Annotated in this window: 101 protein-coding genes, 3 tRNA genes and 1 riboswitch (2 of these 105 only partly in view); of the genes, 47 read left to right on the forward strand and 57 right to left on the reverse strand. The window is 31.8% G+C overall.

Annotated features, from left to right (window positions below; genetic code table 11):
* The 3 genes in view from MARIT_RS07960 to MARIT_RS07970 are tightly spaced (at most 42 nt apart) and all read right to left on the reverse strand, a layout consistent with a single transcriptional unit that may run on beyond the window.
* On the reverse strand, positions 1–446 hold the 5' end (the start) of the coding sequence (locus MARIT_RS07960; protein ID WP_100211227.1) for a bifunctional metallophosphatase/5'-nucleotidase. Its footprint begins 1,129 nt before the window's first position; only the first 446 of its 1,575 coding nucleotides appear in the window; it begins with the start codon at positions 444–446; its stop codon lies beyond the left edge, outside the window.
* A gap of 42 nt (positions 447–488) precedes the next feature.
* The gene (locus MARIT_RS07965; protein ID WP_024740487.1) at positions 489–1,295 is read right to left on the reverse strand and encodes a hypothetical protein; all 807 of its coding nucleotides are present in this window, start codon (positions 1,293–1,295) and stop codon (positions 489–491) included.
* A gap of 6 nt (positions 1,296–1,301) precedes the next feature.
* Entirely contained in the window at positions 1,302–2,156 is an 855-nt protein-coding gene (locus tag MARIT_RS07970) for a hydroxymethylglutaryl-CoA lyase (RefSeq protein WP_162288621.1), read from the reverse strand.
* Positions 2,157–2,394: 238 nt separating this feature from the next.
* Here MARIT_RS07970 and MARIT_RS07975 point away from each other — a divergent pair, with 238 nt between their 5' ends.
* Together MARIT_RS07975 and MARIT_RS07980 are read left to right on the forward strand one after the other, a co-directional pair.
* Positions 2,395–2,991 carry a superoxide dismutase gene (locus tag MARIT_RS07975; protein WP_100211229.1) on the forward strand — a complete coding sequence of 199 codons (597 nt, stop codon included), beginning with the start codon at positions 2,395–2,397 and terminating at the stop codon, positions 2,989–2,991.
* 2 nt (positions 2,992–2,993) lie between these two features.
* Complete coding sequence (locus tag MARIT_RS07980) at positions 2,994–3,452, forward strand: tetratricopeptide repeat protein (RefSeq protein WP_100211230.1); 459 nt, start codon at positions 2,994–2,996, stop codon at positions 3,450–3,452.
* Between the two features lie 80 nt (positions 3,453–3,532).
* On the opposite strand, the gene MARIT_RS07985 is transcribed toward MARIT_RS07980, so the two are convergent.
* Positions 3,533–6,172 carry a valine--tRNA ligase gene (locus tag MARIT_RS07985; protein WP_100212018.1) on the reverse strand — a complete coding sequence of 880 codons (2,640 nt, stop codon included), beginning with the start codon at positions 6,170–6,172 and terminating at the stop codon, positions 3,533–3,535.
* 140 nt (positions 6,173–6,312) lie between these two features.
* On the opposite strand from MARIT_RS07985, the gene MARIT_RS07990 reads away from it, so the two are divergent.
* The gene (locus tag MARIT_RS07990) at positions 6,313–6,723 is read left to right on the forward strand and encodes a DUF1573 domain-containing protein (RefSeq protein WP_024740492.1); all 411 of its coding nucleotides are present in this window, start codon (positions 6,313–6,315) and stop codon (positions 6,721–6,723) included.
* 56 nt (positions 6,724–6,779) lie between these two features.
* Here the strand turns inward: MARIT_RS07990 and MARIT_RS07995 are convergent, their stop codons facing one another.
* A complete protein-coding gene (locus MARIT_RS07995) occupies positions 6,780–8,117 on the reverse strand; it encodes an aspartyl protease family protein (protein WP_100211231.1) in 1,338 nt (445 codons plus the stop codon).
* 156 nt (positions 8,118–8,273) lie between these two features.
* On the opposite strand from MARIT_RS07995, the gene MARIT_RS08000 reads away from it, so the two are divergent.
* Together MARIT_RS08000 and murB are read left to right on the forward strand one after the other, a co-directional pair.
* Positions 8,274–9,464 (forward strand): pyridoxal phosphate-dependent aminotransferase, encoded by a 1,191-nt coding sequence (locus MARIT_RS08000; protein ID WP_024740494.1) that lies wholly within the window; start codon positions 8,274–8,276, stop codon positions 9,462–9,464.
* A gap of 68 nt (positions 9,465–9,532) precedes the next feature.
* Complete coding sequence (gene murB / locus MARIT_RS08005; RefSeq protein ID WP_100211232.1) at positions 9,533–10,540, forward strand: UDP-N-acetylmuramate dehydrogenase; 1,008 nt, start codon at positions 9,533–9,535, stop codon at positions 10,538–10,540.
* 83 nt (positions 10,541–10,623) lie between these two features.
* On the opposite strand, the gene aqpZ is transcribed toward murB, so the two are convergent.
* A complete protein-coding gene (gene aqpZ, locus MARIT_RS08010) occupies positions 10,624–11,310 on the reverse strand; it encodes an aquaporin Z (RefSeq protein ID WP_024740496.1) in 687 nt (228 codons plus the stop codon).
* A 298-nt stretch (positions 11,311–11,608) separates the two neighbouring features.
* Between aqpZ and MARIT_RS08015 the strand changes: the two genes are divergently transcribed.
* From MARIT_RS08015 to lipA, 5 genes are all read left to right on the forward strand, one after another.
* On the forward strand, positions 11,609–11,812 hold the full coding sequence (locus MARIT_RS08015; RefSeq protein ID WP_024740497.1) for a hypothetical protein: 204 nt from the start codon (positions 11,609–11,611) through the stop codon (positions 11,810–11,812).
* A 78-nt stretch (positions 11,813–11,890) separates the two neighbouring features.
* The gene (locus MARIT_RS08020) at positions 11,891–12,934 is read left to right on the forward strand and encodes a glycosyltransferase (protein ID WP_231975097.1); all 1,044 of its coding nucleotides are present in this window, start codon (positions 11,891–11,893) and stop codon (positions 12,932–12,934) included.
* Positions 12,935–12,984: 50 nt separating this feature from the next.
* Positions 12,985–13,488 carry an RNA polymerase sigma factor gene (locus MARIT_RS08025; RefSeq protein ID WP_084339850.1) on the forward strand — a complete coding sequence of 168 codons (504 nt, stop codon included), beginning with the start codon at positions 12,985–12,987 and terminating at the stop codon, positions 13,486–13,488.
* 43 nt (positions 13,489–13,531) lie between these two features.
* Positions 13,532–14,752 carry an Nramp family divalent metal transporter gene (locus MARIT_RS08030; RefSeq protein WP_100211234.1) on the forward strand — a complete coding sequence of 407 codons (1,221 nt, stop codon included), beginning with the start codon at positions 13,532–13,534 and terminating at the stop codon, positions 14,750–14,752.
* Between the two features lie 38 nt (positions 14,753–14,790).
* Positions 14,791–15,663: a lipoyl synthase gene (gene lipA / locus MARIT_RS08035; protein WP_024740501.1), complete on the forward strand. Its 873-nt coding sequence runs from the start codon at positions 14,791–14,793 to the stop codon at positions 15,661–15,663.
* Between the two features lie 219 nt (positions 15,664–15,882).
* Here the strand turns inward: lipA and MARIT_RS08040 are convergent, their stop codons facing one another.
* Both MARIT_RS08040 and MARIT_RS08045 read right to left on the reverse strand, forming a co-directional pair.
* Positions 15,883–17,241: a pyridoxal-phosphate dependent enzyme gene (locus MARIT_RS08040; protein WP_100211235.1), complete on the reverse strand. Its 1,359-nt coding sequence runs from the start codon at positions 17,239–17,241 to the stop codon at positions 15,883–15,885.
* A gap of 22 nt (positions 17,242–17,263) precedes the next feature.
* A complete protein-coding gene (locus tag MARIT_RS08045; protein ID WP_024740503.1) occupies positions 17,264–18,496 on the reverse strand; it encodes an ABC transporter permease in 1,233 nt (410 codons plus the stop codon).
* Between the two features lie 4 nt (positions 18,497–18,500).
* On the opposite strand from MARIT_RS08045, the gene MARIT_RS08050 reads away from it, so the two are divergent.
* Positions 18,501–19,775: an exo-beta-N-acetylmuramidase NamZ family protein gene (locus tag MARIT_RS08050; RefSeq protein ID WP_231975102.1), complete on the forward strand. Its 1,275-nt coding sequence runs from the start codon at positions 18,501–18,503 to the stop codon at positions 19,773–19,775.
* A gap of 93 nt (positions 19,776–19,868) precedes the next feature.
* On the opposite strand, the gene MARIT_RS08055 is transcribed toward MARIT_RS08050, so the two are convergent.
* Together MARIT_RS08055 and MARIT_RS08060 are read right to left on the reverse strand one after the other, a co-directional pair.
* The gene (locus MARIT_RS08055) at positions 19,869–20,906 is read right to left on the reverse strand and encodes a PLP-dependent cysteine synthase family protein (protein ID WP_024740505.1); all 1,038 of its coding nucleotides are present in this window, start codon (positions 20,904–20,906) and stop codon (positions 19,869–19,871) included.
* Positions 20,907–21,008: 102 nt separating this feature from the next.
* Positions 21,009–23,177: a S9 family peptidase gene (locus MARIT_RS08060; RefSeq protein ID WP_407281488.1), complete on the reverse strand. Its 2,169-nt coding sequence runs from the start codon at positions 23,175–23,177 to the stop codon at positions 21,009–21,011.
* Positions 23,178–23,248: 71 nt separating this feature from the next.
* Here MARIT_RS08060 and MARIT_RS08065 point away from each other — a divergent pair, with 71 nt between their 5' ends.
* From MARIT_RS08065 to MARIT_RS08075, 3 genes are read left to right on the forward strand one after another with little or no spacing between them, the layout of a single operon-like run.
* Positions 23,249–23,572 carry a YbaB/EbfC family nucleoid-associated protein gene (locus MARIT_RS08065; RefSeq protein WP_024740507.1) on the forward strand — a complete coding sequence of 108 codons (324 nt, stop codon included), beginning with the start codon at positions 23,249–23,251 and terminating at the stop codon, positions 23,570–23,572.
* 14 nt (positions 23,573–23,586) lie between these two features.
* Entirely contained in the window at positions 23,587–23,871 is a 285-nt protein-coding gene (locus tag MARIT_RS08070) for a DUF2752 domain-containing protein (protein ID WP_024740508.1), read from the forward strand.
* 4 nt (positions 23,872–23,875) lie between these two features.
* Positions 23,876–24,196 carry a CCC motif membrane protein gene (locus tag MARIT_RS08075; RefSeq protein ID WP_100211237.1) on the forward strand — a complete coding sequence of 107 codons (321 nt, stop codon included), beginning with the start codon at positions 23,876–23,878 and terminating at the stop codon, positions 24,194–24,196.
* Positions 24,197–24,247: 51 nt separating this feature from the next.
* Here MARIT_RS08075 and rocD read toward each other — a convergent pair whose 3' ends face one another.
* Complete coding sequence (gene rocD / locus MARIT_RS08080; protein WP_100211238.1) at positions 24,248–25,486, reverse strand: ornithine--oxo-acid transaminase; 1,239 nt, start codon at positions 25,484–25,486, stop codon at positions 24,248–24,250.
* 645 nt (positions 25,487–26,131) lie between these two features.
* A complete protein-coding gene (locus MARIT_RS08085) occupies positions 26,132–26,326 on the reverse strand; it encodes a hypothetical protein (RefSeq protein WP_024740511.1) in 195 nt (64 codons plus the stop codon).
* Between MARIT_RS08085 and MARIT_RS08090 the strand changes: the two genes are divergently transcribed.
* From MARIT_RS08090 to rlmD, 3 genes are all read left to right on the forward strand, one after another.
* On the forward strand, positions 26,325–27,158 hold the full coding sequence (locus MARIT_RS08090) for a zinc metalloprotease (protein WP_100211239.1): 834 nt from the start codon (positions 26,325–26,327) through the stop codon (positions 27,156–27,158). The two genes, MARIT_RS08085 and MARIT_RS08090, sit on opposite strands and share 2 nt — an antisense overlap.
* Positions 27,159–27,341: 183 nt before the next feature.
* Positions 27,342–28,499 (forward strand): mechanosensitive ion channel, encoded by a 1,158-nt coding sequence (locus MARIT_RS08095; RefSeq protein WP_157926228.1) that lies wholly within the window; start codon positions 27,342–27,344, stop codon positions 28,497–28,499.
* A gap of 116 nt (positions 28,500–28,615) precedes the next feature.
* Positions 28,616–30,067, forward strand: a complete 1,452-nt coding sequence (rlmD, locus tag MARIT_RS08100; protein ID WP_100211241.1) for a 23S rRNA (uracil(1939)-C(5))-methyltransferase RlmD — start codon at positions 28,616–28,618, stop codon at positions 30,065–30,067.
* Positions 30,068–30,145: 78 nt separating this feature from the next.
* Here rlmD and dsrP read toward each other — a convergent pair whose 3' ends face one another.
* From dsrP to MARIT_RS08145, 9 genes are all read right to left on the reverse strand, one after another.
* Positions 30,146–31,363 (reverse strand): sulfate reduction electron transfer complex DsrMKJOP subunit DsrP, encoded by a 1,218-nt coding sequence (dsrP, locus tag MARIT_RS08105; protein ID WP_100211242.1) that lies wholly within the window; start codon positions 31,361–31,363, stop codon positions 30,146–30,148.
* 94 nt (positions 31,364–31,457) lie between these two features.
* Positions 31,458–32,552: a 4Fe-4S dicluster domain-containing protein gene (locus tag MARIT_RS08110; RefSeq protein ID WP_100211243.1), complete on the reverse strand. Its 1,095-nt coding sequence runs from the start codon at positions 32,550–32,552 to the stop codon at positions 31,458–31,460.
* Positions 32,553–32,558: 6 nt separating this feature from the next.
* Positions 32,559–33,191, reverse strand: coding sequence for a multiheme c-type cytochrome (locus MARIT_RS08115; RefSeq protein ID WP_231975103.1), 633 nt, complete (start codon positions 33,189–33,191; stop codon positions 32,559–32,561).
* A complete protein-coding gene (locus tag MARIT_RS08120; protein ID WP_100211244.1) occupies positions 33,178–33,873 on the reverse strand; it encodes a nitrate reductase cytochrome c-type subunit in 696 nt (231 codons plus the stop codon). The genes MARIT_RS08115 and MARIT_RS08120 overlap by 14 nt, the downstream gene beginning before the upstream one ends.
* 2 nt (positions 33,874–33,875) lie before the next feature.
* Positions 33,876–36,161, reverse strand: a complete 2,286-nt coding sequence (locus MARIT_RS08125) for a molybdopterin-dependent oxidoreductase (protein WP_231975107.1) — start codon at positions 36,159–36,161, stop codon at positions 33,876–33,878.
* 45 nt (positions 36,162–36,206) lie between these two features.
* Positions 36,207–36,446 (reverse strand): hypothetical protein, encoded by a 240-nt coding sequence (locus MARIT_RS08130; protein ID WP_024740520.1) that lies wholly within the window; start codon positions 36,444–36,446, stop codon positions 36,207–36,209.
* 447 nt (positions 36,447–36,893) lie between these two features.
* Positions 36,894–38,120: a right-handed parallel beta-helix repeat-containing protein gene (locus MARIT_RS08135; protein ID WP_100211245.1), complete on the reverse strand. Its 1,227-nt coding sequence runs from the start codon at positions 38,118–38,120 to the stop codon at positions 36,894–36,896.
* Between the two features lie 34 nt (positions 38,121–38,154).
* The gene (locus tag MARIT_RS08140; protein WP_100211246.1) at positions 38,155–39,381 is read right to left on the reverse strand and encodes a right-handed parallel beta-helix repeat-containing protein; all 1,227 of its coding nucleotides are present in this window, start codon (positions 39,379–39,381) and stop codon (positions 38,155–38,157) included.
* Positions 39,382–39,415: 34 nt separating this feature from the next.
* Positions 39,416–40,648, reverse strand: a complete 1,233-nt coding sequence (locus MARIT_RS08145) for a right-handed parallel beta-helix repeat-containing protein (RefSeq protein ID WP_100211247.1) — start codon at positions 40,646–40,648, stop codon at positions 39,416–39,418.
* Between the two features lie 334 nt (positions 40,649–40,982).
* Here MARIT_RS08145 and MARIT_RS08150 point away from each other — a divergent pair, with 334 nt between their 5' ends.
* Positions 40,983–42,263 (forward strand): acetyl-CoA hydrolase/transferase family protein, encoded by a 1,281-nt coding sequence (locus MARIT_RS08150; protein WP_100211248.1) that lies wholly within the window; start codon positions 40,983–40,985, stop codon positions 42,261–42,263.
* Positions 42,264–42,324: 61 nt separating this feature from the next.
* Here the strand turns inward: MARIT_RS08150 and ccsA are convergent, their stop codons facing one another.
* From ccsA to MARIT_RS08180, 5 genes are all read right to left on the reverse strand, one after another.
* Positions 42,325–45,486 (reverse strand): cytochrome c biogenesis protein CcsA, encoded by a 3,162-nt coding sequence (gene ccsA / locus MARIT_RS08155; protein ID WP_100211249.1) that lies wholly within the window; start codon positions 45,484–45,486, stop codon positions 42,325–42,327.
* A gap of 130 nt (positions 45,487–45,616) precedes the next feature.
* Positions 45,617–47,110 carry an ammonia-forming cytochrome c nitrite reductase gene (nrfA, locus tag MARIT_RS08160; RefSeq protein WP_100211250.1) on the reverse strand — a complete coding sequence of 498 codons (1,494 nt, stop codon included), beginning with the start codon at positions 47,108–47,110 and terminating at the stop codon, positions 45,617–45,619.
* A 4-nt stretch (positions 47,111–47,114) separates the two neighbouring features.
* The gene (gene nrfH, locus MARIT_RS08165) at positions 47,115–47,717 is read right to left on the reverse strand and encodes a cytochrome c nitrite reductase small subunit (RefSeq protein ID WP_100211251.1); all 603 of its coding nucleotides are present in this window, start codon (positions 47,715–47,717) and stop codon (positions 47,115–47,117) included.
* A 272-nt stretch (positions 47,718–47,989) separates the two neighbouring features.
* Positions 47,990–48,451 (reverse strand): DUF542 domain-containing protein, encoded by a 462-nt coding sequence (locus MARIT_RS08175; RefSeq protein WP_157926229.1) that lies wholly within the window; start codon positions 48,449–48,451, stop codon positions 47,990–47,992.
* Positions 48,452–48,475: 24 nt separating this feature from the next.
* Positions 48,476–49,705, reverse strand: coding sequence for an alginate export family protein (locus MARIT_RS08180; RefSeq protein ID WP_100211254.1), 1,230 nt, complete (start codon positions 49,703–49,705; stop codon positions 48,476–48,478).
* 256 nt (positions 49,706–49,961) lie between these two features.
* Here MARIT_RS08180 and MARIT_RS08185 point away from each other — a divergent pair, with 256 nt between their 5' ends.
* The 9 genes from MARIT_RS08185 (at position 49,962) to MARIT_RS15485 (ending at position 56,071) form a co-directional block, all read left to right on the forward strand.
* Positions 49,962–50,432 carry a DUF6452 family protein gene (locus tag MARIT_RS08185; RefSeq protein ID WP_100211255.1) on the forward strand — a complete coding sequence of 157 codons (471 nt, stop codon included), beginning with the start codon at positions 49,962–49,964 and terminating at the stop codon, positions 50,430–50,432.
* Positions 50,413–51,111: a DUF6048 family protein gene (locus tag MARIT_RS08190; protein ID WP_100211256.1), complete on the forward strand. Its 699-nt coding sequence runs from the start codon at positions 50,413–50,415 to the stop codon at positions 51,109–51,111. The genes MARIT_RS08185 and MARIT_RS08190 overlap by 20 nt, the downstream gene beginning before the upstream one ends.
* 60 nt (positions 51,112–51,171) lie before the next feature.
* Positions 51,172–52,119: an isopenicillin N synthase family dioxygenase gene (locus MARIT_RS08195; protein ID WP_100211257.1), complete on the forward strand. Its 948-nt coding sequence runs from the start codon at positions 51,172–51,174 to the stop codon at positions 52,117–52,119.
* 5 nt (positions 52,120–52,124) lie between these two features.
* A complete protein-coding gene (locus tag MARIT_RS08200; RefSeq protein WP_100211258.1) occupies positions 52,125–52,448 on the forward strand; it encodes a translation initiation factor in 324 nt (107 codons plus the stop codon).
* A gap of 110 nt (positions 52,449–52,558) precedes the next feature.
* Complete coding sequence (locus MARIT_RS08205; protein WP_100211259.1) at positions 52,559–53,350, forward strand: carbonic anhydrase; 792 nt, start codon at positions 52,559–52,561, stop codon at positions 53,348–53,350.
* Positions 53,351–53,550: 200 nt separating this feature from the next.
* Positions 53,551–54,420: a nucleoside phosphorylase gene (locus MARIT_RS08210; protein ID WP_100211260.1), complete on the forward strand. Its 870-nt coding sequence runs from the start codon at positions 53,551–53,553 to the stop codon at positions 54,418–54,420.
* A gap of 5 nt (positions 54,421–54,425) precedes the next feature.
* Positions 54,426–55,016 (forward strand): hypothetical protein, encoded by a 591-nt coding sequence (locus MARIT_RS08215; RefSeq protein WP_100211261.1) that lies wholly within the window; start codon positions 54,426–54,428, stop codon positions 55,014–55,016.
* 4 nt (positions 55,017–55,020) lie between these two features.
* Positions 55,021–55,881, forward strand: coding sequence for a substrate-binding domain-containing protein (locus MARIT_RS08220; protein ID WP_100211262.1), 861 nt, complete (start codon positions 55,021–55,023; stop codon positions 55,879–55,881).
* A 19-nt stretch (positions 55,882–55,900) separates the two neighbouring features.
* Positions 55,901–56,071: a hypothetical protein gene (locus MARIT_RS15485; protein WP_157926230.1), complete on the forward strand. Its 171-nt coding sequence runs from the start codon at positions 55,901–55,903 to the stop codon at positions 56,069–56,071.
* A gap of 58 nt (positions 56,072–56,129) precedes the next feature.
* On the opposite strand, the gene MARIT_RS08225 is transcribed toward MARIT_RS15485, so the two are convergent.
* Positions 56,130–56,771 (reverse strand): protein-L-isoaspartate(D-aspartate) O-methyltransferase, encoded by a 642-nt coding sequence (locus tag MARIT_RS08225; protein WP_024740537.1) that lies wholly within the window; start codon positions 56,769–56,771, stop codon positions 56,130–56,132.
* Between the two features lie 129 nt (positions 56,772–56,900).
* Here MARIT_RS08225 and MARIT_RS08230 point away from each other — a divergent pair, with 129 nt between their 5' ends.
* Positions 56,901–57,860: a Gfo/Idh/MocA family protein gene (locus tag MARIT_RS08230; RefSeq protein ID WP_024740538.1), complete on the forward strand. Its 960-nt coding sequence runs from the start codon at positions 56,901–56,903 to the stop codon at positions 57,858–57,860.
* A gap of 26 nt (positions 57,861–57,886) precedes the next feature.
* Positions 57,887–58,774 carry a 3-hydroxybutyryl-CoA dehydrogenase gene (locus tag MARIT_RS08235; RefSeq protein WP_024740539.1) on the forward strand — a complete coding sequence of 296 codons (888 nt, stop codon included), beginning with the start codon at positions 57,887–57,889 and terminating at the stop codon, positions 58,772–58,774.
* A gap of 234 nt (positions 58,775–59,008) precedes the next feature.
* Here MARIT_RS08235 and MARIT_RS08240 read toward each other — a convergent pair whose 3' ends face one another.
* The 4 genes from MARIT_RS08240 to MARIT_RS08255 are packed head-to-tail and all read right to left on the reverse strand — an operon-like array spanning position 59,009 to position 63,290.
* Positions 59,009–60,109, reverse strand: coding sequence for an efflux RND transporter periplasmic adaptor subunit (locus MARIT_RS08240; protein WP_038025349.1), 1,101 nt, complete (start codon positions 60,107–60,109; stop codon positions 59,009–59,011).
* Positions 60,110–60,143: 34 nt separating this feature from the next.
* The gene (locus MARIT_RS08245; RefSeq protein WP_100211263.1) at positions 60,144–61,361 is read right to left on the reverse strand and encodes an ABC transporter permease; all 1,218 of its coding nucleotides are present in this window, start codon (positions 61,359–61,361) and stop codon (positions 60,144–60,146) included.
* Position 61,362: 1 nt separating this feature from the next.
* Complete coding sequence (locus MARIT_RS08250; RefSeq protein ID WP_100211264.1) at positions 61,363–62,592, reverse strand: ABC transporter permease; 1,230 nt, start codon at positions 62,590–62,592, stop codon at positions 61,363–61,365.
* 2 nt (positions 62,593–62,594) lie between these two features.
* Positions 62,595–63,290, reverse strand: coding sequence for an ABC transporter ATP-binding protein (locus tag MARIT_RS08255; RefSeq protein WP_024740542.1), 696 nt, complete (start codon positions 63,288–63,290; stop codon positions 62,595–62,597).
* A gap of 117 nt (positions 63,291–63,407) precedes the next feature.
* Between MARIT_RS08255 and MARIT_RS08260 the strand changes: the two genes are divergently transcribed.
* Positions 63,408–63,821, forward strand: coding sequence for a thiol-disulfide oxidoreductase DCC family protein (locus MARIT_RS08260; RefSeq protein ID WP_317042249.1), 414 nt, complete (start codon positions 63,408–63,410; stop codon positions 63,819–63,821).
* A 320-nt stretch (positions 63,822–64,141) separates the two neighbouring features.
* Here the strand turns inward: MARIT_RS08260 and MARIT_RS08265 are convergent, their stop codons facing one another.
* Both MARIT_RS08265 and MARIT_RS08270 read right to left on the reverse strand, forming a co-directional pair.
* On the reverse strand, positions 64,142–65,227 hold the full coding sequence (locus tag MARIT_RS08265; protein ID WP_100211266.1) for a YncE family protein: 1,086 nt from the start codon (positions 65,225–65,227) through the stop codon (positions 64,142–64,144).
* Between the two features lie 6 nt (positions 65,228–65,233).
* The gene (locus MARIT_RS08270; RefSeq protein ID WP_100211267.1) at positions 65,234–67,111 is read right to left on the reverse strand and encodes a TonB-dependent receptor plug domain-containing protein; all 1,878 of its coding nucleotides are present in this window, start codon (positions 67,109–67,111) and stop codon (positions 65,234–65,236) included.
* 28 nt (positions 67,112–67,139) lie between these two features.
* Positions 67,140–67,332: riboswitch (cobalamin riboswitch) on the reverse strand.
* A 54-nt stretch (positions 67,333–67,386) separates the two neighbouring features.
* Between MARIT_RS08270 and MARIT_RS08275 the strand changes: the two genes are divergently transcribed.
* Positions 67,387–68,514 carry an ABC transporter substrate-binding protein gene (locus tag MARIT_RS08275; RefSeq protein WP_024740546.1) on the forward strand — a complete coding sequence of 376 codons (1,128 nt, stop codon included), beginning with the start codon at positions 67,387–67,389 and terminating at the stop codon, positions 68,512–68,514.
* A 34-nt stretch (positions 68,515–68,548) separates the two neighbouring features.
* Here MARIT_RS08275 and MARIT_RS08280 read toward each other — a convergent pair whose 3' ends face one another.
* From MARIT_RS08280 to MARIT_RS08310, 7 genes are all read right to left on the reverse strand, one after another.
* Positions 68,549–69,157 (reverse strand): alpha-ketoglutarate-dependent dioxygenase AlkB family protein, encoded by a 609-nt coding sequence (locus MARIT_RS08280; protein ID WP_024740547.1) that lies wholly within the window; start codon positions 69,155–69,157, stop codon positions 68,549–68,551.
* Between the two features lie 50 nt (positions 69,158–69,207).
* Positions 69,208–70,401 (reverse strand): hypothetical protein, encoded by a 1,194-nt coding sequence (locus MARIT_RS08285; RefSeq protein ID WP_024740548.1) that lies wholly within the window; start codon positions 70,399–70,401, stop codon positions 69,208–69,210.
* Positions 70,402–70,477: 76 nt separating this feature from the next.
* A complete protein-coding gene (locus MARIT_RS08290) occupies positions 70,478–72,922 on the reverse strand; it encodes a M1 family metallopeptidase (RefSeq protein WP_100211268.1) in 2,445 nt (814 codons plus the stop codon).
* A gap of 127 nt (positions 72,923–73,049) precedes the next feature.
* The gene (locus MARIT_RS08295; protein WP_024740550.1) at positions 73,050–73,589 is read right to left on the reverse strand and encodes a DUF4252 domain-containing protein; all 540 of its coding nucleotides are present in this window, start codon (positions 73,587–73,589) and stop codon (positions 73,050–73,052) included.
* A 72-nt stretch (positions 73,590–73,661) separates the two neighbouring features.
* Positions 73,662–74,177 (reverse strand): DUF4252 domain-containing protein, encoded by a 516-nt coding sequence (locus MARIT_RS08300; RefSeq protein ID WP_024740551.1) that lies wholly within the window; start codon positions 74,175–74,177, stop codon positions 73,662–73,664.
* Between the two features lie 30 nt (positions 74,178–74,207).
* A complete protein-coding gene (locus MARIT_RS08305) occupies positions 74,208–74,636 on the reverse strand; it encodes a hypothetical protein (RefSeq protein WP_100211269.1) in 429 nt (142 codons plus the stop codon).
* The gene (locus MARIT_RS08310; protein WP_024740553.1) at positions 74,623–75,132 is read right to left on the reverse strand and encodes an RNA polymerase sigma factor; all 510 of its coding nucleotides are present in this window, start codon (positions 75,130–75,132) and stop codon (positions 74,623–74,625) included. The genes MARIT_RS08305 and MARIT_RS08310 overlap by 14 nt, the downstream gene beginning before the upstream one ends.
* A 259-nt stretch (positions 75,133–75,391) precedes the next feature.
* Between MARIT_RS08310 and MARIT_RS08315 the strand changes: the two genes are divergently transcribed.
* A complete protein-coding gene (locus tag MARIT_RS08315) occupies positions 75,392–76,810 on the forward strand; it encodes a S41 family peptidase (protein ID WP_024740554.1) in 1,419 nt (472 codons plus the stop codon).
* A 104-nt stretch (positions 76,811–76,914) separates the two neighbouring features.
* On the opposite strand, the gene MARIT_RS08320 is transcribed toward MARIT_RS08315, so the two are convergent.
* The 3 genes from MARIT_RS08320 to MARIT_RS08330 all read right to left on the reverse strand — a co-directional run bounded on the left by MARIT_RS08320 (position 76,915) and on the right by MARIT_RS08330 (position 79,188).
* Entirely contained in the window at positions 76,915–77,205 is a 291-nt protein-coding gene (locus MARIT_RS08320; RefSeq protein ID WP_024740555.1) for a hypothetical protein, read from the reverse strand.
* A 120-nt stretch (positions 77,206–77,325) separates the two neighbouring features.
* On the reverse strand, positions 77,326–78,219 hold the full coding sequence (locus MARIT_RS08325; protein WP_100211270.1) for a DUF72 domain-containing protein: 894 nt from the start codon (positions 78,217–78,219) through the stop codon (positions 77,326–77,328).
* A gap of 3 nt (positions 78,220–78,222) precedes the next feature.
* Complete coding sequence (locus MARIT_RS08330) at positions 78,223–79,188, reverse strand: patatin-like phospholipase family protein (RefSeq protein WP_024740557.1); 966 nt, start codon at positions 79,186–79,188, stop codon at positions 78,223–78,225.
* A gap of 51 nt (positions 79,189–79,239) precedes the next feature.
* Between MARIT_RS08330 and MARIT_RS08335 the strand changes: the two genes are divergently transcribed.
* From MARIT_RS08335 to MARIT_RS08355, 5 genes are all read left to right on the forward strand, one after another.
* Complete coding sequence (locus tag MARIT_RS08335) at positions 79,240–79,974, forward strand: WD40/YVTN/BNR-like repeat-containing protein (protein ID WP_231975112.1); 735 nt, start codon at positions 79,240–79,242, stop codon at positions 79,972–79,974.
* Positions 79,975–80,326: 352 nt separating this feature from the next.
* Positions 80,327–83,284: an amidohydrolase family protein gene (locus MARIT_RS08340; RefSeq protein WP_100211271.1), complete on the forward strand. Its 2,958-nt coding sequence runs from the start codon at positions 80,327–80,329 to the stop codon at positions 83,282–83,284.
* Positions 83,284–84,576, forward strand: a complete 1,293-nt coding sequence (locus MARIT_RS08345) for an amidohydrolase family protein (RefSeq protein WP_100211272.1) — start codon at positions 83,284–83,286, stop codon at positions 84,574–84,576. The genes MARIT_RS08340 and MARIT_RS08345 overlap by 1 nt, the downstream gene beginning before the upstream one ends.
* Positions 84,577–84,797: 221 nt before the next feature.
* Positions 84,798–85,847, forward strand: coding sequence for a sphingomyelin phosphodiesterase (locus MARIT_RS08350; protein ID WP_100211273.1), 1,050 nt, complete (start codon positions 84,798–84,800; stop codon positions 85,845–85,847).
* Between the two features lie 170 nt (positions 85,848–86,017).
* A complete protein-coding gene (locus MARIT_RS08355) occupies positions 86,018–86,812 on the forward strand; it encodes a TrmH family RNA methyltransferase (RefSeq protein ID WP_024740562.1) in 795 nt (264 codons plus the stop codon).
* Positions 86,813–86,907: 95 nt separating this feature from the next.
* On the opposite strand, the gene MARIT_RS08360 is transcribed toward MARIT_RS08355, so the two are convergent.
* Entirely contained in the window at positions 86,908–87,783 is an 876-nt protein-coding gene (locus MARIT_RS08360) for an FKBP-type peptidyl-prolyl cis-trans isomerase (protein ID WP_231975114.1), read from the reverse strand.
* A 79-nt stretch (positions 87,784–87,862) separates the two neighbouring features.
* Here MARIT_RS08360 and MARIT_RS08365 point away from each other — a divergent pair, with 79 nt between their 5' ends.
* Together MARIT_RS08365 and MARIT_RS08370 are read left to right on the forward strand one after the other, a co-directional pair.
* Positions 87,863–88,243: an RNA-binding S4 domain-containing protein gene (locus MARIT_RS08365; protein ID WP_024740564.1), complete on the forward strand. Its 381-nt coding sequence runs from the start codon at positions 87,863–87,865 to the stop codon at positions 88,241–88,243.
* A gap of 23 nt (positions 88,244–88,266) precedes the next feature.
* Positions 88,267–88,770, forward strand: a complete 504-nt coding sequence (locus tag MARIT_RS08370; RefSeq protein WP_100211275.1) for a phosphoribosyltransferase domain-containing protein — start codon at positions 88,267–88,269, stop codon at positions 88,768–88,770.
* On the opposite strand, the gene MARIT_RS08375 is transcribed toward MARIT_RS08370, so the two are convergent.
* Positions 88,758–89,285: a shikimate kinase gene (locus MARIT_RS08375; RefSeq protein ID WP_024740566.1), complete on the reverse strand. Its 528-nt coding sequence runs from the start codon at positions 89,283–89,285 to the stop codon at positions 88,758–88,760. The genes MARIT_RS08370 and MARIT_RS08375 overlap by 13 nt on opposite strands.
* A 108-nt stretch (positions 89,286–89,393) precedes the next feature.
* Here MARIT_RS08375 and MARIT_RS08380 point away from each other — a divergent pair.
* From MARIT_RS08380 to purL, 5 genes are all read left to right on the forward strand, one after another.
* Positions 89,394–89,466 (forward strand) — tRNA-Lys (locus MARIT_RS08380).
* Between the two features lie 37 nt (positions 89,467–89,503).
* Positions 89,504–89,588: transfer RNA gene (locus tag MARIT_RS08385), tRNA-Leu, on the forward strand.
* Positions 89,589–89,673: 85 nt separating this feature from the next.
* Positions 89,674–89,746 (forward strand) — tRNA-Lys (locus MARIT_RS08390).
* A 159-nt stretch (positions 89,747–89,905) separates the two neighbouring features.
* Positions 89,906–90,697, forward strand: coding sequence for a carboxypeptidase-like regulatory domain-containing protein (locus tag MARIT_RS08395; RefSeq protein ID WP_100211276.1), 792 nt, complete (start codon positions 89,906–89,908; stop codon positions 90,695–90,697).
* 116 nt (positions 90,698–90,813) lie between these two features.
* Positions 90,814–94,485 carry a phosphoribosylformylglycinamidine synthase gene (gene purL / locus MARIT_RS08400; protein WP_100211277.1) on the forward strand — a complete coding sequence of 1,224 codons (3,672 nt, stop codon included), beginning with the start codon at positions 90,814–90,816 and terminating at the stop codon, positions 94,483–94,485.
* A 317-nt stretch (positions 94,486–94,802) separates the two neighbouring features.
* Here purL and MARIT_RS08405 read toward each other — a convergent pair whose 3' ends face one another.
* The 5 genes from MARIT_RS08405 to priA form a co-directional block, all read right to left on the reverse strand.
* On the reverse strand, positions 94,803–97,943 hold the full coding sequence (locus MARIT_RS08405; protein WP_100211278.1) for a TonB-dependent receptor: 3,141 nt from the start codon (positions 97,941–97,943) through the stop codon (positions 94,803–94,805).
* A 101-nt stretch (positions 97,944–98,044) separates the two neighbouring features.
* Complete coding sequence (gene rplI, locus MARIT_RS08410; RefSeq protein WP_024741768.1) at positions 98,045–98,494, reverse strand: 50S ribosomal protein L9; 450 nt, start codon at positions 98,492–98,494, stop codon at positions 98,045–98,047.
* Positions 98,495–98,512: 18 nt separating this feature from the next.
* Entirely contained in the window at positions 98,513–98,809 is a 297-nt protein-coding gene (gene rpsR / locus MARIT_RS08415) for a 30S ribosomal protein S18 (protein WP_024741769.1), read from the reverse strand.
* 3 nt (positions 98,810–98,812) lie between these two features.
* The gene (rpsF, locus tag MARIT_RS08420) at positions 98,813–99,154 is read right to left on the reverse strand and encodes a 30S ribosomal protein S6 (RefSeq protein WP_024741770.1); all 342 of its coding nucleotides are present in this window, start codon (positions 99,152–99,154) and stop codon (positions 98,813–98,815) included.
* A gap of 169 nt (positions 99,155–99,323) precedes the next feature.
* On the reverse strand, positions 99,324–101,765 hold the full coding sequence (priA, locus tag MARIT_RS08425) for a replication restart helicase PriA (protein WP_157926308.1): 2,442 nt from the start codon (positions 101,763–101,765) through the stop codon (positions 99,324–99,326).
* On the opposite strand from priA, the gene MARIT_RS16060 reads away from it, so the two are divergent.
* Positions 101,760–101,888, forward strand: a complete 129-nt coding sequence (locus MARIT_RS16060; RefSeq protein WP_262509606.1) for a hypothetical protein — start codon at positions 101,760–101,762, stop codon at positions 101,886–101,888. The two genes, priA and MARIT_RS16060, sit on opposite strands and share 6 nt — an antisense overlap.
* 299 nt (positions 101,889–102,187) lie before the next feature.
* Here the strand turns inward: MARIT_RS16060 and MARIT_RS08430 are convergent, their stop codons facing one another.
* The 3 genes from MARIT_RS08430 to MARIT_RS08440 all read right to left on the reverse strand — a co-directional run bounded on the left by MARIT_RS08430 (position 102,188) and on the right by MARIT_RS08440 (position 104,695).
* The gene (locus tag MARIT_RS08430; protein WP_024741772.1) at positions 102,188–102,412 is read right to left on the reverse strand and encodes a VF530 family protein; all 225 of its coding nucleotides are present in this window, start codon (positions 102,410–102,412) and stop codon (positions 102,188–102,190) included.
* Between the two features lie 85 nt (positions 102,413–102,497).
* On the reverse strand, positions 102,498–102,998 hold the full coding sequence (locus MARIT_RS08435) for a hypothetical protein (RefSeq protein ID WP_100211280.1): 501 nt from the start codon (positions 102,996–102,998) through the stop codon (positions 102,498–102,500).
* Between the two features lie 80 nt (positions 102,999–103,078).
* Positions 103,079–104,695, reverse strand: coding sequence for an aminopeptidase P family protein (locus MARIT_RS08440; protein WP_100212020.1), 1,617 nt, complete (start codon positions 104,693–104,695; stop codon positions 103,079–103,081).
* A 142-nt stretch (positions 104,696–104,837) separates the two neighbouring features.
* Between MARIT_RS08440 and gcvT the strand changes: the two genes are divergently transcribed.
* Together gcvT and MARIT_RS08450 are read left to right on the forward strand one after the other, a co-directional pair.
* The gene (gcvT, locus tag MARIT_RS08445; RefSeq protein WP_024741775.1) at positions 104,838–105,920 is read left to right on the forward strand and encodes a glycine cleavage system aminomethyltransferase GcvT; all 1,083 of its coding nucleotides are present in this window, start codon (positions 104,838–104,840) and stop codon (positions 105,918–105,920) included.
* Between the two features lie 570 nt (positions 105,921–106,490).
* Complete coding sequence (locus MARIT_RS08450; RefSeq protein ID WP_100211281.1) at positions 106,491–107,669, forward strand: zinc metalloprotease; 1,179 nt, start codon at positions 106,491–106,493, stop codon at positions 107,667–107,669.
* Positions 107,670–107,770: 101 nt separating this feature from the next.
* Here the strand turns inward: MARIT_RS08450 and MARIT_RS08455 are convergent, their stop codons facing one another.
* The 4 genes from MARIT_RS08455 to MARIT_RS08470 form a co-directional block, all read right to left on the reverse strand.
* Entirely contained in the window at positions 107,771–108,607 is an 837-nt protein-coding gene (locus MARIT_RS08455) for a prohibitin family protein (protein ID WP_038025843.1), read from the reverse strand.
* Between the two features lie 35 nt (positions 108,608–108,642).
* Positions 108,643–110,622 carry a heavy metal translocating P-type ATPase gene (locus tag MARIT_RS08460; RefSeq protein ID WP_100211282.1) on the reverse strand — a complete coding sequence of 660 codons (1,980 nt, stop codon included), beginning with the start codon at positions 110,620–110,622 and terminating at the stop codon, positions 108,643–108,645.
* Positions 110,623–110,719: 97 nt separating this feature from the next.
* Positions 110,720–111,916, reverse strand: coding sequence for an efflux RND transporter periplasmic adaptor subunit (locus tag MARIT_RS08465; RefSeq protein WP_024741779.1), 1,197 nt, complete (start codon positions 111,914–111,916; stop codon positions 110,720–110,722).
* 2 nt (positions 111,917–111,918) lie between these two features.
* Positions 111,919–115,343: the 3' portion of a CusA/CzcA family heavy metal efflux RND transporter gene (locus MARIT_RS08470; RefSeq protein WP_100211283.1), read on the reverse strand. It continues 889 nt past the right edge of the window; only the last 3,425 of its 4,314 coding nucleotides appear in the window; its start codon lies beyond the right edge, outside the window; the stop codon is at positions 111,919–111,921.

The following is a 115,343-nucleotide window of genomic DNA, read 5'->3' on the forward strand; positions in this document are numbered from 1 at the left end:
CGTTTCTGCAAATCTTTATAACTTAAATCAAACTCGTGATTTCCAAATGCAACTAAATCAACTCCCATGTGATTCATTACATCTACCATCTGCCTCCCTCTTAATCGATTTCCTTCATACTTAACCGTTCCTAATAAAGATGGATTTAAAAAGTCTCCTGCTAAAACCATCATTGTATTGGGATTCTCTTTCAATAGTTGTTTATGTACAGTTGCTACTCTAGCCATTCCTCCATATTTTCCTCCTTGAATAGGGGCTATTTCATACACATCATTCAATTGTAAAAAATTAAATTCAATAGTGTTAGACCTCTTTTTTTTGGCTTTAACAGTTGTAAAATCCTCAGAAATTTTATTTTCTTCCTTTTTAGCTTCTACTTGCTGTAATGACACACAACTAACAAAAGATACTAAAGAAAAAAAGAATATTTTTATACCTCTTTTCATCTTATTTTATGCCCTATATAAATTTTAAGAAGGATGCTATTTTTAGTTTAAATATTTACGTATATTTCTACGTATTAAATCTCTATATATTACGAGTTTAGGGAATTGGTAGAAAAAATTAATCTTCTTTTGTGCTATTGTTTTTGGCTTAGCTATTTTATCTCTTAAAACAAAAGCAGTCCAACTTTCTACAATATCCTCTTCTGGACTTTCCGCGGCATAATCTGTTAAGAAATCAGTAAAATTCTCTTGATATAACCCATATAATTTCCGAACACAATTTTCTTCCGTAAAGCAATATTTATTTTGTATCGTATTCCATTGATTTAATAATTCCCCTTTCCAAAATTCTGCTACAAATTTGTTAATATAACTTCCCTCAAATGCTTCTCCCTCTATAGTTAAATAAGGATCATCTTCTTCTTGAATTAACTTTAAAGTAGGCTTTATTTGGGTATTATTGAGCGTTAATAAATGCCCAAATTCATGTATTAAGGTATATACCGATTCTTTTAATCTTCTCTTATTCTTTGATTTAAAATCAACATCAACAATATCTATTACCAATTGCCATTTTGTATTATTTTTATTCAAAGCCCCTAAAGCACCTGTTTTTTCATCAAGTCCGTCAGAAATTAAAACAAGCTTTTTGATATATTTGCGTGTTATACTTTTAGGAAAAATATCATAAAATATCTTCCAATGGTAAGCTGCTAATTCACTTTCTTTTCTTCCATCTTTAATAAGGACACCTCTTTTTATATCCCATGCTCCAATTCTCTCATTAGTATCATTAGTATAACTCGATGTTAAAAAAAATAAAAAAAATGTAATAATTTTAAACTTCATTATTCTTTAAAATACTTCCAGAGCCTTATTATATGCACTCTCAAAGCTCATTGGTTTTATATTGGTTTCTGCTTTCATTGCTGTAAAATAAGACAGCAACTTCTCTGTGGGCATATTTCCCGTTAATTCATCTTTTGCCATAGGGCAACCTCCATAACCTTTAATAGCTCCATCAAACCTACGGCAACCTGCCTTATAAGCACTATCTACTTTCTCATGCCATTTTAAAGGTGTTGTATGTAAATGTGCTCCAAACTCTATTTGAGGGTATTTTGGAATTAAGTTCGAAAACAAATAGTGAATGCTTTCCGGGGTTGAACTACCAACAGTATCTGACAAAGATACTATTTTTACTCCCATATTCGAAAGTTTTTCGGTCCACTCTGCTACAATTCCTACATTCCAAGGATCTCCATATGGGTTTCCAAACCCCATGGATAAATAGGTTACAACTTGCTTATTTTTTCTATTTGCGATAGCTAAAATCTCTTTCAAAGTTTCAATAGATTGAGCAATTGTCTTATGCGTATTTCTCATTTGAAAATTTTCTGATATAGAAAAAGGATATCCTAAGTAATTTATTTCTTCAAATTGAGACGCATCATTTGCTCCTCTTACATTAGCAACTATTGCTAATAATTTACTTTCAGTTCTCTCCAAATCTAACTGTGATAAAACAGCTGCAGTATCCTTCATTTGTGGAATTGCTTTTGGAGATACAAAACTCCCAAAATCAATTGTATCAAACCCTACTTTTAGTAAAGAATTGATATATCTCACTTTTGCTTCTGTTGAAATAAAACGATCTTTAATTCCTTGCATTGCGTCTCTCGGACATTCTATGATTTTAACTCTTTCAATCATTACGCCAAATATAATAGATATTTTATCACTTTAAAGGCTATTTTACTTCTTTATCAATAATTTTTTGATAAGTTCCTTATAAACCTCCGTTTATTAAATAATTCTTTTTGAATACTTCCAAATACGTATTCTTTTTTTAAGTAATTTTCATATTTAGTCTTAACTAAATATAAAATTAGATAAGTCTAAAATAATATTTATATTTGCACTAAAAAAACAACAAAACAATTAAAGAATGACAATCTCTAAACAACTCCCTTTATTACCATATAAAAGAAACGATTTAGCTCCTTTTATTACTGAAGAAACACTTAATTATCATTACGGGAAACACCATATGAATTATCTTAATAATTTAAATAAACTAATAGAAGACACTCCTCTTACTAACCTAAGCTTAGAGCAACTTATCTTGAAGTCTTTTAAAGAAAAAAACTTTAGCTTATTTAATAATGCTGCCCAACATTGGAACCATAGTTTTTTCTGGGAATGCCTTTCTCCTAACGGTGGAAAACTTCCATTTGGAAAAATTGCCAAACTCATTGATAGGGATTTTGGGAATTTTGAAAATTTTAAAAACTTATTTTCAGAAACAGCTATAAAACTATTTGGTTGTGGATGGGCTTGGCTTGCTCTAAATAAAGAAGGTGTTTTGGAGATTATTCCTATGAAAGATGCTCATACTCCACTCACTGAAAACAAAAAACCTATATTAACATTAGATGTTTGGGAGCATGCTTATTATATTGATTATAGAAATGGTAGACCTAAATTTGTAGAAGGTTTTTGGGAAGTAATTAATTGGAAGTTTGCTAATCAAAATCTTAAATAACAATGAGCGATACTTGTATAAGGAAAATAGAAAGTTACTGGAAAAATAAGACTACAGTTTCTAATGAATTATTCCAAAAAGGTAAATTTAAAGATGCTTTACTCGGCTATAAAAATGCATTATATCGCGTAGAAGTTCTTAACAAAAACTATTCTGATTGCATTCGTATAGGCATTCCATTGATTCAAATTTTTATGATTTCTTGTAATAATATTGCAAATACGTATCTGGAGTTACAGCAAATAGACAACGCTGAAAACATATTAAAAAGAGCTATTTATTATCTAATTTATACCACAAGAAATGAAGATATCAATAAAGAAGAAATATACACTGAACTTAGAAAAGCTAGCATAAATTATTTCCATTTTGCTAAACAATATGATAGTGTAATAAAAGAACAGGTGCTCAAAGACTTAGATCACTTTTTTTTAAAGGACACCCCTTCTTCTCTTCAATAGCAATTATCTTAGCTACAAAAAATGCAGAAAAAACTGGTTTGTTTTTCTGCATTTTATTTCACATAAGCTTTATTGAGTTACTACCCCAAACTAATTAAACTAGCTTTAATCGTTTCTATCTTAGCTACTGTATCTGATTCTTTTTTGCGTTCTAATGCTATAACTTTTTCTGGTGCATTACCTACAAAGCGCTCGTTTGATAATTTTTTCTGAATTCCGAATAAAAAACCTTCAGCCCTTTTAAGTTCTGCATTTAATTTTACTTTTTCAGCTTCAACATCTATATTATCCATAGATATAGGTATAAAATATTCGTTAGATTTCACTCTAAAAGAAGCAGCACCTTCTACTTTTTCTGTCACATATTTAACGGCTGATAAATTTGTTAGTTTTTTAATTATCACATCAAATTCTTTAGTATATCCTTCATTATTTACTAATGATAACTCTACCGCTTCTCTAAAAGGTATGTTTTTTTCCTTTCTAACAGTTCTAATACCTGAAACCACTTCCATAGCAAACTCAAAATCAGTTATTATTTGCTCATCAGAATCTTTTATTTCTGGATACCTAGCAATTACTAGCGCTTCTTCGGAAGTTCTTTCTGTAATATATTGCCATATTTCTTCTGTTAAAAATGGCATAAATGGATGTAAGATTTTTAAATTATTCTCTAAAACTTCGATAATAGAATTATATGTCTTAGCATCAATTGGTTGTTGATATCCTGGTTTTACAATCTCCAATAACCATGATGAAAAATCATCCATGATTAATTTGTAAATGGCCATCAGTGCATCTGATAAACGATATTTACTAAAGTGATCCTCTATTTCAGACCGTACTTTTTGAAACTTTGCATCATACCATTGCAGCCCTATTTTTGCTGTTTCTGGCTGTGCTAAGTTTTCATCAATTTCCCATCCTTTTATTAACCGGAAAGCATTCCATATTTTATTAGCAAATCCTTTTCCTTGCTGGCATAAGTCTTCATCAAACATCAAGTCGTTACCAGCAGCAGAACTCAACAATAAGCCTACACGAACCCCATCTGCTCCATAATCATCTATTAGCTTTAAAGCATCTGGTGAGTTTCCTAATGACTTAGACATCTTTCTTCGTTGCTTATCACGTACTAATCCTGTTAAATATACATTTTCAAAAGGACGCTCATCTTTATATTCATAACCTGCAATAATCATACGTGCAACCCAGAAAAATAATATATCTGGCCCTGTAACCAAGTCATTTGTAGGATAATAATATTTAATTTCTTTATTTTCTGGATTTCGAATACCATCAAAAACAGACATTGGCCATAACCATGAAGAAAACCATGTGTCTAATGCATCTGGATCTTGTTTTAAATCAATAGCTGTCAATGCAGAGTTTTTAGTTTTATCCTGCGCTAATTTTACCGCCTCTTCTATCGTTTCAGCTACCACAAAATCTTCCTTTCCTTCTCCATAGAAATATGCAGGTATTTGCTGCCCCCACCATAATTGACGAGAAATATTCCAATCGCGAATATTCTCCATCCAATGGCGATATGTGTTTTCAAACTTCTTTGGATATAATTTTACCTCACTATCTTCTCCTAAAACAGCTTCTATCGCTGGTTTTACTAACTCTTCCATCTTTAAGAACCATTGATCCGATAATCTAGGTTCTATCACTGCTTTTGTTCTTTCTGAAGTTCCTACCTTATTCATATGAACTTCTGTTTTTACTAGAAAACCTTTTTCTTCTAACTCTTTGGCTATTTCTTTACGAACTACAAAGCGATCTTTTCCTTGATAATGCAATCCAAAAGAATTTAAACTAGCATCGTCATTAAAAATATCAATAACTTCTAACGTATGCTTATCTCCTAATTTTTTATCATTCTCATCATGAGCAGGAGTTACTTTTAAACATCCTGTACCAAACTCTACATCAACGTATTCATCTTCTATAATAGGTACTACTCTATTGCATAATGGTACTATTGCTTTTTTCCCCTTTAAATGAGTAAATCGCTCATCGTTAGGATTGATACATATTGCTGTATCTCCAAAAATGGTTTCTGGTCTTGTAGTTGCTACCGTTAATGTATCTTCTGAGCCTTCCACTCTGTATTTCAAATAGTATAAGTTTCCTTGGCGTTCTTCATGAATCACTTCTTCATCAGACAGTGTTGTTTTTGCTTCCGGATCCCAATTTACCATTCTATAACCACGATAAATAAGCCCTTTATTGTATAGGCCAACAAAAACCTTTATAACAGATTCGGATAATTCAGGATCCATAGTAAAAGCTGTTCTATCCCAATCACAAGATGCTCCCAACTTTTTCAATTGCTCCAAAATAATTCCTCCATATTCATGCTTCCATTCCCATGCATGCGCTAAAAACTCTTCTCTAGTTAAATCATTTTTCTCAATTCCTTGCTCTTTTAATCTAGCCACAACCTTTGCTTCAGTTGCTATTGATGCATGATCCGTTCCTGGCACCCAACAAGCATTTTTCCCTTGTAATCGCGCTCGACGAATTAATACATCTTGAATTGTATTATTTAACATATGTCCCATATGTAAGACTCCTGTTACATTCGGTGGAGGAATTACAATGGTATAAGGTTCTCGATCATCTACTTCTGAATGAAAATAATTATGTTTCATCCAGTAATCGTACCACTTACTTTCTACTTCACTTGCATTATATTTAGAAGGAATGTTCATTTTTGGCATTGTTTTTGAAATATGATTGGCAAAAGTACAATTATCTATTTTGAACAGAAAATAAGTAGTTCATTTTTTATAGTAAAAAAATAATCCTAAATTTGTAACCGACGAAAAACCCCAATTTAATTTTTAAACACATGAAAAAAATATTATCATTTGCAGCTATTTGCTTTATAACTTTAACAGCTACTTCTCAAGAATTCAAATTTGAAGAAGAAACTATAGACTACGGAAAAATAGCTCTTGGATCTGAAGGAAAGAGAGTATTTGAATTTACCAATATAGGGGATGCTCCACTTATTATTAGCGATGTTAAATCTACTTGCGGGTGTACTGTTCCTAGTAAACCTGAAGCTCCAATTATGCCTGGAGAAAAGGGTAAGATTGAAGTTTCTTATGATACAAAAAGATTAGGTGGTTTTTCTAAAGCTATTACCATTATGTCTAATGCAAAAGGGCAAGAAAGAAAAATGGTAAAAATTAAAGGATATATCTCAAAAGATATAACTCCTAAAAAAGAAAAAAGCATGACTTCTTCTCAAAGCTAGAAGAATTCTTATCATAAATAAAAAGAGCTCGATATTTAAAAATATCGAGCTCTTTTTTATATCCTCCTCCTTAAACGAAACTCAAATTTCAATTTGAGCCCATTCCTATTCACAACCATTCTTATCCTTTTATTTGGTTTTGTTCTGAATAAAGAAATGATCTCTTCCAAAGTGTTGTACTCATGAGAAAATCTTCCATTAATCATTTTAATTTCATCTCCCTCCTTTATGCCTGACAAATCTCCAGGAGATCCTTTAATTACACGTTCTACTTTATAAGAAGGTTTAAAATTATACCTATAACTTGTTACAAAAGAAAAACTTCCTTTATTTCTACTTCCTCCATTAGCCATTTGTATTATTTGATCTTTAACTTCTTCCTGTACTAATTCTTGACCGTTATAGACAATCCCTAAACCACTCATATTATAGAAAAACCCTTTACTCAATGATCCATTTTTTTTGAACGTAATTTTCTTATTAGGATAATCAATCCAAATCTTAAATCGTTTTAAAGCACCTCCCCCAAAGCTACCGTTTCGTTCTTTAAATTTTCTTGCATTAAATGTAGATATCGAATCTAAAAAGGTTACCGTTGGGGCTTTTATTTCATAGCTGCCTAATTTTGCTATAGGTATTCTAGCTCTATGTCCATAAATAGTTCCACTTAACCCTTCTCCTATAAAATCATTAAAATATTTTTTAGGCGTTTTTATCTCTTTTTTACTTCCTTCAAAAAGCCATAAGGCATCACTTCCTCCAGTATCTATTAACATTTTAACAGCTATTTTTTTATTTTCAATGGTGTCTAACTGTATTTCCGTATTTATATACGGCTTGTTTTTATAAAATTCTAGTGAAAATACTTCACATCTCTTGCACTTAGGATAATCAAACGTATTTGGGTTATAAAACGCTATTTTTTTAGTTCTATAATTAATATTAACTATTAGATTTTTGAACAAACTATACCCTATTATCCCATGAATCGTTACTCCCATCTTAGCAGAAATATCAAATTTATCTTCTAAAATAACACATAATTCTTCTTTTTCACTTATCAAGTTTTTTATTTTAAACTGATTCCCCTTAGATACTAAAGCTTCTACAGGGGCTCCACTTCCTAAGCCTCTCAGAATTATTCTTCTCGCATTTCTCAAATCTAAACTATCTTTCTTAGATAAATTAAAAAGAATAGTCTTATTTACTCCTGTGTCTAAAATAAACGAAAGTGGTTTTCCGTTGATTTCTAAAGGAATTACGATTAAATTATTGATTAATTTAAAACGAATAGACTGTTTATTTTTCTTATCTCCAGAAAAATAAAAACCCGATTGTCCTTTTATTTTGCTACAAAAAAGGAGAATTATAAATAAAAGAATGTATTTCTTCAATAGATTAAGTAATGATTAACACACAATGTACAAAAATTAAAAATAAAAACATCTTTGTGCTATCAATTTTTATCGTATAAAATATTCATTAAAACTTACTTTTTTCCTAAAATATTTTGCAAATTTGCGCTGATAACAACTATAAAAATTAAAAAAATGCCTTTAATTTCAAAAAAAGGAAATGCCATGCCGCAGAGTCCAATTCGTAAATTGGTTCCATTTGCTGAAGCTGCTAAAAAACAAGGAACTAAAGTGTTTCATTTAAACATAGGACAACCAGATATTAAAACTCCTCAAGTAGCATTAGATGCTATAAAAAACAATACTATTGAGGTGCTTTCTTATGCACGTTCAGAAGGTTCTGAAACATATAGAGCAAAATTAGCAGCATATTATGCTACTAATAATATTAACGTAGATGCTAATAATATCATTGCTACAACTGGAGGTTCTGAAGCTTTATTATTTACTATTGGAAGTATTACCGACCCAGGAGATGAAGTCATCATTCCTGAGCCATTTTACGCCAATTACAATGGATTTTCTACAGCTTCTGGAGTAACTGTAGTTCCTGTTATTTCTAAAATTGAAGATAATTTTTCCTTACCGAAAATCGAAGATTTTGAAAGCTTAATTACTCCTAAAACCAAGGCCATTTTAATATGTAACCCAGGAAACCCTACAGGATACTTATACTCTAAAGAAGAAATTTTAAAATTAAAAGAAATTGTACTAAAACATGATTTATTTTTAATTGCCGATGAAGTATATCGCGAATTTGTATATGATGGAAATGAACATAATTCCGTAATGGCCATTGATGGTTTAGAACAAAATGCTATTATGATTGATTCTGTTTCTAAACGTTATAGTATGTGTGGAGCTCGTATTGGATGTATTGTTTCTAAAAATGAAGAGTTTATTACCACCGCCATTAAGTTCGCGCAAGCCCGCTTAAGCCCTCCTACCTACGCTTTACTAGCCAGCGAGGCCGCTTTAGAAACTCCTCAAAGCTATTTTGATAATGTTATTGAGGAGTATGTAAACCGAAGGAATTTACTAATTAGCGAATTAAAAAAAATAGCAGGGGTAAAAGTAGCCAACCCAAAAGGTGCTTTTTACTGCATTGCTGAGCTACCTGTAAAAGATGCGGATCATTTCGCTCAATGGATCTTAGAAAAATTTAATGACAATAATGAAACTGTAATGGTCGCACCTGCTAGTGGGTTTTATTCTACTAAAGGTGAAGGTAAAAATCAAGTTCGAATTGCTTATGTTTTAAATGAAGCCGATTTAAAACGTTCTGTTGAAATTTTAAAGATTGCCTTAAATAAATACAATTCTTAATATATTAAAGTACAGTTAAGAAAAATTTTTAACTGTGCTTTATATCTAACAAAATTACGTCAGTCTTCGTGGAAATACAAAAAAACATATCACTAAAAAATTACAATACATTTGGTATTGATGTCATGGCTGATCGCTTTGTACACATTACATCTTTTTATGATTTACAACATTTATTAAAAAACGAAAAGAAAATCTTTTTGTTAAGTGGTGGAAGCAATATGCTACTTACTAAAAATATAAAAGAATTAGTAGTATATATTGATATCAAAGGAGTTTCGATAGACAGAGAAGATGCTAATTTTGTTTATTTAACAGTAAATGCTGGTGAAAACTGGCATGAATTCGTATTATGGACAGTCTCTCAAGACTATGGTGGCTTAGAAAATTTATCTTTAATTCCAGGAAATGTAGGCACTTCTCCTATTCAAAATATAGGAGCTTACGGAGTAGAAGTAAAAGATACGATTACAAAAGTAGAAAGCATAGAAATTGAAACAGGGAAATTAGCCACTTTTTCAAATGAAGCTTGTAAATTTGGCTATAGAAATTCTGTTTTTAAAAACACATACAAAAACAAGTACGTAATCACTTCTGTAAGTTTTCGTCTAACCAAATCAAATCATATTTTAAAAACATCTTATGGAGCTATTGAAACAGAATTACTTCATCAAAATATAAAACAGCCCAATATAAAGGATGTTTCAAATGCCGTAATAGCTATTAGACAATCTAAATTACCAGACCCTAAACTAATTGGAAATAGCGGTAGTTTCTTTAAAAATCCTATCATACCCAAAAAGCTCTTTGACAAATTAAAGGAAAAATTTCCATCAATACCTCATTACATTGTTTCAAATAACGAAATTAAGATACCTGCTGGATGGCTTATTGAACAGATTGGATTCAAAGGAAAACGCTTTGGGGATTACGGTGTCCATGAAAAACAAGCCTTAGTTTTAGTCAATTATGGAAATGCTTCTGGAAAAGAAATTTATACACTTTCTCAGAAAATAAAAAGTGAAGTTAAAAAAAACTTTTCAATAGATTTAGAAATTGAAGTGAACGTTATATAGTTTAAAGTTTTTATGAGAAAATAATTACTCAAAATATAAAAAAAGGATAAGTATATAAATATGCTTATCCTTTTTTTATATTTTTACTCTTTATCAAATAATACTTTATGTATAACTCCTGCTACAACTGCACCTCCTATTGGGGCAACCCAAAATAGCCAAGATTGTATTAAATATTCTCCTCCTGCAAATAATGCTTGACTCATAGATCTAGCCGGATTAACAGAAGTATTTGTTACAGGAATACTTATCAAATGAATTAATGTTAGTCCTAAACCTATAGCGATTGGAGCAAAACCTTTTGGGGCTCTATCGTTTGTACTCCCTAAAATAATTAGTAAAAAAAACATTGTTAATATAAATTCTGTTATAAAAGCTGCTGTTATAGTGTACCCTCCTGGCGATAACTTTCCATAACCATTTGCGGCAAACCCTCCAATAGTTTCAAAGCCTGTTTTGTTTGATACAATTAAGTACAACATCCCTCCTGCTAAGACTGCTCCTACTAATTGAGATACGATATAAGGAACAAGTTCTTTTATGGAAAACTTTCCTCCAGCCCATAATCCAATAGAAACAGCCGGATTAAAATGCCCTCCAGAAATATGCCCTACTGCATATGCCATAGTTAAAACTGTTAAACCAAACGCTAAAGCAACTCCTGTAAACCCTATGCCTAAATCAGGGAATCCTGCTGCAAAGATAGCACTTCCACAACCTCCGAAAACTAACCAAAATGTTCCGAATAATTCTGCTAAATATTTTTTCATTGTAAATAAAATTTAAATAATTAATCAGCCGCAAAACTAGACTACGTATAAACCACCTGCAATAAGTATTTATACTAAATCTAAGCAACGTATAAACACGTAAAAACCAACTGCTTATTAACATAAGTTTAACTTGCAAAAGTTAAATTAATTCATTCAAAAAGGCACGTATTTAATATTTCTTCTTTATTTCAAAAAAGAAAGGAAATTAGTGTAGAAATACTCCTATTTTCTACTCTGAAAGAAACTCTTTTAGATACTATATTTTCTGTATCTTTGCATTATTAAACTTTATATCATGAAACTATTTATAGTGACTATAGGATTATTAGCCTTTGCTTTCGCAGGGATTGCTATTAAGATTTGGGCTAAAAAAGATGGTAAATTTGCGGGAACTTGTGCTAGCCAAAATCCAATGCTTAATAAAGATGGGGAAGCTTGCGGGTTTTGTGGAAAAACACCCGATCAATTTGATACTTGCACTGACACACAACATAGTTAACAGTTTGTCTTTTAGATGGTTTACCCTTTTCTTTTCTTTTCCCTTATTATTAGTGCATCTATACAAATAATTTACTATTTGAGCTTTGCTGTATTTGCTTTTTCAAGAGAAAAGGCTAAAAAAAGAAAAGAATTGCCTATTTCCGTAATTGTTTATGTTAAAAACAATGCTGAAGATCTATTAAACTTTTTACCTTCCATCATTCAACAAAATTACAGCAATTTTGAAATTGTATTAATAAATAATGCCTCTCATGATCAGACTTTAGAAGTCATGGAAAAATTTCAAAAAAAGCATCATACTATAAAAATAGTCAACGTTGAAAATAATGAGGCCTTCTGGGGAAGCAAAAAATATGCTCTTACGCTTGCAATTAAAGCTGCTACGAATGAACACTTGTTATTTACAGATATAAATGGTTCTAAACCACTTTCCAAAAACTGGATTGCTAAGATTACAAGTAACTTTTCAAATGAAAAATCTATTATTCTTGGCTATAACAAATACATACCAGAAAAGTATTCCTTTGTGAACTTACTCGCTAGATTTGACAATCTATTAACAAGTATCCAATACTTTAGCTATGCTAAATTTGGAATTCCTTATATGGGAGATGCTAAGAATATTGCTTATACCAAAACTAACTTTTTTAAAACTAAAGGTTTTATTAATCATATAAAAATTCACTTTGGAGAAGATTCTCTATTCATTCGAGATGCAGCAAATAGGTCAAATACTGCTATTTGTTCATCTATGAATAGTTTTATTAACTCCAATGGACCTAAAACACTGAAAGAATGGTATCTTAAAAAGCAAATCCAATTTTATGTATCAAAAAATTATAAGCTTTCTCATAAGCTTTTACTCTACTTATTTACGATCTCTAAAATAGTATTTATCAGCACTGTTTCTTTCTTAATATTTTATGAAGATTGGAAGGTTATTGGAAGTATTCTTTTAACTTACTTTTTGGTACAGTATATCATTGTAGGGGCTTCTGCAAGAAGATTAAGAGAAACTAAAGTGTTATTTTTTCTTCCCGCCCTTGAAATAATCTTAATATTATTTCAATTCAGTATATTTATAACTAATAGATTTTTAAAACCCATAAATTGGAAGTAACTAAAGAAATAATATCTGAATATATACAGAAGGCAAAGAAAAAAAATCAAATGGCATTTAATTTTCTGTTAGATTATTTTTGGGGAAGCGTTTATAACTATCAACTTAAAAGGACTAATAATGACAATGATGCGGAAGATATTACGATTCAAACATTTTCAAAAGCTTTTAATAAAATAGAAACTTTCAACGAACAATACCAATTTAAAACATGGTTGATTGCTATTTCAAAAAATGTACACATAGATTTTTTAAGAAAGAAAAAGCCTTTTTTATCTATTGAAACGACTCAAGAACAAGAAAACGAAGTTTACTCCGTAGTCGATGATACCCCTTCTCCTGAAGATAAAATCATTAGAGAGCAAAATTTAGCAAAGTTGCTAAGAGATATAAAGCAATTAAAACCTAAATACCAACAAGTAATTAACTTACGTTATTTTCAAGAGTTAAGCTATAAAGAAATCTCAGAGCAAATAAATGAGCCTATGAATAATGTAAAAATAAAGTTGCTACGTGCTAAAAAGTTATTAGCAGAAATCATTAAAAAGTCTTAATTTTTATATATTTATGGGAGTTAAAACTTTTAATCCCTAGATTTTGAATAAAAAATTTCTAAATTCTTTAGGCCCTGGTTTATTATTTGCAGGAGCAGCTATTGGAGTTTCCCATTTGGTTCAATCTACACGCGCAGGTGCTGAATTTGGCTTTGGTTTTCTATGGGCTTTACTTCTTGTAAATCTTTTCAAATACCCTTTTTTTCAATTTGGCCCTCGTTATACTGCTGCAACGGGAGAAACCTTATTAGATGGTTATAAGAAATTAGGTAAAGGGGTTTTAATTGCTTACTATATTATTAATATTGCTACGATGTTTACCATACAAGCTGCCGTTACTATCGTAACTGCTGGCTTAGCTTCTCAGCTATTTGGCTTAACCAATAATTTAGTTATATGGTCTGTAATTATCACTATAGCAAGTACCTCTATTCTATCAATTGGAAGGTATAAATTACTAGATAATCTTATGAAATATATTATTATTATCCTAACCTTTAGCACTGTTATAGCACTAGCCATTGCACTGTTTAATAACCAACAAGGACATTCTTTTAAACAAATTATACCTAACAATTCTACTGAAATTACTTTTTTAATTGCTTTTTTAGGTTGGATGCCAGCTCCTTTGGATATTTCTATCTGGCATTCTCTTTGGTCTGTTGAAAAAAACAAAGCTTCTATCAATAAAATAAAGCCTAAACAAGCTATTTTCGATTTTAACGTGGGCTACATAGGTACATTCTTCTTAGGAGTTTGCTTTGTCATCTTAGGAGCTTTAGTTATGTATAATTCTGGAGAAAGCTTTTCGAGTAAAGGAAGTGTTTTTGCTTCTCAACTCATCAATTTATATACTAAGAATTTAGGGGATTTCTCATATCTTTTTATAGCTATCGCCGCATTTACAACTATGTTTAGCACTTCTCTTACAACCTTAGATGCTTCTCCTAGGGCAATGGCTAAGACTACCTACCTTATATTTAGCAACTCTTTGAAGTTAAACTATTGGTTTTGGTTACTTTTTCTTGCAATCGGTACGTATATTATCCTTCAATTCTTTCTGTCTGATATGGGATTTCTTATTAAGATAGCTACTGTCTTATCATTTCTTACAGCTCCTTTTTATGCTATTTTAAATTACGTGCTTATTACAGGAAAGCATACTCCTAAAAAAAATCACCCTTCTACCTCGCTCAAGATACTGAGTTGGTTTGGCATTCTTTTCTTAATAAGTTTTAGCTTATGGTTTTTGGCAAATTTATAATTCTTTTCTTTGTAACTTTGTAGCTCAATTTTTTTAAAATGATAAACGAACCTACAATACTTCCTGAAAAAAGGCAAAAAAAACCAAAATGGTTACGTGTAAAATTGCCTGTTGGTAAAAAATACACTGATTTAAGAGGATTAGTAGATAAATATAAATTAAATACTATTTGCACTAGTGGTAGCTGTCCTAATATGGGAGAGTGCTGGGGAGAAGGTACTGCTACTTTCATGATTTTAGGAAATGTTTGTACCCGATCTTGCGGATTTTGCGGAGTTAAAACAGGAAGACCTGAAACTGTGGAGTGGGATGAACCTGAAAAAGTAGCTCGTTCTATTAAACTTATGAGTATTAAACATGCCGTTTTGACCTCTGTTGATAGGGATGATTTAAAAGATGGAGGGTCTATTATTTGGGCCGAGACTGTAAATGCTGTTCGAAGGGCAAATCCGAATACTACTTTAGAAACGTTAATACCCGATTTTCAAGGAAAAGAAAAATTAATAGATCGTATCATAGAAGTAGCTCCTGAAGTTGTTTCTCATAATATGGAAACTGTACGACGTTTAACAAGAGAAGTCCGTATTCAGGCAAAATACGACCGAAGTTTAAGTGTTTTAAAATACCTCAAAGATAATGGAATGCGTACTAAATCTGGTATCATGCTTGGTTTAGGAGAAACTGAAGAAGAGGTTATTCAAACAATGAAAGATTTGCGAGCTGTTGGATTGGACATCATAACTATTGGACAATACTTACAACCTACCAAGAAGCATTTGCCTGTTAAAGAGTTCATTACTCCTGAACAGTTTAAAAAATATGAAAAACTCGGTCTTGAAATGGGCTTTATGTACGTAGAAAGCGGTGCTCTTGTTAGATCTTCTTATAAGGCGCACAAACACGCTAGCTAACCTTTCTTAAAATTGTTAAAAAAATGTTATTTTACTTAGTTTTTTTTTTTTGGCCTGACTATTGATAAGATACCTAAAGGAAGCAATATAGCATTGTTTTCATTGTATAAATATTTGGATTAGTTAATTAAAATAAAAACCATCTCCTCCGAGATGGTTTTTATTTTATGGTTATGCCTTGCCTTAAAATAGGACGTTACATTATTTTTATCAATCATGCTATATTGCACTAATAACATCATATTTGGTTATGATATGATATTTTCCATTTTCTAAATCAATCAGTACTGCTTGATTATCTTTAGTAATTAACTTAGAAACATCTTCAATAGAAGTTCCTTTCTTTACTATTGGATAAGGTGCCCCCATTACTTCTCTAATAGGAGTATCTGCTATATCTTTATCTGTCAAATAGCTTCTTAGCAAAGCTGTTTCATCTACCGATCCAACAAAGCCATTAATATCTCTTACAGGTATCTGTGAAATCTTAAAATGGCGCATTCTTTCTATTGCATGTGATACTAATTCTTCTGTTTGAATAGTTACCATAGGTTCTTCTATATGAGATTTTACTAGATCTTCAGCAGTTGTTACTTCCTTCTCTAGAAAACCTCTATCCTTCATCCAATCATCATTAAACATCTTACCTACATACCTACTTCCATGATCATGAAACAACACAACAACAACATCATCTTTCTTAAATTCATCTTTAAGCTGCAATAAACCTTTAATAGCTGACCCTGCTGAATTCCCTACAAATATCCCTTCTTCTTTAGCTATTTTACGTGTATAAACCGCAGCATCTTTATCTGTTACTTTTGTAAAACCATCTATCAAACTAAAATCAACATTTTTAGGTAAAATATCTTCTCCAATACCTTCTGTTATATACGGATAAATCTCATTTTCATCAAAAATACCTGTTTCATGATATTTTTTAAACACAGATCCATAAGTATCAATTCCCCAAATCTTGATATTCGGGTTCTTTTCTTTTAAGTACTTCGCTGTTCCCGAAATAGTTCCTCCAGTTCCTACTCCTACTACAAAATGAGTTATTTTCCCTTCTGTCTGCTCCCAAATTTCAGGACCTGTTTGTTCATAATGAGCTTGTGCATTTGAAGGATTATCATATTGATTAACATACCATGAATTTGGTGTTTCTTCTCCTAGTCTTTTAGATACTGAATAATATGAACGAGGGTCATCTGGTTCAACATTTGTTGGGCAAACTACTACTTCAGCTCCTACTGCACGCAAAATGTCCATTTTTTCTTTAGACTGTTTGTCTGAAATCACAAAAATACACTTATAACCTTTAACAATTGCTGCTAAAGCTAGCCCCATCCCTGTATTACCTGAGGTTCCTTCTATAATAGTACCTCCTGGCTTCAAACGTCCATCCGCCTCGGCATCTTCAATCATTTTTAATGCCATCCTGTCTTTTACAGAATTTCCTGGATTAAATGTTTCAACCTTAGCTAATATTAAAGCATCTATTTCCTTTGTTACTGAATTTAATTGTACTAAAGGAGTATTTCCTATAGTTTCTAATATATTTTTTGCGTACTTCATTTCTTATATTTGAACTGCAAATTTATGCAAATCGAATGGATTTTGATGGGTGAATTTTTGTTATAATATAAGAAGGGATCACAAGCATTAAATAACATAGAATGAGAGTACCTACGTTAAGTAATAGTATCGCTAAAATATTGATATGAATAGGAACTGTTGTTACATAATAAGTTGCCGGATTTAGACTAATAACTTTAAAATATTTTTGAATTAATAAAATAGATAGCCCTATTATATTTCCCCAAAAAAGTCCTTTTAAAATTAAAGAAGAAGCATTGTATAAGAAGATTTTTCGAATACTCCAATTGCTACTTCCTAATGCTTTTAGAATCCCAATCATTTGTACTCTTTCTAAAATTAAGACCAAAAGGGCTGTAATCATGTTAATTCCTGCTATAAGAATCATAATACCAATAATAAACCATACATTATTGTCAAACAACTCTATCCATTCAAAAATAGCAGGGTTATTATCAATAATGGTCATACTATTTAAGGTAGCCCCTATACTCCCATAAATTTCATCCCCTTTTTGTACTACATCGTCAAAATTATTTAATAGCACTTCAAAACCTCCTACCTCATTTTCAGCCCATTTATTAATTTTTTGAACTTCTCGAATATCTCCAATAACTATATTCTTATCAAATTGCTCAAATCCTGTATTGTAAATTCCTACAATAATAGGTTTTCTTAGCTTAAATTTAGCTTTTGTTTTGCTATCAAACCAAACTTGAATGGTATCTTTTACTTTTAAACTTAGCCGATTTGCCAGCGATCTTGAAACAATAATCTCCTTATTCCTATTAAGTTGGAAGTTAGGCAATCTTCCTTCAACTAAATATTCTTTGAAAAAAGACCAATCATAATCGCCCGAAACTCCTTTAAAAATGACTCCCTCAAAATCTTTTGGCGTTCGGATTACTCCCCCCTTATTTGCAAAAACTTGAACATTTCTAACTCCCTTAATATTTTTAAAATTTGGATAGAAATCTTGGTATTTGCTTATAGGAACTGTTGATATATCAGAGTTATTATTGTCGTAGTTTGTTATTTGTATATGTCCTTTAAAGCCCGACATCTTATCACGTATTTTATGCTGCAGTCCAGCTGCTGTTGCTATCGCAATTAACATGATGATAATTCCTAATGCAATTGCTGTTATTGCAATTTTTATAATTGGCGACGATATACTATTTTTATGCGCTTTGCCAGCAGCTATTCGTTTGGCTATAAATAATTCGTAATTCAAACTAATGATAAAATTAAGTAACTCCAAAAGTACATATTTATTCTTTCTTTTATTGATGATTTCTCAACTGATTTCTTGTGCTCAAAAATCAAAAGCTATCTCTATAAAAAATGATGAAATAAAAAAAAACAACGTTAATATCATAAAAACAGGAGCAGACAGAACAACATTATATATTGATAGGCTCAAAAACAAGAGCATTGCTATTGTTGCTAACCAAACTTCTATCTTATCTGTCCCGAAAAGATCAGAGGTAGCTCCTAATATTATGGGAAGTAAAAATGTAACTTTACATTTAGTAGATTACCTACATCGTTATAAAAACATACATATTAAAAAGGTATTTGCTCCTGAACACGGATTCCGAGGTAAAGCAGATGCCGGTGAGCTTATTAAAGATGGCATTGATACCCAAACAGGGCTTCCTGTGATTTCTCTGTATGGTAAAAATAAAAAGCCTTCTCTAAACCACTTAAAAGGAATTGATATCGTTCTATTTGATATTCAAGATGTTGGTACTCGCTTTTATACTTATATCTCTTCTTTACATTATGTAATGGAAGCTTGTGCTGAGGCTGGAATTCCTGTAATTATTTTAGATAGACCTAATCCAAATGGGCATTATATTGATGGCCCTGTATTAAAAAGCAACTTTAAAAGTTTTGTTGGTATGCATCCTGTTCCTGTCGTTTACGGAATGACTATAGGAGAATATGGACAGATGATTAATGGTGAAAAGTGGATGAAAGATGGAATTCGATGCAACTTATCTGTAATACCATTAAAAAACTATACCCATAAAGATTCTTATAATTTACCCATAAAACCATCTCCTAACCTACCTAATAAAATTGCTATAAACTTATATCCTAGCTTATGTTTCTTTGAAGGCACAAATGTTTCAGTAGGAAGGGGCACTAACAAGCAATTTCAAATTTATGGTTCTCCTTATTTAAATAAAACAAAGTTCTTCTTTACTCCTAAACCAAATGAAGGAGCCAAATACCCGAAACACGAAAATAAAATTTGCTATGGTGAAAATCTTAGTCAGACACCTTCTATGAATCAACTAAATTTATCATGGCTATTAAAAGCTTATAAGCAAACCTCTAGCGTAAAGACAGTATTTTGGAATCCTTTTTTTACAAAATTAGCTGGAACAGAAGAATTACAATTACAAATAACTAAAGGCTTTTCTGAAAAAGACATAAGAGCCTCTTGGGAAGAAGATTTGAACGTGTTTAAAAAAGTAAGAGAAAAATATTTGCTCTATAAGTAGTTTTTTCTTAGGTTAATCAACTAAAAAAGAGCAAAATATATACGAATAAATTGCTCTTTTTTTTAATTGTTAACGAAGTTTCCTTCTTGGTTACTACTCCATATATTGAACTTCTATATTCTTTTGACTACTAGCATTTAAAAAACCTTGCGCTCTCATCCATTCATCTGAATAAATCTTATTCATATAACGAGAGCCATGGTCTGGAAAAATAACTACAACAAAACTGTTTTCATCAAAATAACCTTTATCTGCATATTGTTGGGTAGCTTGCATCACTGCACCACTAGTATAACCTGGAAATATTCCTTCTGTTTTTACTATTTCACGTGCTTTAAATGCGGCTTCTTTGTCAGTTACTTTTTCATAAACATCAATAATATCAAAATCTGTTGCCGTTGGTATTAAATTCTTACCTAGACCTTCTATTTTATATGGACTTATTTCTGACTCATCAAATTCACCTGTTTCATGATATTTCTTCAAAACTGACCCTACTGCATCAACGCCCAATACTTTTATGGATGGATTTTGTTCTTTCAGATATTTTCCTGTTCCTGAAATAGTTCCTCCCGTTCCACTTGCCACAACCACATGAGTTACCTTACCCTTTGTTTGCTCCCAAATTTCTGGTCCTGTGGTTTCATAATGAGCTTCTATATTTAGTTCGTTGAAATATTGGTTAATGTAAATTGATTCAGGATGTTCTCTATGCAATCTTTTTGCTACCTCGTAATAAGAACGAGGGTCATCTGCTGGAACATTCGCAGGGCATACATGAACTTCTGCTCCCAATGCTTTTAGCATATCTATTTTATCTTGAGAAGATTTATTACTAACTGCCAAAATACATTTATATCCCTTAACAATACTTATCATAGCCAAACTAAAACCTGTGTTTCCTGAAGTTGTTTCTACAATCGTATCACCTGGTTTTATAATCCCTTTTTTTTCAGCACTTCTTATGATATGCAACGCTATTCTATCTTTAGCAGAATGTCCTGGGTTAAAAGCTTCCAGCTTAGCATAGTAATTACCTTTTAAATTTTTAGTGATGTTATGAAGTTTAACTAAGGGAGTTTCCCCAACAAGTTCTAAAATATTTTGTGTAATTCCTTGATTTCTTACCATTAATTGTAAATAAAATGTAGTTATAAGCGAAGTAAAAAGCCAAATACCGGTCGGTTTTATCCCACTTAAAATGACAATTATTCAACTGAGCGCAAAAATACGTTATTTTTTCAACTTGTCTTCTAAAGCTAAAAAGAAAGTATATTCTCTTGCAGTTTCCTTTAATGCATCAAACCTTCCTGAAGCTCCTCCATGTCCTGCTTCCATATTCGTATGAAGATATAATACATTTTTATCTGTTTTTAAATCACGTAATTTTGCCACCCATTTCGCTGGTTCCCAGTATTGTACTTGACTATCATGCAACCCTGTGGTAACCAACATATTCGGATATTGCTTAGCTGTTACCTGATCGTATGGCGAATACGATTTTATATAATCATAATACTCCTTATTATTAGGATTTCCCCATTCATCATATTCTCCTGTTGTTAATGGAATACTATCATCTAGCATCGTTGAAATTACATCTACAAAAGGTACCGCTGCAATAATTCCATTATACAATTCTGGATTCATATTAATAACAGCTCCCATCAATAATCCTCCCGCTGAACCTCCCATTGCATACAAATGTTTTGGAGACGTGTATCCTTTCTCTATTAAATACTTAGAACAGTCAACAAAATCAGTAAAAGTATTCTTTTTAAATAGCATTTTACCATCCTCATACCAATCTCTTCCTAAATATTGGCTTCCTCTTATATGCGCCAAAGCATAAATGAAACCTCTATCTAATAAACTTAAACGAGTAGTACTAAACCCATCAGGAATCGTATATCCATATGAGCCATAAGCATACTGTAATACAGGCGTATTTTCATTAATTTGTAAATCTTTTCTGTAAACTAAAGAAATAGCTACTTTTTTACCGTCTCTAGCCTGAGCCCAAATTCGCTTGCTTGTATAGTTTTGCTTGTCAAACTTACCTCCTAAAACCTCTTGCTCTTTCTTTACTTCTTTTGTTTGAGATTTCATATTAAAATCAATCACTGAACTAGGAGTTGTCATTGAATTGTATGAATAACGAATCACATCTGTATCAAAATCAGGATTTGAATACACTCCTACCGAATATGTTTCCTCTTCAAATGGCAGATAATAATCTTCTGTTTCATCCCAACGTTTTATTCGTATTTTACTTAATCCTTCACTACGTTCTTCTAAAACTAAGTAATCTTTAAAAATGGACATGTCTTCCAATAAGGTATCCTCTCTATGCGGAATCACATCTACCCAATTCTCTTTCTCCGTTTTATTTTCAGGTGTTTTCATTAACTTAAAATTGATTGCTCCATCCTTATTTGTTTTAATATAAAAGCAATCTTGATAATGTGCTATATCGTATTCTAAGTCTCTTTCTCTAGGCTGAATCAGTTTAAAATTACCTGTTGGATCATTAGCTTCTAATACCTGATACTCAGAAGAAACAGTGCTATAAGAACCTATTACAATATACTTTTTCGACTTTGTTTTAGTTACAAACACTCCAAAAGTATCATCCTTTTCCTCAAATACTTCTACATCATCATCAGGAGAAGTTCCTAAAATATGTTTAAAAATTTTTGAACTACGCAAGGTTAAAGGATCTTTCTTTGTGTAAAACAATGTTTTATTATCATTCGCCCAAACAGAGCCTCCAGTTGTATTTTTTATCTCATCTGGATAAATTTCACCCGTTTCAAGATTCTTTACCTTAATCACATACTGCCTTCTACTTACTGTATCAATTGCAAATGCAGCCAATTTATTATCTGGTGATATATTTAAACCTCCCAACTGAAAATAATCATGCCCTTTTGCTTCATCATTCACATTAAATAATATCTCTTCAATTGCCTCTAAAGTGCGCTTCTTTCGAGAGTAGATAGGATATTGACTTCCTTTTTCATAACGAGTTATATAAAAATACCCATTACTCTTATAAGGTACAGATGCATCATCTTCTTTTATACGCCCTTTCATTTCTTCAAACAACTCTTCCTGAAAATCTTTTGTATTGAAAGTCATTTTATCAAAATACGCATTCTCAGCATTCAAATAATCATATACTTTTTGAGTTTGACTATCTTTTTCTGCGGCATTTTTCTGCTCATCAGACAAACGCATCCAAAAATAATTATCTATTCTAACGTCTCCATGTTTTTCTAATTTTTTTGGCTCTTTATCTGCTATAGGTGCTTCCATGTTATTTTTCTTCATTGTATCATTTTTACAAGCGAATACAAAAATAAGGTTAAAAGCAATAACTACTGGTATTATTTTGTTCATTTTACATTGATTCCTTCTTATTTGCTTTGAAAATATTAAATTTGCTACAAATAAACCTTAAATACAAAATAATGTTCGGAGATATTTCTGGAATGATGAGTAAATTAAAAGAAACTCAACAAAAAGTAGAAGAAACTAAACAGCGTTTAAATAATGTTTTAATTGATGAAACTTCTTCTGATGGCAATATTAAAGTTACCGTAACTGCTAATAAAGAAATTAAAGCTATCAATATCAATGATAAATTACTTTCTGATAATGAAGAATTAGAAGATTACTTAATTATTACTCTAAATAAAGCCTTAAAAAAAGCAGGAGATATTAATGAGCATGAGATGGGAATGGCCGCTAAAGAGGGAATGCCAAATATTCCTGGAATGGATTTCTTTAAATAATTAGCCTCCTTAATATGCCTTTACAGATAGAAGAATATATGCTTCCTTGTCTTAATAAACGGTTATTAGGCATTAGCTGTATGGGCTGCGGTTTTCAAAGAGCAGTCGCGTTACTTATTCATGGGCAATTTATAGAGGCTTTTAAAATGTATCCTGCTATTTATACTTTGATAGTACTAATTACATTTATTCTTTTAAATTTAAAATATAAATTTAAAAATGCCTCAAAAATCATACGAATCCTTAGCTTACTGAGCCTACTATTAATCATTGGTAACTTCTTTTTAAAAAATAGTTAAAACTATGGAAACACAAAAATTACAATATGCAACACTGGTTTATATTTTAGCCATCTTAGGGCTTCCTTTATGTTGTTGTATAGGATTAGGAGCCATTCCTTCTGGAATTGCTTACTTTATAGCTACTTCTGAGCTTAATAAGTATTATGCTTACCCTAAAAGATATACTGATCAGGATAATATTTATACAGGAAAAATAATTGCACTGGTAGTACTAATAATAAACCTGCTATATATTGCTTATACTTTCTACCAAATTTACACGATTGGTTGGGATAATCTTATAGAACAATCCAGAATATTAATGGAGCAATACGAACAATAAAAAAAGGAGCGGTTAACCGCTCCTTTTTTTATCACAACTTTTCTGATTTCATTAAAATTCTGAAATTGTTTTCTTTATAATTGCAATACAATCTCTCAATTGTTCTTCGCTCATTACCAAAGGTGGAGCAAAACGAATGATATTTCCATGAGTTGGTTTTGCTAGTAAGCCATTATCTCGAAGCTTGATACAAATATCCCAAGCTGTTGAGCTTTCCTCTGTATCATTGATTAAAATAGCGTTTAATAAACCTTTCCCCCTCACAGCTTTCACCAAATCATTTTCTTTAGCAAACTCTGCTAATTCAGCTCTAAACACTTTTCCTAAAGCTTCTGCATTATTAGCTAAATCTTCTTCTTTTACTACCTCTAAAGCTGCAATAGCAACCGCAGCAGCTACTGGATTTCCTCCAAATGTAGATCCGTGATTTCCTGGTTTAATCACTTTCATAATATTATCATTTGCCAATACTCCTGATACTGGATATGCTCCACCACTAAGAGCCTTCCCTAAAATTAGGATATCTGGCTTCACATTTTCATGATCTACTGCTAACATCTTTCCTGTACGAGCAATTCCTGTTTGTACCTCATCAGCTATAAACAATACATTATACTTCTCACACAAAGCTTTAGCTCCTGATAAATATCCTTCAGAAGGAACATATACTCCCGCTTCTCCTTGAATAGGCTCTACTAAAAATCCAGCAATATTTGGATTTGACTTTAGTGTATTTTCCAAAGCATCTAAATCATCATATCCTATTTTGATAAAACCATTAGTAAAAGGACCAAAGTTTTTGCGAGCTACAGGGTCATTTGAAAAAGAGATGATAGTAGTCGTACGACCATGAAAGTTATTCTCACAAACTACAATCTGAGCATCATTCTCATCTATCTTTTTTACTTCATAAGCCCATTTTCTACATAACTTTAAAGCTGTTTCTACAGCTTCTGCCCCTGTATTCATTGGTAGTAGTTTATCAAAACCAAATAGCTCTGTTGCAAATTTTTCATACCTCCCTAGCATATCATTATAAAATGCTCTTGAAGTTAATGTTAAGGTTTGAGCTTGATGAACCATTGCTCCTACTATTTTAGGATGGCAATGCCCTTGGTTTACCGCAGAATATGCTGATAAAAAATCATAATATTTTTTACCTTCTACATCCCATACATACACACCTTCTCCTTTACTTAAAACTACTGGTAGCGGATGATAGTTATGCGCTCCATGTTTATTTTCTAAATCGATCGCTTGTTGCGAAGTTAATTGGTCTAAAACAGCCATTTTTAATAATTTATGAATTTATAAAATAACTATTCCTTATCTACCTTTATCCTTTCGAAGAGTTCGAAAATTCAGCGTGGGAAAGAAATCATCCCTAAAAGATTTGCAATTTACTAAATATTCAGAATTTAATAAAATCTTATTTAGATGAACTTCCATAAACTTTCAGAATTTAAACAAACATTGATTCCCCCTCCTTTTTAGCACACATAGCATTGTTACGAAAACAAAAAAGTTAAAAAAGTACTCTGAACAATAATTTTCTAGCAACCCCTAAAACTTAGGCAAACCCAATATCTTTATAGCCTCGTTTATCTTACGCTTTTTGATGCATAAAAAACACTCTTTTAAGTTAATGTTATTGAAAAAAAGTTAAAAAGAAATTTCCCCCTTAACTTTTCTTTATCAATCCATTAACACTCTAAACATAAGTATTACCTTTAATTTGTTCTTTGAATTTTAATCTTAAAATAAAATGAAAAAAAACAATCTTTTATCTGCATTAGCAATAGCTGCTTTGGTATTTAATTCTTGTCAAAATTCTGAATTACCCAACGAATTGCCCTAGGAGAAGTTTTCTACTAGCTTAGAAAGAAATGTAGAAGCAAATATAAATTTAGATTTAACTCAAAATGAACAACAAATTTATACACTTGTTTCTTCTTTATTAACAGAAGGAAAAGGCTTTAATCTATCTATAAAAGACGTCTTATTTAGCTTTACAGAACTTGAAGAAGATCCTTTTTTAAGATTCTCTAATAGTAAAAAGTCATATCTCTTAAAAACGACAGACAATACTGTATCTGCCAGAGTTATCAAAGATGATAAAGATATAAACATGATCATTAGAATCACAAAAAATGATACTGAGGAATTTTATTCTTTTAATATAAACGCTACAAATGATACAGTAGCTAGCTCTAAATTAAAGTTAATTGAACGTCCTAATATTAATCTAGAAGATTTTTGTGCTGTACCCCCCATTACCAATACCCCTATTTACAAAAGAAATGCTTCATCTTTAAACCAACTACCTACTGGATATTACGGAAGTATTGGTGATCCTCTAAAAAAAACTGACTGGAAATTAATCATTTACAAATCAGGAGAAGATATGGATTTAGATAAGGCTCTTATATTTGCTGGTTTTGCTTTTGGCGAACTTCAAGCATTTAATTCTTTTACTGTGGAATATAGAGATGGATCTTCTTTTCTTTCACGATCAAAAACGTTTGGATTGGATTCTAAAACAATTTTGGAAAGGTTTGGATTTTACACTAAAGAAATTGGGGTAAACTCTGGCGTAATACCACAAAACGCCTCCTTATTTCACTCAACACCTCTCGGAGAAGCTCATATTTTTGTTAGAAAAGACGCTTTTGACGGCGGACGTACCTTAGGAATTGCTAAGCGTAATACCGAAAACTATAGAATAGGGATTATTAGTACAGAAGGTACTTCTACCCTAGCTCATGAACTAGGTCATATATTTGGCGCAAGACATTACGATCATCTTACCTATGACAGCGGATGGTGGTACAAATCAGTAATGCATTCTGGAACGAATGAGGTATTAGTTTCTGATTTTGGACCTGTAACCTATCGTTTTTATAACGAAGAAAACAGAAAAGTCATGATTAACACTATCCAATCAGAAAAAATAGCTGAATAAATAACTTTTTCCTTTTTACTTAAAGACCATCTAATTTTCTTTTAGATGGTCTTTTTCTTTTATTTAAGATGTAACAACCTCTTCTCTTACAAAAGACAACTCTCAATCTACCTCATAAAAATATTTAGAGTAGTGACTAAATTTTTAAATAAGTGTCATAAAAGCATACTAAAAATCAAAAAGATGGATCAAGTTTTAAATACTTACAACAACATCACAGGTAGTTTAGGAAATCCTATTAGCTCCTTATTAATTGTTCTTTTGGGATGGGGAATCGCTCGAATAATCAAAAGAGTTGTCCGAAAAATAACTAACAATAGCGGTTTAAATAAGACTTTAAGCAATGACAAAATAAATTTTGGAGCATTGGTTTCTAAATTAATTTACTCTTTAATAATGGTTTTTGTTTTTATGCTTGCGTTAGAAAAATTGGGAATGACAAGTGTATTAGAGCCTGTAAAAGATCTGCTAAACGGATTTACCCAATTTATTCCTAATATCGTAGGAGCTGGTCTTGTAGCTTATATAGGATATATGCTAGCAACTATCGTTTCAGAACTTATAGGCGTATCTGGTGAAGCTATTCAAAAATTTACGCCTAAACTAAATCTTCCTGAGCATATAGATCTTGTTGTCATATTGCGAAAAGTGGTTTTTATTTTTATTTTTATTCCTCTTCTCATTTCCGCTTTAAACATTTTAAACATAAATGCAGTATCGGAACCCGCTACCAATATGCTACAAAGCTTTTTTAATGCTATTCCTAAAGTATTAGTAGCTTCTCTTATCATCATTATATTTACGATAGGAGGTAAATTCTTAAGCAATTTATTAAAAGATTTATTAGACAGTTTAAATCTTAATGAAATTTTTAAAAGCGCTCAACTAGATTCTTTTATAGGTAAAAAAAATATTGAAAAACTAATAGCTAATGTAGTGTATGCATTTATCATCGTATTTGGCTTAATGACTGCTATTGATCAATTACAATTTGATAAACTTTCTGAAATGATGAATACTATTGTGCATTTGGCAGGAAATGTATTATTTGGTTTGATCATTCTAGCGATTGGAAATTGGATTGCCCATGTTGCTGTTAAAAATTTTATGAAAAGCGATGATAATAAATTTATTGCTAGCATTATAAAAACAGCTATTCTAGCTATTTTTCTTGCAATAGGATTGCGCAGAATGGGAATTGCAAATGATATTATCAACCTAGCTTTCGGTATTACTCTTGGAACTGTAGCCCTAACCATTGTACTTTCTTTTGGCTTAGGAGGTCGAGAAGCTGCTGGTAAACAAATGGAAAGAATATTAAATCGATTTAATAAGAAATAAATCCCTGAATTTATATAATTCGTTAAGAAGGCTATCTCGATGATAGTCTTTTTTATTTTTTAAACTTAAAAAGACACCATATTTTAATACTTTTGCATCCACTAATTTCATAAATAATGCCAAGAAGAGAACGAAATAAATTTGTAAAAAGAGGTCAGATTTTAGAATTAAAAATAGAAGATTATGCCTTTGGAGGAAAAGGAATCGGAAAAATTCGTTCTGAACATGGAGAGTTTGTTGTTTTTGTACCCAATACATTCCCTGGACAAACCGTAAAAGCACAGGTTAAAAAATCTAGTAAAAAATATGCTGAATGTAAACTAATAGATGTTTTACAACACTCCGAAGATGAAATAGCTGTACCTTTTCAAGATATACCAGGCGCTCCTTACATACAATTGCCTATTAATTTACAACACCAATACAAAAAAGAAAGTACGTTATCTCTTTTTAAAAGAATTGGAAAAGTGGATACTATTGAAGATGCTTTTGATGAATTTGTTGCTTCTCCTAACGTTTTTCATTATCGAAATAAAATGGAGTATGGCTTTTCAGCTATTGGTTATGATAGAACTCATAAAACCGACGTTGACGAATTTACATTAGGCTTTAAAAGAAGAGGAACTTGGTGGATGGGTGATAATTTAGAGAAAGACTCTGGATTATTTGACAAACAGGTTGAGGATCAATTAAGAATTATTAGAAAATACTGCGAAAAAACAGGGTTAGCTCCTTGGCACGGGCCTAAAAAAGAAGGTTTTTTTAGGTATTTCGTCGTTAGAAAGTCATATAAAACAGATCAATTATTGTTCAATCTGGTAACTACTTCATACGACTTATCTAAATTTGATTTGCCTGCCTTTGCTACATTACTCAAAGATCTCTTTGGAAGTCGATTTGCTGGTTTATTGCACACTATTAATGATGAAATAGGTGACCGAACTATTGCTACTAGTGGGAGTATTCAACTAATAGATGGCAAAGATAAAATTGTAGAAGAATTATTAGGTTTAAATTTTGAAATCAGCATGAAAAGCTTTTTTCAAACCAACCCTAAATGTGCTGAAAAACTATATAGTAAAGTAGTTGAATATGTACTTGAGAATAAAGAAGCTGTAGATAACACAGTAGTAATGGACTTATTTTGCGGTACAGGAACTATCGGCCAAATAGTGGCTTCAAAAAGTAAAAACACCAAAATTGTAGGTGTTGATATTATTGCTTCTGCCATTGAAGATGCTAAGAAAAATGCTAAAAGAAATAATATTGAAGGACTTCAGTTTTATGCTGCTGATGTCGGTAAATTTCTTACAGAACATCCACAATATAAAAACAAGATTAAAACAATTATTTTAGACCCTGCCCGTGCAGGAATATCTCCGAAAACGCTTCGTAAGATAATTGCTTTAAATGCAGACAGAATGATATATGTTTCTTGCAATCCTGCAACACAAGCTAGAGATACTGAGCAATTAATGCTAGCAGGCTATACGATTAAAAAAATTAGCTTAGTAGATCAATTTCCTCATACATCACATATAGAAACTGTTGTTCTATTTGAAAAATAAAACCACTTATATAATACAAATTTAGCCACCCCATTTTGATAATGGGGTGGCTAAGTATTTTAAGGTATATTTATTTCTTTATCTTTTATATCTCAATTTTCCTGTTTCTATTTGAATTGCTGTTCTAGCTAAAATAGTAAATACAAGCGCCCCCATTGCCCAAATACCTAAAGTTACTCCTATTTCGATACCAGTAGGCGTATATTCTGCTATTGTTCCATAAGGTCCAGGAATAAACCCTGGAACAATCAATCCAAACCCTTTTTCAATCCATATACCTATAAATAATATAAAACATGCGAAATAAAGTGCCTTTAAATTATTTCGAAGTTTATGAAAAGTCAAAATCACTGTAGCTAGTACATTTAAAGAAATGGCTGTCCAAATCCAAGGTAATAAAGCCGTTTTTCCATGAAGTCCAAAAAATAAATAGTAAGCACTTTCACTATGATGAGTTGGTGCATAAAACTCCTTAAACAATTCTGATACTAACATTATAATATTAATCTGCGCAGCAACCGTTACCACCAATGCTATCTTTTTTATTGTTTTGTCTTCTATATTAAAAATAGTAAAGCTTCTTATAACAGCCAATACTAAAATAATTAAAGCGGGTCCTGCAGCAAATGCTGATGCTAAAAATCGAGGGCCTAACAACGCATTGTTCCAGAAAGGTCTAGCCTGTAATCCTTGGTATAAAAATGCAGTTACTAAATGAATCCCTACAGCCCAAAATACAGAAAGTAATGCCCCTGGAAGATATACACTCTTTTTAGACTCTTTTCCTTGATAATGTCTAAATAAAATATAAAAAGGAATACTTATATTGATAAACAAATAACCATTGAGAGCTATAACATCCCAAGCTAACATTGAATTAGGGAAGTTAAAAACTCCTATCCCTGGAATCATATGCCATAAGACAGCAGGACCTCCCATATCTGCTATTACAAAAGCTAAACACATAAGTAGCGCCGCCACTGCAAGTCCTTCTCCTATTAAAACAGCCTGTTTAAAATCTATATCCTTCAATACATAGGTTGGCATCACTAACATTACGGCCGCTGCTGCAACCCCAACTAAAAAAGTGAAATTAGAAATATATAATCCCCAGCTAACCCTATCAGTCATTCCTGTAACACTCAATCCATGCTCTAACTGAATCGAATAACAATACATTCCTGTTAATATTACAAAAGTTAAAAAGGCCATCCATAAATGATACCTTCTAGAACCATGTGTTATCACCTCTAAACTATCTTTTACTAAACTTGTAAAAACTTTAAATCTTCTCATTTTACCTTTTTATTAAAAACTTCTTTTATTTCTCTTATTTTATTTATTACACAAACAAAAATGATTTATTTTGTGCATATACAGCTATTATGAACTAATCCATAAAATACCAAAACTTTGGTTCTGTTCCTAAATCTTCTTTTAATCTAAATACTTTTTTATTTTCTAAAACCCATCGGATAGTACTCTTTGGATCTAATAAATTTCCAAAAATTCGCGCTCCTGTTGGACAAGCTTCAACACAAGCAGGATTTTTTCCAGCTCTTGAACGTTGTACGCAAAAAGTACATTTTTCCATGACTCCCTTTTTACGCATTCTATTTCCTAAATAATGTTGATTTTTATTTAAAACTTCTTCAGGCACTTCTGGTGTACTCCAATTAAATCTTCTTCCATCATAAGGGCAAGCCGCCATACAATACCTGCATCCTACACACCAATCATAATCTACCACAACCAGCCCGTCTTCTTCTCTCCAAGTAGCTTGTACTGGACATACCTTTACACATGGAGGATTATCACAATGAAAACATTGAGTTCCCATATAAAAATGCCCTTCTGCCGGTACTTCATGATAATAGTTATCATCTGCTTCATTAAAATTAAAGCCTTTACCTTTTTTGATTTCATGAATTCGAATATACTCCATTTGTGAGTTCCTATCTTGATTATTCTCAGCTACGCAAGCATTAATGCAATCCATATATCCTCGACATTTAGAAATATTAAATGCATAACCAAATAATACTTCTCTCTCTGCATTTGCAGAAGACATATTAATATGCTTACCTGTTCGTAATTCATAAGAACGAACCAGTCTATTTACGGTGGCCTTCTTTTCTTCATTTGTCATTAATTTATAATTTCCTTTAAACTGCTCTTCCCAATCTATTTGTGCTTCTTCTTTAGCATCACTACTTGCTGAAACACTACATGATGTAGTTACTGCTCCTGCCCCTATTAATAAACTTGCTGTCAACTTTTTAAAAGCATTCCTCCTATTCATAGGTACTTCAAAAACCTGATCAAAACCATCTTTAACGCTTTCTTCTCCTACAGGAGTTACTATTGTTTTTTCATAAAAATTATTACGAGTTCCTTCTTGTTTATCGCAACTACAAGATGGTAATTGGTTTTGCTCTTTATTATTTAGGTTTAGCGTAAACCATTTTTTTCTGTTAATGCTCATCCTAAATTATTTTCGTTCTTTAATTTTTTCTGTATTGAATCTTGCTGGCCATCTACTATCAAATCTTGGAAAATGTGGATTATGACAGTTTACGCAAGTCATAGAAATTCTGGGAGAAGCCCAACTTTTAATTCGTTTTCCATGTGCTCCTCCTACCCAATCTTTATATACCTCCTGATGGCATTGGCTACATAATTTGAAACTCTTATCAATATCAATGGTATGAGCTGCCAAACTTTTCAAATGATCCATATTATTGCCATCATGACAAGTTGTGCAATTCATAGTGTCTTCATTTGCATGGCTCAATTTAATATTCCAATGAGCCTTTTTAATACCTTCTACCTGCATTTCTACTAAAGGTACAGTATGGCATGCTGTGCACTTATAAGATTTTATCTTGTTCTTTCTGCTAGGTATTAAAAACGTAATCTCTCTTTCTGTTACTTCTAAAACCTCTAAGCCTTCCATATATTTTTCTGAAGAAATAGTAATTCCTTTATAATGTTTTCCTCCCTCTAAAAACCGATCTCTTATGTTATGGTATGTTTCGCTTTTATCTGTTTGTTTGCAACAAATCATCAGTAATAAGAAAATTACTTCCAAAAAGTAAACAGCTATTTTATTAATTATATTCATTCGTTTTTCTTGTAAAAGCTTTGATCGCTATTAATTCTTTGGTATTCGGAACATGACACTGTTTACAGTTCGTTCGTTCAGGGTGAGAGACTCTGATTTCTTTTGGAGCACTTGGTCCTGCATGACATGCTAGACAATTCTCTCGTAATTGAATTTGATGTGGGATAATGGGTGGACTCGTAGGTAGTGCTTTATTTGTTCCTACTTTTGGGGGATTAACTACAGCAAATTCCCCACTTTTAAACAAAGCATTCCCTTTTTGAGTAACATGACATTGCCTACAATTTACCAATTCAGGATGTGGTGTCACGGGAGTATATGCCTTATACTTTGGAACGAACCCACCATTCTCATGGCACTTCAAGCAAACATTTCCTCCTATTCCTTGTTTTTCATCAACAGAATGTGGAATACTAGGGGGAGCACCATGATAAGCTCTATTCTTATAATAATCTTTTAAACTGCGTTGATACTCCTCATCAATAGGCTTTTTTGCATAAGCCAATGCATGTATTGATCTTGTAAAAACACCGCTCTCTGAAGGAATAATAGAAAAATGCTCCTTTTTTTTCAAAGGAATATAAGTAGCTTCTAATTTCTCCTGATGATTAATATTCCATCCCCATATAAAACCTATAAAAAGGAGTCCGAATAATAATATGACACCGAATCCTTTTTTCATGATTATACCTTTTCTATTTTAACAGCACACTTTTTATAATCTGGTTCTTTTGATATAGGGCAGAAAGCATCCAATGTAACATCATTAATCATCATATTTTCGTCAAAAAATGGCACAAAAACTTGCCCTTCTGTCGGTAGCCCCCTTTCATTGATTGAAACAGGTAATATGCAAGTACCTCTACGAGAAGTTACCCTTGCTTTTTCGCCATTATGAAGCCCTAATTGCTTGGCATCCTTTGGATGAAGTTCTACGTAAGCATTGGGTACCGCTTTATGTAAAATAGGAATACGTCTTGTCATAGATCCTGTATGCCAATGTTCTATAACGCGTCCTGTATTTAACCAAAAAGGATATTCTTTATTTGGCATCTCTGGAGCTGACTCATAGGGTCTTTGCCAAATAATTGCCTTTCCATCCTTCTTCCCATAAAAATGGAAATCTTTCCCATTCTCACAAGCAGGATCATATTTTGAATTATACCGCCATTGTGTTGATTTCCCATTCACATAAGGCCAAATAGCTCCTGATTCTTTTTCCAAAACTTCCAAGGGAGCCATATTATGTTTTTTCCCTGCATGAAATTGGCGGTATTCATTATATATTTCTTCAACATGTCCTTCTTTTGTGTAAGGAAATAAATTACCATACCCCATTCTTTTAGCCACTTCTATAAACATCCATGCATCTTCAGTTGTTTCTCCAGGTCCTGCTACCATCGGTTTCCAATATTGAGTTCTCCTCTCTGAATTTCCATAAAGTCCTCCTTTCTCAATATGCCATTTTGCTGGTAAAATAACATCTGCTACATCAGAAGTTGGTGTAGGAAACACCTCTGAAACAACCACAAAGCAAGACTTTTTTTTCATCGCAGGCCGATACCTACTTGTTTTAGGTAAAGAAACCAACGGGTTTGTAGCTTGCGTCCATATAAACTTAATATCCCCTCTATCAATAGCTCTAAACATTTCTGTAGCATGATATGTAGGTTTCGAAGGGATTCTTTCATAAGGTACTTTCCATATTTTAGCTGCCATACGTCTATCCTTTTCATTCATTACTACTCCATGCGGTAATTTATGTGTAAAAGTTCCTACTTCTCTTGCGGTACCACAAGCAGAAGGCTGCCCCGTTAAAGAAAAAGGGCCATTACCTGGTGCTGAGATCTTTCCTGTTAATAAATGAATATTATACACCAAATTATTCATCCAAGTGCCTCTAGTATGCTGGTTCATTCCCATACACCAAAACGAGACTACTTTTTTATTAGGATCTCCGTAAATAGCTGCTAAATATTTGATATCTTTCGCCGAGATTTTTGCATATTTTTCAACCTTCTCTGGTGCATAATCTTCTAAAAAGATCTTATAATCTTGAAAACTTATGGTTGATGGGGTGTCTTTAAACTTGTATTTATCTTCCAAACCATAGCCCATATTGGTCAGTCCTTTTTTAAAATTGACATGCTCTTCTACAAATTTACTATTTACCCATCCATTGTGTACAATTTCATAGCAAATAGCATTTGCTATTGCCAAATCTGTTTGAGGTTCAAATAAAATAGATTTATTAGCAGCACTACTTGAACGTGTAGTTCTTGTTGCCAAATCAACTATTTTAGCACCTTTTTTGTTTTTTTGAGCCAACATTCTTGAAAATAATACGGGGTGCATTTCCGCCATATTATTTCCCCATGTAACAAAATAATCTGCATGTTCAATATCTTCATAGCAGCCCATAGGCTCATCAGCCCCAAATGAAGTCAAAAAACCTGTTACAGCGCTTGCCATACACAAACGGGCATTACAATCTAAATTATTAGTTCCTATAGCTCCTTTCATCAATTTAGAAGCAACATACCCCTCGGGTATTGTTGACTGCCCTGAAGTGTACATTGCTACAGCATCTTTTCCATAAATTTTAATTGTTTCTTTCATCTTATTCGCTACAATATCTAACGCTTCGCTTACAGGAGTTTTTACATATTTTCCATGCTTCTTTACCAAAGCGTGGGTCAATCTATCCTTAGCTTGGATACACATAATTTGATGGTATCCTTTAACGCATAACAATCCTTTATTTACTGATGAATTAGGATCTCCCTTTACTGCTACTGCTCTTCCATTTTGAGTTCCTACCAGAATACCGCAACCCACCCCACAAAAACGGCAGGGACCTTTTTTCCAATCTAAATCTTCTCCTTCTGGCACTCCTTTTTCTTGCTCATTAGCAAATACAATACCTGGAAACATAGTTGCTGCCGCTGTCATTGCAGAAAGTACTGCCATTTTTTTTATAAAATTCCGTCTGTTCGTTATTGATACGTGCATGAGTTAGTTTTTTTTAGGGTTGTTAAATCCCGAAACCATTGCTAATAATCTTAAACTAGTAATGCCCTCTAATCGTTCTTTTAAAGCTTCTTCTTCTACTGCTGTTTCAGTTTCTGTTACAACCACTAAAACATCTTTATTACTTGCAGGAATAACATCGCATTTCTTAATAAGAGTGATTGCTTTAATTAATGCTTCCTTTTTTCCTTCATATGGATGTGCTAAATAACTTTTTATAGGCATAAAAATAAGTGCTTAATTACCTAACAAAGAACTACAATATAAAGCAACTTCTATATGATATTTATCATAGTTTAAACCTTATAACAATCCATATTAGATCTTTCTTAGCACCCTTCAAAGAAACAATAAAACACTCTATACAAACACCTTACCCTATATATAAACTTATTTAAAAAGAGTCTAAATATATTGAAAGACCTCTTAATGGTATCTTAATCAAAAAGTATTTTCGAAAACTACCTTTTTGGAAAGGCTGGAAGAGCATGTGGTTCTTGTTACTTTTCAAGAAACAAACCAAATATTAATTAGATACACTGTAAAAGAGTTTCCTTAATATGAAAAAGAGACGGTACTTTATAAAAAAACACTGCCTAGAAATTACTTTCTAGACAGTGTTCAAGTTTTAATATTTTATAACTTTAGATATTATCAGCCACATAAAAGAAGTTAATTCGTTATGTTTCCTGATGTATCAATACCTGCTGCTATAAAATAAGCCTTAGCCGTATTATTATGAACCCCTCCTCCATTTTCATTAAAGCTAGCTATATTCAAGTGGGAAGGAGTTATTTTAATAGCTCCATTAATTAGTGTATTGTTATCTATCTTAATTGATTTCTCATAGAAACTAGTATCGCTAGTATTTTTCCAATAACCAATTCCACTGTAGATATCATTATTATATCCTGCTAACGTTATTGTATTATTTTGAACAACTACATTTTCTAAATAATTTGCAGATAAATTATCATATACATTCAATATAATTCCTGAATCATTCATAATATTGTCCGTGATGGTTAAATTTTTACCATTTCTTGCTTTAACAGCACCTCCTTCCCCATTTGCTGGCCATCCTGAAACGGTATTATTCTTTATCATTAAACCATCAAAACTATGCGCATAAATACCATGATCTGTTTCCTTCTCGTTTACCCATGAAGCATTTCTATTAATTATATTTTCCTCAATAAGAGTTCCATTACTATTGTCATTAATAGCCGTTACAAAATACGCGGTATCATCTGTCGCTCCGAAATTATTTTTGGTAATTTTAGTATCATTAGATTGCTTTACAAAAATACCCCGCCCACTATTATTCATTCTTCTTTTAAAAACACACGATTCCACTTTCATATTTTTACTATTTACTATTTGTATATAAGCATCATTTGTTTCTTTCTTATCCGTTCCTGCTTTTCGTACTCCATGATCGAAAATGCAATCATTAAAAGAGATACCATCAGCATTTTCTATTTTAAAGCGGATATTATAGAAAGTAATTCCCTCAATAGTTACATTCTTGTTTCCTGTTTTCCAATCTTGTTCTAGCATTTGACTTGTAGAACTACTCATAGCATCAAAGATAGGAGCACTTGTTGCACCTGCTTGCTTTTTCAATGTAATTCCATCTTTTAATTCTAATTTTCCTGTAATAGTATAAGTTCCACTTTCTACCTCTATAACATCTCCCGATTGTGCTTGCCTTAATACCCCATTAATTCCAGTAAGATCCATTCCTGCTGTTATAGTCAACGTATTTGCCGCAAACTGTCTTGAAATAGGTTTTGCTTGCGGTAGGTCTTTTTCTAATTCTGAACTACAAGAATACACTGCCAATAGCCCTGCTATGGCGATATATTTTGCACCTGTTTTTAAAATTGAATTTTTCATGATCGTATTATTTTAATAAGATATACCTGAGTTGCTAAATGATCGTGTTATTAGACTGGTCAATCCCTGAAGGAATAGAAAACTCAGCTGCTGTATTATTTCTAATTCCCCCTCCGTTTTCATTAAAATTAGCTGTATCTAAATTGGAAGCACTAATATTTAAAAAACCATTTGTTAAAGTATTTCCTTCTATTCTAATGGACTTCTCATAATAATTAACATCATTGGTATCTTTCCAATACCCGATTCCACTATAGATATTATTTCCTTTAGTATTCAATTTCAAATTTATTTTATTATTCACTATTACTACATTTTCTAAATAGTTTGTCGGTAAATTTTTATATACATTCAATATAATTCCGGAATCATTCATGGTATTCTCCGTAATGGTTAAATTTTTACCATTTCTAGCCTTAACAGCACCTCCTTCCCCATTTGCTGGCCATCCTGAAATGGTATTATTCTTTATCATTAAACCATCAAAGCTATGCGCATAAATACCATGATCTGTTTCCTTCTCGTTTACCCATGAAGCATTTCTATTAATTATATTTTCCTCAATAAGAGTTCTAGTACTATTATCATTAATAGCCGTTACGAAATACGCAGTAGCATCTGTATCTCCAAATGCGTTTTTGGTAATTTTAGTATCATTAGATTGCTTTACAAAAATACCCCGTCCACTATTATTCATTCTTCTTTTAAAAGAACAAGACCGTATTTCTATATTCGCACCACTGGTAACTTGTATATAAGCATCATTTGTATTATTCCATTTATTTGTTCCTGCCTTTCTCACCCCATAATCAAAAATGCAATAACTAAAACTAGTATTACTTGCATTTTCTATTTTAAAGCGAATGTTGTGAAAAATAATCCCTTGAATAATTACATTATTATTTCCTGTATTCCAATCTTGCTCTAACATTTCATCGGTTTTAGATCTCGCACTAAAAACAGGAACCGCACCTGCTTGCTTTTTCAATGTAATTCCATCTTTTAATTCTAGTTTCCCTGTAATAGCGTAAACTCCGCCTTCTACTTCTATAACATCTCCCGATTGTGCTTGCCTTAATATCCCATTAATTCCAGCAAGATCCATTCCTGCTGTTATAGTCAACGTATTTGCCGCAAACTGTCTTGAAATAGGTTTTGCTTGCGGCAAATCTTTTTCTAATTCTGAACTACAAGAACATATTGCCAATAACCCTCCTATGGCCATATATTTTGCACCTAATTTTAAAATTGAGTTTTTCATAATTGTATTATTTTAATAAGATATACCTGAGTTATTAAATGGTCGTATTATTAGATTCAGTAATCCCTTGGGGAATAGAAAGCTTAGCAGCTGTGTTATTATAAATTCCCCCTCCATTTTCATTAAACTTAGCTGTATTCAAATGTGAGCCGCTGATATTTAAAAAACCATTTGTTAAGGTATTTCCTTCTATTTTAATGGACTCTTCATAAAAACTAGTATCTCCAGTATTCTTCCAATATCCAATTCCACTATAAGTATTATTTAATACAACACCTGATTTTAAAGTTATTGTATTATCCTTGATTAGTACATTTTTTAAATATTTAGTAGGTAAATTATCATATACATTCAATATAATTCCGGAATCATTCATGGTATTCTCCGTAATGGTTAAATTTTTACCATTTCTAGCCTTAACAGCACCTCCTGTACCATCCGCTGGCCACCCTGAAATGGTATTATTTTTTATCACTAAACCATCAAAACTATGCGCATAAATACCATGATCTGTTTCCTTCTCGTTTACCCATGAAGCATTTCTATTAATTATATTTTCCTCAATAAGGGTTCTAGTACTATTATCATTAATAGCCGTTACGAAATAAGCAGTAGCATCTGTATCTCCAAATGTGTTTTTGGTAATTTTAGTATCATTAGATTGCTTTACAAAAATACCCCGCCCACTATTATTCATTCTTCTTTTAAAAACACACGATTCCACTTTCATATTTTTACTATTTACTATTTGTATATAAGCATCATTTGTTTCTTTCTTATCCGTTCCTGCTTTTCGTACTCCATGATCGAAAATGCAATCATTAAAAGAGATACCATCAGCATTTTCTATTTTAAAGCGGATATTATAGAAAGTAATTCCCTCAATAGTTACATTCTTGTTTCCTGTTTTCCAATCTTGTTCTAGCATTTGACTTGTAGAACTACTCATAGCATCAAAAATAGGTGCACTTACTGCTCCTACTTTCTTCTTTAAAATTATTCCATCTTTTAATTCTAGCTTCCCTGTAATAGCATAAGTTCCGCTTTCTATCTCTATAACATCTCCCGATTGTGCTTGGCTTAGCACTCCGTTAATCGCAGTAAGATCCATTCCGTTTGTTATCATATGCATATTCGTAGTTTTTAGCTGCGCTGAAACAGCTCTTTGGGGCAAAGTATTATCAAGTTCTGATTCGCAAGCATAACTTACTAATAAACTTGTCATAGCAATCACTACTATTCTTGGTTGTAAGATTAAATTTTTCATGATAATATTTCTATTTATTTCTTGTACAACGCCCCTCTAAGCTTTTTATTTTAAGTCTTCAGCACTAAATAAAAAACATTTCAAAACAAAACATAAACAACTAATAAACAATAGTTTATATCATAAAAAAAACTAATAAACCTTCTTTAAAAATATTAAAAAAAACTATCTTATAGAATTATAAATATTCCTTATTATTACTATTCAAGATATTGATAAAATCATATACTTATTTTTTTTCTCCTCAAAAACAGTTCATTACTTTCTTTATGATTTTTATCATTTTATTTTAGCTTATTTTACCCGATCTTTACCTTTAAATTAAAGTATAATAATGAACTTAGATTCCTTAAAAATTGTTACTGCCGAAGAGGCTGTTTCAATAGTAAAACCAAATAATAAAGTATTCTTCCAAGGAGCAGCAATGACTCCTAATTTGTTAATAGATAATTTATGTGAAAGATATAGCGAGTTGAATAATGTTGAAATTATTCAAATTCACACACATGGTAAAACCAAATACCTAGAAGCTCCTTATAGCAATGCTTTTAAATTGGTAAGTTGTTTTGTGGGTGATAATGTAAGAAAGGGGGTCAATACTAATAATGGTGATTATGTCCCTATCTTTTTAAGTGAAATTCATTGGCTATTTAGACGTAATATTTATCCTTTAGATGTAGCCTTTATACAAGTTTCTCCACCTGATAAGCATGGATATTGCTCTTTAGGTGTTTCTGTAGATATTACATTACCTGCAATACAAACTGCCAAAAAGGTAATCGCACAAATTAACCCTAATGTTCCTAGGACTCATGGAGATGGTATTATTCATATTAGCAAAATTGATTACGCAGTAGAGGTTAATACTCCCATTTACACATCTGGTTTAGGAGTTCCTTCAGACATTGAAACTAAAATAGGAAAGCATGTTGCTGAATTAATAGAAGATGGCGCTACTTTACAAATGGGTATTGGTAACATTCCTAATGCTGTGCTTCACAATTTAACCAATCATAAACGATTAGGAATTCATACAGAAATGTTTTCTGATGGTGTTTTACCACTCATTGAAAAAGGGATTATTACTGGAGAGGAAAAAGAAATTAAAACAGGTAAGATAGTAACTTGTTTCGCTGTAGGATCTCAAAAACTATATGATTTTATTGATGACAACCCTTTAGTACATTTTAAAGAAGCAGGTTATACCAATGATACTTCTATTATAAAACTAAATCCAAAGGTAACTGCTATAAATAGCGCTATTGAAATTGATATTACAGGTCAAGTTTGTGCTGATACAATTGGTAAATATCAATATTCAGGGGTTGGTGGACAAATGGATTTTGTGCGTGGTGCTTCCTTATCAAAAGGAGGAAAAGCAATTATAGCAATGCCTTCTATTACTGCTAAAGGTATTTCTAAAATTACACCATTTTTAAAAGAAGGTGCTGGTGTAACCACTACTAGAGCTCATGTACATTATGTTGCTACAGAATATGGAGTTGTTAATTTATTTGGTAAAAGTTTAAAACAAAGAGCCAAAGCTTTAATATCTATTGCTCATCCCAATTTTAGAGAAGAACTGGAAAAAGAAACAGCAAAACGCTTTTCTTAACCTTTGGTCCCTTAATTAAATATTAGGACTATAAAAAGCCCTCACATAGCTGTGAGGGCTTTTATTTCTTTTTAATTTTTTTTCTTTTTTCTTTAAAAAATGCAACTATGGAAGTACCTATCATTATCGCAAAAATTAAATAAACAAAAACAGGAATAGGAACGGAATCTCCTGCTGCATAGCTATGTAAACCCGATAAATAATAATTGACCCCAAAAGAAGTCATAATAATTGACCAAAAAGCAAACATACTAGCCACACTAATGGTATATGTATTATTTAGTTTAGGAATAAATCTTAAATGTAATACGATTGCATACACTATTATACTAATTAAAGCCCATGTTTCTTTAGGATCCCAAGCCCAATAGCGCCCCCAACTTTCATTTGCCCAAACACCTCCTAAAAAAGTGCCTACCGATAAAGTAAAAAGTCCGATTGTCATGGATAATTCATTGATGTAAGCAAGTTCTTTAATTTTAAGCTCAATAATTTTCTTTGTTTTGGCTGTTTTAAACGAAATTAACAACAATGTCATCAAACCCAAAACTGCCGATAGTGCCAATGGAGCATAACTACTAACAATTGTTGCTACATGAATCTTTAGCCAATATGACTTTAAAACGGGCATTAGATTTGTAATTTCAGGACTTAACCAATCTAAATAACTTACAAATAATAAGGCACCTGCAAACAATGTAGCCAAAGGCAGTACAAAATCTGATTTTCTAAAGCTTAATAAACCACTTAGTAATAAGCACCAAGCTACAAAAACCAACATTTCATATCCATTGCTCCATGGAGCATGTTGAGCGATATACCATCTTAAAAGAAGGTTGAATGTAAATAGTAAAAATGATATTAATGTTATTACAATAAGCATATTCCATACAAAAGATACCTTTTTTTTATTAGAAAACATTTTAACAACCGCCACTATTAATAACATAAATCCTGTCATAAAAAGTATTTGAAATAACCAAAAATTAAGGTTTGCGTTCTGATACCACAACTCTGCTTCAATCTGCTTTGATGATGGAATGATCTCTTTACCTAGTATTTCTTGATATTTTTTGATATACATAAGTTTTTCATAAGCTGCTTCATATTTTCTTTCTTGTATATCTTTAAAATAAGCTGGCAATATATTTTTCGCAAAACGTGCATCTTCTTCTGTAAAATCATTAAAATGATGGCGGTAACTAAACCACGTGTAATGCTCATCTTTTTTATTTGGAAAAATTCTTAAATATGTTCCTGCAAACAAATTGTATAAAATATTAAACCTTTCATCTATTTTTAGTACCTCTTTATCAAACTCATTGCGTTCCGAAGGTTTCTTTTTATTGGCTTTCTCTACATCAGAGGCTAGTAAATAATTACCATCTTTATCTAAAAAGCTAATAAATGAATACAATCCATTACTTCCTTTTGGTATAGTGTTCAATAAATATTTGGTTTTACCTGTATCTACTTTAATTATAGGAATGCGCTGCCATATATGAGGAGCCATATGCATTCCTAGGAAAACTTGACTTACATTTAATTGTATCGTATTTCCTGATATAAGATACTTAAAGCTTGATTTTTTAGACAGCTTTCGAATACATTCAGATGCTAATGTATTTATTGGTTTTATACGTCCATCTAAATCCTGCACTAATAATCGTGCAAAAAATCTGGCTTGTTCCTCATCTAGTTGCGTTTGTTGTAAACGTATAAGACTATCTATTGAGGTCATAGGAACTCCATCTTTTTTATTGACTGCCAATAAAGATAAACTTGTAAAGATCAAAACAAATGTACTTATTGTTCCTTTCAATTTTACTTTTTTAAGCTTTCTCTGAATTAATTGAAATCGAGATGCTTTCCCAAAGAGCGTAAAAAACATACCTATTCCCATGAGTAAATACCCTAAATAAGTAATCCAAGTTCCTAAAAAATCATGATTAACAGAGAGTACAGTACCTTTTTCATCAGTATCGTAACTTGCCTGAAAAAAACGAAATCCTTTATAATCCAATACATTATTCATAAAAATTCGATAGTCAAATTTTATATTATCATCTACAACAGTTAGGTTACTAGTATAAGCAGAAGGACTTGAAGATCCTGGATAGCGCTCTAATTCAAAATTATTTAATTTAATAGAAAAGGGTATTTTAATAGCCCCTGCTCCGTATGAAATAATTGCTTTTATACCATTTTTAAAATCAACTTGATGCTTTATGGGTAAAAAACCTTCTCGGTATAAAATATTTACTTCTTGCTCTTCATCTCCTACCTTTACTGTTATAATTAATGCATCATCCAAACTCTTATCATTCTCTATTTTTTTAGAAGAGGTGCTTATTAGTTTAAACTTTCCTCTAGGATGAAACGAAGTAGGTACAAATGAGAAATCCCCAGACCGGTACAAAGTACGTAACGACATTTTTTGCAAACTGTCTTGTTTTATTCTTCCTGCTTGTTGGTTTTCCATCATAAAGAAGTCAACAGGAAAAGGACTTCGTATTTGAAATAAGCCATTTTTTTCGTATATATTAATGATTCCCTCTTTGTCAGATTCAAAACCTATTTCATGTTCGTGACTACCTATTTTCTCAACTTCACCCTTTTTTAAATAAATTGTATTTCTTTCGTTCCCTCCCGTAGTTATCATTTTTAACAAGGGTACTCCTTTAATACTATCTAAAATGACTTCTGGCGAGGCATCAGCTACATATTCTTTAAATGAAATAGCAATAGGAAGTTCTTGAAATATTTTATTGATAGTAAAGTCGTTTTCTTTTAAAGGCGAAAAGTTCAACTTTTTACGAATTTGAGTATGTTCTTCTCCCCTTATCAAAGTTACCGATAATAACTTTGTATCTGAAATTACGACATTTGAAGTTTCTCCTTCTCGAATCCTCATAATTCCACTATAAGAACTATAACGAGTAATTCCAGCACCTAATAATAAAATTATAAAAGCCAAATGAAATAGTAATACTGCCCATTTTTCTTTTCTATATAAACGGTACTTAAAAATATTCGCTATAAAACTAATCACCAAACCTAATTGTAGGAATTCAAACCACCATGAATCATAAACACTTGCCCATGCTACTGCGGTTCCATAATCATTTTCAATAAATGTTGCCATTGCCATTGCTATTGCGTAAATTACTAATAACAATAATGCTAGAATTGATGATGAAAATAGTTTGTATATTTTTTGCATATAATAATGTTAATTTCTTTTACCAATCGCAACAACCATTGGCATTAAAAAAGATAATTTTCAAAGCCGTTGACATTAAAAATTATCTTTTCAATTTCTATAAATGAGCTATTTTAAATACATGGCTTCGTTACTTTATCGAAACCTCTTTGCTATCGTAATTGGCCTCTCGGTTTTTAGCTGTTTCTAACCATTTGGGTAATAAATTCTTTTTAAAAATCTCCTTTTCTGCTTTTAATTTTTCGATATCCAATCCTATATATTCCTGAGCTTTTTCTTTTGTTAAAATATTAGGAACAATAACAGGCTTATTATGTCCTAATTCGGCCAATAAACGAGCTAACTTTACACGACCTTCTGTGGCAATATCAAGCCCTCCACTAATAACTCTCCCTATTTCCACAGGCGAATGAAAAGAAGCTCCATGAGAAGCAGCAGCGTAATCCCAACGCCATTGTGCATGACGAATGTCTTGTAAAATAGCCTGCATTTGTTTTTCCGTAGCTCCTAAATCCCAACATTTTTTAGCTTCTATATGCATTCTTACCAAAGCATCCTCCAATTTCAATCTACTTTCCGTTGATTTTTGCTGACGTTCATATACATTCGCTTTTAACTTATCTGCCTCTTCTCTATGGCAAACTTGACATGAATTGGCTACATTATTCATTGGTGATTGAATATGATGGTCTGTAAATTTTTGCCCTCCTTCACTTTTATAAGGCATATGACAATCGGCACAAGAAACTCCTCTATCAGCGTGTACTCCTGTTAAATAAGTTTCGTAGCCTGGATGCTGAGCTTTTAACATAGGAGCTTTACTTAACTTATGCGTCCAATCTTTAAACTCCATATCATCATAGTATTTTTCCATAGCTTCTACTGACATTCCTTCTTTCCATGGAAATGTTAAATAAGGAATCCCTTCTTTACCTGGTTTTTTCTTATCAAAATAATATTCAACATGACATTGCGCACATACCAAAGAACGCATTTCTTGATGCGTAGCCTTATTGATATCTTTTCCCATTGCTTCAAATGCTTCCACCAAAGCAGGACGTGTTATTGTTAATTTCATAGTTTCAGCATCATGACAATCAGCACAACCGATAGGGTTTACAATTTCTTCTCCTTTATCTGCCCACTTTCCTTTATAAAATGCTTCAATTCCTATTTCATTCATCAATCTTGGCACATCCGGACTCTTACAGGTCCAACAAGTAGCAGGCATTGGACCATCTCCTTTTCCTATAGGACCTCCTGTTCTTAACGTATTATAAATATCCTTTACAGCATATTGATGCCCTCTTCCTTGATTATAATCCTTAGAAAAACCATACCCTGCCCAAAGTACTACCAAACGCGTATCTTCCTCTAACATATCTCGCATTTTAGCCCCCCCTTGAAAAGATGCAAAATCACTCTTCTCTGTCTGTAAAAAAGATTGATATTCTGCTGGGAAGTTCTTCCCCCATTCTTCATTTCTTGGTTCATTTTCCGCTATTTCTGCTTGAGGAACATATTTGTACCTCGCTTCATTTTTTCTATTTACAATACTTGAAGCTAGTAAGCCTAATAGAAACACTACAATTACCGTTATTATAAATAATACTTTATTTTTCATACTATTAGTTTTTGTCTTTTATTTGTTGATATAACCAATTAGGAACCACTGTTTCTAATGGATCTGTAGGAATAGGTGCAATATTATTTTTAATTGTTGAAATACCATGAACTGTTCCATGAGGCAATTCTTGATGACAAGACCAACACTTTCGTGCTGTTCTATTTTTTCTATGATTCTCTATCCATCCGTCATATTTAGTTTGGGTAACCTGCTGCAAATGACATCTAATACAATTATCTTGTACTACTTCTTGTGAAGCTGCTCTCATAAACATCACTTCTGGTTCAGCTCTTGCTGTAAATACGGATGCATGAAATAGTCCATCTTTTGCTTTAAAAAAATATTTGTTGAATACATTATCATGCGGAACATGACAATCATTACAAGAAGCTCTCTCTCTATGAGAGCTATGCATCCAACTATTGTACATAGGCGTCATCACATGGCAGTTTACACAAGCCAATGGATCATCTGACATATAAGAAACCAAAGAAGCTTCTTTTGCCATAAAAAAAACCAATCCAGTAAGTGTTCCTATTAAAATAATTGCAATTCGTCTCCACCTAGATTTTTTATTAGGTAATATTTCGCGATTAAAATTCAACTTTGTATTGTTTATATTAATAATGTAACTCAAAAAGTATTTCCTCTTGTAAGCTACGCACTTTTTTATATAAAATATTGTTTTTCAAATGAATGTGTTCGTACAAATCATATTCCATGTCTTGCAATTTCAAACATAGTGCACTTAATTTCTTACAAACCTTTACTGCTTCATGTTCTTTACACCATTTTGTTATCGCCTCAAAAGCAATAACTATCCGGACATATCTATTTTTTTTTAAAAGTTTCTGCTTCTTTCTTAACAGATTTTTATCATAAAACAGGTGTTTTTCTTTTTTCAATGCTACCAACTCCTTTATCAAAGGAAATAACACCCTCTTCTTCTTCACCTATAATCTTACTTAGCCTTATTTTCATCAATTCAAATTGTTTTCCAATGGCTTTTAATTCCCTATGAAAAGGCTGGGGTGTCTCCAATATTTCTGCAATAGCTTGAGATAATAAGTGTAAGTTTTCTCTAAGACATACATGGTGTACATTTTTTAAATAAATCATTAAAAAATTTAGTTCCCATTTATTATAATCCTCTATGAGGTCACTTACTCGATCAACTGTTAGTAGCTCTTTTTCTAAGTCCATAACATTTATATTTCGTTCTGAACAAACTTCTTGAATAGTTACTTCTCCTTTGCAACAAAAGTGTATTCCATATTTATTAAAAATATGTGCTGTTTTTATATTCTCCGTAACATAATCTGCTACTGTTCTTTTCATAAGCACATCCATAACTCAAAGAATTTATTTTGTTGAAAATAGTCTTGGTTTAACAGTTACCATTGCCCATACCCAATTGTTGACGTTATCATATGAGCTTCCTTTTAAAATCTCCATTCCTTTAGCCGCAAGCATTTGCGAATAGCCAACTTTTACTACTACATCTTTAGTAAACTTATAATCATAAATCAAATCAATTTCAGTTCCTAATTGTTTGGCTGTATCATCGCTCAACTTTTCAGCTGCTGAAAAATTATGTACGGCTATCGCCAAAGATGATTGGTTACACAGCTTAAAATTACCTTTCAAATAAACATCCAATAATCCCACATTATTTATATGGTTTCCTACATAAAAATAATCCATCAATCCATTAAACTTATGATTCGTTCCATAAAAAGGAGTAAATGCATTATTGTTTTCTACTGAAGTATTTGAATTATTTCCACTTTGCAATTCTGCACCTAATCCTATTTTTCCTTTAACCCCTACTCTATAGCTCGCTTCTAATCCTAACAAATAAGCATTCAATTTTCTATCAAGCACATCTTTTCCTAATTGGTAATACAAGTTAGTAGCAATATCAAAATAATTACTATCTATATTCAAATGAGCTCCTACAGTTTGACTATATTTTAATCCATTTGGAGACTGTAATCCATTATTTAAGAATAAAAGACTTCCCGAAAACCCATTCCAATCCTTATGCAACCAAGCATATTGGATTGCTTTATAAGTATTTGTTTTTAAGTTAGTTCCTACTACCTTTTCTTCATCTTGATTAAACCCTAATCCTAAATCAAACTTAAATCTCTCTTTTTCATATTTAAATAATGCCAAATCATGACTTCTTGCTTGTTGCAACCAATTTACGTTTCCAAATATTCTACTATCATCATAGTCTATTTCCTGACGCCCTAACTTTAAAGAAAAGTTTTTATGTAATAATAACTCTGCCCAAACCTGATGTAGGCCTAAACCATTTTTATCTTTTGCATTTAATTGAGGTGTATCTCCCCAAACCCTTACGTCTTGGAGACTAACATAAAAAATTAGCTTTTCCTTTTTGTACATTGTTTTTAATCGAGTTCTTTGTGATACGAACATCGCTGCGTTATCGCTGTCTGAAAAAAGCGTTTTATATCCATGCCTATACTCTACACGAGGCCTTAACTCTGCATCAATTTCTAACTGCCCATACATATTCACACATATCAGCATAAGTACTACTGTAATAATCTTTGTAATTTTCATAAGAGCTTTATATTTGAGATTTCTCTCTACAAAGAACCTCAAAATAAACTCTTTAGAATATGATAAAAATCATAGACGACAAATTTGACATTTCATTTAATAAGGAAGGAGAAAGCAGCTTTATTATAATAAGTAACTTTCGCTTGCTTAGTATTTCAGTATATTAGCTGTTTTTTAGCATAAAACTTGAATATTTTTGTCGTAATTTGCTGACTATACCATTAATTACTTTTAAGAATTGAAAAATTCACTATCCATGAAAAAAGTTAGCTTATTAGTCTTGTTGCTCTCAACATTTTTTATCGTTTCTTGTGAAAAAGACGATTTTTGTACAAAAAACCCTGTTACTCCTAATTTGATATTAAGATTTTATGATGCCGAAAATCCTACTGCATTAAAAAAGGTAGATTCTTTATATGTGTGGGCAAAAGAAAAAGATAGTATCATTATAAATCAAAATACCGATTCGATTGCTATTCCTTTAAATACCTTAAGTAACAATACCATCTATAACCTTTCAAAAGGAACACTTTTAAGCAATCAGTTCACCATAACTTACAATACAGAAGAGGAATTTGTTTCTCGTTCTTGTGGCTTTAGGGTTATTTTTAATAATGTTGCCATTACCAATAATTCAACAACAAACACATGGATTCAATCCTTTACACCAGAAACCTTAACTACTATAAACCATCAATCAGCTGCACATGTTAAAGTATATCATTAATTTTTGTTTACTATTTGCTTTTGTAAATAGTTATTCCCAACAACAGTTAAGCTCCAAACAACAAAAAGACACCATCCAATACAAAACTGGGTACGGATTGCGTATTGGTATTGATATCAGCAAACCTTTCATTGGCGTTTTTGATAAAAGCTATAGAGGACTTGAGGTTGTAGGTGATTATCGAATTTCTAAATCGTGGTATATTGCTTCGGAAGTTGGGTATGAAAAGGAAACTACCTCCGAAGATTTTTTTAATTTTACTTCAAAAGGAAGTTATGTCAAAATAGGAGCTAATTATAATGCTTATAAAAATTGGCTAGACATGAATAATGAAATTTATGTCGGGCTCCGATATGGACTCAGTGTTTTCGATCAAACATTAAACAATTATACCCCTAATGTAGGAAACACTTATTTTCCTTCTGTCAACATAAGCACTCCAAGAGCAACTTCAAAGCTTACAGCTCATTGGGCTGAATTTCAACTAGGTATAAAAGTAGAAACTTTTAAAAATTTGTTTGTAAGTTTTAGTGGCTCTTTTAAAGTAATGGCTAGTGTAAACAACCCTACGAACTTTAAATCCTTATATGCACCTGGATTTAATAGAATTTTTGAAAGCAATACAGGCTTTGGCTTTCACTATACTATTTCTTACTTAATTCCTTTTGTTAATAAGTAATTTTATAAAATCCTCTTGTTTTTAATACCTTTACAGCCTCTTTAACTAAAGTTATTAACAATGAAAAAAATACCAAGTGTAAATTTAGCTGACTTTTTATCAGACGATAAAGCACGCAAACAAAAATTCATCAACGAAATTGGTCATGCTTATGAAAATATAGGATTTGTTGCTCTAAAAGGACACTTTTTAGACAATGAATTGGTTGATAGTTTGTACAAAGAAATTAAAAACTTTTTTGACTTGCCTGTTGACGTAAAAGAAAAATATGAAATACCAGGTATAGGTGGACAGCGCGGTTATGTTTCTTTTGGAAAAGAAAGCGCTAAAGGAAAAAAAGAAGGCGATTTAAAAGAGTTCTGGCACTTTGGGCAATATGTAGATGCAGATTCAAAATATGCAAATGAATATCCTGCTAATGTTGAAGTAGAAGAGTTACCTAAATTTAATGAAGTTGGTAAAAGAACTTACCAAATGTTAGAAAAAACAGCAAAATATGTATTGCGCTCTTTAGCTTTACATTTAGGGTTGGAGGAAACTTATTTTGATAATTACATCAAAAATGGAAATAGTATTTTACGTCCTATCCATTACCCTCCCATTGAAACTGAACCTAAAGGAGCTGAGAGAGCTGCTGCACATGGAGACATTAATTTAATTACGCTTTTGATGGGAGCGCAAGGAAAAGGATTGCAGGTACAAAACCATGAAGGAGAATGGATTGATGCTGTTGCTGAACCTGATGAACTAATGATTAATGTTGGAGATATGCTATCTCGCCATAGTAATAATAAGTTAAAATCAACCATACATAGAGTAACAAACCCTCCTAAAGAACTATGGGGAACTTCGCGCTATTCAATACCTTTTTTCATGCACCCTGTGTCTGATATGAAATTAGATGTTTTGGAGAATTGCATTGATGAAAATAATCCTAAGCAATTTGAAAATATTACAGCTGGTGAGTTTCTAGATGAACGTTTACGTGAATTAGGTTTAAAAAAATAATTCTAATGGATTTTAAAGATCAACTGAAAAACTTATTTCCTGATCATCAATTTCAAGAAGAAGCTCCTGAAGAAAAATCTGATATTTGGTTACAAGAAGCACCACTTCTTTGTAAATACGAAAAGCGAAAAGGGAAACCTATTACCATTATTGATGGGTATCATGGAGCTACTAGTGATTTTAAAAAACTAGCTAAAGAAATAAAAACTAAGTTTAGTGTTGGAGGTAGTTTTAAAGAGGATAAAATTATTATTCAAGGAGATTATAGAGATCAAATAATGCAATTACTAAAAGATAAAGGTTTTAACGTAAAACGCGTCGGAGGTTAGCATTTAAAAATGTCAGAAATTATTTATTTCTGGCATTTTTTTTACCACTGAACCTTTATTTTACATGTAAACTTAAAAGCCCCAAAAGCTCGCTATCATAACTATTAATTATGAAAATAAAACCAATCTTAATCATTTTTATTTTCGTATTCGCTACATCTTGCAAATACGATAAAAAGGCCAATACAAATCATAAACAAGCCATTCCTACGGATACAAATAGTCACGACTGGGGGTATGACGGTAATACCCCCTCTAAAAATTGGAAAAAAAACTATCCTGATTGCAATGGAAAAAACCAATCTCCTATTGATATCATTAGTGTAGATACCAAAGAAAGTATTTCAGATAAATTACAATTCGATTCTTATAATAAAGAAATAGCAATTCACGATGTAATCAATAATGGACACTCTGTACAATTTAACTTTGAGAAAGGAGATTATCATACTTTTAGAGGAACTCATTATTATTTAAAACAAATTCATTTTCATGAGCCTTCAGAACATACTATTAATGGCGTACGATTTCCTATTGCCATCCATTTAGTACATGAAAGTACCGATAAAAAATTATTGGTATTTGCTGTTATGGCACAGGAAGGGAAAGGAAGTTTACCTTTTGATTTTTTAGAAAGCTACTTACCTCTTAAAAAAAATGAATCCAAAGAGGTAGGAAAATCATTCAACCTTTCTAATATTCTTCCTAAAAAAACCGCTTATTACTATTATATAGGTTCGCTAACAACTCCTCCTTGCACGGAGGGAGTAAACTGGATCGTTTTTAAAGCTCCTATAACTGTTTCAAAAATGCAAATTGAAAAAATGCATCAATCTCTTCCTGATCATAACTATAGACCTATACAACTCTTAAATGGACGTACTATAGAATTCTCCAAATAAATAAATTCGATTATTTATTCTTCAAAAACCTAGAAACCGATAAATATCTAGGTTTTTAAAACTTTTTTACACAAAAAGAACAAGACAATTATACATTACCTACCTTCTTATTTTTTTGTACCTTGGCGGGGGAAAAAATGTAGCTTTTACTTTCCTTTTCGGATCGTACCCTTAATTAGCTACTAAAATCAAATCATACAATGAATATTAAAAATTCTGAATTAATATTAAACCCCGATGGTAGCATCTACCATCTGAATTTAAAACCAGAAAATATTGCCACGGATATTATCTTTGTAGGAGATCAATATCGAGTAGATAAAGTTACCAAACATTTTGATACTATTGAATTTACTACTCAAAAACGCGAATTTAAAACTACAACAGGAACTTATAAAGGAAAGAGACTTACTGTTATTTCTACAGGAATAGGCCCTGATAATATAGATATTGTTTTGAATGAACTAGATGCTCTAGTAAATATTGATTTAAATACCCGACAAGTAAAAGTCAAGCATACACAGTTAAATATTACTCGAATAGGTACTTCTGGATCTTTACAAGCAGATTTGCCTGTTGATAGCTTTTTATTAAGCTCTTTTGGTCTTGATATTAATGGCATGCTTCACTTTTACCAAATAGATGAAATATCGCATCCTAAAATAGAAGATGCTTTTATAACACATACGAACTGGAGTGAAAAGAAAGCACGCCCTATTATTATTTCTAATAGCCCTTTTTTAGAGGCAAAATTATCTTCTGATAAAGTTCAAAAAGGTATGACAGCTACAGCTGGTGGATTTTATGGACCTCAAGGGCGCATATTAAGATTGGATCTTGAAAATCCTAATCTTAATCATAAAATAGATAGTTTTGTTTTTGAAAACACTAAAATAACCAACCTAGAAATGGAAACTTCTGCTATTTATGGGTTAGCAAAATTATTAGGTCACAACGCTGCCTCTATGAATGCTATCATAGCCAACAGAGCTAACGGTACTTTTAGTGAAAATCCAAGTAAAACAGTTGCCGATTTGATTAAATATACACTTGATAAATTAGCGGAATAAATCGTATGAAAAAAATACATACTTATTTCCTTTTATGTTCGATAGCTCTAATTTCATTTGCTACAAGTTGCCCTCAAGAACCTTTTTGCGACAATCAAACAGCAATTGTAACTACTGAAAGTATCGCTATTAAAGTAACATCTAATACCAACTTATCTCAAAACGATACAATTTGGCTTTCTTTAGAAATACCTAATACATTAAAAGATATTAATGGAGCTGTTCATAATATAGAAATTAATGCTAATAGTAGTATTTTTCCTTACATCCGTACACAATTAAAAAATGACTTTGATACTTTTAGCGATATTAACTTTGGAACACATACAGTAAGTACATTTGGAACTGTTCAAACCTATGATGGAAATATCAACCTCGGATTGGAATATAAAAAAGATTCAAATTCACTATATTGCAAAGCAGGACTGATTTTGAAAGAAAAAGGTATTTATAAAATAAATGTAGGATCTTTTTACCCTATAAGTATGAACTATAAAGAATATGTAGATTGTCCAAAAAAAACATATAATATCCCCTTAACTTTTAATACACAACAAAATACTAATCATCAAGAATATACTTTTACAGTAAATTAAACCTATGATTCATTTAAAAGTAGGTGGTGTACCAGAGCATTTTAATTACCCTTGGTATCTAACCTTAAAAAATAAAGAATATACAAAAAACGATATCAATCTTCGTTGGAAAGATTTTCCAGGAGGCACTGGAGCCATGTGTAAAGCATTACGAGGGGGTGAGATAGATATCGCTATTGTACTAACAGAAGGTATTATTAAAGATATAATTAATGGTAACCCTTCTAAAATAACGCAAACCTTTGTTAAAAGCCCTTTAATTTGGGGGATTCACGTATCCTCTAAAGCTTCTTTTAGAAAAATACAAGATTTAGAACATGCAACCGTAGCCATTAGCAGATTTGGATCTGGCTCTCATTTAATGGCCATTGTAAATGCTCATAATCATGGTTGGGATGTTAACAAGCTAAATTTTAAGGTCGTTGGAAACTTGCAAGGTGGTATTGATGCCCTTACAAAAGGAGAGGCAGATTATTTTATGTGGGAACATTTTACAACTAAGCCATTAGTAGATAGCGGTATCTTTAGAAGATTAGGAGATTGCCCTACCCCTTGGCCTTGCTTTGTAATTGCTGTAAGAAATGAAGTTTTAGAAAATAGCCCTGAGGAGGTCAAAAAAGTTCTAAAAACCATCAACGATACTACAAAAGACTTTAAGCAAATTCCTAATATAGATCAGGTACTTGCTGAACGATATGAACAGCAATTAGAGGATATTCAAGAATGGTTATCTATCACTGAATGGGACGAAGGAAAACCTATATCTGAAGATTTAATTAGCCTCATTCAAAATAAAATGATTAACTTTAACGTTATTGATAAAGAAAAAAAGTCTAGCGAGTTAATTAAAAATATGTACATTTAGGGCTTTAAAACATTAAGAAATGAAAAATATAGTATTTATTGTAATTTGCGTTGTTAGTATGATTGGGTTTTCTTCTTGCGGTAGTACAAGCCCTTGTGGTCTAGCTGCAAATACTCCAAACACTAAACAAATTAAACAAGACCATCTATTAAACTTTCAAGATACTGAAACTTCTGTTGCTATAAGATAGATAATAGATGGTCTTCTTCAAATTCACAATGAATCCGCTTTTGTAGCGGATTTTATTGTTAATTTTTTTCTTGCAGCATCGGTACAAATTTGAAATCACCTAATTCGTGTTTTTCAAACTCTTTAGGGGATTTTCTTATAAATAACGTCATCATTTGCACTTTATCGCCAACAGGAATTAGTAACCTTCCCCCTACTTTTAATTGTGCTAATAAAGCCTTGGGTACATAAGGTGCCCCTGCTGTTACAATAATTTTATCAAACGGAGCTTCTTCTGGCAAACCTTTATAGCCATCTCCAAAAATTAACCGCTTGGCTCTATATCCTATTTTAGGCAAGAATAAAGATGTTTTTTTAAATAACTCCAGTTGCCTTTCTATAGAATAAACATCAGCCTTCAATTCTAGTAGAACAGCGGTTTGATATCCTGAACCTGTTCCTATTTCTAATACTTTTTCGCTTGGTTTTACTTCTAATACTTGTGACTGAAAAGCCACAGTGTATGGATGCGAAATAGTTTGCTCTGCTGCTATTGGAAAAGCCTTATCTTGATAAGCATGAGATTCAAAACTACTATCTATAAATAAATGTCTAGGGATTTTTCGTACTGCATTTAATACATTTTCATCTATAATTCCTTTTGCTTTTAATACGGTTGCTAATTGATTTCTAAGTCCTTGGTGTTTGGTAGTATCTCTCACTAATATTTGTTATTTCAAGTGCCTAAAATAATAATATTTACAACGAAATTCCTATAAAAGTGTATCTTTGTTAGCGCTGTTATTTTCTTTCTTGAAAATCAGTTTTTAATCTTAAAAAAAATACAGTATATGCTAAAAGCTGGAGTTTTAGGTGCGGGTCATTTAGGTAAAATTCACTTGCGCCTTTTACAACAATCCGACAAATATGAGTTAGTAGGGTTTTATGATCCTTTTACTGAAAATGCTAAAAAAATAGCTAAAGAATTTGGTTATAAATACTTTACTTCTATTGATGAACTCATTGATTCCGTAGATGTAGTAGATATCGTTACACCTACATTGTCTCATTTTGAATGTGCCAAACAAGCCATAGAAAAAGGAAAACACATTTTTATAGAAAAACCGATTACGAATACCTTATTAGAAGCAGAAGCTATTAGGACTTTAGCGAGTCAAAAGCATGTACGAGGTCAAATTGGACATGTTGAACGATTCAATCCTGCTTTCATTGCCGCTAAAGAAATGATTAATACGCCTATGTTTATTGAGTCACATCGATTGGCTGAATTTAACCCAAGAGGAACTGATGTTCCTGTTGTTTTAGATTTAATGATTCACGATATTGACATTATACTAAGCGTAGTTGATTCTAAAGTTAAAAATGTGCATGCTAGCGGAATTTCTGTCATTTCTGAAACTCCCGATATAGCCAATGCTAGAATTGAGTTTGAGAACGGTTGTGTTGCAAACTTAACAGCAAGTAGGATATCAATGAAAAATATGCGAAAATCACGTTTTTTTCAACGAGATGCTTATATATCTGTTGATTTTTTAGAGAAAAAAGCAGAGGTAGTTCGTATGAAAGATGTTCCTGAAAATCCTGATGAGTTCGCCATGATTTTACAAAATGCAGAAGGTATTAAGAAACAAATTTATTTTGACAATCCTAATGTAACTCCTAATAACGCTATTTTAGAAGAATTAGAGTCATTTGCTGATGCCATCAACAATGATCGAACTCCCGTTGTTTCTCTAAAACAGGGTACAGAAGCTCTTCGCATAGCTCAAATGATTATAGATTCTTTTTAATTAAACCCACTAAAAAATAGTAACTTATGAATAACATCGCTGTAATTGGGGCAGGAACCATGGGAAATGGGATTGCTCATACTTTCGCTCAATTTGGGTATAACGTACAACTGATAGATATTTCTCAAACTGCCTTAGACAAAGGAATGGCAACCATTACTAAAAACCTAGATAGAATGGTTGGAAAAGGAAAAATATCTGAAGAGGATAAAAGCAGTACTCTAAAAAACATCACTACATATACATCTATTGAAGCTGGAACAAAAACTGCTAATTTAGTGGTAGAAGCTGCTACTGAGAACGTAGATTTAAAACTTAAAATATTTAAAACTCTTGATGAGATATGTCCTAAAGAAACTATTTTAGCTACTAATACTTCTTCTATTTCCATTACTCAAATTGCAGCAGCAACAAACAGGCCTGAAAAAGTAATAGGAATGCATTTTATGAACCCTGTTCCTATCATGAAATTAGTAGAAATAATTCGCGGTTACAATACCTCTGATGAGGTCATGGAACTTATCGTTGAGCTTTCTAAAAAAATTAATAAAACTCCTGTAGAAGTAAATGATTATCCAGGTTTTGTTGCTAACAGAATCTTAATGCCAATGATTAACGAAGCTGTTGAAACTTTATATAATGGAGTTGCTGGTGTTACTGAAATAGACACTGTGATGAAACTAGGAATGGCTCACCCTATGGGGCCCCTACAATTAGCTGATTTTATTGGGTTAGACGTATGTTTATCTATATTAAATGTTTTATATGATGGATTCAAAAACCCTAAATATGCCCCATGTCCTTTATTAGTAAATATGGTAATGGCTGGAAAATTAGGTATCAAATCTGGAGAAGGGTTTTACGATTATAATGAAACAAGAAAAGCTGAAAAAGTAGCTAAAATGTTTTCTTAATCCTCTAAATCACAAATACATTTAAAAGCTATTTTTAGCCTCTCTAATTTATCCCGAAAAAGGAATTATAATTGATACAAAACAAATTAGAGAGGCTAAGATGGCTTTTCAATTTTCAGAGAACTCAAGTATGTTATAAATACACATATACTGTAAAAAACGTATTTATTTTAGCAAAAAAAGAGAGCTACTACAATCAGTACTCTCTTCTCTTAAAATATATTTGCTTATTTTTTATTTTCTATCACTATCCGTTACTTTATTCCAGATTTTTATATCATCTTCTTCTGTAACACCTTCTAAAATTTCTACATTAACCCCATCAGAAAGTCCTAATTTCAAATCTTTTCTTTCAAACTTTTGATCACCAATCTTAACTTCTACATAAGGATCTTCTGTTTTTCTATCAAACTGCAATAAAGCTTCTTTTATAGATAAAACGCTATCTTTTTTAGCCAATACGATCTCAGCATTAGCACTGTATCCAGCTCTTATAAAATACTTATCATCTAAAGACACATCTGCCTTTATTTTAAACTGAACAGCTCCAGCTTCTTCGGTTCCCTTAGGGGCTATAAAATTTAATACTGCTGGGAACTTTTTATTTTCTATAGCTCCTAAAGCAACTTCTATATTCGTTCCCTTTACTAACTTACCTACCTCTGATTCGTCTACCTTACCTTCAAAAATCATTTTCGTCATATCTGCTATACGAGCTATTGTTGTACCAGCATTGAAATCATTTGTTTGCGTTACTTGGTACCCTTTTTTAACTGGGATTTCAACCACCATTCCTGAAGTTGTAGCTCTTATACTCGTATTAGCTGCACTCCCTAAACCTGCTGTTGTTCCTTTTCTAATAATATCCATATCGGACTGAGCGTTTCGTAAAGCTTGTTTAGCATTGTTATAGCTTAACTCTGAATTTTCAAATGCTTGACGAGATATAACCCCGCTTTCAAATAGCTTCTTGTTTCTATCAAATTGAGTTTTTGCATTATCAAATGTCAATCTAGCATTTTTCACGCTTCCATTGGCTCTATTTAAAGAAGCTACATTAGGAACTACCCTTACCGTGGCTATCAAATCTCCTGCTTTTACGATAGCACCTTCTTCTACAACAATTTTATCTACAATACCTGTTATTTGAGGCTTAATTTCTACTTCTTCTAAAGGTACTACCTTTCCCGTTGCCACGCTCTTTTTTACTATAGTTGTTTTAAAAGCCCTTTCTGTTTCATATTCAACAGGAGAGGCACTATTTTTTTTACCAAACCAAATTAATACTGCGATTAGTGCCAATGCTATTCCACCAAAAATGATTATTTTTTTCATTTGTTTTTATTTATTCTTGTTAATTGATGTGCTTTTATTCTTCTCTTAATGCTTCAATAGGTTGTACTACTGTTGCCATATAGGCAGGAATAAATCCTATTAATGTTCCTAATGTAACTAACACAGCATAAGCTATTAAAACTATTGGAATATTTACGGTAGGATTCGTCAATAAGTTTAATTTATCAATAATCATTAACACTCCTCCTCCTGCTATAATTCCTAAAGACCCTGCTAATAAGGTTAAAAATACAGACTCTAATATTATTTGCTGCTTTATCTTTCCTGGCGTTGCCCCCAAAGCTCTACGAATACCTATTTCTTTTGTACGCTCTTTTACGGTTATTAATAAAATATTTCCTATTGCAAAAACCCCTGCTATTAGTGTTGCAATTCCTACAAACCAAGTTAAAAATTGCATCCCTTTTAAAAACCCTGTTACCTTTGCTACTTCTTTACCCAAATTAAACCCTCTAAAAGCTCTATTATCTTCTGGATGGATCTTGTGTAAATTCTTAAGTAAAAGCTTTATATCAGACTCCAATTGTACGATATCATTATTTGGATTCCCTGTAATGACCATCCATTCAAATTTATCACCTGTATTATATACTAACTTAAAAGTGCTAAACGGAATGTGTATATTATTAGCTCCTTCAAACCTACCTGGCTTATATACCCCTACAACTAAATAGTTTATATTATTAATTTTAATATAAGTTCCTAATGCTTCTTCTTCTTTATCGTATAACTGTTTGTAAACTTCGCTACTTATTACACATACTTTTTTATTTTCTTTGATATCACTTTCATTAATAAAACGCCCTGAAGTTAACTTTTTCTTTTGAACCTTATCTAGAAACGGATAGTCTCCAAAAATGGTAAAATTACCTGATTTCAATCCATGTATAACTTGATTTCCAGTTACATTTCGAGGAACTACAAACTCGACCCCTTCTACTTCTTTGCGAATTTTTTCAACATCACCTATCGTCAAGTTTATTTTCCTCCCTTCTTGGAATCCTTTAAATGCCTTCGACGTTCTTGTTCCCGTCATAAAAACGCTGTTTGTAGCAAAATCTCCAAACATACTATTAAAACCATTTTCTATCCCTTTAGCAGCTCCTAATAATCCTACTAATAGCAATATCCCCCAAAACGCTCCAAAAATGGTAATTGCCGTTCTTGTTTTATTTTTACGAATACTACCGTAAATCTCCTGCCAAGTGTCTTTGTCAAATAAAAATTTCATACTAATCTGCTCTTAATGCTACAATAGGTTTGATACTTGCTGCTCTTTTAGCTGGTAAATACCCTGCAATAATACCGGCAATAATTAAAGTTATTGTGGCTCCCACCACTACTGGTGTTGAAACTCCTGGATTTAAAATAAAATAGTCTTCCAAACTTGGGCCTATCAGCTCCAAAATTCCTACACCTATCATTAATCCAACATACCCAGATAACGCTGTTATAAATACTGACTCTAGCAAAATCATAGAAACAATCACCTTAGGAGTTGCTCCTACTGCCTTTCTTATTCCTAATTCTTTAGTCCGTTCTTTAACCACATATACCATAATATTGCTAATACCTACTACTCCAGCAATTAATGTTCCCATTCCTATGATTAAAATAAGAATACTTAAGCCAACGATCATTCCAGAAACCTCCTTATTATCAGAAGCGTAATTCCTTACCCTAATTCCTCTTTGATCATTGGGTGCTATATCATGTTTTTCTTTTAATTCTTTTCGCATTTTATTACTAAATGCTATTGCTTCATCAATACTCAGTTCAGGGTTATAAGTCATACCAAATTCGTCTATATGATCATTATTTCCATAAATCTGCTGCATTGTTGTAAATGGAGTATAAATAAACCTCTCGTCACTATCTCCTCCTGGATCTGAAAAAACACCAATTACTCTATAAACAATTCCTCCAATATTCAATTCTTTTCCATAAGCACTTAATTGACCAAATAAATCCTTTTCTACCATTCTTCCAATCACAACAATTTTTGATTTTTGTTTGACATCTCTTAAGTTTAAAAAGCGACCTTCTGTAATTTGAGCAGACTCTAATAAATCATATTTAGGATATACTCCTCTTAAGGTGTAAGTATCTTGCTCTTCTTTATACACTACTTGAACATTTCTTTGTATTCGTGGGCTTATCATTTGAATTTGATCTGCATATCTTTCCTTTAAAAATTCAAAATCTTCATTTTTAAATTGAATTTTTCTTCCACTTTGTTTTCCTTTATAAGGCTTTGTTGTTCTATTGGGCCATATATAAATAGAATTAATAGCATCTTTTGCAAACTCATTTTTAAATGTATTTTGCAAGCCATTTCCTATACCAAATAAAAGTGTAAACAATAAAATAGCAAAAGCTACCGTAAATCCTGATAAGGCTGAACGCAACTTATTTTTACTAATACTTTGAAATATTTCTCTCCAACGATCTAAATCAAACATAATTAAACGGCTTTTGATGTAACTCCTGTTAACTCATCACTAATAATTACACCATCTTTTAATCGAACTATTCTTTTTGTTTGCTCTGCTACCTCTTCTTCATGTGTAATTACAAAAACAGTCATTCCTTCATCATTGATTTCTTTTAGCAAATCCATTACTGAATTTGTAGTGGTAGAATCTAAAGCTCCTGTTGGTTCATCTGCTAAAACTACTTTAGGCTTAGTAGCTAAGGCACGAGCTATTGCAACTCTTTGTTTTTGTCCTCCTGACAATTCATTAGGTAAATGATTTGCCCAATCTTTTAGCCCCACTTTCTCCAAGTAATCCAATGCTATTTGGGCACGTTCCTTTCTTGGAACTCCTTTATAATATAGTGGCAATGCTACATTTTCTAATGCTGTCTTGTATGAAATCAAATTAAAGGATTGAAAAATAAAACCTAAAAATTTATTTCTAAGAATTGCCGCTTTTTTTTCATTTAAGTTCTCTATCAATTCCCCATTTAAATAATACGCTCCTTCATCATGAGAATCCAATAATCCAACAATATTTAACAATGTTGACTTTCCTGATCCAGAAGATCCCATAATAGAAACAAATTCTCCTTCTTTAATGTGTAAATCAATTCCTTTTAAAACATGTAAAGAATCTTTGCCTATTGGATAAGACTTATGAAGTCCTTTTATATCTATCATATTTTTGGGTTAGTTTTATATTAAAAAGATGCTATTTTATCAATTACTGATCATAAGACGTTGCTTATACTATTTTGTTACATAAATTTGCTGTAAAACTATTTTATATTATTCATAATGAAACTACCCCTTAATAAGAAGATTATTTTATTTGATGGAATTTGTAACTTATGTAACAATGCTGTTATTAAGGTGATTCAATATGATAAAGCGGATGCTTTTGTTTTTGCCTCACTACAATCTGATACAGGTAAGTTTATCATTCATAAAATAGGAATAAATACTATTGAAATTGACTCTATTATTTTATATGAACCGGCTATTTCTTATGATATAAAATCTACTGCTATCTTAAAAATCATGAACGAATTTGGAGGTTGGTGGAAAGTTACCTTGCTCTTTTGGATATTCCCTGAATTTATACGAAATATGGTCTATGACTTTATTGCCAAGAGAAGATACAAATGGTTTGGCAAAAGAGAAAGTTGCATGGTTCCTAACCATCGCTTAAAATCGAAATTTCTAACATAAAAAAGCCCCAAAAAGGGGCTTTTCGACTACAAACCAACGTTTATAGATTCTTCAGGGGAAGGTTCTTATAAAATTCAAAACGAATCCCTATTTCATAACTACTATTATAAACTATAATTCTTATAATCTATTAGCATTCTTCTTCTTAAATATTTGGCGGCAGCAAATATAATAATTCTATTATTTTAAATTTTGAGAATTATCAAAAATCTATCAATTTTTACGGTTTTAATTTAAAATACTTAACATCTCTTAACTTTTAGTAAGTATTTTATTTAAAATCATATCATACTATCTTTAAAAACCTTTAATAGAGAAGCTTAATTAAAATATATTTTAGATGCTCCTAAACCTACCGCTGTTCCGTATTTTTCTTCTTTTGTTATTAAATCTATTACGGATAATTTACTCAAAGATTTAAAAGCATACTCTACTGTATATAAATCGTTATTCTTAACAGCCATTCCGTAAATTTTTCCAACTTCAACACCTTCTTTAGCTAATTCTGTTGCGTTTTCTTCTATCTGATATACTTTTTCTTCTGATGGCGAATAATAATATATCTTACCATTTGCAATATACATTTTCGTACTTCTCTTATTCTCAGAAAACTGCAACTCCTTTACAACCTCAGCAGTAGCTAAATTTATAAAAGATATAGCAGAAGATGTAGAGGTTAATACACTAGTATAATCAGCATTATAGGTTAATGGTTTCCCTTCAGAAAGTACTACTAAATTTCCTTGGTTGTCAAAAAATATTTCATCCGGATTATCTTTTACTGTAACTTTTGTAACTGCATTATTTGCCGCCAAATCTATTATAGAAATAATATTATTAGACGAATAAGCTCCTAAATGAGAAACATATAACTTATTCTCTTTAGCTAAAATGCGCTCTACACCGTTGTCTAAAGAAATAGTTCCAGTTTCTAAAGTATTCGTTGATAAGTTTAATACTGCAACATAGTCATCTGTAGTAGTAGCTCCATCTCCCCAGTTTGTTATATAACCTTTTCCATTACTAATTGCCATATATCTTGGGTTCTTTAAACCTGTTTTAATTTCAGATTTCTTTTTAAAAGTATATCGATCTACAACAACAATCGTATTTGCATCATTTAATATGATATATGCATCTGTATCACTAAATGTAATAGATTGTATCAAACCTCCTAATTGACTATTGTTAACTCCTGTATAAATAAAAGTTCTTGCCAAACTATTTAAATCTTCATCTATATAAGATATTGATCCATCTTTATTTCCAAAGTTTCCTTCCGCACTAACAATAATACCATTGTCGTAGCTTCCTAAAGACTGAGGTAAATCATTATTATCACTAGAACATGATGTAAAAACTAAGCTTATTATGAATAGTTTTAAAATTAGCTTTGTAATTTTCATTTGTATTTAAAATTTATGGTTTATGTTTATATTAAAATTCCTACCTGGCATTGGACGTAAATTTGAGAAATAATAAGCTTCGTTAAAGATATTATTGATTTTTACCCCTATCGATACTTTATTCGCTTTTTTATTAAAAACCCTAGCATTAAATCCTATATTACTAACACTTAGCTCATTCAATGAATAAAAATCTAAATTAATTCCGTTAGTATATACTTTGCTTTCATACAGGCTTTGGACATACATTCCTAACCATTTATACCTATAATCTATATTAAAATTCAATAAATGCTTCGGTACATATGGTAATATTGTATTGCTACCTTTATCTTTAGCAATTGTAAACAAATAATTTGACGAAAGTTTTATATGATGCTTATTGAGTTTTAATTGCCAATCAAAAAACGCTTCCATTCCCTTATTAATCACATCAGCTACATTTGAAGGTTTCCATAAATTAGTTCCTCCTGTAGGCAGCCACAGTATCTTATCTTTAGTATTGATATAAAATGCCGTTGCCGAAATTTTTATATTCTCATTTTTAAAATCAATTCCTATTTCTCCTTGAATTGCCTTTTCAGGAAGTAAATTTAAATTCCCTATGATCGGCCAATATAATTCATTGAATGTAGGACCTCTGTAATTGGTTGACACATTTCCTTTTAACGAAATTCCATCCGTCATTTGCTGGGTAGCTCCTAATGAAAGTGACAGCGGTACTGAAAAATCAGAATTCAACTCTTTTCTTAAATTGAAAGCTGTAGTTAATGTGTTCGTTGGTTTATATATTATTTCTCCTAAAAAAGAAAATACTTTTCTGTATTTCGGTAATATTTTATTCGTTTTACCCTTAACCCAATCATAAATCATGGCATATTTGACATTAAGGAGATTTGAAAATTTATAATTTAAGCTATAATTTATACCATACTGCTCTGAACTTCCGAAATTAAATCTTTTCGTATCTTTGTTTGTGTAGTACCGGTACTCTTGCGTTAGATAAGATACATTTACCAACTGTGTAAATTTTGAAAAGGAATATCTCCATTTTACTAAATTTCTTTGATTAAAATCTTCATTTCTCTCACTACCAGAAGCTGGGTTAGGCAAGCCGCTAGAGAGTAAACGATCTCCATAATATCCTGTGGTATAAAAGAAAAGCTGGTTTTTTTTTGAAAACTGATACCCTATACCAAAATTAATACCATAATTTTTATAAGCTCCATTTTCATTTTTAAGATGTTCGTTTGAATTTTTGTATCTCGTATCAATATATTCATAATCGTTCTTAGAATAATTAATTGTAGAAGATAGTTTTATCGCTACATTACCTACTCCTATATTCGTTTTAAAAAAATTTGATGTTGTGTTAAAACTACCGTACGAAGAAAATAACTGGAAGTTTTTATGTTCTTTAAAATTTAAGTTATCGTTCAAATGAATAGCTCCTCCTATAACTCCTGAGCCATACTTAGCACTTCCGCCCCCACTGTTTACAATCACCTCATCGGAAACACTTACAGGCAAGGAATTAAAATCTACTTGACCGTTTCCTAAACTATTTATTTGAATTCCATTCCATAAAACTACAGTATTTGAGCCAGATGTACCTCTAAAACGTGCTGTACTCACCCCCCCATTTCCATAATCTTTTAAAGCTATTGGACTATTATATCTTAATAAGCTCGTAAAATTTGAAGGATTCTTCTTCAATTGTTTGATGCCTATTCTCAAACTCTTTTGTCCTACCGTAACACCTCCGTTAGTTACCTTTTTTCCTCGAACTACGACTTCTTTCAAAATATTTGATATAGAATCATTTTGAGCAAAAGAATTAAATGCAATGATAAAAAATACTATATAAAATATATGTCCCCTCATAAATACGTCAACTTTTATCCCGAAAGTTTTTTATTTTTTGATAATGGCAGGTCTCCTGACTTGCGTTTTATAACCAACCTTCCCATTTATAAATAAACAGTGGTAAAAGTTACAGTTATAACCTTTTTTAGCTCACAGTTGCGGGAACAGTTTCGGACTTTAACCGAATTCCCTTTTAATTTAATATTCTGAATATTAAAACCAAAATCGAAGCAAATGTAATTTAAAAATTGTTATTACAGAATAGTTTTGTAATCTTGTCTAAAAATATTTTCATGAAACAACAATATTATTCCCTTATTTTACTTCATTTTTTATTATTATTTTCTTGCAAAAAAGCTGCAAAAACTGAAATTAAAGAGTACAACTCTTTATCAACTATCAAGTATGCAAAAGGTTTCGATATTATTGATGATGGAGCTACTAAAACCTTACTGATAAAAAGCCCTTACAGAAATGCTAAACGAGAATTTGCATACACTATTCATAAGAGTACTTCGCCTAATACTGCTAAAAATGCTATTAAAGTGCCTATCAATAAGGTTGTAGTTACTAGTACCACCCACATTCCTATGTTAGAGCTCCTTCAAAAGGAAACCACTATAGTTGGCTTTCCACATACTAAATATATCTCATCAGAAAAAACAAGGGAACTAATAGCTAGAGGGGCTATTAAAGATATTGGCAAGGAGCATTCTTTAAACACCGAAATACTAATAGATTTACACCCTGACTTAGTTGTTGGTTTTTCTGTTAACTCAATAAATAAAGCATATACAACAATTGAAAAATCAGGTATCAAAACTATTATGAACGGAGACTGGCTGGAAGAAACTCCTTTAGGAAGAGCCGAGTGGATCAAGTTTTTCGGAGTTTTATTCGATGAACAGAAAAGAGCTGACAGTATTTTTAATGTTATAGAAAAAAATTATACTAAAGCCAAAAGCATTGCTAAAAATGCTGTACGCAAACCATCTATTTTATCAGGAGCTATTATGAATAAAGATATTTGGAATTTACCTGCTGGAAATAGTTTTGTTGCTCAATACTTAAAAGATGCTAATACAAATTATCTATGGTCAGACACTAAAGGGAAAGGAAGCTTATCTTTAAGCTTTGAAACAATATTAGACAAAGGTAAAAATGCTGATTATTGGATTTCTCCTGGCTATTTTTCTTCTACAAAACAGCTACTCGCTAGTAATCAACATTATGGAGAATTTAATGCTTTTAAAACAAATAATATTTATACTTCCAATCTAAAGAAAGGAGCTTCTGGAGGAATTCTTTACTTTGAGCTAGGACCTACACGCCCTGATTTAGTACTAAAAGACATTATCAAAATTGCTCACCCGAACTTACTACCAGAGTATAATTTTACTTTTTTTCAAAAAATAAAATAAATACCCAAAAATAAGTTCCTAATTAATTAGGAGCTTATTTTTTTATGGTTCTAAATGTTAAATTGATTCTTGGTGTATGCACCTTTTTCGTAGGTGGTAAACGATGTAACCAATTATCTTGAGTTTCTCCTTTCATAAGAAGTAGCGCTCCATGTTCTAAAATAACATATTTCGTTTTCTTTGTTTTTTTATGCTTAAAACCAAATTTACGAACGGCTCCTAAAGTAAGAGAAGCTATTGCCCCATTCTTCTTTAATTCTTTTTCTCCATCCGAATGCCATCCCATTCCTTCTAAGCCTGTGTGATACAAATTTAATAAACACGAATTATACGTTTCTTTTGTCTTAGCTTCAATACGTTCTTTCAACACTAGCAACGGGCTTGTAAAAGGCAATGCCTTCTTGGTTATATTAGAATAATGATACGTAAAAGGCTCCACTCCATACCAAGCTACTTTTCGCTTTGTTGTAATATGTTTCCCTTGAACGATTGCTTCGTCATTTTCCCATCGTATAGTATCCAACAAAACCTTATAAAAATTATCTGCTTCTTGCTTTGATAATATAACTCCATAATAATAAACTACTCCACCCTCTGGTAGTAAGTTTTGAGGTACTTCGCTAAACTGAGAGAATAAATCCATTTAAAACAAATACTTACTGAGACTTAGGTTTTCTGAGTTCATTACCTAGCCTAGTTTCTAAATTTATTTCGTCGAATAATGTATTTTAATTTTTCCTTTAGATCCTTTCCTGTATCATAAACCATTTGCTCGTTTGTTGGAAAACGAATAGCATCTAAATTTATTAAGTTTAAAAAGGAAGTTTCTAAAGCTCTTTTGTCTCCTGTATAATTTGCATAGGAATGTTCAAAAACAAATTCACTTTGAATGGGAAAACTTCTTATCAATTTATTACTATAGTTATTTATATAGTTTACTACTCCTTGAACCATACAACTTTTAAATTGCGTAAACCTATACAACTCACATCTTACATTTAAAAGTTTGTCTACCTTAATATTATATCCTAAACTATCTTTTACATAATTCCCTTTGCTATCAAGCAAATATTCATAGCCATCTTTGATCTGCTTCTCTCTAATAATTTCTTTTTCATGTACTTGTTCTGGTGAAATATTAATTTTTACTAGGTTTAATTCCAAATCAAAATCGTAATCTATATACTTGCTCCTATTGGTATGATATACCGTCCAAAAATTATTCAATCCATAAGTATCCATTGCCAATAAATCTTCTTCTAATCGACTTGGTATGATTTGTTGGGTTTCATTATTAATCGACACATATACATAATCTGTTCCTTTAACATGTATCTCTTTCATCATATTTTTTATATCCTTATAATTAGGGTTAATTTTACTTATATATTCCAAGTCTTTAAATACCTCTCTGTATATAAACTTATCATCACTACCTTCTTTCAATAAACTTGCTCCCTTATTATATAAATATTCCGATAATTCTTCCTTTGTTTCTAAAATAGATTGATCGTAATTAACAAAATTAAAATTGACCTCTTTCCCTGTTTTATAATTAAATAAAGGTAATAGAGGCTTTATTCTTTCTTGCCTATTATTTAACTTTAAATACAATTCGTATGTCTTTCTAAAATCTGATGGATTTGCTTCTTTTTTTAAAAATTCGATTCTACTTTTGTCTCTTGTTACTGCCTTTTGAAAAGCTTCTTTCAACATTGCCACATATGGCTGATTTTTTTCCTTTTTCTTATTTTTCTCTAATTTTTTTAGTGATAAGGAAATTGCTTTTTCATAATCACCAGAGTTAATTGCTTTCTGAGTAGTCTTTACACTATTACATGACATTATTACACCTGCCGAAAGTAAAAATAGTAGTATTTTATTCATAAAATTTAGTTTCGCTGAAAAAGACAATTATTGTGCCACACCAGTTCGTTTTTCAACTATTTATTTCTTCTTTAAATTATTCTAATAATCTGGCCATTGCATTTTTTATAACTGCTATATTTTTTTCTTTATTTGCAGTATTTCTATCCTTTTGAAATACGATCATCTGTCTTAATAAATTAACTCCAACTTTATCAAAATCATATTGCTTATACTGCTTTCCTTTTGCAACAATATCATTTACTAAATTTAGTATTGCTTTTGTATTATTACTTTTCCCTATTTTTTCATAAGCTCTTTTGTACAAAGACTGAGTAACTTTATCATTTCCTAAAAACATTCCTGACATAATATTTTTAGCAATAAAAACAAGTTCTTTATCATCTTGCTCTTCTATATAAATGCGAGTTAAAGGTATTGCTATTAACTCACGAACTTCATTAGGTAACTCTTTAGATTTTTTAATTACCATTGATTTGTCTATATAATACATTGCTACCAACGATTTTCCTAAAACGGAATAGGAACTGCTCTGCAATCCTTTCATAAAAACTCGTTTTAACGCAGGATCTATCAACTTCCCTAACGTTTCAATAGCGGCAGCTTGTACCAGTGTTTTTGTATCAGTTTCCGCTACTTTAATAATTTCTTCAATTACGTTTTTCTTAGCATATTTATTACCTAAGTTTATATTTTCTAATGCCAGTATTCTTATTTTATAATAAGGGTCATTTATAGCCCCTGCAATTGCATTAAAAGCCTTTTTATCCTCTTGCTTTTTTGCTACTTCCAATAAAGCTTCTTTACGATGTGCATAGTTTTCAGCGTGCTTTAATTGATAAATATAATCGCTTAATACTTTATTTTCATTAATATCACACAACAAAACTCCATCAGCATTTATTTGGATTAAATCAGGTTGTTTCTCATAAGAAAATTTAAACGAAGCATCTTTTCCTTCTACAAAAACATGATGACGCTTCTTTTTTCCTTTTTCAAAAATATCTATTGCCAATGGAAATTTAAACTCTTTCAATTGAGTTTGAACAACATTAACAGATACCGTTTTTTCGAGAATATTATAATCATACGAAACCGTTATATTAGGATGTCCACTATTAAAATACCATTGGTTAAAAAACCAATTCAAATCTTTTCCCGTTACCTTTTCAAAAGCCAAACGTAATTGATGTGCTTCTCCTGTACTATACTTGTTATCTTCTAAATATCGATTCAAACCTGCATAAAAAGCTTCATCTCCTAAATAATTTCTCAACATATGTAAAATAGCCCCTCCTTTATTATAACTGACGGCATCAAACATATCTTCTCTATTTGAATATGTAAAGCGAACCAAATGTTTATCATAATTTTGCCCACTTTTGTATCCTTCTACAGCTTCTAACAAATGTGCATCAGCATCATCTTTTCCATATTTATATTCTCTCCATAAATACTCGCTATAATTAGCAAAACTCTCATTTACCGTTAAGTTACTCCAACTTTCAGCCGTTACTAAATCTCCAAACCAATGATGAAATATTTCATGAGCAATTGTATTTTCTTGGCGATTATAATCTATTAGCTGCCCTGGTTTTTGATAAGCTCTCTCTCCATGAATTACGGCAGTTGTATTTTCCATGGCACCACTTACATAGTTACGCCCTACAATTTGATGATATTTATTCCATGGATACGGTATGCCTGTTATTTTAGAAAAGAAGCCTATCATTTCTGGAGTCAATCCAAATATTTGTTTTGCATACGGAGCATATTCTTTTTCTACATAATAATGAACTGGAATATCTTTATAATTATCTTTTACAATTTCATAATCTCCTACGCCCATAAAAAATAGATAAGGAGCATGCTTTTTTTCAAAGTTCCAATAATCAGTACGTGTTCCATCAGCATTTTCTGTTTGTTTTTCTAACTTCCCATTAGATAAGGTAACGTATTTACTAGGAACTGTCATGTAAATTTCTTGAGAGGTTTTTTGATTCGGAGCATCAATCGTTGGAAACCAACAACTACTTGCTTCCGTTTCTCCTTGCGTCCAAACTTGAGGAGATTTCCCTTTACTTTTATCTTCATCAATAAAATAAAGTCCTTTTGCTTCTGTAATCGCTACACTTCCTTTTTGTTTTACCTTTTCAGGACGCGCTGTATAACTTATAAAAATAGTATAGACCTCCCCTCTACTGTACTCCTTAGGTAACTTTATTACTAGTTTTGAACCATCATAATCATAATTCAATATGCTAGTATCCAGCATTATTTTATGAATTACCATTGCTTTGGCATCTAAAATAAGTTCTTGTGTTTTATAAAAATGAGGCTTTAACGTTATCCATGCCGTTCCATTTAACTCCTTATCTTTAAAGTTAAAACTCACTTTTAACTTTGTATGAATCAAATCATTAACCTTTTCCCTTTCTCCTTTATAAGAAGTGTTATTTTGCCCAAAAGCTAGTAATATAGTACATGTAAAAATTATTGAAAGTATGTTTTGTAGCCTCATAATCATTTTCTTAAAACATCAAAAATAATAAAATAACTTGGTTGCCTTGTTAATAGCTAGTTAAAAAGAAATCTCCATAGTAGTGTTTCACTACTATGGAGATTTCTTTTTATAAAATGGTAAAGTGCTAGTTTCTTTTTTCAAAAACTTTTTTCAAAGCATTGATTAATTCACTGTCCTTGTCAACTTTCAATTCTTTCATTACTTCTACGATTTTCGAGGGCTTCATTTTATCTCCTAAGATACGAGCAATTCCTACTCCTATTTCCTTTCCATAACCAAAAACTACAACTTCATTAACGCTATCACCCTCTCCTGTATAATAAATATTTATTTTTGAACCACTATCAGACACCCTTATTAATTGCTTATAAGCTGGATTTTTTTCTATCTTTTTTAACTTGCTTTTTTCTTTATCGTAATTTTCTTCATTATCTGCTATAGGTAAAACTGCTATATTTATTTTCTTTACAGTTTGTAACACTTCTTTTGCTTCATCAGAAACACCATTTTTTAACTGTAGCATGCTTCCTGCAATATCAAAAGTAATAAACTCCTCTTTATTTTGTGCTTCTACCAAATATTCCTGTACAGAATATTCATTTTTACAAGATATAAGAATAATTCCTACTAATAAATAAACTATTGGCTTTATTATTTTCTTCATTTTTTAATTTCTTTTAAAATTAAAAAGCCTAATTAAAATACCATCAACTACGCTTTCTATTCAATACATTTTTTATTTTTTTTCTTTAGCAATGGTATCTGCAATTTCTGATAATTTGTTAATATCAATTAATCCTGTCAAAGAAATTACTGCTGCATCCATACTTTTTTTTCCTTCATTATTTTTTTTAAATCCTTTAGCGTACATCAGTACTTCCTTTACATAATCCTTATTTTTACCTGAAGCTACATATATCTTAACACGCGAACCTTCATCTTTGGCTCTCATAAGTTCTATCATTTTAGACTTCTTTATTGAAGCATTCACCATACTTTCCATTTCTGCAGCTACCTTTGATTTACTCGTTTTAAATACTTTTAATTCCTCCAAATTTTTAATCATATTAAAAATTTCTACGGCTTCGTTCCCATCATTCTCTACTTTAAATTTAGATAAGATTTCAAAAGCATCTTTATTTACAATTACTGAAGAAACTCCATCCATATCTTCCAATTTATCAAAAATAGATTGTCCAAAATTAGCACTTGACATTCCTATAAATACGATTAATAATATTATTTTTCTCATTATTTTATTGTTTACTTGATTTTATTTAATTTACTTAGTTTCAAAAATTTTGTTTACTGTATTTTCATATGTATATAAACTTACAATAGCTTCATCGCTCTTTTTTAAATTTACCGATAACATTTCAAGCGCTTCTTTTACCTGTCCAAATTGCTTTTCTATCTTTCTCTGTTGGTAATAATTATTGCCCATATATATACTAAAAAGCAAGGTTATAGAAGCTGCTATCGACAACCATTTCCAATTCTTTTTTTTGCTTTCGTTTGGCTTCAACTGAATCTCTTTTTCACAAAATTCTTCTTTACTTACCTTAAAATACTCAAATAGCACTTTGTATTCTTGTAAATGGGGTGCTACCTCTTCTGATAAGAAATAGTTTTTTAGCACTGTTTCTTCCTCCAAAGTCGTTTCTCCATTTAAGTATTTCTCTATTAACTTTTCTATGTTAGCTAACTCCATAGTTATGTTGTTTAATTAATGCTTCTCTTATCGTTTTTCTCGCTCTTGACAATGTTACTCTTATGGCTGTAGGCTTCATTCCTACAACTTTCCCTATTTCTTCAAAATCGTATTCTTCTATATCTCTTAATTGAATAATAATTCTTTGTTTTTCTGGCAATGTATCTATCAATTTATGTACTTGATTGATACTATCCTTGTATTCTATTTTCTTACCTAAGCTCGTTTCTTTTTCTTTGTAATTATTATGTATCAAAGTTAAATTACTTGCTTGCTTCGATTTTAACCTGTCAAAACAATAATTTTTGATCATTGTCATTGCAAAAGCTTCTATATTTTTATACCCTTTAAGCTTTTCTTTATTTTTCCACAACTTGAAATATAACTCTTGAGTTGCATCTTCTGCCTCTTCTGTTGAAACTAATAGCCGCTTGGCTAGTCGAAAAACTTTGTTTTTAAATGGTAAAACAGCTTTTATAAAGTCTGATTGTTTCATTTGTTTGGTTTAGTTTGTTGTAATTGCTAATAAACGATACGGCTATATTTAGCAACCTACAGCATTACGACGACACCGAATATATTTTGTTACAATACTCGATAAAATTATTTTCTCAAACAACGGTCTTACTTAAACTTTTTTAATTTTTACTTATCTCGAAAAAGTTTAATAAAACTTTTCTTAAATAGGAAAATTATATACTATATGTACTATAATTTCATAAATTGCGTTAATTATTTAAGAAATTATCATCTCTATGAAATTAATACAACTGCCTTTATTTATACTTACAGTACTTTTTGTTTTTTCTTGTGATAAAAAAGAAGCTGTTCCTGCAAATGTTGAAATACAAAGTTTCGTTTGGAAAGGATTGAATGCTTACTATTTATGGCAAGAAGAAATCGAAGACTTATCTGATCGTCGTTTTACTTCAGATCAACAACTATTTAATTACCTACAAGGTTACGAAAACCCTGCTAATTTATTTGAAAACTTACTATATGAAAGGGGAATTACTGACAAATGGTCATGGATTGTTGATGATTATATTGCCTTAGAACAAGCTTTCCAAGGAACAACGGAAACAACGGGAATGGAATTTGGGTTAAATAGCTTTATTAATGATAGCTCTAAATTATTTGGCTATGTTAGATATGTTGTAACAGGTACAGACGCCGAAAATAAAGGCATCACTAGGGGCATGCTATTTACAGAAGTTAACGGTACGCAAATCACTAAAAATAACTATAGAAATTTATTATTTTCTAAAGAAAATTCTTACACAATAACCTTGGCTAATTATAATAATGGAAGTCCTATTACCAATGGTACAACTATTACTTTAAATAAAAGTCAATACACAGAAAATCCCATACACAAAAGTACTATTTTTAATGAAGGAGGTAAAAAAATAGGATACCTGATGTACAATTCTTTTACGACTGATTTTGACGATGAATTAAATAATGAATTTGCTACATTTAAAAATGAAGGTATTACCGACTTAATTATTGATTTACGTTATAATGGAGGAGGTTCCGTTCGAACAGCTACTTATTTAGCCAGTATGATTACAGGCCAATTCAACAATCAAATATTCGCCAGCCAACGTTGGAATAAAAAAATAATGGATCATCTTAATACTAGTAATTTTACAAATAATTTTACTGATAAAATCGATAATGGAATCGTAACCCAAACCATTCATAGTGTTGGATTAGAAAATATCTATTTTATTACTACAAATAGTTCAGCTTCAGCTTCAGAACTTTTAATTAATGGATTAGCTCCTTATATAAATGTAAAACAAGTAGGTACTAAAACTCATGGTAAATACGTAGGCTCTGTAACTCTATATGATTCTCCAAACTATACTAGGAAAGATGCCAATCCGAATCATAATTGGGCCATGCAACCTATTGTCCTAGAAATTGTGAACAAAGATGGCACTAACAGTAAAGATGGCTTTAGTCCTACTGTTGAACTTCCGGAAAATTTTGGCAACCTAGGAATACTGGGAGATAGAAACGAACCCTTACTTGAAAGAACAATTTCTTTAATTACAACTGGCGCAAAAGGCTTCTCTTCTTTAAACGTGTTTGATGCTCCTAAAGAGTTTTCGAATTCTAAGTTACATACACCTACTCGTAATAATATGTACGTAGAATTAAAATAGAGATCATACAGCTTACTACAAAAAAAACAAGGAGTGATTGAATTCAATCACTCCTTGTTTTTTGCTTTTTAATAAAATGACATGCTTCTTTATATTAATAAAAGCTATTCGCTTTTACCTAGCTCTAATTTTTCTTCCAACCAATTCGTTATGTCTTCTTTCTTAACAAGATCTGATGGCACTTCTCCTTGTAATAATTCTTCTACCTCTAAAGCTTCTTCTTTAGTAGTCAAGCCATATTTTTTACAAAAAGAGTTGATAAAATCGACCACCTCGTAACTTTCTTGTCTATTTAAACGATCACGATCTCTTTTTCCTGTTTCTTTCGGATCATCTCCATTTGCTGCCACATCTGAATACTCATACTTTAAATCTTTTCTTTCAATAACTCCCATACTATGTTACTTTTTAAATTATAGCCACAAAAATATAATTACTCAGTAAGCTTATTTTACGGGAATACATAATAAGCTTCCCTCTTTTTCAAAAGCTTAATATATAAAAGTATGCTATTACTATAACAAACTCATTTGCCCATTATTTTTATCATTAGGTAGTTTCAGTTTTACATCAAGTTTTCTATTCAATTCACTTATAAAATGACGAGCCAATAATGGAGATTCAACTTCTAAATTTTGGTGAATAAAGAAATGGATTTTCTCCAATCCTAGTCCGTGCCATTCTTTTAATCTCAAAACCCAATCATTTAATCTGCTATAATCAGATGTGTGATTCGCTCCAACATATCTAATAAAAGCTTCACTATTCGTAAGTCTCATATGCACCATATCTCTCCTACCCGCTGTATCTACCAATACATTAGCAACATTATTTTCTTCCAATAAACTATATAATTCCATTGAAATATTCTTATCTGAAAACCAATGTTCATGACGTACCTCAACCGCTAACGAAATTCCTTTAGGCCAAGCTTCTACAAAATCCTTTAACTTCTCAAAATTATCAGGACCAAAATTGCTATGTAATTGTAAAAAAATAGTTCCTAACTTCTCCTCTAAATGCGCTATAGCATCTAAATAAATATTCACAGCATCTGTTACCTTACTCAATCGCTTCCAATGACTTATTTCCTGTCCTAATTTTGGAAAAAACTTAAAACCCTTTGGTGTTTTAGATTTCCATTTTACAAATTGTTCTGCTGAAAATTGACGATAAAATGTAGCATTTAACTCAATTGCGTTAAATTGCTTTGAATAATATGCCAACTCATCCTTTACCCCTCTAGGATAAAACCCTTTTAAATCTGCCTTATTCCACTTTGCACATCCTACATATGTAGAAAGCGATTTTTGATCCTTATAAGAAGACAGTAAACGTATTGTTTCTTTATTCGTTTCTGGTAAAGAAAAATCGATTAACTCAGGGTGACTTACTTTTCCAAACTTCATATTTTATGATAATTTTTTAAGGTACTCCATTCCTTCCTCCACCTCTTTGTTATCTATTAATTCTGGTCTAAAATCGCTCATTGTATCGTCGTGCTTTTTCTTAGCATGCTTATATCCTGCTTTCCACCAACTTCTCATTTCCTTTTTATCAAACACCAATGAATTTGTTGTCAATACTGTTGGTGTATAATACAAATTTAAGGCTACATCATTGTGTTTTGCTGAAAGTTTACCAATAGTTACATTATGTCTTTCTACATGTTCTAACATAAAATCGAAAACATCTAGCATTAATGAAAATGGATTTCTAGCTGGTAACCTATTTATCTGCGTTATCTCTGTTTCCAAAATAATAGCGTCTATTTCTTTAGCTCCACGTAAAATAGCTTCTCTAATAGGTATCAAGCAACCAAAGCCCCCATCTGCATATTGGCATTTATTTTTTTCTAATAAACTCATAAAAGGAACATAATTACAAGATCCCCATATCCAATCGCAAAAATCATCATACGAATATTCTTTAATAGACTTATACTCAACTTGATTTGCAGTCAAGTTCGACACTGTTACTACAACATCTTTATCATGATTCCTTATTTTTTCATACATTTCTTTAGTAACATTCTTTTTTATAAGCTTTTTCAAATTTTTACTTTCTCCAAAAGTTTTCCTCCCATTTATAAAATTCCAAAAAGTATTTGTGTGGCGAATTGCTATTACTTTAGCGCCATTTACCTTTTTTACTTTAAACGGACTATTGCTAAATATAGAATTCTGATTCACTGAAGTATATAACTCTTTTAATTCATCAACCATACCTAATGCTAAATGAGAAACCATTAAACTCCCTGTAGAAGTTCCTAAAAATAAATCATATTCTTTTTTCTTCTTTTTGATTAAGTATTCTGCTACTCCTCCTGCAAATGCTCCTTTGCTTCCTCCACCTGAAATCACTAATGCTTTTTTCATTTATAAATTGAGATCAAAAATTGTTAAATTAGTCGCATTAAAAGTAAAAAAATGAAACGATTTATACTCTTTTTTTTCTTCGGATTAATTTTACATTCTTGCCAAACAAATTACACAACAAGAAATATGGAATATGTTAATATTAAACAATTCAACATAGACAGTACTAATATTAGGGCTATCCATGCCATTAGTAAGGATCATTTATATTTTGCAGGATCTAACGGATATATAGGCTATACTTTAAATGAAGGCAAATCTTGGCATATAAAACAGCTAAATTATCAAGATTCAATTATCCCCCATTTTAGAAGTGTTTCTTTAAATAATTCAAATTTATTTGCACTTTCTATAGGAAATCCAGCTCTGCTTTATAAAATATCGAAAAACAGCGAGAAACTTGTTTATATAGAACACCACAAAGACCTTTTTTATGATAGTATGAAATTCTTCTCTGATGGAAAACATGGAATAGCTGTTGGTGATCCTATTGAAAATTGCCCTTCAATCATTTTAACATCTGACGGAGGAAATACTTGGCAAAAAATTCCTTGTAGTCAATTACCTAAATTTGAAAAAGGAGAAGCCTTTTTTGCCGCAAGTAATACCAATATCAAAATTATTGACAATACTGTTTGGATCGCTTCTGGGGGAAAAAAAGCACGTATCCTCAAATCTGAAGATACAGGTAAAACTTGGACGGTATATGACACCCCTATAGTTCAAGGAAATGGTTCTCAAGGAATATATTCTATAGATTTTTATGACAAAAAAATGGAATTGTAATTGGTGGAAGCTATGCTTCTCCTTATAACAATTGTGCTAATAAAGCCATTACAACAGATGGTGGTATCACATGGAACCTTATTGCTGATAATCAAGAACCTTCTTATAAAAGTTGCGTACAATACATTCCTAACACAAAAGGACAAGAAATTATTGCTGTTGGAAAAACTGGAATCTCATTTTCAAATGATGGGGGGCTAACTTGGAATGAAATCAGTAAAGACAACTATTACACTATTCAATTTATTGATACAAATACTGCATGGCTCTCTGGCAATCAGAAAATAGGAAAATTAACATTAAACTAAAAATGAGTAACTTTAGGGCCTTATTTTCTTAATTTAATCATAAAATGAAAAAACAATTCTTTAGTTTTCTCCTTTTATACTCCTGCTTATTATGCGCTCAAGAGTATTTTCCCAAAAACGACGGTGTAAAAACTACTTCTAATAAAATAACTGCATTTGTAAATGCTAAAATATTTATAACTCCTACTAAAATAGTAGAAGACGCTACACTGATTATTAAAAATGATAAAATTATAGGGGTTGGAAAAAACTTAGAAATTCCCAAGCAGGCTCAAATTATTGACCTTACTGGAAAAAGTATGTATCCTTCATTCATCGATGCCTATTCCACTTTTGGTATAAGAGTACCTACAAGAAGAAATAACAATAGCAACATAACTCAATATGATGCTGAACGAAAAGGTTATTACTGGAATGACCATATCCGTCCTGATATCAACCCTATTTCTTATTTTAAATTTGATAACAAACAAGCTAAAGAACTATTGGAAATTGGCTTTGGACTCGTAAATACACATTTAGAAGATGGAATTATTCGAGGTAATGGAATACTTGTTTCTATCAACCCAAATACCACCAATTCCTACAGAATATTAGATGGCAAATCTGCGCAATACTTATCTTTTTCTAAAAGTAATACCTCTCATCAAGTGTACCCTAGTTCTTTAATGGGAGCTATGGCACTTTTACGTCAAACTTATCATGATGCTAATTGGTATGCCAAAGGTCAAGCTAAAAATAAAGATTTAGCATTAGAAGCTTTAAATAGTAATAAAAACCTTCCTCAAATTTTTAATGCTAACGGTAAACTTAATGGACTAAGAGCTGATAAAATTGGAGATGAATTCAATATTCAATACACTATTGTTGGTAATGGTGATGAATTTGAAAACATTGATGAAATAAAGGCTACCAATGCTACATTTATCATTCCTATTAATTTTAGAGCTCCTTATGATGTTTCAAATCCGTATCTAGCTAAATCCGTAAGTTTAAGCGATATGAGAAAATGGAACCAAGAACCTTCAAATCTCACTGCTTTATCAAAAAATAAAATTCCTTTCTCTTTAACGACTTATAAATTAGAAAATATTAATGATTTCACTAAGAACTTACAAAAAGCCATTACTTATGGCTTTGATAAAACCAAAGCCTTAGAAGCTTTAACTACCATTCCTGCTAAAATCTTAGGGAAAACAACTATTGGGAATTTAAACAAAAATAGTTTTGCTAATTTTTTAATTACTTCAGGAGATATTTTTGATCATAACACTATTTTGTATGAAAACTGGACGCAAGGAGACAAAAACATTATTTACCCTATAAATAACAAAGACATCACAGGAAGCTATAATTTTTCCTTAAATGGAGAATCTTATGAAATACAAGTAACAAGAAAAGGAACTTCATACAAAGTTTTCTCTATAAATGGTAAAGAAACAATTCCTTCAAAGCTCTCTTTCCAAGACAATTGGATTTTTGCTACCATTCCTGCTAAGAACAGCGCTGATAAATTCATACGATTAACTGCTAATGTTTCAAATACTGATTTAATCCAAGGAAAAGCAATTGACGAAAAAGGATATGAAAGTATATGGTCAGCTATCAGAATAAACAAAAATGAAAAAAGCAACCTCCCTCCTAAAAATAACCAAAAGGCGCCTTATCCTATAGTGCTTCCTATCACATATCCAAATACAGGCTACGGATTAAAGAAGATTCCTAAACAGGAACTACTCCTTTTTAAAAATATTACTGTTTGGACTGGCGAAAAAGAGGGCATTTTAAAAAATACCGATGTACTTATAAAAAACGGAAAAATTCATAAAATTGGAAAAAACTTATTTAATGAACGGGCAAAAGTTATTGACGGTATTGGCAAACACCTAACTGCTGGTATTATTGATGAACACTCACATATTGCAACTCACTCTGTCAACGAATGGAGTCAAAACTCTTCTGCTGAAGTAACTATTGAAGACGTAGTAAATCCTGAAGATATAAATATTTATAGAAACTTAGCTGGAGGAGTTACTTCTATTCAAATTTTACATGGTTCTGCAAATCCCATCGGTGGGCGTTCTGCTATTATAAAGCTAAAATGGGGAGAAAACGCTGATAATATGATTTATCGCAATCCTCCTAAGTTTATCAAATTTGCTTTAGGAGAAAATGTAAAACAGTCTCGTAGTCAAAACGGTACTCGATTTCCTCAAACTCGAATGGGAGTAGAACAAGTATATATAGATTATTTTACGCGTGCGAAAGAATATGACAAATTAAAGAAAAACGGCAAACCGTATCGGAAAGATATCGAACTAGAAACATTGGCCGAAATATTAAATAAAAAACGCTTTATTTCTTGCCATTCTTATGTCCAATCTGAAATTAATATGCTTATGAAAGTTGCCGAGAGATTTAACTTTACAGTAAACACTTTTACACATATTTTAGAAGGCTATAAAATTGCTGATAAAATGAAAACTCACGGAGTTGGAGCTTCTACTTTTTCTGATTGGTGGGCGTATAAATATGAAGTCAATGATGCCATTCCTTACAATGCAGCAATCATGCATTCAAAAGGGATCACTGTTGCCATTAATTCCGATGATCCTGAAATGGCTCGCAGACTTAATCAAGAAGCTGCTAAAACAATCAAATATGGTAACTTATCTGAAGAAGAAGCTTGGAAAACCATAACTATTAACCCCGCTAAATTATTACATATAGATGATAAAGTGGGAAGTATTAAACTAGGCAAAGATGCCGATTTAGTTTTATGGAGTGGAAATCCTCTATCTATCTATTCTAAACCTGAAAAAACTATTATTGAGGGAAGAGTTTATTTTGACTTAAAAAAAGACTTAGCGCAACGAAAATCAATTAAAACAGAAAGAAGTTTATTGATTAACATGATGCTTCACGAAAAGATAAAAGGTAGCAAAATGCAAGCCCCTTCAAAAAAGATACACGAATTATTCCATTGCGAAACTTTAAAATAATGAAAAACCATATCTTCATACTCTTATATTTCTTTTTAATCAATCATAGTAATTCTCAACAAGTACCTGCTCCTCAGCAAAGTAATGACTACAGTATTGAAGGAGGAATTGCACATCTGGGCAATGGAAAAATTATTGAAAACTCTCTCATTATAATTTCTAAAGGAAAAATACATTTTATTGGTTCTAATAAAACTAAAATAGCAAGACAAGGAACTGTCATCAATGCTAAAAACAAGCATATCTACCCTGGGTTTATAGCTGCAAATACAACACTCGGATTAGGGGAAATAGATGCCGTAAAAGCTTCTAGAGATGAAAAAGAAATAGGTACTTTAAATCCACACATAAGAAGTATTATAGCTTATAACGCAGAAAGTAGAATTATAGAAACAATGCGCCCAAACGGCGTTTTAATAGCTCAAACTACTCCTAGAGGCGGATTAATTTCTGGTACATCTTCTATTGTTCAATTGGATGCTTGGAACTGGGAAGACGCCATTCTGAAACAAGATGATGCTATCCATGTTAACTGGCCTAGCGGAATCACCTACACTGGTAAGTGGTGGATGGGAGAACCTAGAATTGCTAAAAGTAATACAAAATATATAGAAACAATAAAAGAATTAACTTCTTACTTTGAAAAAGCAAAAAATTACTTAAAAGGAAGCAAATTTCCTAAAAACCTACCATTTGAAGCATTAAAAGGACTTTTTATAAATTCTCAAAAGCTTTTTATTCATGTAGATGGGGAACGTGAAATAGTAGATGCGATCACTTTTTCTAGAAAGCAAGGAATTAGGAATATGGTAATTGTTCGCGGAAAAGAAGCTTATAAAGTCTCCGATTTACTGCTAAAATATAAAATCCCTGTTATTCTAGAAAGAGCTCATAGGCTACCTCCTACAGAAGACGATGACTACGATCTTCCTTTTAAATCAGCTAAAATTTTAGCTGATAAAGGAATTTTAGTAGGTTTAGGAATGGGTGGAGAAATGGAGCGTATGAGTACAAGAAACCTCCCCTTTTATGCAGGAACTTATGCTGCTTACGGATTAGGGAAAGAAGAAGCTTTAAAAATGATTACTGCTAATAACGCTAAAATATTAGGAATTAGCGATATGGTTGGAACCTTGGAAAAAGGAAAGGATGCAACGCTTTTTATTTCTAAAGGAGATGCTTTAGATATGAGAACAAATAAAATCTCATTTGCCTTTATCAATGGTAGAAAAATAAGTTTAGAAAGTCATCAAACAGCGCTATGGAAGCGTTATTCTGATAAACACAAATAACATGCTTTAAATTATAACTTACCTAATTCAACTAATTTTTTAAAACAGTTCTTCTTAGGTAAGTTTTACTTGCTAACACTACCTTTTTCTTTTCTTCCAAAAGTTTCTCTTAAGGAATCTACCTATTTATTTTTATCTTACTTAAAAATGTATTAAGTTTAAACACTGATAGTAAGAAAGATACCTTCTTATTGAGGATTCACTTTAAACAAAATAGATACATGAAAAATAAATTACCATTCATTTTAATGCTTCAACTTCTTATTTTTACTGGATGTAATGATGACGTTTCCCTTGGAGAAACTACTAAAGAATTCAAAAAAAGAGCGTCTTCGATATCAACTAATACCAATATTACCTTGTCGATACTAAGCTATAATATTTTTCACTTGCCTTCTATTGCTTCCATTTATCATTATAAAGAAAAATACAGAGCAGAAGCGCAAAAGAATTTCTTTAACACTAGAGAAATTTCTGAAAACATGGATATTATCATTGTGCAAGAAGCTTTTAATAGATATGTTCCAATCATATCAAATGGATTGACTAGTTTTATCAACCAATCTGGATTAGTAGGGCTATATTGTGGTTCATGGACAATGAATAGATCTGATAATTATTTTGATAAAATGAGCTCTTTATCAAATTGTAGCAACTCTCCTTTCGTAACCAATGGAGGTGTTAAAATATATAGCAAATGGCCTATTGAATATGACGAGCAACTTATATTTAAAAATAGCCTCCGTGGAACAGCTGATTATCTTAGTAATAAGGGGGCTTCCTATGTTAGAATCAATAAGAATGGTAAAAAATTTCATATTATAGGAACGCATTTGCAAGCTGATGAAGCTAAAAAGGATGGAAGCGGTATCAGGAAGTTACAATTAGATGAACTACAATATTGGATTGCTCAAAAAATAAAATCGGGGAAAATTCCTTCTAACGAGCCTATTATTTTTGCAGGAGATTTTAATATTCCTCATTATGATATTGAAAAGATTAAGGAAATGACTACTATTTTACAATCAAATGAAGTAAAACTTCAAGGAGATTTACACTCTTATGATGAATCACAAAATACAATTCTTCAATCGAACGGTAATAAATACCCTCCTCAAACGTTAGACTATATACTTGTGAGTAAACAGGGAAAGCAACCCCTATTCATACCTACATTCAGCCATACCACATTTAGAGCTAAGAATACTAACGCAACAGAGGATTTATCAGACCATCATCCTATCAAGCAAACTTTTTACTTTAGCTACTAATTTGACTCTTGTAAAAAAGCAAAAGAAGAGCTCTTTTTAAAATAAGGGCTTCTTTTACTTCATTAAAAACCTTAACTTTCTCTATTTAAAACCTATACATTAGTTTTAAAAATATTTATATGAAAACCATCATCAATTAGGTATTTTTGCTTTTTATTTAGATAAGCTACATGAAGCAAATTACAAGCGTACAGAATTCATATATCAAAGAATTATTAAAACTTCAGGATAAATCGCGAGAGCGACGCAAAAAAAAATTATTTATTATAGAAGGAAAAAGAGAAATATCTCTAGCCATCAAAGGAAATTATAAAATAGACACCTACCTCTTCGTTCCTGACATTTTTTCTAAGAAAGACTTAGAACTCCTTAATACCCAACATGCTACTCAAATAGAAATTTCAAAGGATGTATATGAGAAATTGGCATATAGAGATTCTACAGAAGGTATTATTGCTGTTGTTAAGGCAAAAGATTTTTCTTTAAAAAACATACATTTTAAAAATAAAAAACCTTTAATTTTAGTTGCTGAATCTCTTGAAAAGCCAGGAAATATAGGAGCTATTTTAAGAACAGCTGATGCAGCTAATATCGATGCTGTATTTATAGCTGACCCTAAAACAGACTTATACAACCCTAATAGCATTCGTTCTAGTGTAGGTTGCTTATTCACTAATCAAATCGCCATTGGTAGTGCTGAAGAAATCATTGGTTTCTTAAAAGAAAATAACATTTCTATATATAGTGCTACGCTTCAAAACTCAAATGAATACCATCAAGAAACTTACACAAATGCTTCTGCAATCGTTGTAGGAACAGAGGCCACCGGTTTAACAGAAATATGGAGAAAAAACGCCACCCAAAACATCAATATTCCCATGAGAGGGGAAATAGACTCTATGAACGTTTCTGTTGCTGCTGCTATTATCATTTTTGAAGCCAAAAGGCAGCGTGAATTTCACTAAGTTCTGCTTAATTTCTTACTTCATATAAATAAAAAAGAGCAATTAATTAGTTTAATTGCTCTTTTTTATTTTATTTATTCTATACCTTCATTTACCTACCTATCATCTACATCTAAATAGTTAGGAATACCATCGCCATCAGTATCATCATTTCTAGGATCACCATCGCCATTCAAATCTTCGTCTTTTGTCAATTTACGATCATTATCATCATCAGCATCTAAATAATTTGGTATTCTATCATTATCTGTATCTACTTTTCTTGGATCATTTTCTACAGAAGCATCTTCTACCTCTAAATAAGAAGCTAAACCATCATTATCATCATCTGCTTCGTTAACATCCCACAATTCAATGTAGAAAAGTAAGTTTTCATTAGGTAAAATAAAACGACCATTTGCCCTATTTCTATATGCTAACCCTGAAGGTATAAACAAAATGCCTTTCCCTCCTCCTTCATAAGTTATTGGTCCATTATTCGTTATATTTTTACCTCCTTTAAAATTAATAAAACCATAGGTCCAACCTCTTATTACTTTATTTAAAGAAAACCAAGCTATACTTTTATCAAAATCAGGACTCAAACTATCTTTTCTAATAATTCTCTGCCCTCTATACTTAGCATATACAGAGTCCATTACACTAGGAAATTTTGAATCAGTAGGCGCTACTGGCGTTCCTACACGATTCGTATAATAATATAGCTTATAGTCTATATTATTTTCCTTTACTTCCTTCGTTATTAGCTTCGGGTCTTCAAATAAAGAAAGTTCATTATTACGTATTGGCTTTACAGTATCTAAATCTGCATTATAGTAATTATTCTTCAAAAACTTAACTAAAGAATCGTTATCTATTACAGCCTGCGCCGCATGGTCAAAATTATCAACCGTTCCATTATTATCACTTCCACAAGCATATAAAATAGCGGTAAAGATTACTGTAAATAAAAAGTACTTAAATTTCATCATTTAATATCAAATTTTTGAGTCGCAATTTACCATTTTTATACCTTTGCCAAAAGAGAAATAATAAATTTTAACTTTTTATATGAGAATTGACAAATACTTGTGGTGTATTAGACTTTTTAAAACAAGGAGTTTAGCTACCGAGGCTTGCAAAAAAGGGCATATTAAAATAGATGGAAATAACTTAAAGCCTTCAAAAGAAATTTTTGGAAATGAACTTTTATCCATCAGAAAAAATCAAATCAATTATAAAATAAAAGTCTTAGACATTCCTCCTAATCGCGTTGGAGCTAAACTAGTCGATCTTTACAGAAAAGATTTAACCCCTAAAGAAGCGTTTGAAAAAACAGATTTACTCAAATACTCTAAAGATTACTATCGAAAAAAGGGACTTGGAAGACCCACTAAAAAAGATCGTAGAGATATTGACAACTATACTGAAACTACGGAAGAAGATTTTTAACTTTGTACAAATATTTAAAAACAATGGCAACTACTAAAAATATCATCTTAACTAATATTGAAATCGAGCAAAAAATTAAACGAATTGCTTATCAAATCTATGAAAGTAATAGTAATGAAATAGAAATAGTATTGGCTGGAATTGCAAACAATGGATTTTTGTTTGCTGAAAAATTAGCTAAAGTGCTTAATAAAATATCTCCTTTACATATAACTATATGTAAAGTTACCATCGATAAAAAAGCTCCTCTAACCCCTGTAAAAACATCTATAAATACTGATGCGTACAAAGGTAAATCTTTAGTACTAGTAGATGATGTATTGAATTCAGGTACAACGCTTATTTACGGAATAAAACACTTTTTAGAAGTTCCTTTAAAGCAATTTAAAACAGCCGTACTAGTCAATAGAAACCATAAAAAATATCCTGTTAAGGCAGATTTTAAAGGAATTTCTCTTTCTACCTCATTACAGGAGCATGTTATAGTTGAATTTAATGAGAAAGAAACCATTGCTTATCTAATGTAGCGCGTTATTTCTTCCAACGCTACTACAACTTCTTCTGTGGTTTTATCATCAATTATTAAAGTACTATTAGCCTTTTTGTAAAACAAATTGCGCTCAAAAAGGTGTTTTCCTATAAATTCTTTCAATTGTTCTTCTGATAAATTTGCAACTAATGGGCGAGCTTCCCTTCCTATTGACAGCCTGTTTGCTAGTGTTTTTATGCTTGCTTGTAAATATATTGATTGCACTTGATCTTGCTCTAAGATATATTCCATATTACCTGCATAGCAAGGGGTTCCTCCTCCTAAAGAGAGTATAAAAGATTTTTTTGAGGTTAAAACTTCTTTCAAATAAGTATGTTCTTGCTTACGAAAGTAAATTTCTCCTTTTTCTTTAAAAATCGCTGAAATGCTAGCCCCCTCCTTTTCTTCAATGTAAGTATCTAAATCTAAAAAAGGAAGGCCTGTTTTTTTACTTAATTCTTTGCCTGCGGTTGATTTCCCACTTGCCATGTATCCTAATAGTATAATCTTCATCTTTGATAATTAAGGAGATACAAATATCTGCAAAAAAAACAGAATAACTCTTGCTTTTTTCTAATTTATATTCCTATATTTGCAACCGCTAAGGAAAAACAAAGTAATGACCGGGTAGCTCAGTTGGTAGAGCATCTCCCTTTTAAGGAGAGGGTCCTGGGTTCGAGCCCCAGCCCGGTCACTAAAAGTTAAGCTTTAAAGCTTAACTTTTTTTTTAAGCGTATGTGGCGGAATTGGTAGACGCGCTGCCTTGAGGGGGCAGTGTTCATTATGAACGTGGAAGTTCGAATCTTCTCATACGCACATTATAAAATTTTTAAAAAAAATAAAAAAAACTTTTTTTTTCAATTTATAGTGCTATATTTGCAACCGCTAAGAAAAAAGTAACGACCGGGTAGCTCAGTTGGTAGAGCATCTCCCTTTTAAGGAGAGGGTCCTGGGTTCGAGCCCCAGCCCGGTCACTAAAAGTTAAGCTTTAAAGCTTAACTTTTTTTTTTACCTTTATTTCTTAAAGTTTATAAAATCTAATTTGATGAACCTATTTCTCTCTTCTTATAATTAGTAAGCGAATTTCACACATTATTAACTATAATACAATCATTTATTATTATTATTGCACTATGCAAAAATATTTACACTTTGTTTTCTTCGCTCTAGTTACGACACTTTCTTTTTCACAAGTTTCTCAACAAGCTAAACTAAAAGGACAGGTTATTCATTCAACATCTAAAAAAGCGCTAAGTGCTGCCCATATATTAAATCTTAATACAGTAGCAGGTACCATAACCAATCATAAGGGAAACTTTGAATTGACTGCTAAAGCAAATGATACCGTACTCGTTTCTTTTTTAGGATTTGAATCTATAAAGTTAAAAATCACTAACGATTTATTAAGAGGGAATGAATTAGTCATAGCATTAAATGAAAAACCTGAAGAAGTAAAAGAAATCATTATCAAATCAACCAAACTTATTGGTGTTTTAGAAGTTGATGTAAAACAAGTTCCTAAAGATAAGTTTACAAGAATCCATCTCAACGGATTACCACAAACTTATGAAGTTGGTAAACCCAACAAAATCAAATCACCTATAGCAGCCTTATTCCAACCAGTTGATTTCTTATATTCTCTTTTTGGAAAAAAACCCAAGCAGTTAAAAAAGCTACAGAAGCTAAAAAAAGAAGACGATTTGCGTAAGATGTTAGCGGGTAAATTTGACAGAGAAGTCATGATGGAATACTTAGGAATGGATAAAATTGAACTTTCTAAGCTATTAAGAGATTGTAATTATTCAGAATACTTTATCAAAAAAGCAAGTGACTTACAATTAATTGAAGCAGTATTAGACTGCTACGAAAACTACAAGGCCTTGAAAAAAGGAAAAATAGAAAGAAACCGAATTCCTGATAATTAAACTTCATTTAAAAATAATAAAAAAACTGACAAAATTTTGTCAGTTTTTTTATGCTTTAAATTCAACCAAAAAAGGTAACTTTGTTCACTTAAACAACACACAAACTACATACAACAATGATTCATTTCTTTGGAAACGTAAACAGTAAAGTTTTTACTGTTCAAACAACAGAAGAATTAACTACAGAAGCAATTTCAAAACTTATTTGGTTATTTGGTAATCAACCTAAAATAAACACGGCGTCACTCGACGCCTTTTTTGTTGGTCCGAGAGCTGCAATGATTACTCCATGGAGTACCAATGCTGTTGAAATTACCCAAAACATGGGGATCTCAGGAATTATACGAATTGAGGAATTTAAAAATGTTGAAGAAAACTTTTCTAGTTTTGATCCAATGATTTCTCAAAAATTTAAGGGACTTAATCAAGAAGTATTCACAATTGACATTCAGCCAGAACCTATTTTAGAAATAGAAGACATAGCTAGTTATAATAAGCAAGAAGGGTTAGCCCTTAGCGAAGAAGAAATTAAATATTTGGAAGATGTTTCTAGCAAAATAGGAAGAAAACTTACTGATTCAGAAGTTTTCGGATTCTCACAAGTGAATTCTGAGCATTGCCGACATAAAATTTTTAATGGAACTTTTGTGATTGATGGAAAAGCACAACCTACTTCTCTATTCAAATTGATTAAGGAAACTTCCAAACAAAATCCTAATGGTATTGTTTCTGCATATAAAGATAATGTAGCTTTTATACAAGGTCCTAAAGTAGAGCAATTTGCACCAAAAAATGCCGACATTCCTGATTTTTATGAAACTAAAGAATTTGAATCTGTTATTTCTCTAAAAGCTGAAACTCATAACTTCCCTACTACTGTTGAACCTTTTAATGGAGCTGCAACAGGTTCTGGGGGAGAAATTAGAGATCGTCTGGCTGGCGGTAAGGGATCGATACCTTTGGCAGGTACTGCTGTTTACATGACTTCATATTCTCGTTTGGAAGAAAATCGCCCTTGGGAGCAAGCTATGGATGAACGTAAATGGCTATATCAAACTCCTATGGATATTTTAATTAAAGCTTCTAATGGAGCTTCTGATTTCGGAAATAAATTTGGACAACCATTGATTTGTGGTTCTATATTAACTTTTGAACACGAAGAAAATGCTAGGAAGCTCGGATTTGATAAAGTAATCATGCAAGCTGGAGGCATCGGATATGCCAAAAAAGAGCAAGCATTAAAGGACATTCCTAAAGAAGGTGATAAAATTGTAATATTAGGAGGCGAAAACTACCGTATTGGTATGGGAGGAGCTGCGGTGTCTTCTGCTGATACTGGAGAATTTTCTACAGGAATAGAACTCAATGCAGTACAACGCTCTAATCCTGAAATGCAAAAACGAGCAGCAAACGCAGTTAGAGGTATGGTAGAAAGTGAAGATAACTTTATCGTTTCTATACATGACCATGGCGCTGGGGGACACTTAAACTGCTTATCTGAACTAGTTGAAGAAACAGGAGGGAACATTGATTTAGATAAGCTTCCTGTTGGGGATCCTACTTTATCTAATAAAGAAATCATAGGTAATGAATCTCAAGAGAGAATGGGACTAGTTATTGCTGATAAACATATTGATACCTTACATAGAATTGCAGCCCGTGAACGCTCTCCTATGTACACTGTTGGTGATGTTACTGGTGATAACAGGTTTACTTTTAAATCTAAATCAAACGGAAATAAGCCTATGGATTTAGCTTTAGAAGATATGTTTGGAAGTTCTCCTAAAACCATAATGACAGACCATACTATTGATAGGGATTATAATGATATTTCTTATGCTAAAGAGAACTTTACGCAATATTTAACGCAAGTATTACAATTAGAAGCTGTAGCCTGTAAAGACTGGCTAACGAATAAGGTAGATCGATGTGTTGGTGGTAAAGTAGCTAAGCAGCAATGCGTTGGCACACTGCAAATTCCTTTAAATAATGTTGGCGTAATAGCATTAGATTATAAGGGTAAAGAAGGAATTGCTACTAGTATAGGACATGCTCCTATTTCAGGCTTAATAGCTCCAGAATCTGGAAGTAAAAATGCAATTGCAGAAGCCTTAACTAATATTATTTGGGCACCACTTAAAGATGGTTTAAAGGCTGTTTCTTTATCGGCAAATTGGATGTGGCCTTGTAAAAATGCGGGGGAAGATGCTCGTTTATATAAAGCCGTAAAAGCTGTTTCTGATTTTTCTATTGATTTAGGTATTAATGTCCCTACTGGTAAAGATTCTTTATCTATGAAGCAGAAATATCCAAATGAAGAAGTAATCTCTCCTGGAACTGTTGTGATTTCTGCTGCTGCAAATTGTAACAATATTACAAAAGTTATTGAACCTGTTTTACAACTTCACAAAGGAAGTATTTACTATATCAATTTATCACAAGATGCTTTTAAATTAGGCGGTAGCTCTTTTGCTCAAATTCTCAATAAAATCGGAAATGCTGCCCCTACCATTACCAACCATCAATTCTTTAAATCTACATTCAATATCATTCAAGATTTAATTCAAGATGAAAAGATTGTAGCAGGCCATGATATTGCTTCTGGAGGATTGATTACTACTTTATTAGAATTGTGTTTTGCTGATATAAATATAGGAGCTAATATTGACCTTTCTTCACTACATGAAAAAGATAGCGTGAAGCTACTTTTTTCAGAAAATGTAGGTATTGTATTCCAAGCATCAGATGACTCTATCGAAACTATACTAACTAAAAATGCTATTGAATTCTTTAAAATAGGTACTGTTACTGAATCTGATCGATTAAATATTAAAAATGGAGATGATATTTTTGCCTTGTCTATTTCTGAATTAAGAGATACTTGGTATAAGACTTCTTATTTACTAGATAAAAAGCAAACTGCTAATAACTTAGCTAAAGAACGTTATAATAATTATAAAAACCAACCTCTTAAATATACTTTTCCTACAAATTTCACAGGAAAGTTAAAGGATATTGTTGGTACTGTTAACCACAGACCTAAAGCCGCTATCATTAGAGAAAAAGGGTCTAATTCTGAACGAGAAATGGCAAATGCAATGTATTTAGCCGGTTTTGATGTAAAAGATGTTCATATGACAGATCTTATTTCAGGTAGAGAAACCCTAGAAGACATTCAGTTTATAGGAGCCGTTGGTGGTTTTTCTAACTCCGATGTCTTAGGATCTGCTAAAGGTTGGGCAGGTGCTTTTCTATATAACGAAAAAGCAAACATAGCATTAAAAAACTTTTTCAATAGAAAAGATACCTTATCAATCGGTATTTGTAATGGCTGCCAACTGTGGATGGAACTAGAGCTAATTAATCCCGATCATAAAGCGCATGGTAAAATGACACATAATGATTCTCAAAAACACGAAAGCTCGTTCACCTCAGTTAAAATTCAAAAAAATAATTCTGTAATGCTTTCTTCTTTAGCCGATACTGAATTAGGAGTCTGGATTTCTCATGGAGAAGGAAAGTTTAATTTACCAGAAAACGAAGATCGCTATCATATTGTAGCGAAATACGGATATGAAGGATACCCTAATAATCCGAATGGTTCCGATTATAATACAGCTATGCTATGTGATAAAACAGGACGCCATTTAGCTACCATGCCACATATTGAACGCTCTACCTTTCAATGGAATTGGGCAAACTACCCAAAGGATAGGAAAGATGAAGTTTCACCTTGGCTTGAAGCATTTGTTAATGCAAGAAAATGGATAGAGAATAGCAACCTCTAAAAATAAAGCATACTAAAAACTAGCTTTTAGTTTCTTTAAGATTTAAAAGCTAGTTTTTTTATGTCATAATTCATTTTTTTATTATCGAATAGCTACTTCTTAAAATAATGTAAAAATTTCTTTTAAAAGAACCTTAACTAGATATGGTTACTGAATACTTTTTCATTCTTTCATTTTTTTAAATGAACTATCATCCTACGCTTCTCTTCAATAAGGATAAATTCTTCATTTCAACCTAAGCTACAACAGTAAATAAATCCATAAAAAAACCGATTAAAAAATTAATCGGTTTTATATATAAAGAATATAATTTCTTTTTAGAAAATATAACGCAATCCTAGTTGTACTTGCCAACGAGAAAGTAAACTAGAATCATACCCAAATGTTTCTCTTAACTTCCCATCAAAAGTATAGGTAGGTGTATTGGTATCATCAACACTTACCCCAATTGGTTGTACACTTCTAGGCTGCTGCACCAATCCCCACTCTGAATTTATTAAATTTCCTATATTTAAAACATCTACGCTAAATTGAATGGTATTTTCTTTAGATTCAGAAACTTTAAAATTAAAATCTTGTAAAAGTTTAAGATCCCACTTTCCTCTCCATGGCGATAATGCCCCATAGCGCTCAACATACTGTCCTCTTCTACTATTTAAGTATTCATCTTGAGAAATATAAGCATTAAAATCTTCACCTTGTCCTGCACCAGAAAACTGCATTAAAGCGATTTCATCTTCTGTAGGCACATATAATAAATCATTTGCCCTAGCCCCGTCATTATTAATATCTCCTCCATAAGTATAGCTAAACCTTCCACCTTGCGCGTACTCAAAAAATGTAGAAATTGTAGTTGCATATTTTCCAGCTCCATAAGTAAACTTTTTAGAAGCTACTCCAATAATACGATGCTTATCTCCATATTTAGAATTTGCTAAAACATCATTATTAACATTTCCCAAAGCAGGGTTAAAAGCGAAGGCATCTCCTGTAATTTCAGCCTCAATAGAATTCACATCTTTAGAATTCAAATAATTATAAGCCACAGAGGTATATACCCCATTATTAAATGATTTCTGTAATTTCAAAGAAGCATTAAATGCGTACCCTTTATTAGAATTTGTTAATACATAAGCATTTCCTCTTTCGGTGGTTCCCCAAGGAGCCACCCAATGAGAATGATCCCCTTCTAAATAAATAGCTCTACCATCAACACCTGATAAAGTTCCTGAAGGAGCTTTTAACCCCCAATTTTGAACATGAATTCCATTAATATCTTTAGTGTAAGACAAATCAGTAGAAGCGATGACTCCATTTTCAAATTTATAATCCAGTCCTAAACTTGTTCTCCAAACTTGTGGGAATTTAAAATCAGAGTCAACTACTTGGTAAAAGAATTGATCTACACCTCCTACTTGATTTCCAATCCATACAAAAGGTAAACGACCTGTAAATAACCCTGTTCCTCCACGTAATTGAGCAGTATTATCCCCCTTAATATCCCAATTAAAACCAACTCTAGGTGAAATTAACCAGTTATTCGAAGGCATTTTAGTAGAGTCAAAATAAGTTGAATTTCCCGTAGCTGGGTCAAAATACTCTATTGTAGGATTATACGATTCTGTGTTTTCTGTATCTATAAATTTCTGTGCTAATTCAGAAGTATTAAAGAACATTGGCTTGTCAAAACGAACTCCATAAGTTACCTTAAATGCATCATTTACTTCCCATTCATCTTGTACATAAAAAGCCAATTGACCAAAGTTCATTTCCGCTAAGTTCCATCCTCCATCTACACCTGAACCTAATCTGTTTTTAGTATTGAACGTATTCAACGCATTTACAAAAGCAGCAGCATAATTGTTTACATCAAAAGCAGCAATATCTACATTTCCAAAAACATCAAAGCCATATCCTTTTAAGTTAAAAGAATTTTCAAACATAAATTTCTCAAAAGAGAAACCTACTGTAAGCGTATGATCTCCTTTAAAAAAGTTCATATTGTTAGTTACCTGAAAAACTCTCTGATCCAATACATTATGAATAGAAAATGGCTCATGACCTGCTATGATATAAGGTGTATCATCTTTATAAATATTCAATACAGGTGCTGGCGCTGAAAAAGGAGTACGTGAATCATTAAACTTCGTATAACCAATTTGTAATTTATTCGTCGTTTCTTCATTAAATGCTGAATTAACCTCTACTAGAAACGAATTTATTTTGTTGTTAATAGTGTATCCTGAATTTTGGAATTGAAGCGTATTAAAACTTGGCCCTCTCCTATTGATTGCTGTAGGATGCGCCGGTTTATCTTTAAAAGCGTTTAAAAAATTATAGACAAAAGATAAGCGATGCTTATCATTAATATTCCAATCCAATTTAAAAAGTCCTTTAGTAGAACCTCCATCATGAGTAAACCCTTCATAAGCTCCTGGATCATATCCTATTGATCTTAAAGCATTTCTAACATCAATTAAATCTTGTTCTAAAACACGTGATTCATTTATTTGGTTAGTTCCTCTATTAGGCAACCAAGATTGTGCTAAATCTGTTCTTTCATCCTTTTCAAAATTCGCAAAGAAAAACAATTTATTTTCTACGATAGGCCCTCCTAAACTTATTCCATATTGACTTTGGGTCAACTTAGGTTTAAAAATCTCTTGGTTTTTTATTTTTCCTCCCGTTAAATCCTCATTCCTATAAAACCCATATACAGTTCCTTTAAACTCGTTTGTACCACTTTTAGTTACAGCATCAACAGAAGCTCCTGTAAAACCAGAAAGAGTTACATCGTAAGGTGCTACTGATACAGATATTTGTTCTATTGCATCTAAAGAAATCGGTTGCGATCCTGTTTGCCCTCCTGGAGTAGCTGCATCCAACCCAAATGGGTTATTAAAAATAGATCCATCTAATGAAAAATTATTGAATTGATCATTTCTTCCTCCAAAAGAATTCCCACTTGCAGTGGGTTCCAAACGCGTAAAGTCAGAAGCCGAACGAGAAATCGTAGGTAATGTTTTTAATTGTAGTGCACTAACACTTGTTTGCGCCCCTGTTCTATCATTGTTAAAAACCTTACTTTTAGAAGAAGAAATCACTATTTCTTCCAATTGTTCTCCATCTTCTGACAAAACACCATTAACGTTGGTTGTTTTTCCTAAGGTTAAAAAAATGTTCCCTACTTCTTGAGATTTAAACCCTACATAACTAAATGTTACTTTATAAGGCCCTCCTACTCTTAAGTTAGGAATTGTGTATTTACCATTATCTTGTGCTACAGCTCCAGAAACGGTACCTGTTGGCATGTGCAGTACAACTATATTTGCCCCAAATAGAGGCTCTCCCAAGTTGTCTGTTACTATTCCTTTTATTTTTGATGTCGTTACTTGAGCATATCCTCCAAAGTTGACTAAAAAAATAAAAGAGAACATCATAAATAATGTTTTCTTCATAATTGTATTGTTTTTGTTTTAGTTGGCTCAAATGTAAACAATAAAAAAGCCCACTCTAATGAGCGGGCTTTTATTTTATTAACATGTATTTAACAGTCTTTTTACTTTTCAGCAACTACTTCAAATACAATATCAACAACAACAGTTCTATGTAAACGAACCGCTGCATTATATTTTCCTAATCTTTTTACTGTACCTCCAGTTACTTTGATAAATTTCTTATCTACTTCTGTACCTTCTTTAGCTAAAGCTTGTGCAACATCAATGTTGTTTACAGAACCAAATAATTTATCACCTGAACCTACTTTAGAAGAAATTTTGATTTCATAACCTTTAACAGCTTCAGCAACTTTAGTTGCATCTTCTACTAATTTAGCTTCTTTAAAAGCACGTTGCTTTAAGTTTTCTGCTAATACCTTTTTAGCAGATGAAGTAGCTAATACTGCATATCCTCGAGGGATTAAGAAATTTCTACCGTAACCGTTTTTTACAGTCACAACATCATCTTTAAAACCTAAGTTTTCTACGTCTTGTCTTAATATTAATTCCATAATTCTCTACTTCTTTAATTATTTTAACATATCTCCAACGTAAGGCATTAACGCTAAATGACGCGCTCTTTTAATTGCTTGTGCAACTTTACGTTGATATTTTAATGATGTTCCTGTTAAACGTCTTGGCAAAATTTTACCTTGTTCATTTACTAAATACATTAAGAAATCAGCATCTTTATAATCAATATACTTGATACCTTTTTTCTTAAAACGACAGTATTTAGCTTCTTTTTTAGTTTCAATATCAAGCGGAGTTAAATAACGTACATCCCCTTGTTTATTTGCTTTTGATTGTTGTTCTATTGTAGACATACCTTATTTTTTAGTAGATTTTACACGTGCTCTTCTCTTTTCAGCCCAAGCAGCAGCATGTTTGTCTAATTTAACAGTTAAATAACGCATCACGCTATCATCTCTTCTAAACTCAAGCTCAAATGGAGCAATAGCATCTCCAGCTACTTTAAACTCTAATAAGTGATAAAATCCACTTTTCTTTTTTTGAATTGGGTATGCTAATTTTTTTAAGCCCCAATCTTCTTTAGAAATCATCTCGGCACCTTTAGAAACCAAATAGTCCTCGAACTTTTGTACTGTCTCCTTTATCTGAGTATCAGATAAAACGGGATTCAAAATGAAAACAGTTTCGTAATGATTCATAATTAAATATTTTATTTTAAGCCTGCAAACTTACATTTTTTTATTCATTTAGTCGATATTATTTGTATGTTTTTTATGTTATTTCTATCAAATTTATTCTTTTCCTTCTGCAAAATAGAAATAACTCCCTTATATAAAAAACATTAACCTCCCATTAAGCGCTATATTCTTAGTAAGCATCTATATCTAAAATAAAGCGAATAGCTCTAAACTCTCCTATAGCTTCAAAAGTATTCTTTATTTTTTGAACTTCTTTTTTTGTTTTTCCTAATGACTGCTTAGGTGGTATTTTAATGATTAAGTTTTTAATGTACTGATTTCTTATTCTAGAAACAGCGGGAGCAGTTGGCCCTAGTACATTTTCTCTAAATACATTTTGAAATGCCCTAGCCAACCAATTAATACCTGTATCTACCTTCACATAATCTTTATGTTTCAATGTTATTTTAATCAGCCTATAATAAGGAGGATAATGATATTGCCAACGTTCTTGTAGTTGCTCTTTATACATTGCTGCATAATTCGTTGTAGAAACCTGCTGTAATATTTGATGATACGGGTTATATGTTTGTATTGCTACCTTTCCTTGTTCTTTTGATCTTCCTGCTCTTCCTGAAACTTGCACCATCGTTTGAAATGCTCTTTCATGCGCTCTAAAATCAGGAAAATTCAACATTGAATCGGCATTTAAAATTCCAACTAAAGAAACATTTTCAAAATCTAAGCCTTTAGAAAGCATTTGTGTTCCTACTAAAATATCTATTTCTTGCGCTTCAAACGCTCCAATTATTTTTTGATATCCATATTTTCCTCTGGTCGTGTCTAAATCCATACGACCAATAGCATATTTTGGAAACAATTCTTTAAGCTCTAATTCTATTTGCTCCGTTCCAAAACCTTTTGTATCTAAATCTGGTCTTCCACAAGCTGCACAAGTATTAGGCATAGCTCTTTGATAATTACAGTAATGACACTTTAACTCTCTCCTAAACTTATGAAAAGTCAAACTTACATCACAATTCGGACACTGAGGGGATGTTCCGCAACTAGTACATTCTACTACTGGTGAGAATCCTCTCCTATTTTGAAACAAGATAACTTGCTTTTTTGCTTCTAATGTCTCTTCAATCAATGCTAGCATTCTGTCAGAAAAATGCTTAGTCATTAATCTTTTTTTATGCTTTTCCTTAACATCTATCAATTCTATTTTAGGCAATTGGACATTTCCAAAACGCCTATTTAACGCTACAAAACCATATTTGCCTTGCTTTGCATTGAAATAACTTTCTAAAGAAGGGGTTGCTGAGCCTAGTACTACTTTAGCTTTATGTATATGTGCTAATATAATAGCTGCATCTCTTCCATTATATCTCGGAGAAGGCTCAAATTGCTTATAAGATGTTTCGTGTTCTTCATCTACTATAATCAAACCTAAATTTGAAAAGGGTAAAAACACAGCTGACCTGGCTCCTAAAACAATTTGTGCTTTCGCTTTATTTTCTAATACATTATTCCATACTTCTACCCGTTCATTCATTGAGTATTTTGAATGAAAAACTGCTACTTGGCTTCCAAAATAATTCTGCAAACGCATTATAATTTGGGTTGTCAATGCTATTTCTGGCAATAAAAATAGTACTTGCTTCCCTAAATTGATAGTTTCTTGAATCAATTTTACATAAACTTCCGTTTTACCAGAGCCTGTAATTCCATGCAGTAACACGGTTTCTTTTTCTTGAAAACATGTTTTAATTTCATGAAATGCCTTTTCTTGAAAAACGTTTAACTCTTTTAGTTTACTAGCACTTCCTTCATACTGAACTCTATCTGTTTGAATATGATAAAATTCAAAAATCTCCTTGATAACCAATGTTTTTAAAACAGCCGAAGATACGCCTGATTTGCTTTCTAATTCCTTTGCTTTTATCGGTTTTTTAGAAACTGCTAATTGAAAATACCCCAATACGGCTTCTTTTTGTTTTTTTGCTCTCGATAGTTTTTCCAAAAGCTCCTGTAACCCTTCTTTTGAAATATATTTTTTTTGCAGACGAACATACTTTACCAACTTCGGTTTATAAACTTCGTATATTTCTTCTTTTATAAAAAGAACATTCTTTTTTATCAATTCATTAATAATAGGCAATACAGTTTTCTTTCCTAGAATATCAACTACTTGATGAATTGTCAATTGTGATTGATTTTGTAAAGCTTCAAATATTAAATATTCTTCATCTGATAAAGCTACTTCTTCTTGATACGTTTCATTTTTATAAATAATCGTTTCACTTTCTAGCAAAAAAGCAGAAGGTAAAGATGCCTTATAAACATCTCCTAAAGGACACAAATAGTATGTCGAAATCCATTGCCAATGTTGTAACTGTTTTTCATTTACAAGAGAACTTTCTTCTAATATCTGATAAATTTCTTTTGCTTTGTACGCTATTGGTGCAACATTATGGATACGAAGAACCAAAGCAGTATATATTTTACTTTTTCCAAAAGGTACTGCTACTCGCATTCCTTTTCTTAAAAAATCTGCTTCTGCTTTTGTAACCGAATAAGTAAAGGTTTTTTGCAGAGGGATCGGTAATATGACGTCTATAAAATGGATAACTATACTGTTTTTTTACACCAACCAAAACTACATAAATTTCGCTATATTGTAAACGGATTTTTTAAGATGGTTACGACAACAGAGAAGACAGGGTTCTTATTGAATTATAATGGCGGATAAAAGATAATTCATTTAATTTCTAATTATATATACGAGCGCCATTTTTATTGAACCTGGTACATTACAGCTTTAAAACAGACTCAAATTCCTAGCAAAATAGTTTGAGCTACTAATAATCCTGTTGCTGTAAAAGCAATAGGAAGGCAATCATCTAAAGAAATACCTAACAATAAAACTATATATTTAAAAAACAGGACGCTTTCTTAGGTTAGAAACTCCTTTTGAATGGGATAAATCCATTCTCTCTTAAAATCAAAGGTATATTTTTCTTTATTTTAAAATTATAAATAAGGGAGTCATTAAGCCTTCTTTATTGTCTTCAAATATAATTTTTCTACCTTTTCTCTTGCCCAGGGGGTTCGTCTTAAAAATTTCAGACTAGATTTATACGTAGGGTTATTATTAAAACAGTTTATCTTTATTATTGCTCCCAATCCTTCCCATCCATATTCTAAATACAGCTCTTCAAGAATGGTTGCCAATTTTACCCCATGAAGAGGGTTATTAGGTTGTTCTTTACTCATTTTATATTAAATATTACCCAAGCGAATATCGTTTTTACAATATTATATTCCTAATTTTTATATTACTTTAATTTATAACTCTTGTTTATTTCTCTTCCAAAATCAATCCTGTTTCGCAAGGCCCTATATATTGCCATACCCTACTATTTACACTAGGCTTTTCTCCTTCACTATACCATCTATTTTTATATAGATGTTTTTCAAACTTCACCAATATATACGGTTTCTCAAATTTTAAATTTGATTTCCAAAGAATAGCCTTAGAACAGTCCACAACATCCCCGTTGCAAAATGCAATTAACCTCCATGGATTATTCACCTCTTCTTTGGGTTCTTCTCCTTTTGTATACCATTTATTTCTATAAATCTTTCCTTTATAAAAAACAGTGGTACTTTTATAGGTATATTCTTTACAAGCCTTCCAAGGTTCCGAATTACAAACGCTTTCTTCATCCAGAAACAAAGAGGAAGTTGACATTAAATCTCCTGCCACTCTATGGTCCTCCAATGACACTGGATTCTTTCTATTTTTACAAGCTAATAATAACAAAATTAAGAAAAAAACACGGGGAATATTTTCTTTCATGTTTAAAATTTATTTAAAAAAGTAAGCATATTATAAGTGTATCTTTACTCATTAATAGCAATATTCTCTCTTCATCGTTTTTAATCCAAAGCAGGTAAAACAAAATTATCTAAAATACTTTTTCTATTCATCATTTTTTCAATAGCATCTACCTCTCTGGGCGCTTCTTGTGACAAATTTTTAGCTCCTTTTTTAGTGATTAAAATATCATCTTCTATTCGAACTCCTATTCCCCACCATTTTTTATCACATGGACTTCCTTCTGGAATATAAATACCAGGCTCTACAGTAATTACCATGTTCTCTTGGAACTTACCATACGTTCCTGGGTCATGAACATCGAGCCCTATATGATGGGAAGTACCATGAGGGAAATAATTATGTGCTTCTTCTTCTGATTTCAGAATTCCTAAATCGGTTAAACCTTTGTTGATCACTCTTTTTGCAGCTACTCCTGGTGCCCAAAAATCATTACCTATTTTACATTCGGCAATTCCTTCATTTTGAGCTTTTAATACAATATTATAAATTGTTCGTTGCTCCTCTGAAAACTTCCCATTGGCAGGTATTGTACGTGTAACATCCGCGGTATATCCACGATACTCAGCTCCTAAATCCATTAAAACCAAATCACTTCCTACTCTTACTCTATTATTATCTATATAGTGCAATACACATCCATTATTACCTGCACCAACAATAGAAGGATACCCTTCATGCTCTGCGCCATATTTTTTATACACAAACTCATGAATTCCCTGAATTTCCGCCTCACTCATATGAGGTTTCATTGCTTTCATTACCTCTATTTGTCCAATTGCAGAAATACGAATGGCTTTTATTAATAATTTTAGTTCTTCTCTTGATTTTACCTCACGTAGTTCAGCCATTGATCTTATTAAAAAATCAGCATCAATATTAGTTCTTTTATTTAAATGTGTGGCTACCTTTTCTTTTAGTTCTTTTTTTACTTCATCACTAAAAGTTGTCTTATATTTTTGTAAAATTTCATCCTCCTCTAAATCAGGATAATCAATAACAATCTTTCCTATTACCTGAGCTACATTAGCACTATTCTCTATAGGTGTCGATTTAATCAACTCATATATTTGCTTTTTAACTGGCGATAAAAACAATGATGCATCATACCCTGATTGTTCTTTAAAGCTTTTTACCAAATCATATACATCTGCGTTATCATCTAAGTTTCGATGATCGTTTTTAAACTTTTCAACAAATACTTTATCAAATTTCTTGAAATTATTTTCAGTCTCTAAAAATACTCTTGCGGGCTTTACATTTGAAAATCCTAGTATTTCTTTTGCTTCTTGCACCCCTAAACGCTTCCCATTCCACATTTCATAATGAGGATCTTTTTTTTGAACATATAAAACTTCATTAAAAGAATTTCCTTTAACATCTTTTTGTTTATCAGAATACACCAATAAAACAGCATTGGGCTCTCTATGCCCTGTTAAATAATAAAAATTAGGATCTTGATGAAAGATATAATCTACATCATTAGCTCTATTTCTAATAGAATTGGAAAAGAAAATAGCTACTGAATTTTTTGGCATTTTTGCTCTCAGTAAACCTCTTCTTTCTTTGTGAAATTCTTTAGATAAATAATCTGTAGGGGTTTGTGCAATGCCTACTGTTCCTATAAACAGTAATACCACAAATATAGTTTTTATCATATTTACATATATAAAAAATAAAATTAACATATTTTACATTCTCTTAAAAAAGATTAACAAAAGATTAAGGAATAAATAATGCTTCTTTTTAACTCTTTTTTCAATACTTTAGCACAACTAATACAAATAACTAAATTATATAATGAAAAATACAGCATTAACTCATATACATGAATCTCTTGGTGCTAAAATTGTTCCTTTTGCAGGTTATAATATGCCCGTTCAATATGAGGGTGTAAACATTGAGCACGAAACTGTTAGAAAAAGTGTAGGCGTTTTTGACGTTAGTCATATGGGAGAGTTTTTCTTAAAAGGAGAAAATGCCTTGGCTTTGATTCAAAAAATAACTTCTAATGACGCTTCTAAATTAATTCCAGGAAAAGCGCAATACAGTTGTATGCCTAATGATGAAGGTGGTATTATTGATGATCTAATCATTTATATGATTGCTGAAAATGAGTATATGCTTGTGGTAAATGCCTCTAATATTGAAAAAGACTGGAATTGGATTTCTAAACATAATGACTTAAATGTTACTATGGAAAATCGTTCAGAAGAGTGGTCTTTATTAGCCATCCAAGGACCTAAAGCTGCTGAAGCTATGCAATCATTAACTTCTGTTGACTTATCTGCTATTAAATTTTATACATTTGAAATTACAGATTTTGCAGGACTTCCTAATGTCATTGTTTCTGCTACTGGTTATACAGGTTCTGGCGGATTTGAAATTTATGTTAAAAATGAAGATGTAGAAACTGTTTGGAATAAAGTTTTTGAGGCTGGTGCCCACTGGGGAATTAAACCTATTGGACTAGCTGCTCGTGATACACTACGTTTAGAAATGGGGTATTGTTTATATGGTAATGATATTGATGATACTACCTCTCCTCTTGAAGCTGGGCTTGGTTGGATTACAAAATTTACGAAAGATTTTGTGAATGCTGAAGAGTTAAAAGCACAGAAAGAAAACGGAATCACTCGCAAACTAGTGGCTTTTGAGCTAACAGAACGCGGAATTCCTCGTCAAGGATACGATATTGTAAATGCCAAAGGTGATATTATAGGTACTGTTACCTCTGGAACTATGAGCCCTTCTCTAAGTAAAGGTATTGGCTTAGGTTATGTTCCTAAAGAACTTTCAAAAGTAGATTCCGAGATTTTTATACAAATTCGTAAAAAACAACTACCTGCTAAGGTTGTTAAACTTCCTTTTTACAAAGGATAAAATAAAAAAATACCAATCAACCACTTAAAAATCAAATTTAAGTGGTTTTTTTATATTTCATAAATATTGGCGTTACTGTCAACTACTTAAGTATTCACTTCTTGTGAGAATTCCAACGAGAGCCTCTTTTTATATCTTCAAAACTAGGTTGACTCTTAAAGGCATTTAACTTCTCCTTGTTCAGAAATCCGCTAATTCACATATCTCCTTCCTCTAACCCTATGTATCTACAGCCTCACTAAAATCATTTTACCTCCTATTTTTCCCTTGAAAGTTTTATGATCTTTCTTTAAGATACTCTTAAAGGTTGTTAAGCTTATTTTCACAAAGGATAATCTCAAAAAAGTAAGCAAACAACAAGCTTCTAAAAATTAGCATTTAAGGACTTCTCTTTCTGCTCTGTTCTAAAAACTATATAAAACTTCTCTTTTTCACCCTTGTTAAAAGAAGTTTAATTTACGTTAAAAAAACACTTCTTATTTATACTTTATTTGATTCTTTTTTAACACACTAACTAAATACATCCATATTTATTTGCAGCTTTATAATTATTAAAAAACCCAAAACAAAATGAAAAAATTTAATCTATTATTAGTACTAGCAATAGCTGCACAAGTATTTACCTCTTGTGAAAACAATGAGGTTTTAAATGAAGAAATTATTGCCAACTCGAAGAGCACTAAAAGCTTAAATCTAACGGAAAGCGAGCAAAAAATTTATACCACAATGTCTTCTTTACTAAAGGAAGGAAAGGGATTCAACTTTCCTTTAGAAAAAAACCAAGTAAACTTTATAAAGTCAGAAGAAGATCATTTTTTACAATTCGAAGGTGCTGCAAAAAAGTCTTATTTATTGGAATCAGCAGATCATAACACCTCTTCTACTGTTATTTTGGAAGAAGACAATAAGGACATAGATATGCTTATAAAAACTACTGAGAAAGGTATGGAAAAGCTTTACACTTTTCACTTACGTCTCTCTTCAAATTCGCAAGCTATCAAACAATTAAAAGCTGTTAAAGAAGAAAAAGATGCTTCAAAACAGGTTTGTCAAATGGCTCCTTTAACAACGAATCCATCTAGAGAACTAAACTTTTTCATTGAAGGAGATGGACGTCCTAGAAGAGGTTCACACGGTAGGTATATAGGTGCTCCTGAAAAAAAGACTTCTTGGAGGATAATCATTCATAAGTCAGGAGAAGCTGATTTAGACATAGATAGGCAAGTTATGTTCATGAATAAAGCGCTTAGAGAGCTAGATGCTTTTAATAATTTTGTTGTTAGCTATTTAGATGCCTCTGCTTTTCATGAAAAGACAAAAAACAATTACGACTCAAAAAGTGTCTTAGAGCAATTTAACAAAGAACTAACTCATGCTCCTTTACACTACAATACACTTCCTGAATGGGTACATATTTTTGCTAGAAAGGAACCATTTGGTAAAACATTAGGTGAGGCATCAGGAATAGGGACAAAATGGAATAGAGCTGCAATTATAAGTGCTAGTGGTCCTTCTTCTGATGACGTTACTTTAGTGCATGAAATCGGTCATTTATTTGGCGCTCATCATATTGATGGTACTATAAGAGACGGATTTGGTACTTATTCATCTATAATGCTTTCAGGACAAGATAGTTTCTCTGCCGCTCAACTCTTTCCTACACTTTCTCGTTTTGACGATGATAAAAATAGATATACAATGATTCAGCAAATCCAAGGTGAAAGTTTTGGTGACCCAATACTTGAGTAATCTTAATTTATTTTACATTATAAATCTTTTAATACAAAAGCTTCTCGCATGATGCGAGAAGCTTTTATCTTGATAATCATCCATACCAATTATTTTAGCAATTACTGATTTCCTAAAATAATGGGCATTCCGTTTTTACCAGCGCCTATCAATACTACTTTGCTATTAGAAGATTGCGACAGCTTTAAAGTAGCCTCTATTCCTTTATCTTGTAATATTTTATCTGTTAAAGAAGCACTTAAAATTCTATTTGCATCTGCTTTTCCTTTTGCTTCAATTATTTGTTTTTCTGCTTCTTTTTGAGCAGTTACTAATCTAAACTCGTATTCCAAAGATTCTTGCTCTTGTTTCAATTTTCGTTCTATTGCATTTTTAATGCTTAGTGGCAATTCTACATCTCTAACTAACACCTCATTTAATTGTACATATTGTTTGTCTAAAATCTTTTTAGTTTCTTCAAAAATCTCTTCTTGAATCGCATCTCTTTTACTAGAGTACAACTGCTCTGGTGTATAACGCCCCACAACACTTCTAGCTGCTGAGCGAATAGCTGGTTGTATCACTCTAGATACATAGTTTTCTCCTTTTTCCTGATGTAAAGCTCCTAATTTCTCATATCTAGGTTGATACCAAGCGGTCGCCTCTAATTGAATTTCTAAACCGTTAGAAGAAAGAACTTGCATCTTTTCAAATAATTCTTGTTGACGAACCTCATAAATAATCACGTCATTCCAAGGAGCTACCACGTGAAAACCTTCTCCTAAAGGCGGTTCATCTGTTACCACTCCTCCTCCAAAAGTTTTATATAACACACCTGCCTCTCCTGATTTTATTGTTTTGGTTGATTTTGTAAAAGCTACTATTGCTATTACAAGTAATAATACTAAAAAAAGCCCTCCTTTGGGGAATCTTATATCCAATTGTTGTCTGCTATTCATACCTTATCTTTGTTTTTATAGCTCCAAATGTACAATTAATCTTCTTTAAATCGCAATAACCTAAGTGCATTAAGTACCACTAGCAAGGTAGAACCTTCATGAATTATCACTACGGGACCAATAGAAGCTACTCCAAACAATGTAGCTGGAATCAAAAGAGCTACAACCCCTAAACTCATCCATAAATTTTGCTTGATAATAATTTTTGACGTCCTACTTAACCCTATTACAAATGGTAATTTCTCAATTTTATCCGACATCAATGCGATATCCGCAGTTTCCAAAGCTACATCACTTCCAGCTGCCCCCATTGCTATCCCTACAGAGCTACTTGCCATTGCTGGGGCATCATTTACCCCATCACCTACCATTGCTATTTTAGTATTCTTTTTCTGTAATTGCTGAATCGCAGAAACTTTTTCTTCTGGAAGTAATCCTCCCCTTACTTCTGACAAACCTATTTCATTTGCTATTGCCTCTCCTACATTTTGATGATCTCCTGTTAACATTACCATCTTTTTTATTCCCAGTTTTTTTAAACTTTGTAAAGTTTCTTTTGCAAACTTTCTTGGAGTATCCATCACCGTTAAAATTCCTATCAGTTTCTTATTATAAGCTACTAACATCGTGGTATTTCCTCCTTCAAGGAAACCTTTCATCATTTCTCTTACCTCCTCAGAAATAGAAATAGCTTTCGTTTCCATCAAATGTAAATTCCCAATAAATGCCTCTTTTTCCCTATATATAGCTCGAATTCCCATTCCTTGAAATGCCTCTATATTAGAAACCTCTCCTCTATTAACTGTAGCATATTTCGTTATTATTTCTTTAGATATTGCTTTTGCTAAAGGATGATTACTCAAACTTTCTACACTCAAAACTAATTCTAGAAGAGTTTCTTTATCAGTATTATTTACAGTAATTATATTGGTTAATCTAGGAGTTCCTTCTGTTAATGTTCCTGTTTTATCAAAAGCTATCGTTGTTAAACTTCCTAAATCTTCCAAAGCTCTCCCTCCTTTAATCAGTACACCTCCTTTTGCTCCTCTAGCTACACCGCTAAGCACGGCGCTGGGGGTAGAAATAGCTAATGCGCAAGGGCTTGCTGCTACTAAAACTGTAATTGCCCTATATATACTTTGCTCAAATGATTCATCTATTACCAAATAAGCAAAACATAAAAGAAACACCAACACAATAACTATTGGAACAAACCACTTCTCAAACTTCTTCGTGAATAACTGAGTGGGAGATTTTTTAGTTTCCACTTCATTTACCATTTTTATCAATCGTGAAATAGTACTATCTTCATTAAGTTTTAACACTAGCACCTCTATCAGGTTATCTCCATTGATAGATCCTGTATAAACTACATTTCTTTTATCAATTTCTTCAAACTTCAAATTTCCCACCTCTTCTTGAATTGCTTCTTTATCAACCGGCATACTTTCTCCTGTTATCGAAGCTTGATTTATACTCGTATGCCCTTTGATGATTACCCCATCTGCTCCAATTTTGGTATTGGGTTTTACCACTATAATGTCTTCTAATTTTAATTCTTCTATCAGAATTTCTGCCGTAGTTTCTCCTCGCTTCACCAGCACCTTTTTGGGAGACAATTCTCCTAAAGCTTCGATAGATTTCTTAGCCTTTCCCATAGCATAATTTTCCAATGAGTGCCCTAAACTAAATAAAAACAAAAGAAGTGCTCCTTCTTCCCATTTATTAATATAAGCAGCTCCTAAAGCAGCTATCAACATCAAGAAATCAATTTCAAATTCCCCCTTTCTTATTTTTTCAATAGCTTCCTTAGTTGTAAACCATCCTCCAAAAAAGAACGCTATTACAAAACTACCTAAAGTATATATTTCTTGAACATCAGTTAATTTCTCTAATACTACACCTAAAAAGAAAAAAAAACCACTCAAAATTGCAAAATACAACTCAGTGCTTTCCCCAAAGATTCCACCATGGCTATGATCATGTTCTTTAGCCTTTAAATGTTTTTCTGACATAATTATTTTATTTATTAATTTACACTCTCTTTTTTAATAAAAAGATGTATTTAAAAACACTATAGGGCACAATTAAAATTGTACCCTATAGTTAGCTTTAATGCGCATGCCCTTCCATTCCTCCTGACTGTTGCAATAATTTTCCTTTTAAGAAATGAGCTCCTTTTGTAACTACTCTTATATTAAAATTATCACCTTGGATTGCTTTCACTTCCACAAAACCTTTATCAGAATTACCTATTGTAACCTCTAGAGGAATAAATTCTGTTTTACTTTCTGCCATAAATACAAAATATTCATCTCCTTTTTCTATCAGCGCATTTTCAGGAACAGTAAAAACTTCTCTTCCTTTTAGCAAAATCTCTGCATTGATAAACATTCCTGATTTTAATCTGTTCTCTTCATCTTCAAAATGCCCATGTACATTTACTGTTTTTGTTTTTTCATTTACTTTTTGACTAATCAATTGAATAGCTCCTTTATACTCAACATCTACTCCAGAAGGTTTAAATATAAACTCATCTCCTTTTTTAATCTTAGTAATATCTGTTCCAAAAACATTTAATTCTGCATGCATATGGTCATTATCTATAATCTCCATCATTTCACTATTTGCCGCTAAAAACATTCCTTTATTCAAATTATTTTCTACTACATAACCTGAAATAGGCGCTTTTACCTCTACATACTGCTGAATTCCTTTAGTTACTATTTTATCTGGAGACAAACCCGCTAATTTTAATTGCTCTTTATAGCTATCCACCAAACTTTGCGCTGAACGATAAGCTCCTTCTACTATTTGATATGATTTCTTAGATGCTATCTCATTTTCTAGTAACATTTTTTTACGCTTATAATCTGCCTGAGCAACATTTCTCTTATTTATAGCCTCTAAGTAAGCATACTGTAATTCAATAAAATTAGGATGTTGTAGTACAGCTATTATTTGTCCTTTTGTTACCTTATCACCAGGTAGCAAATTCGTTTTATGGACAAAAGCCTCTAGTGGAGCATATATCGTAGCTTTGCTCTGCGGAGGTACCTCTATAGTACCTGTTACTGCTACTCTATTCCGAATTTCTCTTTTTGTTATTTCTTCCGATTGAATACCTGCTGCTATCAATTGCTCCTTAGTTAGGTGAAGCTCGTTTTCATTATGCTCTTCCTTTGATTCTTTTTTAGAGTTCGGTACTCCTTCCTCAGCAGCATGATCGTGATCTGAATGATCGCCACCTTTTAAATTACAACTGATGATAAATATGGCAGTTACTGCTAATATGATAATTTTTTTCATTGTTATTCTTTTATATAAAATTCGTAAGCAATTACGGTTTGGTTATAGTTATAGATAAGTGATAAATAGTTTTGCATTACTTGAAAATAAGTATTAAAACTTTGATTGTACTTATAAGCATCTACTTCTCCCGAAGTATATGCTAATTGTAACTTCTTAATAAATTTATTTACTTTAATTACTGTGTTTTCGATACTTACTAGCTCTTCTTCTAAATATTGCAATTGCTCTTTCAAACTTTTAAAGTTATTTTGAATAGCTATTTTCTTTGATTTATTAACATACGCTAACTCCTCCCTAGCTATTTTCTGTTGTTTTATTTTAGCTTTATTAGACCAAAAAGACAAAGGAATATTTACTCCAACAGTAAACCCTCTATAAGTATCTTTCATTTCTGACAACCTTCTTTTCAATACTCCTGCTGTAAGCTCAGGAAAATACACTGATCGAGCTACTGATATCTTTTTCTTGGCTACCATATCCTGCTTTCCTAAAATAGCTTCAAATAATTCAGACAAACTATCTTGCTGTATTAGGGGCTTCTTCTTTGCTGGGTATTTTGTTAAAGGCACAATAGCTTCTTTGGATTGCAGCATTTCTTTTAGTGCGTTTTCTACTCTAATAAAATCTTTATAAATTTTATTTTTTTGCGATTGCACTCCTAACGATTGCAAATTGGTCAAATCATTTTCTAAGCCTCCTATTTCTCCAGCATCGTATAACTTTTTTGCAATCCCTTTTATCAGATTTGTATTTTTTTGCTGCTCCTCCATCAATTTCACCAACCCATATAAATAATGCCATTCTTGATACAAACTTTTTGCATTTCGTATTACTTCTTTCTCCGAAATTTTATTCGAAAGTTTAGATAAATCATATTTCGCCAATGCCAGCTTTCTTTTTTGAATATGCGTTAGAATGCCTCCGAAATTTTGACTAAGTCCCCACTCTTTTTCTGATACCCCTGACATCGTTCCTATATCTTGATACCGAACTGAAGCTGGTTCTAAATCAACAGATTTAGGTATTTCCATTTTATTCTTCGTTATATTTAGCTTAGAACTATTTAGTTTCACAGATTTTTCTAAAGACAATGACACTACTTGCTCTTCACTTAATGTTTTAGGTTGCTCTTGAGCTTGGGCAAAAAATACGCCTAATAATGCTACAACGGTAGTAAGCTTTTTAAACCTTATTTTGATTCCCTTTCCCTCTTCAAAAATCATATATAAAACAGGTAAAATTAATAAGGTCAATAAAGTTGCTGATACCAGGCCTCCAATAACTACGGTAGCCAATGGTTTTTGCACCTCTGCTCCTGCTGAACTAGAAATTGCCATTGGTAAAAAACCTAAAGAAGCTACTGCCGCTGTCATAATTACAGGCCGTAAACGTACTGCGGTTCCTTTTCTTATAATTTCTTTTACTTCTGTTATTCCCTGTGCTTTCAAACGATTAAATTCAGCAATCAATACAATTCCATTTAAAACAGCAACCCCAAATAGTGCTATAAATCCAATTCCTGCAGAAATTGAAAAAGGCATATCTCTCAACCACAAAGCGAATATCCCTCCTATTGCAGACATTGGAATGGCCGTATAGATTAAAATACTTTGCTTAATAGAATTAAATGTAAAATAAAGTAACAAGAATATTAATAACAGCGCAACAGGAACAGCAATTCCTAATCGAGCTCTAGCCTCTTCTAAATTCTTAAAAGTTCCTCCATAGGTAATATAGTACCCTGGATCAAATTTCATTTTTTTACTTACCTTTAGCTTTAACTCATTAACAATACTAGCTACATCACGTCCACGAACATTGAAACCAATGGTAATTCTTCGTTTTGCATCATCACGTTGTATTTGATTAGGCCCTGCTTTAAAGGTTACCTTTGCAACGCTCTCTAACGGAATTTTAGTTCCATTTGGTGTTGTTATATAAAGTTTGCGAACATCCTCTATATTTCCTCGTCTTTCCTTAGGCATACGAACTACCAAATCATATCGTTTTTCTCCTTCATAAACAGCTCCTGCACTTTGTCCTGCAAAGGCTGTATTGATAGCTCTATTGATATCCGAAATATTTAAACCATAAAAAGCCAATTGACTCCTATTATAATCAATAACTATTTGCTTTAAACCTGTCATTTTTTCAATATACAAATCTTCTGCTCCTTTTACTGTTGGTATAATTCCCCCTAACTCATTTGCGTATTTAACCAGTTTATCCAAATCTTCTCCATAAATCTTTAATACGACATCTTGCCTCGCCCCAGTCATCAACTCATTAAAACGCATTTGTATGGGTTGTTGGAATCCATAACTAACCCCTAGCATATTTTGACTTAGCAGCGCATTCATTTTTTCTGTTAACTCATTTTTAGTAGTCGCTTTCTTCCATTGACTCTTATCCTTTAAAATAATAATGATATCTGCAATTTCAACTGGCATTGGGTCTGTAGGTATTTCAGAAGATCCTATTCTACTTACAATTTGCTCTATTTCATCTGGAAATTCCTTTTTTAATAGTTGCGATGATTTATTCGTAACATCAATGGTGTATGATAAAGAACTCCCTGTAGATACATTTGCCTGTACTGCTAAATCTCCTTCATCTAAAGAAGGAATAAATTCTGATCCCATATTTTTAAACGTAAAAATACTCAATGCAAAAATAAGTACGACTCCTATTATAACCCCTTTCTTATAATTCAAAACGAACTCCAATAATGGCGTATATTTTTTTTGTATTGCCATTATTATTCTATCCGAGATCGTTACCTTATTTGTTATTGTTTTCTTTAAAAACAAAGCACTAATCATTGGAACATAAGTCAAAGAAAGTAAAAAGGCTCCCAGAATAGCAAAACTTACCGTAATTGCCATTGGTTTGAACATTTTTCCTTCAATTCCTACAAGTGCCAGAATTGGAAGATATACTATTAAAATAATGATTTCTCCAAAAGCAGCGCTTGTTCTTATTTTTGAGGCAGAATTATACACCTCTTCGTCCATTTCTTCTTGACTTAGTTTAACTCCTGATTTTTTTAAACCTAAATAATGCAAAGTTGCTTCCACAATAATTACCGATCCATCTACTATTATTCCAAAATCAATAGCACCTAAACTCATTAAATTTCCAGAAACACCAAACAAATTCATTAATATCACAGCAAATAACATTGATAATGGAATTACAGAAGCTACGATTAAACCTGCTCTTAAATTTCCTAGTAATAGTACCAGTATAAATATCACTATTAAAGCTCCTTCTACTAAGTTTGTTGCTACCGTTTTAATAGCCTTATTAACAAGCTTCGTTCTATCTAAAAAAGGTTTTATTTCTACTCCTTCTGGTAAGCTTGCTTGTATTTGAGCAACTCTATCTTTTACTCTTTTAATTACTTTGGATGAATTTGCTCCTT

Origin of the sequence: Tenacibaculum maritimum NCIMB 2154, from assembly GCF_900119795.1 — a bacterium.
Lineage (GTDB): Bacteria > Bacteroidota > Bacteroidia > Flavobacteriales > Flavobacteriaceae > Polaribacter > Polaribacter maritimus.

Coding starts and splice junctions, on each gene's coding strand:
- MARIT_RS07965 (WP_024740487.1), bottom strand. CDS start 1,295: ATGAAGTTTAAAATTATTACATTTTTTTTATTTTTTTTAACATCGAGT.
- MARIT_RS07975 (WP_100211229.1), top strand. CDS start 2,395: ATGACAATCTCTAAACAACTCCCTTTATTACCATATAAAAGAAACGAT.
- MARIT_RS07980 (WP_100211230.1), top strand. CDS start 2,994: ATGAGCGATACTTGTATAAGGAAAATAGAAAGTTACTGGAAAAATAAG.
- MARIT_RS07985 (WP_100212018.1), bottom strand. CDS start 6,172: ATGAACATTCCTTCTAAATATAATGCAAGTGAAGTAGAAAGTAAGTGG.
- MARIT_RS07990 (WP_024740492.1), top strand. CDS start 6,313: ATGAAAAAAATATTATCATTTGCAGCTATTTGCTTTATAACTTTAACA.
- MARIT_RS08000 (WP_024740494.1), top strand. CDS start 8,274: ATGCCTTTAATTTCAAAAAAAGGAAATGCCATGCCGCAGAGTCCAATT.
- aqpZ (WP_024740496.1), bottom strand. CDS start 11,310: ATGAAAAAATATTTAGCAGAATTATTCGGAACATTTTGGTTAGTTTTC.
- MARIT_RS08015 (WP_024740497.1), top strand. CDS start 11,609: ATGAAACTATTTATAGTGACTATAGGATTATTAGCCTTTGCTTTCGCA.
- MARIT_RS08025 (WP_084339850.1), top strand. CDS start 12,985: ATGGCATTTAATTTTCTGTTAGATTATTTTTGGGGAAGCGTTTATAAC.
- lipA (WP_024740501.1), top strand. CDS start 14,791: ATGATAAACGAACCTACAATACTTCCTGAAAAAAGGCAAAAAAAACCA.
- MARIT_RS08040 (WP_100211235.1), bottom strand. CDS start 17,241: ATGAAGTACGCAAAAAATATATTAGAAACTATAGGAAATACTCCTTTA.
- MARIT_RS08050 (WP_231975102.1), top strand. CDS start 18,501: ATGATAAAATTAAGTAACTCCAAAAGTACATATTTATTCTTTCTTTTA.
- MARIT_RS08055 (WP_024740505.1), bottom strand. CDS start 20,906: ATGGTAAGAAATCAAGGAATTACACAAAATATTTTAGAACTTGTTGGG.
- MARIT_RS08060 (WP_407281488.1), bottom strand. CDS start 23,177: ATGAACAAAATAATACCAGTAGTTATTGCTTTTAACCTTATTTTTGTA.
- MARIT_RS08065 (WP_024740507.1), top strand. CDS start 23,249: ATGTTCGGAGATATTTCTGGAATGATGAGTAAATTAAAAGAAACTCAA.
- MARIT_RS08070 (WP_024740508.1), top strand. CDS start 23,587: ATGCCTTTACAGATAGAAGAATATATGCTTCCTTGTCTTAATAAACGG.
- MARIT_RS08075 (WP_100211237.1), top strand. CDS start 23,876: ATGGAAACACAAAAATTACAATATGCAACACTGGTTTATATTTTAGCC.
- rocD (WP_100211238.1), bottom strand. CDS start 25,486: ATGGCTGTTTTAGACCAATTAACTTCGCAACAAGCGATCGATTTAGAA.
- MARIT_RS08090 (WP_100211239.1), top strand. CDS start 26,325: ATGATCATTAGAATCACAAAAAATGATACTGAGGAATTTTATTCTTTT.
- MARIT_RS08085 (WP_024740511.1), bottom strand. CDS start 26,326: ATGTTTATATCTTTATCATCTTTGATAACTCTGGCAGATACAGTATTG.
- MARIT_RS08095 (WP_157926228.1), top strand. CDS start 27,342: ATGGATCAAGTTTTAAATACTTACAACAACATCACAGGTAGTTTAGGA.
- rlmD (WP_100211241.1), top strand. CDS start 28,616: ATGCCAAGAAGAGAACGAAATAAATTTGTAAAAAGAGGTCAGATTTTA.
- dsrP (WP_100211242.1), bottom strand. CDS start 31,363: ATGAGAAGATTTAAAGTTTTTACAAGTTTAGTAAAAGATAGTTTAGAG.
- MARIT_RS08110 (WP_100211243.1), bottom strand. CDS start 32,552: ATGAGCATTAACAGAAAAAAATGGTTTACGCTAAACCTAAATAATAAA.
- MARIT_RS08115 (WP_231975103.1), bottom strand. CDS start 33,191: ATGAATATAATTAATAAAATAGCTGTTTACTTTTTGGAAGTAATTTTC.
- MARIT_RS08120 (WP_100211244.1), bottom strand. CDS start 33,873: ATGAAAAAAGGATTCGGTGTCATATTATTATTCGGACTCCTTTTTATA.
- MARIT_RS08125 (WP_231975107.1), bottom strand. CDS start 36,161: ATGGCAGTACTTTCTGCAATGACAGCGGCAGCAACTATGTTTCCAGGT.
- MARIT_RS08130 (WP_024740520.1), bottom strand. CDS start 36,446: ATGCCTATAAAAAGTTATTTAGCACATCCATATGAAGGAAAAAAGGAA.
- MARIT_RS08135 (WP_100211245.1), bottom strand. CDS start 38,120: ATGAAAAATTCAATTTTAAAAACAGGTGCAAAATATATCGCCATAGCA.
- MARIT_RS08140 (WP_100211246.1), bottom strand. CDS start 39,381: ATGAAAAACTCAATTTTAAAATTAGGTGCAAAATATATGGCCATAGGA.
- MARIT_RS08145 (WP_100211247.1), bottom strand. CDS start 40,648: ATGAAAAATTTAATCTTACAACCAAGAATAGTAGTGATTGCTATGACA.
- MARIT_RS08150 (WP_100211248.1), top strand. CDS start 40,983: ATGAACTTAGATTCCTTAAAAATTGTTACTGCCGAAGAGGCTGTTTCA.
- ccsA (WP_100211249.1), bottom strand. CDS start 45,486: ATGCAAAAAATATACAAACTATTTTCATCATCAATTCTAGCATTATTG.
- nrfA (WP_100211250.1), bottom strand. CDS start 47,110: ATGAAAAATAAAGTATTATTTATAATAACGGTAATTGTAGTGTTTCTA.
- MARIT_RS08175 (WP_157926229.1), bottom strand. CDS start 48,451: ATGAAAAGAACAGTAGCAGATTATGTTACGGAGAATATAAAAACAGCA.
- MARIT_RS08180 (WP_100211254.1), bottom strand. CDS start 49,705: ATGAAAATTACAAAGATTATTACAGTAGTACTTATGCTGATATGTGTG.
- MARIT_RS08185 (WP_100211255.1), top strand. CDS start 49,962: ATGAAAAAAGTTAGCTTATTAGTCTTGTTGCTCTCAACATTTTTTATC.
- MARIT_RS08190 (WP_100211256.1), top strand. CDS start 50,413: ATGTTAAAGTATATCATTAATTTTTGTTTACTATTTGCTTTTGTAAAT.
- MARIT_RS08195 (WP_100211257.1), top strand. CDS start 51,172: ATGAAAAAAATACCAAGTGTAAATTTAGCTGACTTTTTATCAGACGAT.
- MARIT_RS08200 (WP_100211258.1), top strand. CDS start 52,125: ATGGATTTTAAAGATCAACTGAAAAACTTATTTCCTGATCATCAATTT.
- MARIT_RS08205 (WP_100211259.1), top strand. CDS start 52,559: ATGAAAATAAAACCAATCTTAATCATTTTTATTTTCGTATTCGCTACA.
- MARIT_RS08210 (WP_100211260.1), top strand. CDS start 53,551: ATGAATATTAAAAATTCTGAATTAATATTAAACCCCGATGGTAGCATC.
- MARIT_RS08215 (WP_100211261.1), top strand. CDS start 54,426: ATGAAAAAAATACATACTTATTTCCTTTTATGTTCGATAGCTCTAATT.
- MARIT_RS08220 (WP_100211262.1), top strand. CDS start 55,021: ATGATTCATTTAAAAGTAGGTGGTGTACCAGAGCATTTTAATTACCCT.
- MARIT_RS15485 (WP_157926230.1), top strand. CDS start 55,901: ATGAAAAATATAGTATTTATTGTAATTTGCGTTGTTAGTATGATTGGG.
- MARIT_RS08230 (WP_024740538.1), top strand. CDS start 56,901: ATGCTAAAAGCTGGAGTTTTAGGTGCGGGTCATTTAGGTAAAATTCAC.
- MARIT_RS08235 (WP_024740539.1), top strand. CDS start 57,887: ATGAATAACATCGCTGTAATTGGGGCAGGAACCATGGGAAATGGGATT.
- MARIT_RS08240 (WP_038025349.1), bottom strand. CDS start 60,109: ATGAAAAAAATAATCATTTTTGGTGGAATAGCATTGGCACTAATCGCA.
- MARIT_RS08245 (WP_100211263.1), bottom strand. CDS start 61,361: ATGAAATTTTTATTTGACAAAGACACTTGGCAGGAGATTTACGGTAGT.
- MARIT_RS08250 (WP_100211264.1), bottom strand. CDS start 62,592: ATGTTTGATTTAGATCGTTGGAGAGAAATATTTCAAAGTATTAGTAAA.
- MARIT_RS08255 (WP_024740542.1), bottom strand. CDS start 63,290: ATGATAGATATAAAAGGACTTCATAAGTCTTATCCAATAGGCAAAGAT.
- MARIT_RS08260 (WP_317042249.1), top strand. CDS start 63,408: ATGAAACTACCCCTTAATAAGAAGATTATTTTATTTGATGGAATTTGT.
- MARIT_RS08265 (WP_100211266.1), bottom strand. CDS start 65,227: ATGAAAATTACAAAGCTAATTTTAAAACTATTCATAATAAGCTTAGTT.
- MARIT_RS08270 (WP_100211267.1), bottom strand. CDS start 67,111: ATGAGGGGACATATATTTTATATAGTATTTTTTATCATTGCATTTAAT.
- MARIT_RS08275 (WP_024740546.1), top strand. CDS start 67,387: ATGAAACAACAATATTATTCCCTTATTTTACTTCATTTTTTATTATTA.
- MARIT_RS08280 (WP_024740547.1), bottom strand. CDS start 69,157: ATGGATTTATTCTCTCAGTTTAGCGAAGTACCTCAAAACTTACTACCA.
- MARIT_RS08285 (WP_024740548.1), bottom strand. CDS start 70,401: ATGAATAAAATACTACTATTTTTACTTTCGGCAGGTGTAATAATGTCA.
- MARIT_RS08290 (WP_100211268.1), bottom strand. CDS start 72,922: ATGAGGCTACAAAACATACTTTCAATAATTTTTACATGTACTATATTA.
- MARIT_RS08295 (WP_024740550.1), bottom strand. CDS start 73,589: ATGAAGAAAATAATAAAGCCAATAGTTTATTTATTAGTAGGAATTATT.
- MARIT_RS08300 (WP_024740551.1), bottom strand. CDS start 74,177: ATGAGAAAAATAATATTATTAATCGTATTTATAGGAATGTCAAGTGCT.
- MARIT_RS08305 (WP_100211269.1), bottom strand. CDS start 74,636: ATGGAGTTAGCTAACATAGAAAAGTTAATAGAGAAATACTTAAATGGA.
- MARIT_RS08310 (WP_024740553.1), bottom strand. CDS start 75,132: ATGAAACAATCAGACTTTATAAAAGCTGTTTTACCATTTAAAAACAAA.
- MARIT_RS08315 (WP_024740554.1), top strand. CDS start 75,392: ATGAAATTAATACAACTGCCTTTATTTATACTTACAGTACTTTTTGTT.
- MARIT_RS08320 (WP_024740555.1), bottom strand. CDS start 77,205: ATGGGAGTTATTGAAAGAAAAGATTTAAAGTATGAGTATTCAGATGTG.
- MARIT_RS08325 (WP_100211270.1), bottom strand. CDS start 78,219: ATGAAGTTTGGAAAAGTAAGTCACCCTGAGTTAATCGATTTTTCTTTA.
- MARIT_RS08330 (WP_024740557.1), bottom strand. CDS start 79,188: ATGAAAAAAGCATTAGTGATTTCAGGTGGAGGAAGCAAAGGAGCATTT.
- MARIT_RS08335 (WP_231975112.1), top strand. CDS start 79,240: ATGAAACGATTTATACTCTTTTTTTTCTTCGGATTAATTTTACATTCT.
- MARIT_RS08340 (WP_100211271.1), top strand. CDS start 80,327: ATGAAAAAACAATTCTTTAGTTTTCTCCTTTTATACTCCTGCTTATTA.
- MARIT_RS08345 (WP_100211272.1), top strand. CDS start 83,284: ATGAAAAACCATATCTTCATACTCTTATATTTCTTTTTAATCAATCAT.
- MARIT_RS08350 (WP_100211273.1), top strand. CDS start 84,798: ATGAAAAATAAATTACCATTCATTTTAATGCTTCAACTTCTTATTTTT.
- MARIT_RS08355 (WP_024740562.1), top strand. CDS start 86,018: ATGAAGCAAATTACAAGCGTACAGAATTCATATATCAAAGAATTATTA.
- MARIT_RS08360 (WP_231975114.1), bottom strand. CDS start 87,783: ATGATGAAATTTAAGTACTTTTTATTTACAGTAATCTTTACCGCTATT.
- MARIT_RS08365 (WP_024740564.1), top strand. CDS start 87,863: ATGAGAATTGACAAATACTTGTGGTGTATTAGACTTTTTAAAACAAGG.
- MARIT_RS08370 (WP_100211275.1), top strand. CDS start 88,267: ATGGCAACTACTAAAAATATCATCTTAACTAATATTGAAATCGAGCAA.
- MARIT_RS08375 (WP_024740566.1), bottom strand. CDS start 89,285: ATGAAGATTATACTATTAGGATACATGGCAAGTGGGAAATCAACCGCA.
- MARIT_RS08395 (WP_100211276.1), top strand. CDS start 89,906: ATGCAAAAATATTTACACTTTGTTTTCTTCGCTCTAGTTACGACACTT.
- purL (WP_100211277.1), top strand. CDS start 90,814: ATGATTCATTTCTTTGGAAACGTAAACAGTAAAGTTTTTACTGTTCAA.
- MARIT_RS08405 (WP_100211278.1), bottom strand. CDS start 97,943: ATGAAGAAAACATTATTTATGATGTTCTCTTTTATTTTTTTAGTCAAC.
- rplI (WP_024741768.1), bottom strand. CDS start 98,494: ATGGAATTAATATTAAGACAAGACGTAGAAAACTTAGGTTTTAAAGAT.
- rpsR (WP_024741769.1), bottom strand. CDS start 98,809: ATGTCTACAATAGAACAACAATCAAAAGCAAATAAACAAGGGGATGTA.
- rpsF (WP_024741770.1), bottom strand. CDS start 99,154: ATGAATCATTACGAAACTGTTTTCATTTTGAATCCCGTTTTATCTGAT.
- MARIT_RS16060 (WP_262509606.1), top strand. CDS start 101,760: ATGGATAACTATACTGTTTTTTTACACCAACCAAAACTACATAAATTT.
- MARIT_RS08430 (WP_024741772.1), bottom strand. CDS start 102,412: ATGAGTAAAGAACAACCTAATAACCCTCTTCATGGGGTAAAATTGGCA.
- MARIT_RS08435 (WP_100211280.1), bottom strand. CDS start 102,998: ATGAAAGAAAATATTCCCCGTGTTTTTTTCTTAATTTTGTTATTATTA.
- MARIT_RS08440 (WP_100212020.1), bottom strand. CDS start 104,695: ATGATAAAAACTATATTTGTGGTATTACTGTTTATAGGAACAGTAGGC.
- gcvT (WP_024741775.1), top strand. CDS start 104,838: ATGAAAAATACAGCATTAACTCATATACATGAATCTCTTGGTGCTAAA.
- MARIT_RS08450 (WP_100211281.1), top strand. CDS start 106,491: ATGAAAAAATTTAATCTATTATTAGTACTAGCAATAGCTGCACAAGTA.
- MARIT_RS08455 (WP_038025843.1), bottom strand. CDS start 108,607: ATGAATAGCAGACAACAATTGGATATAAGATTCCCCAAAGGAGGGCTT.
- MARIT_RS08460 (WP_100211282.1), bottom strand. CDS start 110,622: ATGTCAGAAAAACATTTAAAGGCTAAAGAACATGATCATAGCCATGGT.
- MARIT_RS08465 (WP_024741779.1), bottom strand. CDS start 111,916: ATGAAAAAAATTATCATATTAGCAGTAACTGCCATATTTATCATCAGT.